The sequence below is a fragment of the Trinickia sp. Z7 genome (assembly GCF_056498045.1).
Map to the genome: position 1 here is coordinate 515277 of NZ_JAUEQW010000001.1, position 114212 is coordinate 629488.

Below are 114212 nucleotides of genomic sequence, written 5' to 3' on the forward strand. Positions count from 1 at the left end.
ATCACGTGCTGCCGTTGCATTCGGGCCTGGCAAACCCCTCGAAATCGTCGAGATCGACGTCGAGCCGCCGCGTAAGGGCGAAGTGCTCGTGAAGATCACGCACACGGGCGTCTGTCATACCGACGCCTTCACGCTCTCGGGCGACGATCCCGAAGGCATCTTCCCCGCCGTGCTCGGTCACGAAGGCGCCGGCATCGTAGTCCAGGTTGGCGAAGGCGTGACCAGCGTCAAACCTGGCGATCACGTGATCCCGCTCTACACGGCCGAATGCGGCGAGTGTCTCTTCTGTAAAAGCGGCAAAACCAATTTGTGTGTGGCGGTGCGCGCCACCCAAGGCAAGGGCGTGATGCCCGACGGCACGACGCGCTTCAGCTACAACGGCCAGCCGGTCTATCACTACATGGGCTGCTCGACGTTCAGCGAATACACGGTGGTGGCCGAAGTCTCGCTGGCCAAGATCAACCCCGATGCGAATCCCGAACAGGTGTGCTTGCTCGGTTGCGGCGTCACGACCGGATTGGGCGCGGTCAAGAACACCGCCAAAGTGCAAGAAGGCGATTCGGTGGCCGTGTTCGGCTTGGGCGGCATTGGGCTGGCCGTGATCCAAGGCGCCAAGCTGGCCAAGGCCGGCCGCATCTTCGCCATCGATACGAACCCGAGCAAGTTCGACCTCGCACGCGTATTCGGCGCCACCGATTGCGTCAACCCGAAAGACCATGAGAAGCCGATCCAGCAAGTGATCGTGGAGATGACGGGCTGGGGCGTCGATCACAGCTTCGAATGCATCGGCAACGTCAACGTCATGCGCGCGGCGCTCGAATGCGCCCATCGCGGCTGGGGCCAGTCCGTCATCATCGGCGTGGCAGGCGCGGGGCAGGAAATCTCCACGCGTCCGTTCCAACTCGTCACCGGCCGCCGCTGGCTCGGCACCGCGTTCGGCGGCGTCAAGGGGCGCTCGCAGTTGCCGGGCATGGTGGACGACGCCATGGCGGGGAAGATTCAACTCGCACCGTTCGTCACCCACACCAAATCGCTCGCCGAGATCAACGAAGCGTTCGATCTGATGCACGAAGGCAAGTCGATCCGCACCGTCGTTCACTATTGATCGCGAACGACAACAACTGACCCCAACCAGGAGACAGGTCATGACCACGGCAATTCACCCTAGCGTCGACCACGGCATTCAGAAGGGCGCGAGCGATTTCAAAGGCGGCACCTTGCGATGCTCATGCGCAACCGATCCTGTCGAAGTGCGCGTCGATTCGCAAGTCTTGTTCAATCACGCGTGCGGCTGCACGAAGTGCTGGAAGCCCGCCGGCGCCCTGTTTTCCGTCGTGGGCGTGGTGCCCCGCGACAAGGTGACGGTGACGGCGCACGGCGAAAAGCTCAAGATCGTGGACGAATCGGCGCTGATTCAGCGTCATGCCTGCACCGGTTGCGGCAAGCATTTGTTCGGGCGCATCGAGAACAAGGACCACGCGTTCTACGGCCTGGACTTCATTCACACCGAGCTGTCGAAGGACGCAGGCTGGGAAGGGCCCGGTTTCGCCGCATTCGTTTCGTCCATCATCGAAAGCGGCACGCCGCCCTCCGCGATGGCAGACGTGCGCAAGACGCTGCGCGAGAAAGGACTCGAGCCGTACGATTGCCTGAGTCCCGCATTGATGGACCTCTTGGCCGCGCACGCGGCCAAGGCCAAAGGCACCTACCGCGAGGCTTGATCGATATGGAACGCGTTGAGCGACACGTTTGTCATGATGGCTACCAGGAGGTGTGGAAGCATGTCTCCCCCACCCTTCAGTGCGAGATGCGCTTCGGCATTTACTTGCCGAGCGCGGCCTTGCGCGGCCAGCCGTGCCCGGTGCTGTACTGGCTATCCGGTCTCACCTGCACCGAGCAGAACTTCATTACGAAAAGTGGCGCTCAACGCTACGCCGCGGAGCACGGCCTCATCGTCGTCGCACCGGATACGAGCCCTCGCGGCGACGAGGTGGCCGACGATCCGAGCTACGACCTAGGCAAAGGCGCCGGCTTCTACGTCAACGCCACGCGGCAGCCGTGGGCCAAGCATTACCGCATGTACGACTACGTCGTCGACGAGCTGCCGGCGCTGATCGAAGCCCAGTTTCCGGTCACGCAGGCGCGCGCGATCAGCGGACACTCGATGGGCGGACACGGCGCGTTGACCATCGCGCTGCGCAATCCGGCACGCTATCGCAGCGTGTCGGCGTTTTCGCCGATCGTCGCGCCAAGCCAGGTACCTTGGGGCGAAAAGGCGTTCACCGCCTATCTCGGCGACGATCGGCAAGCTTGGAAAGACTACGATGCGGTGGAGCTAGTCAAGGCCGCGGCCGAACGAGTGCCTCTACTGATCGATCAAGGCGGCAGCGACGAATTCCTGGACAAGCAGTTGAAGCCGGAGCTGCTGCGCGCAGCCTGCGACACAGCGGGACACCCGCTGGAACTGAATCTGCGCTCGGGCTACGACCACAGCTACTACTTCATCGCCAGTTTTATCGGCGAGCACATTGCCTATCACGCAAGAGCCTTGCGTTGATCCGCATGCAGGCGCCGCAGCGCGTTTAGATCGACCCACCCCTGCTCCATCTCGGTAATGCCGGGTGGGAGCGGCCGACCCGGGTCGCCCAGGTGAGGCAGCACGCACAGTGCCCCGTCGAAACGCTGCCGCGCGGTGTAGGCCGTGGTTGTAATCAACGTCGGGATACCCGCCGCGCGCGCCGCACGCAGTCCATTCTCCGAATCTTCCAGCGCAAGGCATTCGGCTGCCGGCAACCCGAGTTCGCGCAACGCGGCGTGATACACGTCCGGGGCGGGCTTCTTCACCGGCGCAGTCGAGGCATCGCATACCGCTGAAAACCGTTTGCGCCAGGCGGCCCCGAGCGCCGGGCACAGCAGCGCGTCCAGATTGTCCGGCGTCGTGGTCGTGGCGATCGCGAGCGCCAAGCCGGCCGCGCACGCTTCTTCCATCAAACGCCGGATACCGGGCCGCAGCGGCAACGCGCCGCCGCGCACGCGCTCGACGTAGTAGCGCGTCTTGATCGCATGGATCGCCTCGATGGTTTCGGCGATCGCGCCGCCGGCTGCCTCCTCGGGCTCGACGCAGCGCCAATAATGACCGATGCGCTCCTTGCCGCCTGCCACGTCGAGCAAGCCCGCATAGAGGCGTTCATCCCAGTGCCAGTTCAGACCGACTTCCGAAAACGCGGCGTTGAACGCTTCGCAATGGGCCGCCTCGGTATCGGCCATTGTCCCGTCGACATCGAATATCAATGCTTGCATGCGCCTTTCCTCTCTGCGTGCCGCACCGACACGGTCCCCGCCGTGCGGCTTGTGCGATTCTCGAGCTCGTGGACCGTGCGAGGCACGCGATTGCTTGCCTGCGAATGAAGCGAATCGATTCACGCCGGCCCGCGTCATGGCTTCACCCCAGCGCGCCGTACGACTGCGCCATTCGTTCGAGCGGAACGGGCTTGATCTTGGACGCCTGCCCGCTGCAGCCGAATGCGTCGAAGCGCGCGACGCAAATGCCGCGCGCAGCCTTTTTGGCCGCGGCGAATGCCTTGCGCGGATCGAATTGCTCGGGCTGTTCGGCTAAGAGCTGCCGCATCGCGCCTGTCATCGCGAGGCGAATGTCGGTGTCGATGTTGACCTTGCGCACCCCGCTGCGAATGCCGCGCTGAATCTCTTCGACCGGCACGCCGTATGTTTCCTTGATCTCGCCGCCGAATTGCCGAATGATCTCGAGCCATTCCTGCGGCACCGACGACGAGCCGTGCATCACGAGGTGCGTGCCGGGTATCTGTGCGTGGATCTGCGCGATACGGTCGATCGCTAGAATGTCCCCGCTCGGCTTGCGCGTGAACTTATATGCGCCATGCGAGGTGCCGATGGCTATGGCGAGTGCATCGACGCCCGTGCGTTCAACGAAGTCCTTCGCCTGAGTGGGATCGGTGAGCAGCATGTCGCGCGAGAGCTTGCCCGCTGCGCCCACGCCGTCTTCCTCGCCCGCCTCCCCGGTCTCGAGCGATCCGAGGCACCCCAACTCGCCCTCGACGGATACACCCACCGCATGCGCCATCTCACTCACGGTGCGAGTGACGCGCACGTTGTAGTCGTAGCTCGCGGGCGTTTTCATGTCGTCTTCGAGCGAGCCGTCCATCATCACGCTGGAAAAACCCGAGCGGATCGCGATCTGAGAGACGGCCGGGCTTGCGCCGTGATCCTGATGCAGCACGACCGGAAGGTCGGGATGCGCTTCGATCGCGGCCAGCACCATGTGGCGCAGATACGGTTCGCCCGCGTATTTGCGAGCGCCCGCCGACGCTTGCAGAATGACGGGGCTTTGCGTGTCCTCTGCCGCTTCCATGATCGCCTGGATCTGCTCTAGGTTATTGACGTTGAACGCAGGCACGCCGTAGTCGTGCTCTGCCGCATGGTCGAGCAGTTGGCGCAGTGAAATGAGTGCCATGCAAGTCTCCTGTCGAATGGCTCAATGCAGTGAGACGACGTGTTCGGCCATCTCTGCAATCGAGGCGAACACCCTGTCCGGATGCGCATCCTCGATCGGTTCGCCGTAGTTGTAGCCGTACGGCACCGCCCACGCGGCAACGCCCGCACGATGCGCCGACTCGACGTCGGTGCGCGAATCGCCCAAGTGCGCGACCGCTTGCGCGGGCACGTTCAGGCGGTCGATGCAATAGCGAATGGGCAACGGATGCGGCTTCTTGTAAGGCAGGCTATCGCCGCCCAGTACGACGTCGAAATAGGTATCCAACCCGGCGTTTTCGAGCAGCCGCAGTGCGAACTTTCGCTCCTTGTTCGTGACTACGGCGAGGCGAATATCCGCGGCCCTCAACGTCTCGAGCGCGCTCGGCACGCCTGGATAAGGCTGGGCGCTCGAACCGGCGGTGGCGTCGTAATGCTCGACGAACACGGGCATCACGGCATCGAGCGCGACGACACGATCGACCACGACGCTGGCGAGCACCTCACGCATGAGCGCTTGCATGCCGTTGCCGATGAACCCGGTCACCGCGCCTAGCTCGATCGGCGCGTACCCGTATGCTTGGAGCGTGCGATTGACCGCGAGTGCTATCTCGGGCGCCGTGTCGAACAAGGTGCCGTCCAGATCGAAGGTGATAAGGCGCGCTTTCATCGCCGATATGCCTCCCTAACCCGATGTGAGTCACAAGGTTAAGCGGCGCGATATCCGTTGAACATTCACTTTTTCTTTGCTCTCGATTAAGCGTTCCTAATCGGAAGCGGGTCACGCTCGAGCAAGGGCGTATATTCGCGCAGCAGATACGGTGCGGCCTCGTCGAGTAGGAAGCGGCGAAACACTTTGCAGGTTGGCGATAGCTGCTTCGAACGCATATGAACGATCTGCCAGGTGCGTTCGATCGGCGTGCCGTTCACGTCGAGCAACGCGAGTTCGGCGGTGCGCAATTCCAGTTGAAGGGTATGCAGCGAGATCAGGCTCACGCCCATGCCCGCGATGACGGCCTGCTTGATCGTCTCGTTGCTGCCCAGCGTGACGATCTTCTTCGGAACGAACAGATGCTGCCGGAACATCTCCTCGGCCGCCATGCGCGTGCCCGACCCCGGCTCGCGCAGCAAGAACGTATCGCGGCGCAGCTCTTGCAGATCGAAACGGCGCGCGCTTGCGAGCGGATGATCGCTGGGTGCGATCACCACCTGCGGATGGCTGGCGAGCGGCTCCACGAGCGCATCCAACTCGGCGGGCGGGCGCCCCATCAACGCCAGATCGATGGCGTTGTCCTGCAGCAGGCGCAGCAGCGATTCGCGATTGCCCACCGAGAAATGGATGTCGACTTTTGGATACTGGCGCGAATAGAGCGCGAGCAGTTTCGGGGCGAAATGCGTCGCCGAACTGACGATACCGACCGAGATCGAGCCGCTGTCCGCCAGCTGCAACGACATCATCGCGTCCTCGGCGTCCTTGATTTCGCCCAGGATGCGGCTGGCGTGGTGCGTCAAGCGCTCGCCTGCCTCCGTCAGCATCAGCCGGCGCGCGACGCGCTCGAACAGCGCGAGTCCGATGGCATCCTCGAGCTGGCGAATCTGCATCGATATCGCGGGCTGCGTCAGATGCAGTTCTTCCGCCGCGCGCGCGAAGCTCGCATGGCGGCTCGCGACGATGAAGATTTGCAACTGACGCAAGGTCAGCGAGCGAATGAAGTTGACGGCCATGCGACTCTTCGTTGCGCAGCGGGATCGGGCGAGGCCTGGCCTCGTGCGAGCGACGCGCGTTCAGCGGCTTGCGCGCGGCGCCGCGGGCGTGGCGGCAGGGGTCGATGCGGAGCCGCCCAGCTTGCGCACGGCAGCCTGGAACGTCAGCGTCTCGGTCCTGAGCGGATGCCCGAAATCGCCGTCCGGCCCCGGAACCTCCGTGAGGATTTGCGCGACCTGTCCCGGCAGCGTGTCCGCGATCTCGAAGGTATAGCGCTTGCCCGTATAACGCGCGAATCGTTGCGCATTCGGATCATGAAGGTAGGGCTGCACGACGATGCGCCGGACGGCGACCGATTTGCCGCCGATGCGGCTCATCGCCGCCGTGATCTTCGGCCCCTCGGCCAGCGCCAAGCGCAGGCGCTTTTGGAAATAGCGCCGCTGCCCGCCGGTGAGGGCCGACATTTCGCTGATGTCCCGCTCGAGAAAGTAGAGGATGACGGGGTTGCAAGGCAGCCCTTCGGTCGGCAGCGTGACGGCGCCGCTATGGTCGGACACCTGCGCATCGCCCTTCGTATTGCCCTCGCTATTGACGAGCACGCGGACGGCCTCCGCACCGTTCGCACCGCCGGCGGGTGCCCCTCGTGCACTGCCCTGCGCTTCGCTGCCCGTGGCGGCGATCGCATAGTCGAGCTCCGTTTGCGGTGCGACGCCGCGCATGTGGTCGGTCGTGAAAACCAGTTGCTCGGCAGGCGTGATATCCGGCGACGGCTTCGCCGCGCCCCCAGCGGAGGCCGCGGCATCAGCCGCATGGGCCGTGCCGAGTGCGAACAAGCACACGCCGGCAAGCGCGGCAAGCCGCAACCGGCGCGGCGCGGCGCCGCCCCGCGCCATCATTGCGAACCGCCCGATGCGTGGCTGTCGGCCGATTCGACCGGCCGGAGCAACGGTACGTCATAGCTCGTCAAAATGGCGTCGATTTGGTCCTGATGGCTGCCGATCCACTGATCGATCTTGTCGTGCCATTGCTTCTCGCCGTAGCGCACGCCCATCGAGATTTGATAGTCGAATCGGATATCGTTTTGCGGCGGAAACGGCACGATCCGCACGCTGTCACCGGCCCGCTTCGCAAAGTACCCGGCAATCGGCCCCCAGAGAAAAGCGACGTCGATCGTGCCCGCGGCAAGGTCGCGCTCGACGATCTCCCCGGGATAGACGTGGGTGTCGCCCGATTGAATCTGATACGAGTGCGCTTGGTCGATGAGACCGTTGGTCAGCAACCAGTCGACGGCCGGTGTTTGCGTGAAGATCCCGAAGCGCAGGCGATGAAGCACGTCGGGCGGCAGCTTGAGCAGATCGTCTGGCGTCTTCACGGTCGCGAAGTCAGGCTTGTTCGGCACCACCATCGCATAGGTGGAGCGCAGATACGGATGCGTGGTGGAGGTCAGATCGTAGCCCTTGGGCACCCCGACGACGAGGTCGCACTTGTAGCGCCCGCCATCGGATATTTTCTCGCGCAGCGTGTGGCGAACGAACCCGATGCGCTGCGGGAAATAAGTGAACTCGATCTTGTAGCCGAGATCGTGCGCCATCGCGCTCGCGATCTTGTTTTCGTAGCCTTCGCCCTTGTCGTTCGAAAGCGGCATGTTGTTCGGATCGGCGCATACGCGAAGCACGCCGTCGGCGCCGTCGTTGTTCGGCAGCGCCGGCCCGTCCGCGCGCACGGCGGCGCTCGCGAGCGCCGCGCAGCAAAGCGCGGCGGCCGATAGCGCGACATGCGCGGACATTCGTTTGCTCGCTAGCATCGGAAACCTCCGGATCAGTCGCGGCGCTTGCATCACTCGCTATCCATCAAGGTCAGGTCGCCAGGCTGGATCTTCCCGTCGGACCGGCCCTTCAGATACGTATAGAGATCCTCCCAGTGCTTTTGCATTCTGGGACTCGAACTGAAGTCGGGCATCCCCTTGGCGAGACGGCCGCCGAAGATGGTGCGCTTGAACTCGTTTTCGTCGATGACTTTCAACGCGTCGACCAACGAAGGGCCGACGAGCCCCTGCTGCTGCGCCCCGTGGCAGCGCTCGCAATCGAGCGCGCGCCAGGTATGCCAGCCCTCGAACGTATGCTTGTCGACCTTGTTGCCGTCGACGACCTTGTACGTCACCTGCTGCGCCAGCGCCGGCTGATTCTGAGCAAAGACAACGGGCAAAGCGACGATGGCGCCGATTGTCGTCAGCAACAGGATTGAACGGCCTCTCATACAAACGTCTCCTTCGATGTGTCGTCATGGCCCGCGGCGCTCACCCGTATGAGCGGGCGCGCCGCGGGCGGATACAACTCGTTATTCGTTCGAACGTTGCGGCCGGCCGACGCACCGCCGCCGGTCCCGCGCGCAGCGCTCGTTCATGCCGTCAGCTCTTCCCGGGCAACGCGAACACGAACAACGTGCCGCCCAGCGCCGTGTACTTCGCCAGTTCGCGATAGCCGCCGACGGCGCCCAGGCCTTCGTTGGACTTCTTCAACCCGGCCGCGAGACCGATACCGGCCCAACCGCCGATGCCCGAGTACACGCCCACGTACTGCTTGCCGTCATACTCGTAGGTGAAGACGTTGCCGATGATGCCCGAGGGCGTCTTGAACTTCCAAAGCTCTTTGCCCGTCTTCAGGTCGACCGCTTTCAAATAACCTTCGAGCGTGCCGTAGAAGGCGATGTCGCCCGCTGTCGTCAACGCGCCCGACCACACGGAGAACTTCTCGGGCTTGGACCAGACGATCTTGCCCTTGGCCGCATCCCATGCGATGAAATTGCCCATCGCGTTCTCGACGGTCTTGCCCTGGTTCGCGCCGCCCACGCCGGGGTCCTTCGGGCCCGGGTACATCGAAAGCGTGGCGCCGACGTACGGCTGGCCGGCGGTGTAGTCCACCTCGAACGGCTCGTAGTCCATGCAGACATGGTTCGTCGGCACGAAGAAGAGCTTCGAGTTCGGATCGAACGAAGCCGGCTGCTCATCCTTCGAGCCGAGCGCGGACGGGCAAATGTTCTTCACGTTGTGATCCGCGCCCGCAGCCTGGGTCGAATACGCCACGTTTCGAACGGGCTTGCCGGTCGTCATGTCGATGTGATCGGCCCAATTGACCGCCGGGTCGTACTTCTGCGCGACGAGGAGCTCGCCCGTCGCGCGATTGAGCGTATAGGCGAAGCCGTTGCGGTCGAAGTGAACGATCGCGGGCACCTGCTGCCCTTTGATCGTCAGATCGGCCAAGATCATCTCGTTGACGCCGTCGTAGTCCCACTCATCGTGAGGCGTCATCTGATAGACCCATTTCGCCATGCCCGTGTTCAGGTCGCGCGCGAAGATCGTCATCGACCATTTGTTGTCGCCGGGCCGCTGCGTCGGGTTCCACGTTCCGGGGTTGCCCGATCCGTAGTAGACGAGATTGAGCTTCGGGTCCCACGCATACCAGCCCCACGTGGTGCCGCCGCCAAGCTTCCACTGATCACCCTTCCAGGTCTTCACCGACGAATCTTGGCCAACCGGCATCATCTTGCCGTCGGTCCAAGTCATCGTCTTGTCGGGATCCAACAGGATCTCGTTGTCAGGCCCGGTGCTGTAGGCCGTCCATGCAGGCTTGCCGGTCTTGATGTCGTACGCGATGATACGGCCGCGCACGCCGAACTCGCCGCCCGAAATGCCGGTCAGCACTTTATCGCCGAATACGTGCGGCGCGTTCGTATTCGTCTCGCCCTTCTTCGCATCGCCGTTCTTCGCGGTCCATACGACATCGCCCGTATTCGCGTTGAGCGCGACGAGCGTCGTATCGGCTTGCTGCAAGAAGATCTTTCCGTCGCCATACGCGACCCCGCGGTTAACCGTATCGCAGCACATCACGGACACTGTCTGATCGTCCTGCTGCGGCTGATACATCCACTTGAAGGTCTGATCCTTCAAGCTCACCGCGATGACCTTGTTCGGGTACGGGGAGTGGATGTACATCGTGTCGCCCACGACGAGCGGCGAGCCTTCGTGACCGCGCAACACGCCCGTGGACATCGTCCAAGCCACTTGCATGTTCTTGACGTTCGACGTGTTGATTTGCTTCAGGGGGCTGTAGCGGTGATTGGCGTAATCGCCTGCCTGCGATGCCCAGTTCGCGGGGTTCTTCATCAACCGGTCCAGATCGGGATCCGCGTGTGCCGCGAGTGTCGTGAAGGCCCCTGATGCAAGCATCGCGAGCCCCAGAACCATGGTGCGTAAGTTCATTGCTCCTCCAGAATTTGTCTTGCTGTCTAACTCACGAACGAATGACCCACGCTACCTGATCGCATCGGGCGCGCTCTCTCGAATGCGGGTAACGAATTACGCTGTCGTCCTCTTCGGGGGTAGGCTTGATTGGCGTGAGCAGCCACAACGCACATTCCATGCCGGTGTGCGGTGCCGCAAACCTCGTCGAAACGGGCTTGAACGGACCTGGCCTTTTGGCATGCGCGTGAGCGGCGCAATGTCGGTGCGAGAAACGAAGCAAAGACTCGCGCAAGGCGTTTTCCCGCCGCGGCGCAGCAATGCCGGTCGCGGCCGGGCGCGCCCAGCGCGAGACATATTGTGTCAATTGCGCGATGGCACGCCAGGGTGGTTTGCGCACGGTGCGACAGCGGGGGCGCAGCGCAAGCCCGCGCCTCGGTGCAAGCGCGAGCCGTCGAACCCCTGAAGCCTCGTCTCGCGCGCAGCTCTCCCCCGCGATCCCGCACGCGCCTGGTATAGGACCTGCTTAGCTTCGGCTTGCACGCCAAGCTCAACGACACGAGTCAGCCGTCATGCTAGAAGCCACCGAAAGGCCCTATATCCTGCACATGCTGACGACTGCGCCGCAGATAAGCCCCTTCGACGTCAATATGGCTGCCGATGCGGGCTATCAGATCATCGTCCCTTACTGCAATGTCGAAGCGACGATGGTCATGAGCCTCACGCAGAACGCGATCTTCTCTCGCGGTCCCAAGGGAGTCTCGCGCACGGGCATCTTCATCGGCGGGCGCGACGCGATGCTCGCGGCCGACATGCTCGAGATCGCGCGCACGGCCATGGTGCCGCCGTTCGAGGTCTCCGTCTTCGCCGATCCGAGCGGATCCTATACGACCGCCGCCGCGCTGGTTGCGCTCGCGGAATGTCACTTGAACCGCACCCACGCGATGGAGCTCGGCGGCAAACGCGTGCTGATCCTCGGCGGAACCGGCGCGGTCGGGCGAACCGCCGCGGCCATGGCAGCCTCGCTGGGCGCCGACGTCACCATTGCCAGCCATCATTCGCTCGCGCGCGCGAGACAGGTCAGCGACGAAATCAATGCGCGCCTGGCGATCGTCACGGCCGCGGCGAGCACGGCCTCCGTCACGGAATTGCGCAACGCGCTCGCCGACACCGAAATCCTGCTATCGGCCTCCACCGCCGGCATACAGGTAGCCAGCGCCGACGATCTCGCCCACGCACGACATCTCTTGATCGCCGCCGATGTCAGCGCGGTGGCGCCGGAAGGCATTGCAGGCGTGAACGTCATGAACGACGGCAAGCCGATCGGTTCCAACGGAGACGCCGGGCCAATCGGTATCGGCGCCCTCGCGATCGGCAACGTCAAATATCAGGTGGAGCATCGCTTGTTCGTCCGGATGCGCACCGGCGGCAGCCCTCTCTACCTCGGGTACGCGCAAGCGTTCGACGAGGCGCGCGCCGCCGCGGCCGGGCTAGGCTGAGGGCGCACATTCTGCGCAAGCGCGCCCGTGCGATGGCGCACTGTGTCACTCTGCCGGATCGAGTGCACCGGCCGGTGACCCCTGTGGCCCGACGATGTCGACGCCAAGCGCGCCGCGGCAACCCCGAACGTGCGCAGAGCGCGCTCGCGCGCATCGAGGCTGAAGCCGTCACCGGCGCGGGTCTCGCGGTACGGATACCCTCGGCGATCCCTGCGCCCATCGTGACGTCCAGCGCGGGGTGGCTCGGTCGGGCCGGCCGACTGGCACGGAAACTGTTAGATGGAGCCATCGCGCATCGGCGGTCGAGCGCGCTCGGCGCTCGGCGCACGAGGTTGAGTCGCGCGGCGGCGCCGGCCGACGCGATGAGCGCTCGCCAGTCGCATGAGAAGCTGATGGTCGGCAAGGAGCGGTGCTGTGAGCGAGGAGATCGTGATGAGATTGATGCGTTGCGCCATGACGGCGCTCGGTTGCTTCGCCGCCCTGTCGGCGGCCGTTTCCGCCCCGGCCTGGGCGGCAGGCGACGAGGTAACGAGCGCCAGCGCCAATGCCCGGCCGGCAAACGACTATCCCACGCAAGGCCGCGTGGAATATGTGTTGAGCTGCATGGACGAGAACGGCCACGAGTTCGCGAACGTCTACAAGTGCTCGTGCGTGGTGGACAAGATGGCCGCCGCGCTGACCTACGACCAGTTCGTGGACGAATCGACGTTTGCCCGCTACGCGTCGCTCGGCGGCGAAGGCGGCGCGGAGTTCAGGACCGATCATGCGCGTGCGCGCGGCAAAGCGTTCCAAACGCTTCAGGCAAAGGCGTACCGGGCCTGCGGCATCGGCATGCAGGCCACGACCGCGGCCAAATAACGGGGCTTGCCGCCCTTTGGCTTGCCGCGGCGCACGCCACGGCAAGCGTGTCGCGTCGTGCGCGAGCGCATCGAGCAGCGAGCTAGACGCCCTCGTGCGGGGGCGGCACGCGGGCGCGCCGCGTACGCCCGCCTAATCACCCGCGCCTTGCATGAACCTGAAATTCGTTGCCCCGCGCCCAGCCTCGCTTCGCCTGCCCGGCGTCAGGCAAGCCGAAATCACGCGTACGCGCTCTACCTAATGCGACTTCTTATTGAACAGCAGCGTCATCGAGGGTAAAGTTTTCGCAGTTGGTGCGGCACATCGTTAGCGGTAACAATGCAGCCTTGATTCGAGCCGCCGCACACGCGGGCAAGAGAAACCGTGGTGCAAGGGGACAAACGCTAAGTACAGAGCGGCGAAACGCGGCAACCGCAGCCCGGTTGCGCGAGTCGCACGCCTTGGAGACAACCCCATGTCATTGGTCGCCGACAGCAGCTCGCACGTGCGCGAAGTGCTAGATGTCGTCAATCACCATTCGCATTCGATGAGCGAGTCCGTGGCACAGTCGTGGACGCGCTGCGTCAACGAGTTCCGGCTCGATCCTGGGCGGTTCGTCATGCCTCCCGTGCTGACCGATTACGAATTGACTACGCGCCGGGAGGCCGTGGGCGATTTGATCGCGTGCGCGAAGCTCGAGATGACCACGCTCTATCAACAACTGGCCGACCCGGAACTGGCCGTGGTGCTGGTCGATGCCGATGGGCTGATCGTGCATCAAGTCTCCTCGGTCCCGTTCGCACAGGCCATCGGCGCCGACGGGCTGCGCGTCGGCGCGCTATGGAGCGAACGCGAAGCGGGCACGAACGGCATGGGCACCTGCATCGCCGAGCGCGATTGCATCGCCGTGCGCCAGCACGAACATTTCTTCCCGCGCTATACGTCGCTCACCTGCACTGCCGCGCCGATCTTCGACGAGCGCGGCGAGATTGCCGGCGCGCTGGACGTCACGAGCCGCTCGAAACTGCTGCAGCAACACTCGCTCGTCCTCGTGGGCATGTCTCGTCAGATGATCGAGAACCGGCTCATGAGCGCCCGGTTTCGCGACGTGAACATCATCCAGTTCCACAGCCGGCCCGAATTCGTCGGCACGCTGCACGGCGGGACACTCGCCGTCAACGACGACGGCGTCGTTCTCGCGGCCAACCGCAGCGCGCTGTTCCAACTCGGCCACCGCTCGCTCGACGAGTTGCGCGGCAAGGCGATCAACGAGGCGTTCAACGCCTCGATCGAGGATATGATCGCGCGCAGCATTCGCGGCTCGTTCCATCCGATCACGGTCTACAGCGCGAACGGCACGAACCGCTTCTTCCTCATCGCGCAGACACCGCAGAAAACCAGCGCCGCGCGCACGGCCCGAATCATTGCGCCGCAAACGCCGGCGGCACCGGCCACGCGCCGTCCCGCACGCGAAACGCCCGTCCCCGCGGGCCGGCTCGACAAGATCGCCCATCTCGAGTTCGGCGATCCGCGCATGGCCTCGCAGATCCAACTCGCCGCGCGCGTCATCCAGCGCAAGATTCCGATCATCGTGCGCGGGCAAACCGGCACCGGCAAGGACGTCTTCGCGCAAGCGCTACACAGCATCAGTCCGCTCGCGAACGGGCCGTTCGTGCCCGTCAACTGCGCGTCGCTGCCCGAGAACCTGATCGAGAGCGAGCTGTTCGGCTATCGCGCAGGCGCATTCACGGGCGCGCAGCGCGAAGGGCGGCGCGGGAAGATCGTTCAAGCCAACGGTGGGACGCTGTTCCTCGATGAAATCGGCGACATGCCGCTCGCATTGCAGGCGCGGCTGCTGCGCGTGATCGAATCGCACGAGGTCTCGCCGCTTGGTGCGGAAACGACCGTGAAGGTGGACTTTCAGTTGATCAGCGCGAGCCACCGAAATCTGCTCGAACTCGTGCAGACCGGACAGTTTCGCGAGGATCTCTACTACCGGCTCAAAGGCATCGAGATCAATCTCCCGCCGCTCGCCGAGCGTGCCGACAAGCTGCCACTCATTTTGCATCTGCTCGAACGCGAGACCGAGGAGCCGCCGGAGTTGACGGCCGAAGCGCGGCGCGCCCTGCTCGAGTACGCGTGGCCGGGCAATATCCGTCAGTTGCGTCACATCCTGCAAATGGCGATTGCGCTGTCCGACGGGCAGCCGATCCAATGCGCGCATCTGCCGCCCGAACTGCTACAGGGACAACGCGCGGCGGCGCCCGAGCCCAACGCGGCCCCGCCCGCGCCCGCCCGCGAGCCGCTGCCCCATCTCGCCGAGGATGCCGACATCGCCGGGCTGAACGCGATTCAACTGAACGAACGCGAGACGGTGCTGGCGATGCTCGACGAGCATCGGTGGAATGTGAGCAACGTCGCCAAGGCGCTCGGCATCAGCCGCAACACGCTCTACCGCAAGATGCATCGGCTGCACATCCGCCTATCGCATGACGGCGCCTTCGACGCGTGATGCCGGCGCCGGGGCGCCGGATTGCGCCGAGCCATCACGCTCGCGATGCGGCACGAAGGGCCGCATCGACCACGGCCTCGTGCGTCAGGTTGAAGTAGGCATAGACCGCTGAAGCGGGCGCCGACTCGCCGAACCGGTCGATGCCAACCACCTCTCCTTCGAGTCCGACATACTGCCGCCAGGGCGCCGTCACACCGGCTTCGACGGCGACACGCGGCACGCCCGCCGGCAGCACCGCGTCGCGATACGCAGGCGGCTGAAGATCGAACACGGTCGTCGCCGGCATCGAGACCACGCGCGCCGCGATGCCCTTTTCGGCCAACGGCGCGACGGCCGCCAGCGCGAGCGCGACTTCGGAGCCCGTCGCGATCAGCACGACGCGACGCGCGGTTCGCTCGCCTTGGCCCTCGCGCGCGTGGCCGCCGGGTGCGTCGATCGGCGCCCAGTCGCGCAATACGTAGCCCCCGCGCGCGATCGCATCGACTTGCTCTTGGCTGCGCGCGCAGAACGGCACGGATTGACGCGAGAGCAGCAAGCACGACGGCCCCTCGCGCTGCACCGCGCCAACCCAGGCCTGAGCCGTTTCGACCATATCGCAGGGCCGCCAGACATCCAGCCCGGGGATGAGACGCAAGCTCGCGGCGTGTTCGATCGACTGATGCGTCGGCCCATCTTCGCCGAGCCCTATCGAGTCGTGCGTGAACACGAAGATCGCGCGCGTCTTCATCAGCGCGGCCATCCGCAAAGCGTTGCGCGCGTAGTCGGAGAAGGTCAGGAAGGTCCCGCCGAACGGTAGATGGCCGCCGTGCAGCGCGACCCCGTTGATCACCGCGCTCATGCCGAACTCGCGCACCCCGAAGTGCAGATAGTTGCCCCCTGTCGGGCCATGCTCGCCGCCCTGCACGTCGACGCAAGCGGGCCAGTCCGTCAGGTTCGAGCCCGTCAGGTCGGCCGAGCCGCCGAGCAGTTCGGGCAGCGCCGCCGCCAAGGCGCAGATCGCAATCTGCGAGGCCTTGCGCGTGGCCACCGATTGCGCTGCCTCGTGCGCCGTCTGCACGAGCATGCGCGCGGCGTCGGGCCAGGTCGACGGCAGCGCGCCCGACATACGCCGCTCGAACTCGCCGGCCTCGCGAGGATAGCGCTCGCGATAAGCCGCGAAGCGCTGCGCCCACTGCGCCTCGGCTCGGGCCCCGCGCACGCTCGCGTCCCAGAGCGTGTAGACAGGCTGCGGCACGACGAACGGTGCATGCGGCCAGTTCATCGCGAGGCGCATCGCCGCGACTTCGTCCGCCCCCAAAGGCGCGCCATGCACGTCGTGCGTGCCTGCTTTCGTCGGCGCGCCGCGGCCGATCACGGTCTTGCAACAGATCAGCGTCGGCCAGCTCGCCTCGCGCGCGCTTGCAATGGCGCGATCGACGGCGTCCACGTCGTGACCGTCCACGTCGCGGACGACGTTCCACCCGTATGCCTCGAAGCGCCCCGGCGTGTCGTCGGCGAACCATCGTTGCACATGACCGTCGATGGAAATGCCGTTGTCGTCGTACAGCACGATCAGCTTGGCGAGCCGCAGCGTGCCCGCAAGCGAGCACGCTTCGTGGGAAATACCCTCCATGAGGCACCCGTCGCCGACGAACGCATACGTGTGGTGATCGACGATGCAGTGGCCCGGGCGATTGAACTCACGAGCGAGCAGCGCCTCGGCCAGCGCCATGCCGACCGCATTCGCAAGTCCCTGCCCGAGCGGCCCCGTCGTCGTTTCGACGCCGGGCGTCACCCCGGCTTCGGGATGACCAGGCGTCAAGCTGTGCAGTTGCCGGAAACGCTCGAGTTCGTCGAGCGGCAACGCATAGCCGCTCAAATGCAGCACGGCGTAGAGCAGCATCGAGCCATGGCCGTTCGAGAGCACGAAGCGATCTCGATCGACCCACCTCGGATTGCGCGGGTTGTGCCGCACATGCCGATCCCAAAGCGCGACGGCAATTTCAGCCATCCCGAGCGGCATCCCGGGGTGGCCCGAGCCCGCCGCCTGCACGGCATCGACCGCGAGCATGCGTAGTGCATTGGCCATGAGGGCGGTATCTGACGACGGCAAACTTTCCACTGCGGCATTCATCGGCGTGTCTCCTGGTGTCGGATCGGGGCGCATCGCATGCTCACGCGCGTGCGCGCCGATCCATCAATTGAAGAATCATCGGCGTGAAGATCAGTTGCATCGCCAGTCCCATTTTTCCGCCGGGCACGACGATCACGTTCGGCCTCGACATGAACGAGTCGTGCAGCATCGTCAGCAGGTATTGAAAGTCGATGCCCCTCGGCCGCGCGAAGCGGATCACGACGAAGCTCTCGTCGGGCTGCGGAATCTCGCGGGCGATGAACGGGTTCGACGTGTCGACCGTCGGCACGCGCTGAAAATTCACGTGCGTGCGAGAGAACTGAGGGCAGATGTGATTCACGTAGTCGGGCATCCGGCGCAGGATCGTATCGACCACCGCCTCGTGCGAGTAGCCGCGCAGGGTCTGGTCGCGATGCAGCTTCTGGATCCATTCGAGATTGATGATCGGCACCACGCCGACGAGCAGGTCCGCATGCCGTGCAACGTCGATCTCGACATCCGCGACCACGGCAGCCCCGTGCAACCCCTCGTAGAAGAGCAAGTCCGTGCCGGCGGCGATCTCCTGCCAGGGGGTGAAGGTGCCGGCTTCCTGGCCGAATTGCGCGGCCTCTGCTTCGTCATGGACGTAGTGCCGGTAACGCCCACAGCCTTCACGCCCGTAGCTCGCGAACAACTCCTCCAACTCCCGAAGCAAATTGGCCTCCGGCCCGAAGTGGCTGAAGTCGCGCTTGCCGTCGCGCTCGTGCTCTTGCATCGCCGCACGCATCCCCGCACGATCGTAGCGGTGGAACGCATCGCCTTCGACGATCTGCGCGTCGATGCCCTCGCGCCGAAAGATATGCGTAAAGCTCTTCATGACGGTCGTCGTGCCGGCGCCGCTCGAGCCGGTCACGGCAATGATCGGATGCTTGACGGACATGCGTTCAGTCTCCGGTGTAGTCGTTGGAATCGGCGCCGCTCGGTGAGGCGCGCTCAGGCAGGGGTCTCGGGCAAGAACAACGAACGCGGATGAAACAGCGGCGAAGTGAACGGCTTGTCCTCGCCGCGATCGAATTCGCCGTGATAGCGCGCAATCCGCTCCACTTCGATGCGCGAGCCGAGAATCACGGGCACGCGCTCGTGCAGTGCGCGCGGCACGACATCGAGAATGCGCTCGCGTCCCGTCGTTGCCGCTCCCCCCGCCTGCTCGATCAGAAAGCTCATCGGATTGGCCTCGTATAGCAGCCGCAGCCGGCCCGGCATCGACGGCGTCTTGAAGTCGCGCGGGTACATGAACACACCGCCTCGCATCAAGATGCGATGCACCTCCGCGACCATCGACGCAATCCAGCGCATGTTGAAATCGCGCCCCCGGCAGCCCGTGCGGCCGTCCTTGCACTCCTGGACATAGCGCCTGACGGGCGCTTCCCAGAAGCGCTCGTTCGACGCATTGATGGCGAACTCGCTCGTCTCCACGGGGATGCGGATGTCCGAATGCGTAAGCACGAAATTGCCGACGTCGCGCTCGAGCGTGAAGCCATGCGTGCCGTTGCCGACGGAGAGGACCAGCATCGTCGACGGTCCGTAGACGGCATAGCCGGCCGCGACCTGATCGTGGCCAGGGCGCAGGAAGCCGGCCTCGTCGCTCGAGCCGTCTGTCGAACGCAAGACCGAAAAGATCGAGCCGACGATTCCGTTGATGTCGATGTTCGACGAGCCGTCGAGCGGATCGAACGCGAGCAGATACTCGCCGCGCGGATATTTGGATGGGATCGCATAGACAGTCTCCATTTCCTCGGAGACCATCGCGGCGAGCAGACCGTCCCACTCGCAGTGCTGGACGAAGATCTCGTTGGTGGCCACATCGAGCTTCTGTTGCTGCTCGCCGTGCGAATTGACCGATTGCGCACAGCCGTAATTGCCGCCGAGCGCGCCGCGCGTGAGCGTCGAAGCAATCGTCTTGATCGCAGCGGCCACGTCGATCAACAAGGCAGACAGGCCGGCTGCCGCAACCGGGGACGGCTGGCGATCGAGCGTATCGATCAGGAACTTCGAAAGGGTCGTACGTCCGTCTTGCATGGCGCTCTCCTGCTGCTATTCAAATCCGGTGTCCGAGCGGCGGCGCGCCGGCGTGCACGGCCCGCTGCGCAGCGGCATGCTCCGGCTCGTCGGGATCCTCGCCCTGCGCGGCGAACACACGGCTCGCGCGAATGTCGGCGGCGGCTAGCTGCATCAGCAGCGCGCTCGAGACCGGTGCACCGCTCGCCAGCGACGCCGCAAACAGACGCCGCGCCTGCCTGAGCCGCGCACGATCGAGCGCGTTGCGCACAGAGCGCGCGTTGGCGAAGTTCGGTTGAGCCTTGCGCCGCGCAATGTAGTCTGCAAACGCCTCGCGTGCCGCGTCGTCGAAGCGGTAGTGCATCGTCTCCAGCATGCGCTCGGCAATCGCAATCAGTTCGCACGCCTCGTAGTCGGGAAATTCGATGTGATGGGCGATGCGCGAGCGCAGACCCGGGTTGCTTTGAAAGAAGGTATCCATGCGCGCGGCGTAGCCGGCCAGGATCACCACCAGGTCGTCCCGCTGGTTTTCCATCGTCTGCAGCAGGATTTCGATGGCCTCCTGGCCGTAATCGCGTTCGTTCTCGGGGCGGTAAAGGTAGTAGGCCTCGTCGACGAAGAGCACGCCGCCCATGGCGCGCTTGAGCACGTCGCGCGTCTTGGGCGCCGTGTGGCCGATGTACTGGCCCACGAGATCGTCTCGTGTGACCGACACGAGATGATTGCGGCGGATGTAGCCGAGCCGGTGCAGCACCTCGGCCATGCGCAGCGCGACCGTGGTCTTGCCGGTGCCGGGGTTGCCCGAGAAGCACATGTGCAGCGTGGGCGCGCCGCTCGCAAGGTCCAGTTGCCTGCGCGCCCGATCGACGATGAGCAAGGCTGCGATCTCGCGAATGCGCGTCTTCACGGGCACGAGGCCCACGAGATCGCGATCGAGGTCGTCCAGCACCTCGGCGATGCCCGAATCGCGGTACAGCCCCGCTAGATCTACGCTGCTCGCGCAATCGGCTGATGCCATCGCATCCTCCCGTGGGTGGGGACTCTCGGTCGTGTTCATCGGTCTGTGTCCGCGTAGCGCTCGCCAGCGGGAGCGTTCGTTGCGTAACTCGTCATCGAGTAGTGCTGCACGCGGCCGCGGCCTTCGGTTCTACTCAAGCGAAAGCCGGGCTCCACGGCGGGCCGATTCACGATGAACGACAGGCGCATCGTCTCGAAACCGCGCACGGAATCGAACGCGTTGACCTTGATGTAAAGATTCGGATAGGTGGTACGGCAGGCCCGCACCTCTTGCACGACGCCGGCCGCATCGCGCAGATCGAACATGGGCAGCCCCCACATCTCCCAGTAGATGTTGCGCGGGTGCGGGTCGTCGGTGAATTCCACCGAGCAGGCCCAGCCCTGACCCAGTGCATAGTCGACCTGGGCGGCGATCTCCTCGTCGGTCAGATCGGGCAAGAACGAAAACGTCCCTTGTGTGATTCGCATGGCAATGACCTCCTGTGGGTTCGGTGCGCTTCAGGCGACGCTCGGCGTGACCGCGAAATCGGGCGTATCGGTCGATGCATAGTTGAAGGTCACGTCCTTCCATACGTCGAGCGCCTGCTTGAGCGGTGTGCAAAAGCGCGACGCCGCCTCGAGAATCTCCGGCCCTTCGTTCGCGATGTCACGCCCTTCGTTGCGGGCTTTGATCATCGCCTCGAGCGCCACGCGGTTGGCGATGGCCCCGGCCTGAATACCGGCCGGATGACCGATCGTGCCGCCGCCGAACTGCAGGATCGCGTCGTCGCCGAAGAGATCGACGAGCTGGTGCATCTGCCCCGCATGGATGCCGCCCGAGGCCACCGGCATCACCTTGCGCAGGCCCGCCCACGGCTGCTCGAAGAAGAGCCCGCGCGTGAGGTCGGCCGCATTGTGCGATTCGCGGCACACGTTGTAATAGCCCTGCACCGACAACGGATCGCCTTCGAGCTTGCCGACGGCAGTGCCGGCATGAACGTGATCGACGCCGGCCATGCGCACCCACTTCGCGATGACACGGAACGAGATGCCGTGATTGCGTTGCCGCGTGTAGGTGCCGTGCCCGGCGCGGTGCAGGTGAAGAATCATGTCGTTGCGCCGCGCCCAACGCGACATCGACTGAATGGCCGTCCATCCGATCACGAGGTCGATCATGACGATGCACGAACCGAGCTCTTTCGCGAATTCGGCGCGCTCGTACATGTCTTCGATCGTCCCCGCGGTCACGTTCAGGTAATGCCCTTTCACCTCGCCCGTCTCGGCCTGTGCCCGGTTCACTGCCTCCATCGCGAACAGAAAGCGATCGCGCCAATGCATGAACGGTTGCGAGTTGATGTTCTCGTCGTCTTTCAGAAAATCGAGGCCGCCCTTGAGTCCTTCGTAGACGACGCGCCCGTAGTTCTTGCCCGAGAGACCGAGCTTGGGCTTCACCGTCGCGCCAAGCAGCGGGCGGCCGTATTTGTCGAGCCGCTCGCGCTCGACGACGATGCCCGTGGGCGGACCCTGAAACGTCTTCAGATAAGCAACGGGTATGCGCATGTCCTCGAGACGCAGCGCCTTCAACGGCTTGAAGCCGAATACGTTGCCGATGATCGAAGCCGTCAGGTTCGCGACCGATCCTTCCTCGAACAGATCGAGTTCATAAGCGATGTACGCGAAATACTGCGGCTCGGCGCCCGGCACGCCGGGCACCGGTTCGATCCGGTATGCCTTCGCGCGATACATGTCGCATGCCGTGAGCCGGTCGGTCCAGACGACGGTCCAGGTGGCCGTCGACGATTCGCCGGCGACAGCGGCGGCCGCTTCCTCCGGTTCGACGCCCGGCTGCGGGGTGATGCGAAAGAGCGCGATGACGTCGGTGTCCTTCGGCGCGTAGTCGGGCTGCCAGTAGCCCATCTCGCGGTACTTCAGCACGCCCGCGGCATAACGCTCGCGCGGCGTGCGGGCCGGCTGCACGGCTGCCCTGCTGAAATCGTTCATGGCCTGTCCTCGGGAGTTGACCTGGATGCGTCTCGATGGGAAACGAAACGCGTGATGTCATCGTATGCAGGCCGATACCCGTTGAATATTCACGATTTCATTCTCGAGACTTAACGGATGACTTATCGATTGCAGGTCGCGAATGCCCAGTGCGCGATGTGCGAGCCCGCGCTTGGAACAGGGGGTGCGTGGCACACTTTGCTGCGTTTTCGCGACAGTGATGCGCAGGCTGCGGTCGTTCGCGTCTCACGTAAGACGCATTCGGCGCGAGCGCGCGCATGGCGTATATCTCGGCACGGAGCTTGCATCATTCGCACGCCGATCGGCGACCGGCACGGCGTCGGCGCCGCCGACGGCGACTTCTTCGAACGACTGGATGGAGGAACGATCGATGCAATGGACGACACCTAGCTTCACCGACATGCGTTTCGGCTTCGAAATCACGATGTACATTGCAACGCGTTAAGCGGTAACGGGCTGCCCCCGGGCGCCCGTAGCGCAATGCCGGCCGAACCGGTATGCGCAACGAAGGGCCGAGCGGCCCATCGCCGCTAACGTCCCGCACCGCCCGGCTGGTTGCCGGCCCATGAGGCCGGCACGTTCAAGAGACGATCGCGCATCAGCGCGATGTTGTCCTTGCTGAAAAGCTCGACCACGTAATTGGCGTCGCTGACGTAGCCGACGAAGCGCCGGTCGACTACGCCGCTGCTCGCATGCGATTCGAGCGGCTCGGCCGGATCGATCGCGCACGCCTTCACGAGCGTGAGCCGCTCGGCATTGAGCATCGTCGAAAGCCATGCGGCGAGGCTGTCCGATGTCGCATCCCAGTTGCTCATCGCATCGGGCGTATCGCACATGAGCGCCGTCGGCACCCATACGGCCACGCGCCCGTCGTGCAATGCGCGCCGGATCTTGGCCTCGCTCGAGGCAAGCACGAGTTCCGGCACGAGACCTTGCATCAGCACCGCATACTGGGCGATGGCGAGCAAACACATGTTGTGCGCGGCAAGCTCGCCCAAGCGCCATTCGGCCTGGTACTGCCGCACCTTGTCCACGAAATCGCCGCCGCCCGGAACGATCACCACGCGTCCCCCACCTACTTCGGCAAGCTCGGTAAGCCAATTGCGCAGCGCCGGCTCGTGACTGAGGCCGCCCCCGATCTTCACCACCCACATACCGTTGTCCTCGCATGGTTCGATCCGTCCTCGCGGCTTAGTTTCTTTCCGCTGCGCCGCATGCCCGCACATGCCGGGGCTACGCCGTTCAACGCCAAGACTGCTTCGTCGGAGCGCGCGGCCCGCACGGCACAGGCAGTGCCCCGGGCCCGCCTGTGCACGTCGTGGCGCTGAACCACACAAGTTCCATGCCATTGGAGCACGCCCCGCGCGGGCGTAAGCGAGAGGCACCCCGGACGTGCCTCGTCGGGGTCGCGCCGGTGACACTGTGCGCCAGCAAGATAAACAGTCTGTTCGGTAAAACGCGCGCGAAACGCGGCGACCGCTAGCACCTTGGCGCGACGCATGGAAGCGCCGCAGTCGGCATAGACCTTGCTCTAAGGGCTGTTCACGCCAATTCGGGCTTGCGCGAGCCACCGGCAAGGCCGAGCGCAAGCAATGCGACGAAGGCAATGCCCGGCGTCTCCACGAGGCGCATGAAAGCGGCGATCGGAGACAGTCATGACTACGACCCACTCGCGCGCTGCGCGAGCGCAAGCGGTGCGGCGCGAATCGCCCGTAGCGGCCACGCGCTTCGCGACTTCGCTGATCGTTTTGCACTGGCTGATCGCACTCGCGATCATCGCGCTGCTCGCGCTCGGGCTCTATATGGTCGGCCTGCCGAAAGGTTTGCCCATCAAAGCGACGCTGATCAATCTGCACAAGTCGCTCGGGCTCACGGTTTTCCTGCTTGTGCTTATCCGCATTGCCGTACGCGCGGCCGTGACCCGGCCGCCGCTACCGCCGATGCGGCCGTGGCAACGCGCCGCCGCGCGCACGACGCAGGCTTTTTTATACGTCGGGATGGTTGCATTGCCGGTGACCGGATACCTGGGATCGTCGTTCAACAAATACGGCGTACGCTTCTGGGGCCTCGCGCTGCCGGCATGGGGACGCGATGATCCCTTTTTTCGCGGCCTCTTTTTCGGCGCCCATCAGGTGCTCGCTTATGCGATGATCGGGTTCGTCGTCCTTCATATCGCGGGTGCGCTCAAGCACGAATTCATCGATCGCGATGCGCTGCTCGCCACCATGCTGCCGCGGCGAACGAACGCCAAGGCCCGGAGGCGGCGCTCATGAGGAATTGCCCCGCATGAAGATCAAGGTGCTCGGCTCATCGGCGGGCGGCGGGTTCCCGCAATGGAATTGCAACTGCCGCAACTGCGACGGCCTGCGTCGCGGCACGATCAAGGCGCGGCCGCGCACGCAATCGTCGATCGCCGTCAGCGCCGACGGTGAAAACTGGCTGCTCATCAACGCCTCGCCCGATTCTGCTCGAGGACGGAGCCGAACGGCGCATATTGACCGAGCACGGCATCGAGGTCGCCGAGGACGGCATGGCGTTCGAGCTGTGACTGCATGCCGGCGAGCGGACGAGCCCGGTGGCCGGAGCCGCAACGCGAGACGGTTCTGAGGAGACGAGACTCGATGACGATCGACGACTGCTTAGGCACCGCGCCCGTACGCCAGCCCGACCCGGCCCAGCCGGCATTGACGCGTGAAGCGTTCGAGGCGGCGCTGCGCGCGAAAGGCGCCGGCTATCATATCCACCACCCGTTCAACGTGCGGCTCAATTCGGGCGGCGCTTCTTCAGAGCAAATTCGCGGCTGGGTCGCCAACCGCTTCTACTATCAGATCAACATCCCGATCAAGGATGCGGCGATCATCTCGAACTGCCCCGATCGCGAGACGCGCCGCCAGTGGGTCACACGCATTCTCGATCACGACGGCTACGGCGAGAACGCGGGCGGCATCGAAGCGTGGTCGCGCCTCGGGCAGGCGGTCGGACTGACACGCAGCGCGCTCTGGTCGCTCGAGCACGTGAGCCCGGGCGTTCGCTTCGCCGTCGATGCCTACGTCAACTTCACGCGGCGCGCACCCTGGCAAGAGGCGGTCTGCTCGTCGCTGACCGAGATGTTTGCGCCGCAGATCCACAAGGATCGCTTGGCTTCGTGGCCGCAGCATTATCCGTGGATCGACGCCGAAGGCCTCGCCTACTTTCGCTCGCGCATTCCGCTTGCGCAGCGAGACATCGACCATGGTCTGAAAGTGACGCTCGACCATTTCACGCGGCGCGACCAGCAGGAGCGTGCGTTGACGATCCTACAGTTCAAGCTCGACATTCTATGGTCGATGCTCGACGCCATCGAGAAGGCATATCCAGCATGAATACCGACTCGCCAGCGCCCAAGGCCGGCGCGCACGATACGCCTGTCCGGCTCAAACCGCTCTTTCGCTTGCAGTGGGAGAGTGCGCAAAACGCGCATGTGCTGCTCTACCCCGAAGGGATGGTCAAGCTCAATCAGAGTGCGGCTGAAATCCTGAAGCGCTGCGACGGCACGCGTTCGCTCGACGCGTTGATAGCCGAGCTCGAACGTGCATTCAATACGACCGGCATCGGCGACGAAGTGCGTGCGTTCGTGGCTCAAGCGCGATCGCGCGGCTGGCTGGAGTAGCGCAATGAGCGATATCTCGGCACACGAAGCCGTTGCCGCCGCGGCATCGCCCGAGGAAGGAACGCACGAGGTGGAGCCGCCGCTTTGGTTGCTCGCCGAACTCACGTACCGCTGCCCGCTGCATTGCGCGTTCTGCTACAACCCCGTGAACTACGCCGCCGGCCGGCAAGAACTCGATACGGATCAGTGGATAGCGGTGTTTCGCGAAGCGCGCGCGCTCGGCCCCTTCGCCGCGAGCGGCAACGCGGTTGGCAACGGCGGTGCCTGAGCCTCTGCCGCCGCGCCGCCATCGCCTTGACGTGCGGTGAACGGACGCGGCCCACCGTGACCTGAGCCGACTCAGCGCGATTCGATCGACCCGTCGCTGGGCGGATAGGTGACGATGCCCCACGCGAGCGGCAGATCGCCGATTTGCTTGACGATATGGTAGTCGCCCGCATCGATGACGAACACCGCGTCCGAGCGTCCGCATGCCAGCAACAACTTCGAGCCATCGGGCGTGAAGCTGAAGTGCCAGCAACGCTTGCCAACGGGCACCTGAGCGATGGGGTCCAACGTTTTCGCGTCGAACACTTGCAAGATCTGGTCGCGCGCCGCGGCCACGAATAGCCGCTTTCCGTCCGGCCCGAAGGCGACGCCGTAGGGGCCGAGCTTCGTATCGACGGACTTCACGACGTGAAAGTCGCCCGCGTCGAGCACGATCATCTTGCTCAGCGATTCGAGCGTCACGACGTATTGCGAACCGTCCGGGGAACGCCTGATGCCACGGGGCCGCCCGCCGGCCGGCATCTTCACGGTTGCGATCGGCTTGCCGCTCGGCGCGTCGTACACGGAAACGGTGTCGTCGCCCTCGTTCGTGACGAGCATTTGCTTGCCATCGCGAGAGAACTCCACGCCTTCCGTTTCATGGCCGCTCACCACGGAATGCACGATCCGCCACGTCTTCAGATCGACGATGGCAATCTCGGCCGGCGGCTTGGCCGCGTCGTCGTCTTCGGCGCCCGGCTTGCCCGGCGACGTGCCCGCGGCTTTGCCCGAGAGCTTGCCCGAATCCCCCGGCTCGTAGGTGACATACGCATAACCGCCATGCACGCGGACGTATTCGGGATTTCTGCCGATCTTCACGCGCTCGACGACCCGGCCCGTCGCCGTATCGATGGCCGCCAGTTCACCCGTCGTCTTGTCGGCGACGACGAGACGCGTGCCGTCGTCATTGAGGCTGAGTCCTCGCGGACCGGCAGCGCCGATCGAAAATGTCTTCTCGAGCGTCATCGTGTCGAGGCCGATCACGCCGACGCCGGCCTTCTCGCTCGTGACGTAAGCGAGCGGCGCGGCTTGCAGCGAGCCTGCAGCAAGCCATGCGGCTGCGGCGGCGATGAGCGGCCGCAGGACGTGCGCCGTCGTGGGTCGTGTCTCCAGCATGTCGTTCTCCGTTCGGTTTGTTGCGGGTTTGTTGCAGGTTCATGGCCGCGGGTCGCGGTTGCAGGTAGGCGGGCAGGCAGGCATCGTCAGCATCGCTCACCGCGGTGGCGTGCGGCAACCCTCGATGCAAGGCCCCTCTCCCGAAGCGCTCGCGAGGCGCTTGCGGCCGCCGCGCGCAGATCACGCAAGCGCCCATAGCGCCAAACGAGCAGCACGAGCGCGGCGAGCGCCGCGATCCACCGCAGGCTCGCAGGCGCGCGCTCATGACGCGCCCAGCGCGCATCGCGCAGCGCCGCCGCGAGCGCAGCGGGGCTCGACAGTCTTCGGTACCCGAAGCCGATGCGGCCGGCAACGGTGGCGAGATACGGGCCTCGCAACTCGGAACGCTCCTCGTGACTCGCGCCGGCGCCAGACCCGCTCGCGGCAGCCGGAATCTGCACTACCTCGGAGGCGAGCCAATAGCCGATACGATTGCCCCGCTCGTCGGTCTTCGGAATCGGCGCGGGTGCGTCGCCGCCCACACCGATCAGCCAGCCGCCGATGCCGGGAAGCGCGATTTGCACCGCCGGCCCGTTTCCAGGCAGGACCGGGGGCGCCTCCTGACCATCGGTGATGAAGACGACGGCGGTGCCGTGACCGACATCGCGCGCGACACGAATGGCCGAATACACTCCACCCTCGGCGATACGGCTCCAATTGGCCCAGCGCATGCGGCCGTCGATGCCGTCCAGTGAAGCCAAAAGCGCGTCGAAATGGGCGCAGACCTCGAGCGGCGCCATCAGCGGCAGCGTGCTTTGCCCCGCGAAGATGCTCCAGCCGATGCGCGAGCCGCACGGCAATTGCGCCAACGCCTCGCGCATCGACGCTTTGGCATAGGCAAGCCGGCTCATCGGCGCTCCGGAAACGCTCAGGTCTTCGGTGTCCATGCTTTGGGTGATGTCGAACGTAACCATGTACGAGAACGTCGTGCGCGGCCACTGCACGCTAGGCGATACGAACGCGGCAACGAGCAGGGCAAAGGCAGCGCATACGGCCCAATGACGTCGCTGCAAGAGAATGCCGATACGGGCGGGCACAAGTAGTCTCACGGCAGGTCGTCGCTCCTCGCACCGCGCAGGGTCACTTCGTGCTTGGTCGCGACGCCTGCCGCGTCGGGCTCGGCCGAGCCTTCCGGTGCGAGCCGTAGCGCGCGCTCCAGGTTGTAGCGCGCGTCCCAATCGCCGGGCGCGATACGCAACAGCGCACGGTAGTGTGCCTTCGCTTGCTCGATCATGGGCAGTGAACGCAGCGCGTCGGCCGCCGTCCCCGCACCCTGACGCAGATAGGCATTACCGAGATCGAACAAGGCGGCACGGCCGATTTCGTCGAGTGGACCCGCTTCCAGTAACGATTCATAGCGCCGGGTGGCGGCGGGAAAGTTGCCTTCGGCCGCGAACGCGACCGCCCGCGCCAGCACGATCGGCCTGGGCTCCTCGCCGGCGACGTCGGCAAGATGCGCCACGGCGCGCGTCCGGCCGGCATCGCTCGGATCGACCGCCGCCGGCTCGATACCCGCCCTCGCCCGGCGGGCAACCGTATCGGCGGCGATCTTCACGAGTTCTTGGTCGATGCGTTGTGCGCGGGCGAACCGGATTGCCTCGTACGCCGTTGCGCCCGCACTCGCAAGCGCAACGACAGCGAAGGCGGCATGGACCGTCGCCCGTTTCATTGCCAGCTCCCCACGCTGATTGCACGCGCGGCGATGAGTATCGCGCAACAGGCGATGGCCACGGCGAAGCACCATCCGCTGCGCGCCTGCCGAGGCAAGCGCTCGACGAACGAGATTGCGTAGTTCTGCTGCTCGCCGATGGTCCGCATCGCGGCGGCCATGCCGTTCGCGTCGCCGGCCTCGAACAAGCGATACGGCGTGCGCAGCGAAAGGAAGAAGCGATGCAGCCGCGCTTCAGGGGATGCATCCCCACGGCGCACCGCGACATCGAGGGCGGGCGTATAGACGCTGCTACGCAAGAAAACGAAGTAAAGGGCGATGCGATTGCGCGCGAGTCCATCGGCGATCGCCTGACTTTCTCCCGGGGTCAGCAACGCACCGCCGTCGGACACCATGACGATCGCGCGATGACCGGTGAAGGGGCGGGCGTCGAATTGCGCAATCGCGGCAATGAGCCCGCGGCCAAGCTGCGTGTCCGGCATGCCCCTGCCGATTCGTGTGCCCTCTATGGCGTCCGCGACGATGGCATGATCGTAGGTGAACGGCATGGCCAGTACCGGGCTGATACCGAACATCATGAACGCGAAGCGATCGTTCGGCCGCGCGCGGACGAATTCGCTGAGTGCCTGGCGCGCGACGCTGTTCTTGGACTCGCCCGAGCTGTTCACGCCGCGGCTCGCCATGACGTCCGTCATGCTGCCGCTGCGGTCCATCAAGATCAGCATCTGCGCGCCGCGCCCCGTGCGATGCACGGAGAGTCCGGTGAGGCCCGGCCCGGCCAAGCCCACGACGATGGACGCAAGCGCCAGCGCGGCGCTCACCCGCCCCATCATGTCCAATACGCGACCGATACGCTCTTGGGGCAGCCAGCCGGCCCACGAGAACGAAAGCGTGTCGTCACGCCGCGGCAGAAACGGCAATAGCGCGAGCGGCAGCAGCAAGAGCGCCCAGGGTGCCGTGAAATCGAGCGTGGCGTCCATCATCGATCACGCCGCCGCTCGGCGCGAAAGAGCGCGCGCAGCAGCGCAACGAGGGCGGCGTCCGAGCCCGATTGTGACGACGGTTCGGCGCGCGTTCCGCCGGCAGCCTCGTTCGACACTGCAAAAAATCGTGCGTCGGAGCGCTCATAGAACGCTTCGAGCTGCGGCTGCATCGGTAGCAGCCATGGCGCGCGCGCAAAGAGTTGCGAGAGCGAGTGCAGGTTGATCACCTGCCCCGCGGTTTCGTTCAACGCGCGATGGATGATGCGCCACGCGGCATCGGCGGCGGCATCGGCATCCGCATCGACATCGGCACGCGCTCCTGGTGCACGCAGCGAGCGTATCTGCCGCCAGCCTCGCGCGAACGGCATGTGCGCAGCGTCACGCTGGTTGCGCCATACCCACCACGACAGCCAGCCGGCGAACGTCGAAAGAAGACATGCCAGCGCATAGCCGATTCGCCGCCGGATCGGCGCGAGCGCGATCGGCGAGGCCGTGCGGTCCGGCTGCATGGCCCACGACGCGCCGGAGAGAACCGCCCGCTCGCGCCCCTGCCCAGCAGCAACGATCTGCGCCGCCCCCGCGCCCCCAGCGGCGATGCCGATCGGCGCGACGGCCGTATCGGAGACGATCGGCCCCACGGTGATCGGCCATGCGTCGAGTCGCAGGACATCGCCGCCACGGGTGCGCAGACTCAGAGCGGGCAGTGCGATTTGGGTCAGCGAGCGCGGGGCGTTGACGATCTGATAGTCGAGGACAAGCCAGCGTCGCCCTTCGCGATCGGTCTCGACCCGCGCGGGGCGGCGTTCGAGCCAAAGATCGATGCGACCGCTCGAAGGCGGCTCCACATTGCCGGCGTCACGGCCCGCCGCGGCAAGCATCACACGCTCGGTGATGACGTCGCCGATCGTATATCCGAAGCCGCGCGGAGGATCGATGCTTGCCGCGTAGGCGGTAGCGCGAGCGGGAGACGAGACTGTGAACATGCCTGCACCCGAGACCGCCAGCGAGAGCGTGAGCGCAACCGCCCCGGGGCGTGGCAGCTTCGGCAAGCGCAGCGTCGGCATGGGACAGCGCAGGCGCATCATGCGGAGCCCTCGATGAAATAGCGCGAAAGCGCGTCGGCATCGAACGCGCCCGCGATCTCGAACGGCCGCATCCCGCGCGCGCCGAACAGCGCGTCGAGCGCTGCGCGCCGCCGGCTCACGGCCTCCTCCCATTGCCGCCGCACGCGCGGGGAAAGCCAGATCGTGCGGCCCTCGCCCGTTTCCGCATCATGGACGGCGAGCAGCGAGCCGTGCGACGGCGGTGCAAGCTCGGCCTCGTCCCAAACGACGATGGGCACGACGCTCGCGTGCGCGAGCGTATCGAGCACGGCCGGCAGGCCATCGAGCGACCAATGAAAGTCCGACACGATGAAAACGAGCGCCTGCTTGGCGGCCAGGGCCTCGACCGCACGTTCGAGTCCGCGCGTACCGTTGGCGTGGCTCCGGCCGCCGCGCGCGCCGCTCGCGCCGCGGGTTCGGCCCTGGGCGGCCTCGGCACGCAGCATCGCCGCCATCAGGTCCCCGCCGCCGCGGCCGTGACGCGGCGAAACGAAGAGATCCTCACGCGCTTGCGCGTCGAATGCGGTCATGCCCGCTCGGTCTCCCGAACGGAATGCACTGTAGCCGAGTGCCTCCACGAAATCTGCAACGACTTCGAGCTTCGAGCGCCGCTTCCCGAAGCACATCGAAGCCGACACATCGACCACCACATGAACCGGCACGGCCACGCGTTGCAGATGGAGCCGCACGAGCCATTCGCTGCGCACCGACTGCAGGCTCGCGCGAAGATCGACGCGGCGCGGATCGGGATGGTCGACCAGACGCGCATGCAGCGCGAACTGCTCGCCGGCGCCGAAGCTCGCGCCCGGATGCGAGCCGGGACGGCAACCACCGGCGCGTCCCGGCAAGCGATAGTGAAACTCGCGCGGTTCGTTCATCGCAGTCAGGACTCGGTTCGAAACTGGGCGCAAGGCCCGCTTCCGGTCATCGCGGCAGTCACGACAATCACGGCACGGCGAGCCGCGCGACGATCTGATCGACGAGCGCGGCGGCCAACGCTTGCCGGTGCAGCTCGTGGACCGGAGTGAAGAACACACGATGGCCGAGCGCGGCCGGCAGCACGGCATGGATGTCCTCCGGCACGAGATGCGCACGCCCCGCGAGCCACGCGCTCACGCGTGCCGCACGCAAGAGCGCGCTCATGCCGCGCGGGCTTGCACCGGCCAGCACGAGCCGATCCATGTCCACGCCATCGAGCGCGATGCCGAACCGCTGCGGCGTTTCGCTGGCCTGCCAGATGTCGAGCACATAGCGCTCGATGGCCTCACTTGCGCGCACGCCCTGCTGAATGGCCGCGCCGATCGTATTCAACTGCTCCCAGGCGACCACACCCGGGCGCACTTGCTCGACGAGTGCGTCGACATCGTGATAGGTCGTGTCGAACACGAGCGCGCGGCGTACGGCACGGTCTTCGGGCGTCGGCATGTTGAGCTCGAACAGGAACCGGTCGCGCGCGGCCGAGGCCAGTTCGAACGTTTCCTCCTTCTCGACTTTGTTGCGGTCGGCGAAGACGATCATGTGCGGAAAGCGGTATTCGCGGTCGAACGCGAACACGGAACGTTCGGCCATCGCGCGCAACAGCAGCGACTGCACCTGTGGCCGCGAGCGGTTGATCTCGTTGAAGAAGAACGTGGTGAGCCGTTCGCCGCGGCGCAAGAGCGGCCCGGGATCGATACGCGGCTTGCCCTGCGCATCGACGTAGGTGTGATAGACGAGATCGCCGGGCATCAGATCGATGGTGCCCTCCACGCGCTCGAAGTCGCCGCCCACCGCGCGCGCGAAGGCCCGCAGCACGGTGGTCTTGCCGACGCCCACGCCGCCCTCCAACAGCACGTGGCCGCGCGCGAACAGCGCGACGTTGATGAGCCGGATCGTGGGTCGTTGGCCGATCACGACCTTGCCCACCTCGTCCTCGAGCCGCAGCGCGTCGATACGCCAGTCTTGCAACTGCTCGCCCAGTGCCATCGATCGCCTCTCCCCGGCCGCCGCCTGCGCGTCGTCTTCGCCGGACAGGCTGCATCGCCGGGTCCGGGCCAGTCACGCTCGAAGCACGGTTCATGCCGAGCGTGCGTGCCGTTTCGCCGCTCGTGCGCCAGACCTGCGCGTGCGGCTGATCACCGGGAGCAGGCCATCGCGGAGGGAGGATCTGTCACGTCGGGAACGGGACAGTCTGTCACGCGCGCCGTCGCCTGCGGCGAGACAGGTGTCGCCTCGCGAAAATGCGGGAATCGCAGGGAATCACAAATAGGATCTGAGCCAGCCGAGTCCCTCCGACGTGCCGGCTTTCGGGCGATACTCGCACCCGATCCAGCCGTCATAGCCGAGTGCGTCGATTCGCTCGAACAGGTACGGGTAGTTCACTTCGCCGATATCCGGCTCGTGGCGCTCCGGCACACCCGCGATTTGGATGTGGCCAATGCCGGCAATGTCACGTTCGAGTTTCTTGGCAAGGTCGCCTTCGACGATTTGGCAGTGGTAGCAGTCGAACTGCACCTTCAGATTCCTCGCACCGACCTCTCGGCAGATCGCCTGGGCGTCGTCCTGCCGGTTGAGGAAAAAGCCCGGCATGTCGCGCGGGTTGATCGGCTCGATGAGGATCGTGACGCCGTCCGCGCATGCTGCTTGCGCGGCATGCGCGAGATTGCGCAGATACACCTCGCGATGCCGAGCGCGATCGGCGCCTGCCGGCAGCAGGCCCGCCATCACGTGCAGCTTGTCGTTGCCGAGCATTCGCGCGTAGGCGAGCGCCGTATCGATGCCACGGCGGAACTCGTCTTCGCGCCCCGGCAGCGATGCGATACCGCGCTCGCCCGCGGCCCAGTCGCCGGGCGGCGCGTTGAAAAGCAATTGTGTGAGCCCGTGCTCGTCCAGGCGTGTCTTCAGTTGCGCAGCGGAGAACTCGTATGGAAACAGATACTCGACCGCCTTGAAGCCGTCGCGAGCGGCGGCAGCGAAGCGATCGAGAAACGCATGCTCGTTGTACATCAACGTGAGATTCGCGGCGAAGCGTGGCATGACTACAGATCCGGGTAGAGAGGCATACGGCGATCACAATGGGCAGCGACTTCGCGTCGACGGCCTGCGCGTAGCCGGCCCGTAGCGGCCGGATCCCGGCGTGCTGGCTGATGAATACGACGCGCCCTTGCCGCGCCTCAATCCGGGGTAACCCTCATCTTCGTGGTCGTGATCTGCCCGAGGCCTACGCTCCGAGCTGCGCGCGCGAGTTTCCTATTCGCTTCGTCCACACGGCTTGCAGGGTAACGGCACGCGCCACGCAGGACTTCGCAAGCGCCGGCGGGAACGCTCAGGCCTTCTCTCGAAGCCTATTCGTCGCTGGGGCCGGTCGAACGTGGCTACTGCCGCTCGGTCATACTTAGGGGGTGAGACAACCTCACGACATCCCGGCATCGCATGTTCGGCGGGCGTCTACCTGCCGTTTCGGTTCAGCCGGCCGAGGATTTCGCTGTTCCCGCTATGCAACGGAGTCATCCCCCATGGCACCCACTCGTCACGAATCCGAAGGAATCAGCACCGTCACGCTGCAGCATTACAACACGCATGCGGAAGATTTTCGAGAAGGCACGCGCGACCACGACGTCTCGCAGAACATCGATGCGCTATTGCGTCATATCGTTGCCGAGCCGCCATTTGCGATCCTCGATTTTGGCTGCGGGCCCGGGCGGGATCTCAAAGCGTTCACCTCGCTCGGCCATCGCGCGGTAGGCCTCGACGGAGCCGAACGCTTCGTCGCGATGGCGCGCGAGGCGACCGGCTGCGAAGTGTGGCAGCAGGACTTCTTGCACCTCGATTTGCCAGCCGCCCGTTTCGACGGCGTTTTTGCCAATGCCTCGCTGTTCCATGTCCCGAGCCAAGATTTGGCGCGCGTGCTTCGTCAATTGCACTCGACGCTCAAGCCCGGCGGCGTGCTGTTCACCTCCAATCCGCGCGGCGAGAATCAGGAAGGGTGGCACCACGGCCGCTACGGCGCATTTCACGATCTCGACGCATGGCGTCGATATATGACGGACGCGGGATTCGTCGAACTCGAGCACTATTACCGGCCAGCAGGCTTGCCTCGCGAGCAACAGCCTTGGCTGGCCAGTGTGTGGCGCAAGCCGGCTCGCGCGGGCTGACCGCGCTCTTCCCATGTCGGTTGCGCTGGATGTTCCATATCGGGAGGCTTATCCGACCGTGAATAGTCTGAACACGTTTCTCGGCGAAAAGAGGATACATCTTGCATTCATGCTGAGCTTATGGTGCAAGGGTGCTTTCGCGCTACTCGAGCTCGTCGCCGGCGTGGCCACCTATTTCGTGCCGCCGCAGCTTTTGCTGACGCTTGTCCTTTGGGTCAGCAAGGAGGAATTCGTCGAAGATCCACACGATCTCGTCGCCAACTTTCTCCTGCACACCGTTCAGCATCTTTCCGTCGGCACCGCAACGTTTGCCGCCCTCTACCTGTTTGGGCATGGTGCGATAAAACTGTGGTTGATCGCCGGCCTGCTGCGAAAAAGACTTTGGTATTACCCCGCCGCAATGTCGATCTTCGGCTTGTTTATCGCCTATCAGCTCTATCGTTTTACGTTTACGCACTCGATTTGGCTGCTACTCATTACGGCATTGGACATCGTCGTCATCGCGCTTACATGGCACGAATACCGATATGTCAAGAACGAACGGAGAGATGCCGGATCGAGTCCGCTTCTATGACTTTCCGCGCCCCTCGCTTCGACCGGCGAGACCGCTCGGGAAACTTGACTGGCGAAAACACGTCTCCCTCCGCCGACAAGATGCACGCGAGTATCGAGCCAATCGAAGGAACGATGTGCCGCGCATCCGGCAGCGCCGATTGATGACGAGCGCCTCGAACGGACGCTAAACGTCATCGATTCCCTTTCGTTTTTCTTTCACTGAACAACGCACAACACCGTTGCGACCGATAGTGACGAGGGAATGGCGAGATCGCGCCGCCATTCTCCTGAGCACGCGGGGCGCTCCTCGGCCATCATTGTCCGTTATCGAGACAATCGACGGTCTGCACGCAAAGAGCGCCGCTGCTGACTCGCGTCGTCAGCAGCGGCGCTCGAATCGGCAACGAACCGAACAGGGATCCGCGAATGAATCAAGGCAACAATGTTGGGCAAATCGATCAACTGACGGGACTGCGTGCTTTCCTCGCGTTATGGGTCGTTACTCGCCACCTGTTTTATCCCTTCGAGAACGGCGCGTTCATCGATTTCGGTGTCCGCTTCGCCGCGTTCGACCATGGCTACCTCGGCGTCGATGGCTTCTTCATCCTGAGCGGCTTCATCCTCGCTTACAACTACGCCAATGGCAGGCCGCTCGACTATCGGGCTTTTATCGGCGCAAGGTTCGCGCGCATCTATCCGATCCATTTCGTGACATTGCTGGGCGCTATCGGCTTGGTATTCGTCAAGCAGTTCGTGTTGCACAAGCACCTCATCGGTACCGAGCAAAACACGTATCCGGCGCTCGCGGCTAATTTCGTGTTGCTCAATGCCTGGTCATTCAAGTTCGTGACGGGTTGGAACGATGTCGCCTGGTCCGTTAGCGCGGAATGGTTCGCCTATGTCTTCTTCCCGCTTTTCGTGGCGTTGGCGCCCGCGCGTAGCCGGCTCTTTGCCGCAGTGCTGCTGCTCGTGCCGGCTGGCGCACTGGCAGTGCTCGAGTGGCGCTCCTCCACCGCATTGTCGTTGCCCGGCGGGCTCGCGCGATTGATTCCGGAGTTCTACGCCGGCGTCTTGCTGTTTCGGCTGCGCCGCAGCTCCGGGTTCGCTTCGCTGCCGCGCGCACTGGGCCTCGCGGCAATCGGCGTGATCGCGCTGGGCATCGTCGCGCAGCGCGATACGTTGACCGTTGCCGGCCTGGGCTTGCTGATCTTCGCGCTGTCGTCCAACGCCGATCTGGTCGCGCCCCTGCTCGCCTTTCGCCCGATCGTTTACTTGGGTGAGATTTCTTACTGCCTCTACATGGTGCAGCGCTTTCCGATGGAGGGCCTATCGCTCGCCCGCAAAGCCAGCAGCGCGCTCGCAGGCTCGCCGCTCACGCAGTTGATCGTATTGCTCGCGACGCTGCTCGTGGTGAGCCACTGGGCCCATCGGCTCATCGAACTGCCCGGCAGGAAATGGCTGCGGCGCGTGCTTTCGTCTCGGGGAGGCCGGACGCAGGCGGTGGCGACGCACGCACCGCAGAGCGCGGATGGCTTGGTACGCGAGCAAAGCGAAGGCGCAGCTACTTGAATTCGAATTCGATCTACCCGGCCGCTCCATTGCGCGAAGCACCGCGCCGGTCCCCTTTTGCGACATAAGGGATCCGCTGCTGCCGCGCGCGAAGGGCGACACGGCACGCGCCTTCTCTCTCTTTTCAGTGGTGCGCCGGAAGCGCGAATTCTGGTGCGAAAGCTCGTACACTTTCGTCTCATCGCTACCGACTCGAGACAATGAGAGATCGCCAACAGCCGCATCCGAACCAACCGATCGTCGTTTGGTTCCGCGACGACCAACGGCTGGCCGATAATCCCGCGCTTGCTCACGCAGCGTCCACCGGGCACCCCGTAGTCTGCGTGTACGTTCACGACCCAGAGCCGCAGCATGGCCGCGCCCTCGGCGCAGCCGCGCGCTGGTGGCTGCACGAGTCACTGCGTCAATTGGACGGTGCGCTGCGATCGCTGGGCGGTGGCCTCGTTTTGCTTCGCGGGGAAGAACGAGAAGCAATCCTTGCGTTCGCTACGGCGATCGAACCCATCGAGGTCTGTTGGAACCGCCGCTACTCCCACGCGCAGCGGCAGACCGATGCTTCGATCAAGTCGGCTCTCGAAGCAAAGGCGGTTTCGGTATCGACGTTCAATGGACATCTGCTGCGCGAACCATGGGAAATCGCCACGCGAGATGGCGGACCATTTCAGGTGTTCGGCGCCTATTGGCGCGCGGCGCTTCAAGTCATCTCTCCCGAGCCCCCTCGTCCCTCGCCTGATGGCCTACGATTCTTTTGCGTACCCGAAAGCGCCCGCGCACAAGCGGTAGGCCTCGCCGATCTGAAGCTTCAGCCCGACACGCCAGACTGGGCAGCCGGATTGCGAGAAACCTGGCAGTGCGGGGAAAGCGGCGCACAGGAAAGACTGCGGCACTTCGTCACCACGGAATTGGACGGCTATGCAACGAATCGGGATGCGATGGCGCGCGACGCAACGAGCAAGATGTCGCCCTACCTTCGCTTCGGCAACCTGTCGGTGCGGCAAATTTGGTACGCCGCACAGGCGGCCGCGCACGCGGCGTCCATCTCCAGCGAGCACTTGCGCAAGTTTCAAGACGAACTCGGCTGGCGCGAGTTTTCCTACCATCTGCTCTACCATTTTCCGCCGCTGCATCAAGCGAACTTCAGGCGGCAGTTCGACGCAATGCCGTGGCGAGCCGATATGCAAGCGCTTCGTGCATGGCAACACGGTAGGACCGGGTATCCGATCGTCGACGCCGGCATGCGCCAGTTGTGGCGCACCGGCTGGATGCATAACCGAGCGCGCATGGTGACCGCTTCGTTTCTCGTCAAACATTTGCTGATCGACTGGCGCGAGGGCGAGTTATGGTTCTGGGACACGCTCGTCGACGCAGACGAAGCCAACAATCCGGCAGGCTGGCAATGGGTTGCCGGCAGCGGCGCCGATGCAGCGCCATACTTCCGAATCTTCAATCCGGTATTGCAAGGTCAGAAATTCGACCCGCAAGGGGACTATGTGCGGCGCTGGTTGCCCGAGCTCCACCGCTTGCCCGCTGCTTCGATACACGCGCCCTGGCAGGCGGCGCCCGAGCAGCTTATGGCGGCCTCGGTGCGATTGGGCGACGCATATCCGCTGCCGATCGTCGATCATCGGCAAGCTCGCACACGAGCGCTCGAGGCGTTCGAGACATTGCGCGGCCAACACGGCGATCGCTGAACCGGCGGTATGTTGCCGAAGCGACTGGCGCCCTCGCGGCTCATCGGGCGTTAGGCTGACTTACGTAACGACGCGACGCGGCGCAATCATCGTAGCGTCAATCCTTGCCCGGGTCGACAACGCGTATCGGACGAGTCCCGATCCTCGCTCCCGTAACCTCGTCGACCGCCACCGCCCTGATCTCAGTTCCCGTTTCCGCATCGAGGAAGCGAACCAGCTTGCCGTCGCCACGGTATTGCCGCCCCCATGCACCGATCATGAAGAGCACCGGCAGGAAGTCTCGCCCGGCAGCCGTCAGAAGGTACTCCTCGCGCGGCGGGTGCTCAGAGTAGCGGCGTTTTTCAAGTAGTCCCTCCTCTGTCAGCGTTGCCAGTCGCCGGGTCAGCATGGTCGGTGCAATACCCAAACTTTTGCGGAACTGGTCAAAGCGCGTGAGACCGGCATGGGCGTCGCGCAGGATAAGGATGCTCCACGCGTCACCCGCGACACCCAGGCTGCGTGCGATCGGACACGGGTCATCGCAAAGATTCTTGTCGTCCATACTATTTTGATAGTGACATGCTCTCGATTTGCCAGTATAGTCGATTTCAATTTGATAGTTACTGCAATCCTCTTACAGGGAGCTTCGAATGGTCGACAGAAGGAATTTGGGTGTGGCCCTTGTTACAGGGGCATCTTCAGGCATCGGGCAAGCCACCGCACAGCGGCTCGCCGACGCAGGTTATACGGTCTTCGGCACCAGCAGACGGGCGGCCCTCACCGGCCAGCGATCCTTCGAGATGCTGACTCTGGACGTCACCAGCGATGAATCCGTCGCCGCCGTGGTCAACGAAGTCATACGACAAGCGGGACGCATCGACGTGCTGGTGAATAACGCTGGCTTTGGCGTCGCTCCCGCCGGCGCCGAAGAAAGCTCGATCGAGCAGGCCCGGTCGATCTTCGACACGAACTTCTTTGGAGTCGTCCGGATGACTCGCGCCGTCGTGCCCCACATGCGACAGCAGCGCAGTGGTCGCATCGTCAACATCGGCTCGGTGCTGGGTTTCGTGCCGATGCCCTTCGGAGCGCTCTATGCCGCAACGAAGCATGCAATCGAAGGGTATTCCGAATCGCTCGACCATGAACTTCGCACTTGGGGCATCCGTGTCTCGGTCATCGAACCCGCTTACACGAAGACGCCGTTCGACGCGAATTTTCTGGAGCCCGATGCCAAGCTCGATGCATACCGCGAGGCTCGTACGGTCGTCAGCAACCGTGTCAATGAGGTAATGGCAACCGCCACGGAGCCCCGCGTCGTGGCCGACGTCGTGCTGAGGGCGGCAGTTGCGGCTCGTCCGAAACTCCGGTACCCCGCCGGCGCGCTCGCGAGTCGTCTGCAATTGCTGCGCAGATTCGCGCCAGCGGGCCTGGTGGATGCCGCGCTTCGGAAGGACTTGCGGCTCGACGCGATACCGGCGTCACGGTCTGGCAGTCCGGTCCCGCAAAAATAGAAGATCTCAACTTCCGCCATCTTGCCATCCTGTCTGCACTTGTTTTCTTCGCTTTGGGATTCGCCTGGATGCTTGCGCCGAGTTTCTTTCCGTCGAGGTGGGGTGTCGAGTTCTCATATTGAGTTCGTAGTTGCGGAACAAGCTGCCGGGTGCAGGCTCAGGTCTCGATCACTGCCGAGAAAAGAACGCGTGGATCAAGAAATCAAATCTGGGAAACAAAACATTATGAAAGCATTTATTCTCGAACGCTATGGACGCAAGGATGGCGTGCGGATTGGCGAAATGCCGGAACCGGAACTACACGACGATGACGTGTTGATCCAGGTTCACGCCGCAGGTGTGAACCCGCTCGATTCCAAAATCCGCGATGGCGAATTCAAGCTCGTTTTGCCCTATCGCTTGCCGCTCCTTCTGGGCAACGAGGTGGCCGGGGTGGTCGTCCGGGTTGGACCGCGCGTGCAGCGATTCAAGATCGGTGACGAAGTCTATGCGCGGCCCGATAAAGACCGGATCGGCGCGTTTGCTGAGCTGATTGCAGTGAACGAAGCGGACCTCTCGCTCAAACCGAAGACGCTCACCATGGAAGAGGCCGCCTCCATTCCGCTGGTTGGTCTGACTGCCTGGCAGGCGTTGATCGAAAAAGCGCACCTCGCAAAAGGACAGAAGGTTCTCATCCACGCGGGCTCCGGTGGTGTCGGGACGTTTGCGATCCAGTTGGCGAAGCATGTCGGCGCGTTTGTCGCGACGACAACAAGCACGGCGAACGTGGACTGGGTCAAGCGCCTCGGTGCAGACGTCGTCATCGATTACAGGAAGGACGATTTCGAGAATATTCTTGCCGACTACGACGTGGTCATAAATAGTCTCGACGCAGAGACGCTCAGCAAATCCCTGCGAGTGCTCAAACCCGGTGGACAGCTCATCTCGATCTCTGGGCCACCGGACCCGGATTTTGCAAAGGAGCTTGGCTTGTCCCGGTTCCTGGGACTGGTGATGCGTCTCCTGAGTTATCGGATCAGGAAGGAAGCAAACCGGCGCAAGGTTAGCTATTCGTTTCTGTTCATGAGGCCAAGTGGAGACCAGTTGCGCCAGATCACAGCCCTCGTCGACTCCGGTGTCATACGCCCGGTTGTGGATCGGATCTTTCCCTTCGAATCGACCAGAGAGGCGATGGCCTACGTCGATACCGGGCGAGCCAAAGGCAAAGTCGTTGTCAAGATGAGGTGATCGGTGTGCCCGCCAAAAGGGCGGCCATTCCGGGGAAGCAAAGGTGGCCTGCCGCTTGTGATCGAATTTTCCGGACGGACGGCCGTTATACCCTGCGAGCTTCCGACCGCGCAGCGCAGGTTCGAACGGCGGCCGTGGGTCGACGCGGGCCGTCCGCCGAACCGGGCACGGTGCGACGACGTCGTCGATCGGAGGTCGGTCACGTCCGGACATCGACCTTGGCTGGTAGTGAGCCATTCGAAAGGCAAGATGTCAGTTGGAAGCGGTCACTCATCAGCCGTTTTGCGGTCCGCGTCAGAGCACGCGCTGCGATGGCTCAGAACATCGGGTGAACCGGCCCTCGTTTGTAATGGACCGTCGATACTCGATCAATCGCATCGCCAGGAACCTGGCGCTCGATCGAAGAATCGGCAAAACGATGGTCGTCAAGCGGTTTGGCCGCCCGGCTAAGGCAATTGCCGCTCTCTACAAGAGACCGTTTCGCCTTTGCAGCCGGGAATGAACACACTGTCGGTTCGGTTTCGGCGCGTAACTGCTCGCGACTGTCAAAGTCTCGAAATCGATGCCGGCGCCGGCTCTGTTTGGACGACGGAGACCCGCAAAATACAACCGGCCGCCTATGCGACCGAAGAAATCGGGCAAAAAAACGATAAGACAGCGATTAGGGGCAGAAATGAAAAAGCTCGTGGCGATCTTCGCAGTGACAATTTTGGCCGGGTGCGCATCCGATTCCGGCGTTATTGACCAAGGCGGCGGCACCTACTTTGTTTCCAAGCAGGCCGCCACTGGTTTCCACGGCCTCGGGAACCTGCGCGCGGACGCGACCACGGAAGCAAGACAGTTCTGCGCACGCTCTGGCAGGGACCTACGGGTGCTCAAGGCAAACGAATCACGGCCACCCTACCTTCTCGGCAACTATCCCCGCGTCGAACTCGAATTCGCCTGCTCGTGAGTCTATCGTTAGAGATGCGGCGCTGCGCGCCGATAACGACCGGTCGTGGGCCGTCAACTGAAGTTCGGCGGGCGACTCGACCAGACGGTGCGAGCCTCAGGCCCCCTATTCCATTGATCACCATGCGAACTTCCGTCCCGCACGAGCGGTGGCCGCCGCCATTCGCGCGACGGTGTCGTGTTCGACTCCTCAGTTTTCCCGGCCCCACACCGTTCCAGTCTCGGGACTGTCGACAGGTAGCGTTAACCCTTCAACTCGCCTCATAGGGGTTCTATTGATCATCAAGCGAGTAACGTCGGGGCGGGAATAATGCCCAGCGGGATCGGCGGCGTTCTTCGAAATGACGATGGCCGAAAGATCGATGTCCGCGTACAGAATGCCCTCGCTGTTCTCCGCCAGCTTCGAGACAAGCGCGTTCCCGTCAGGCCCGTAAATAATCGCATGACCACCGCCCACGTGGTTGAATGCGTGCTTCTCCGGTGTGTCGCACAGGTCGTCGATCATCGCTTGTGTTACGACAGCGCAGGGCGCCAGTACGAAGCACGATCCCTCGACCGCGTAGATTTTGCTCGCGGCATTGTTGACTTCCCACCCGAGTGCGTGAGCAAACGGCTCGTAGTTAGAAAAGCTCGGCCATGCCGCAACGTGCACTTGCTCGTTTTGCGCGTACATCGCGTACTTCGACAGCGGCTGCAAATGCTCCCAGCAGCACAACGCGCCCACACGTCCGAGGCCTTCAATCTCATACACCGTCAGATCCGATCCGTCGCCTTCGCCGAACACGGCGCGCTCCACATGAGTGGGGCGCAGCTTGCGGCGAACGGCGATGGTCTTGCCATCGGCGCCAATGAGCCATTGCCCCATGTAAAGGCTGCCGCCGCTTCGCTCGGAAACGCCTATGACCGCGGTAATGCCGGCCTGCCCCACTGCGGCGCTGAGCCGGAGGGCCTCGGGACTGTCGTAGCTCAGCGAATTGTCGAAGTATCGCTGAACGAAGCCACGGCTTACCTGCCAAGCATGCGCCCCCATCCAGATATGCCACGGATAGCCGGGCAGCCAGGTCTCCGGGAAGGCGACAAGCTTCGCGCCGTTCGCTGCTGCCTCTTCGATAAGGGCAATGGTCTTGTCGATGCCGGCTTCGAGGTTGAGCCAGACCGGGGCTGCCTGAACAACGGCAACTTTGTATTGCGGATGAGTGAGGGGCACGGTGAATCCCTTGAAGGTTCGTGGTCCGGGCAACTTCTAACGTTTGTGAAGGGATGCTCGACAGGCCCAGGCGGATTCGAGACGTAGCCTCCAGCCTCCAGCCTCCATCGACCGTCACGGCTCTTTTCCACACCCCGCGTCGAGCTGCCGAATTCCACGTGCTGCTGGTCATCGGGTAGCGTCACGTTCAGAGTCGAGTCTGGTCATCGATATCGCCCGCGTTCAACGCAGCGTCAAAAGCAGCCGAGACGTGGTCGGGTGCGCTGCCCACGGCGGACTTGTCTTCGATAGCTGCGACGAAGTCCGCAATGAGCCGCGCCATCTCGGCCGGCGCTTCGAGCGGCGACAGGTGCCCGATTCCAGGCAGGATGCGCATCGCGGCTTGCGGAATTCGGGGCAGGAGTTCGGCCTGCAGCGTGGCGACGCGATCCACCTGGTCCAGTTCTCCGGCAATGACCAGTGTCGGGGCGTCGATCGACGTCACCGCGGTGGTAATGTCTTCGCCCATAGCCACGTTCGGCCACGCTGCCTTTGCTTGCGGCGCGGCCTTAAGACTGTCCTCTATGACTTGCTCGCGGCAATCGGCGTCCAGTGGCTTCGCGGTCAGCACTTGGTCGATGACGAATTCGACTGATTCGCGCGACAGATACGCAGCAGCCAATGTCGCGCGTTGCTCGTCGGAGAGAAGCATCGGCGAGGGCGGCGACGGTGCAACGAGCACGAGGCCTTCGAGCCCGCGCAGCCGACGCGATGCGATGAGTTGCGCGACCTTGCCGCCCATCGAGTGACCGACGAGAACGTAGCGCTGCAATCCCAGCGTTTCGATGACGCCCTGTGCATCGGCAGCGAGATCAGCAATACGGTAGCCATCTGCGGGTGCGTCGGACTCGCCCCAGCCTCGATGATCGATGGCAATGATGCGATACCGGTCGGACAACTCGTTCGCCACCCGGTCCCAGGTTCGCGACGATCCGCCGTAGTAATGCAGGAACACGAGCGCCAAATCCCCGCTGCCCCGCTGCTCGATGTGAATCCGCGTGCCGTTCGTTTCGATTTCCATTGCAGTGCCCCTTCTTCATGAGTCGTGTCGATATTAGATCCTTGTCCGGTATTTGATAATTGCGGCATTAGTAGCGACAGTCGATAATGGTTCTATCGAATCGGGGGGGCGTTATGGATCGACTGACGAGTCTCGGGGTGTTCGTCGCCGCAGTGGAGGAAGGCAGCTTTGCTGCCGCGGCGCGGCGGTTCGGGCTATCGGCGGCGATGGCCGGCAAGCACGTGAGCGCAATCGAGTCCGAACTGAACGCGCGGTTGCTCCAACGAACCACGCGCCGCCTGAGTTTGACCGATACGGGCCAAACTTACTATGAGCGCTGCAAGCAGATCCTCGAAGCGTTCGACGATGCGAACCGGGAAGCGAGCGATTCGCAAGGTACGGCGCGCGGCGTTCTGCGCGTCGCGGCGCCCGTCACGTTCGGCGCGATGCATTTGGGCGAGGTGCTTGCCCGCTATGTGGAAGACCATCCGCAAGTAAGCGTGGAAGTGCTTCTCGGAGACCGCTACGTCGACCTCATCGAAGCGGGTGTCGACATAGCGATCCGGATCGGGCGGCTGCAGGATCCCGCACTCGTTACACGCCGGCTTGCGCCGTGTCGAATGGTCGTGTGTGCCGCACCCGCGTATCTCGAGCGGCATGGGACACCGCGCAAGCCTCGCGACTTGCTGCGGGCGCCACGGCTCGCCTTCAGCGAGGCCGTGTCGGCCGGCGACTGGACCTTGTTCGATGCGAGAAACCGCGCGCATATCATCGACGGACCTTGCCGGATCGCCGCCAACAACACGCAAATGCTTCTCGCCGCCGCGCTCGCCGGCGCCGGCATCGCGTACGGTCCGACCTTCGTGTTCGGCGAGCACCTGCGTCGGGGCGAACTTGTGTCGCTGCTGCCGGCCTACCGGGCCACCGAGTTAGCGATCCAGGCGGTTTATCCGAGCGCGCGACGCATACCGCTTAAAGTGCGCCGCTTTGTCGATTACCTCACTGAAGCGTTTGGCGATGAACCCCCTTGGGATCGAATGATGAAGCTTTGAAAGGGCGCCGTCCTGTACCATTCGCGGTGGAATTCAAGGCGCGGCTGCATCGTCGAATCGATCGCTGCGGCGTATAAACCCGAGACGCAAGCAACGCAAGCTTGCGCCGAGCCTAGTTGGGCTAGGCTCGATCGGAACGACACTCACAGCGGAGGCCGTCGTGAGATTTCTGCTCGTGCTAGCCGTCCTTTTGTGCCTGGCCGGCACACGCGCCGTCGCAGCGAACGTCGGCTTCGAGCAGGTCAAGATACCGAATGGAGACGAACCGCCGCTCACCGCCGGCATCTGGTATCCGACCGACGCGCCAGCGACCTCTCCAGCGTTGGACAATACCGGCCAGACGGCGGCGCCGGATACACCGCTCGCGGGCGATCATCTGCCGCTGGTGGTGATGTCGCACGGTGGCGCAGGCTGGTACGATGGTCATCGCGACACGGCACTCGCGCTGGCGCATGCGGGCTTTGTCGCGGCAGCGGTCGGCCACGACGGCGATACGTTCAAAGATCAAAGCAAAGTCTTGCAACTCTGGCGTCGGCCCGCACAGCTTCATCGGCTCGTCGACTACATGCTGCGCGACTGGCGCGGGCACGCGCAACTGGACGCGACGCGCATTGGTGCGTTCGGGTTCTCCAACGGTGGCTTCACCGTGCTTGTCGCCGCCGGCGGCACGCCTGAGCTTTCGAGCCTCGCCCCGTTTTGCACAGCGCACCCGGATCACGATCTGTGCGAGACGTTGCAGAAAGCCGGCGTCGACCCTCGTTCCATTCCGAGCGTTCCTGCCAGCGCGTGGGTCCACGATCGGCGCATCCGGGCCGCCGTCATCGCCGCGCCGGCATTCGGCTTTGCCTTCGGCCCGTCGGGACTGGCTGCCGTGCGCGTCCCGGTGCAGCTCTGGAGTGCGAGCGATGACCGTCATCAGCCGCATCCCTTCTACGATGAGACGGTACGCGACGACCTACCCCGCACGCCCGAGTACCACGCGGTTCGCGATGCAGGCCACTACGATTTCCTGCCGCCATGCGATGCCCATCTTGCCAAAGCACGGCCGGAAATCTGCACCAGTCTGCCGGGCTTCGACCGCGCGGGCTTCCACGATCGATTCAACGCCGACGTCGTGCGCTTCTTTCGGGCAACGCTGCCTTGAAAGAGGTCGTGGCCGTGCCGGACGAACGCCTCAGTATTGAACGAGAATCGTCACCCGGCGGTTCGCGGCATTCGCCGCCGCATCTGCGCCCAGCACGAGCGGCACGTTATCGGCGCGCCCCACTGCCGCGAGGCGATGCGGCTCGATGCCTTTATCGACGAAGAACCGAACGACCGCACCCGCACGCGCGGCGGAAAGCTCCCAATTCGATTCGTACTTCCCGCCCGAAATGGGCACGCTGTCGCTGTGCCCTTCAACGAGAATGTTCTTGCCGGAATGACCGGCAAGCACTTGCGCCACGCGCGCGAGGACATCGATCGAATCGGGCAGCAATCGTGCGTCGCCCGAATTGAATAGGATCTTCGCATTGATCGCGATTTCGACGCCTTGCGTCGATTCGTTCACCGTGATCGCATGCGCGTCGCTCAGCGGTTTGAGCAGAGCGACGAGTGTGGCGCGAGCCGCTTTGCGGGCATCGGCCGCCGCATCTTTCACCGCTTGCACGCGTACGCTGGAAGCGTGCGCTTCGAACTGCTTGGTTTGCAAGTCGCGGTCTTTCGCCAGTTCGAGCACGTACAACGCCAAAAAGAACACCATCAGCGTGGTGATCAAATCCGCGTACGAGATCAGCCACCGCTCGGCGTGCTCTTCGGTCGCGTCGTGCGCGTCCTGACCGAATTCACCCGCGCCTGGGCGCTTGCCGTCCGCGAGAATACTCATCTGCACGCTCCATTGGATGGGAATCGGATCGCGCCACGGAACCGGCACGCACGACTCGCTCGGCTTGCCTTTCGCCGCTCACCCCAGCGACTCGGCGGCGCGCTCTCGCACCTCGGCGGCCAGGCGCGTCTCGATCGTCTGCGGCGACTCCTTGCGAGAAATCGCCAAGAGACCGTCCATATACAGCTTCCTGAAACGCAACTCGCTGTCCACTTGCGCCTTGATCTTGCCGTACAGCGGCAAAAAGACCAGGTTGGCGAGCGCGAGCCCATACAGCGTCGCCGTAAATGCCGTTGCAATGCCGCTGCCCAATTGCGCGGGCTCGAGCACGTGTCCGGTGACGTGGATCAAGCCAAGCACGGCGCCGAGAATGCCGAACGTCGGCGCATAGCCTCCGGCCTGCTGCCAAATCCGCGCCGCAGCCATTCGGTTGCGTTCGTAGGCAACGAGTTCGCGATGCAACGCGTCCTCGAGCACCGCGGTCGACACGCCGTTCGCCAGTAGTTCGAGGCCGCGTTTCGCGAACGCGCTAATGCCCGTCGCGTCGATCGATTCGAACGCCAGCATGCCGTTCAGCTTGGCTCGATCGCCCCATTCCAGCAGCGTCGACAAGCTCTCCCGATCCACCTGGCGTGCCTTCATGAACGCCAGATGCAGTTGTTTGATCCCGTCGAAGAAGCGCGCCCACGTGTTCTGAATCATGACGGCGCTCAGCGTGCCGCCGAGCACGATGACGAAGGCTTCTCCCTGCACCAACGTGCTGAAATGCCCCCCTTCGAGCCAAAAACCGACACCGATCGCGGCGGCGCCGAACAATGCGCCGATGACGGTAAGCAGATCCATGAGCACTCCTAACGATTCAGCTTTCCTCGGGGTTTCCCGGGCATCACGCTTCGCGCGTCATCGGGGCCTGCGCAGGGCCATTAGCCGATTTCAGCGAGCGAATGGTGGCAATGAAGCGCTGCTCGATGTCGTCGACTTCCGCTTGATCGATTTTCAGATCGCGTCGCATCACCCATGACACTTCCTTCTTGCGCGCCTCGGTCATCACCGAGAACAACTTGTCGACGATCGCCTGGTCGCCGGCGCTGGCGGCCAGCTTGGCCAGATCGTAGGTGTCGGTCGCGCTGACGGCGTCGAACAGCGTGCGGTGATCGACGAGTTCGATGTCCTCGAGCGCTTTGATCTCGCCGCTCCCGCGTGCGCGCTTGGAAAAGTAGCTCACGCCCTTCTCTTCCACGTAATGGAGCACCTTCGTTTTGCGAAACGCGAACAAGTCCTCGGCGATCTCGTCGTGCGAGAGCTTGGTGAGAATCATCTTGCGCTCGACGCCGATCAGCGCTTCCAGATCGGACAGTTCGATCAATTCGAGTTCGCTGTTGATCGCGATGTCGAGATCTTGATCGCCCACTTGCTGAGCACGTTCGGTGATGCGCACCGGGTCGAACGTGACGACTTGCCGGTTCGATGCCGCGTCCTGTCCCGCGCGCGAGTTGCCGCTCAGATGCTCCGCGCGGCCCGTGCCGAGCGAGACGAGGTTGAGCTTTTCCATGCGGCCGAGCATGGTCATCACATGGGGCCGCGAATGCCCGGCAATGGCGCGACACTTCTTGATGACTTCCGGAAGCGGCACCGCAACCTCGTCGGGCTGCCCACGACGCATGCGCCCGTCCATCGAGTCGGTCGCGTCGGCGCCCGCCATCAGCGCGAGCACGTGCGCATATGAAACGACGCCAGGCAGAAAGTCCGCATGGGTGTAGGTGGCGAGCAAATCGTCTTTCTTACGGCTGCGGCGAATGGTCGTGCGCATGATATGCCGCACCAGCGGCGAGGCGCGTTCGAGCTCTTCCTCCACCATGCTCGCATGCACGACCGTGAGCTGGCAAAAAGAAAGCGCCTTGGCCGTGTGCGCCCGCGGTTCGGCCTGCAGCAACACGGCCTCCCCGAAAAACTCGCCCTTGCCGAGCGTGGCCAATACGACCTTCTTGTCGTCGCAGCGTGTCGAGAGCTCGACCTTGCCCTCGGTGATGACATAGAGGACGGGCTCTCCGGCGAAACCTTCCGAATAGATGACCTCGCCAGGCGCGGCAGTGCGCGTCCACGACGACCTTTGTTGGCTCACGATGCGTTCCCCGTTCGAATTTTTCTTTGCCCTGCGCCCGTGTTGCACAACGGGCGAGGCGACGAGCCTGGCGCTTGCCGCGGTGGTCGCGGTGCTCGGCTCATGCTTGCGTTAACGTCCCGGCGCGCGCGTTTCTTTAGCGCGCGGCCGCGGATCTTCAGACTTTTGGGATCAGGTAAACACGCATCGACGGTGCCTTTGCAGCGGTGCGACGATCTGACGATTGGGGTCGCGCGCCTAGTCTTCTACGGCACGCATGCGCAACGCGCATCAGCGATGGGCCTGCGCGCGTGCGGCACGCGTGCGCGCCGCCTTCTTGGCCGCAGCCGAGCGTGCGGCAGCGCCTTTCGTATGCGCGGCTTTTTTCGCGGCTGCGGAACGGCTGGCCGCCGGCCGCTTCGCCGCAGCGCTTTTCGCCTGCTTCGAGACTGCCGCGTGGGAAGCGCCCTTGGCGCTTTCGCGCTCGAGCACCGATTCCGTCGTGCGCGAGCGCTTGGCTTTCGTCTCCGTGCTGGCCGAATGCTTGACCTTACCCTGGCCGGCAGCGACGTCCTTCTCGGCCTTCTTGCGGGTGGCTTCGCTCGTCTGTCCCTTCTTCGGCGGCTTTAGATCGACGCCCGCACGGCGCGCCTTCGACAAGCCGATGGCGACCGCTTGCTTGGCCGAACGCACCCCATGTTTTCCGCTGCGAACGTGGTCGATTTCCTCTTTGACGAATTCGCCGGCCTGAGTCGACGGCGCCTTGCCGGCGCGTTTGTCGGCTTGCGCACGCGATAGCGTTTTTCGTTCGGGCATGGGACACCTCCGTAAGAATGATGTGCCTAACCCTTTCACGCAACGTCTGTGCCCGGCGCACCGCAAACGGCCCCCACGATCGAAACGCCCGCATGCGCAGCTTGCATGCGGGCAGCGGGACGGGGCGTGAGGAAAACCCGTCGCGCGTGGGTGCGATCGACGGTGCGATCGACGCCGCTATTGACGGCGGCGCTGCTGCAAGTACTGCTTCACATCGCTCATCGTGACGCGGCCGCTATGGGATGCGTCGATTTCGTCGAAGTGCTTGGCGATGTAGCCGAGCCCATTCTTTTGCGCTTGATCCTTCGTGATCGCGGCGCCGTTACCGAGCACCGTGTTCGCGCCCAGGCGCGAGTCGATCCGCTGCTGTGCTTGTTGGGCCAGCGCGTCGCCGGTGGTGGGCATCACGGCCGCGGCCCGGCCACGCGGGAAATACGGCCCGTCGACGCCCCCGCCGCGATTGGGCAAGTGCGCGGGTGCGACCGATTGCAGCGCAGCCGCATGGGCTGCTCCGGCCAGCACGCTCAACGCGATCAATGAAGAAATTCGTCGCAGCATATCGATTGGTGACATGATCCGCTCGCTAAAAAGGTAGCTGAAATAACGTGCAATCGCCAGTTACCGCGTGGCGGACTGCGCCGCCAGCGTGGCCGTGGCCGCAGGGCTCTCGTCGCTCCACGGTGGCGGCAGCATCCACAGGCCGAGTGCGCCGGGTGCTTGCTGCCCCGCGTAGAAGTCACGCAGGTCCGACTTCATCTTCGGCCGCGCTCGATCGTCCAGATAGGTCATGTGTCCGCCCGGATAGAACGTCACCTGCAAGTTCGGATTCAAGCCGGGCACCGTCTGCAACCGCGCGAGCTGTTTCTCGGTATTGAAGAACGGCGTTGCGAGATCGTGATAGCCGTTGATGGCGAGCACCTTCAATTGCGGATTGAGTTCGATCGCCGCCAGTAGATCGGGGATGGTATCGGGCAACGGCTGGCCGTCGTGCGAGAAATCCCAGGCATAAATGATGGCGTCGTTCAGCGGCATGTACGTCGCGTTCGGCGCCGTGTAGCCAAGGTAGTTCGGCATCTGCGTCGCTAGCGCCGTGGTGAACGGCTGCGAGATCAAAATGTCGGATGGGTCCCCATCCGTCTGCAGGCGCGGATCGGAATTGGGCAGCGCCACACGCCCGTCGTAACGGCCGATCGTCGTGCCCGGCAACAACTCGTTATTGAACGGATTGATGTTGAAGTAGCCGTTCAACGCTTGGAACGACAAGCCCGAGGACCAAGTCCACGACGCCAGCACCGGCGCGCTCGGGAATACTGGTGTGCCCAAGAACGTCGGCACGCCCAGTTGGCTCAGCACCCACGACTGCGCGTACTGCTTGAAGTCCTGATAATGCGTCGTGGCGAACAGTTCCGACTGGAATGCGAACAGCGCCGGATCGACCTGCACAGGCAGCGCGGTTTGCTTGAAATAAGCCGCGACCGCCGCGTAGCCGGGATAGTAGCCGCTCAGCGTATCGGTATCGAGCTTGAGCGCATTCATGTCGATCGTGTTGCCGCTCAAAATGGCGACGGCCTCGATCGCATCGGCGAAATAGTTCAGGATCGACGACTGCAGCATGATCCCGGTCAGGTGAACGCCGGCCGATTCCAACGCGAGCGCAAGCATATCCGTGCGCGGCGTTCCGTACGATTCGCCATACAGGTACAGCGGAGAATCGGTGCGATGGTTCGCGGCCACGTAGCGCCGAATGAAATCGCGCATGACGTTCACGTCGGCGTCGCTGCCCCAGAACTTCTGATTGGTATTCGGCGCGATCGCTTCGGACAGGCCCGTGCCCGGCGGATCGATGAAGACCATATCGGTGGTGTCGATCAGGCTTTCGGCGTTCTGCACGAGCGGGTAGTTCGGCCAGTCCGTCATCAACGGATCGGGCGTGGCGACGCGCGTGGGCGCGAACGAGCCGAGCCGCAGCCATATCGAGGACGAACCTGGCCCCCCGTTATAGAAAAACGTCACCGGGCGCGGTTTGCCGTCCTTGCTGGGCGCCGTATAGGCGACATAGGACATCGTCGCTTCGGCATTGCCGCCGAGGTCGGACGCCGTCAAATGGCCCATCGTCGTGGTGTAGTGAATCGTTTTCTTGCCGGCCGTCCACGCGTGATGCATGACGGCCGCTTTCTCGGTCACCTGTGTGGGATCTAGGCTGTCGCCGGCGCTCGCCTTGTATGCGATCGGATCCGTGTAGGGTTGATCGGCCTTGGCCTGCTGTTGCTCGGTAGCTTGCGCTTGCGCCGGTGCGACTTGTTGGGCGTTTGCGCTCGTGGCCACCGACGATCCGTCGCCGCCGCCGCATCCGGCCAGCGCGAGCGCGGCCGCCGCAATGGCCGTGAGCCAAAGGCCGCCGCGGCGACCTTCGCCGCCCGGGATACCACTCCTATCTCGCTTCTTCATTTTTATCCTTGGTAGTTGAGTTGCCGTTTCTCGATGACCGCGCCTTCGACCGCACCGCCTTTTGGGCGCGCGATATCCGGCAACGGTCGAACATTCAGCCCTCTTCTCGATCACGACCAAGAGCCTGACTATCGAACCGCATGAATTAATACCGTCAATGCGAAACGTCTATGGAGCGCTTTTACTACTGGATTTCGGATGGTAATACAGAGATGCCGCAAGACACGGCGATAGAAAACTATGCGCGAACCAATTTATTGTCAAGAGGCGTAGAGATTCAAATGCTCGTCAGCTCTGGCACGGAGCGCGAAACGCGCCTCGCGCGCAAGGCGACGATCATTAATTTCCTCAACTTTTTCGTCGGATCAAATTCAATGACAATTGAAAGGAAATCGTCAATAAATATATAAAGGTCTTTCTACTCGACTTCGTAATTCATTGAATCCAAAGAGATCGCAAAACACCCCCGCCGGAGCAAGTCGACGAGCAATTGCGCCGAATGCGGCACGCCACTTGCTCGCCGAGCCATATCCTCGGCACGTCGCCGGAATCAAGCCGATCATGGTCCAATCCAAGCCGGACGCCCCGCGCTCGCCTAGCCGCGAGAACTCTCCGTCCGACAAGCCGCACGCGCCCGGCAGCGGCGCACCGCTTCACACGATCCCCGACGCGCAGGCCGACCGCGTCGTGCCTCGCGATCCGCGCGAGACGCAAGCGCATACGCCCGGCGAGTCCGCACACCCCGGCGGCACCCCCTACCCGCCAGAGCACGACCGCCCCGACTCCGCGGGGTGACCGCCCTAAACCGCTGTAAGCGCGGCGCCCTGCGTCGATTGGCCTTGCGTCCTGACCCGTTCAGCGTAGCGCCGCAGCGACGCCCTCTTCCAACGCGCGCGTGTCCGTCGGGCGTACCACGCGCGCCACCTCGGCGCCGTCGCGCAAGAAGATGAGCGTGGGCCACAATTTCACCTTGAACGATCGTCCGAGCGGCCGCCCCGGACCGTCTTCGATCTTCAGATGCCGCAACTGCGGCGCACGACCGAGCACGTCGACGATATAGCGCTGCGCGCCGCGACAGTAGCCGCACCAATCGGTGCCGAACTCGAGCACCGTCGCGCCCGCGAGCGCGTCGACTTCGGCGCGTTCAGGCGCCGCCTTCGCATAACCGTTGTGTTCCGTCATCGTCTTCGACCCTTTCAGAGCGCTGTTGTCATGCCCGAGCCGGGCTCGCAAGCTCGCTCTTGCCTGGTTTCCCGACTCCGACGAAGCAGGCATTGTGCCGCCGCCGGCGGTACGGCGCTTGCGCATGAGAAGAGAACGCCAATCATTGCACGCCCACCCTTCTTTCTTCGGAGGATCGGACCCTTGAAGCTCACAGACAAACGCAGGCCCAGCATGACGCGTCTTTCCAACGATGCTCTCTCGCTCGCATACCCGGGCGAGCCTTCCGACCCGCAGATTCCGGACCAACCCATCACTCCCGACGCGCCCAGCCCCGGCGCGCCCGAGCCGGAACCGGACCACGAGCCCGAGCAGCAACCGGACAGGCCCCGCGCTTGAAGCGTTACCGAATTCGCTGATGCCGGTCAGAGCGAGCCGGCACGAGGAAAGATCAGCATCAGGACGATTTTCAGGAACGCCCACGCGAAGACGAGCGCGCAAGCGAGGGCCGCTATCGCCGAGCGCGGCGTCCATTGCGGCAGCGGCGGCCAGCGCAGGCGATGGCCGCGCCGTTCGCGCCACCACGCGAGCAACGCCGCGCGCGTGTCGATTTTGTGTAGCGTATCGGGCATGCCCGCCCCGCATGAATAACGTTCTCGTCGATTATTCGCAGACGTTTTGCTCAATTCAAGGCGCACCGCACCGATTGGTACTCATTTGGCTTTGAAATCGACGGGGCCCGCGCGCTCATCCCACATTTGAAGAATGGCAGAGCCGGCGCAATGGCGCATCGCGATCGGAATCGGCGCAATGCGCTACGCTCTTTACAATCGTTTGGACCTTCGCTTCGCGACGAAGGATAAGATTCGGGCACCGCTGAGCGGCCATTTCGCCGTATCGCTATTCCCATCTTCCCCATTCCATTCGGAGCCTCTAACTATGTCGCTGTCCAAACGTTTTCTCGCCGAGACGTTCGGCACGTTCTGGCTGGTCTTCTGCGGTTGCGGCAGCGCCTTGATCGCGGCGAGCTTTTCCGGGCCCGCCCACGGCTTGGGCATCGGCTTTGCCGGCGTGGCCCTCGCCTTCGGCCTCACGGTCCTGACCATGGCCTATGCCATCGGTCATATCTCCGGCTGCCATTTGAATCCGGCCGTGACGCTCGGGCTGACCGTCGCGCGGCGCTTTCCCGTCCGCGACGCCGTGCCTTATATCGTTGCGCAATTGATCGGCGCGACGCTGGCCGCATTGGTGTTGCTGCTGATCATGAAAGGCAATCCGGCCTTCGATTTGGCCTCGACGAGTTTCGCGACGAACGGTTATGCCGAACACTCGCCCGGCCATTACACGCTAGAAGCGGCATTCGTCTGCGAAGCCGTCATGACGGGCTTTTTTCTCTTCGTGATATTGGGCGCCACCGATGAACGCGCACCGGCCGGATTCGCTCCGATTGCGATCGGTCTATGCCTCACCTTGATTCATCTCGTGTCGATTCCGGTGACCGGCACGTCGGTCAATCCCGCACGCTCGACGGGCCCTGCCCTCGTTGCCGGCGGCGCCGCACTCGCGCAGTTGTGGGTGTTCTGGGCCGCACCGATGCTCGGAGCGATCGTCGCCGGTCTGCTTTACCCGGCGATTGCGGGCCATGCCGGCGCCGACGCGCCCGCGCCGTCGGTTGCAGCCGAAGCGGGGTTGGCTGCAAACGCGAAATGACGGGTGCAGGCGCTCGCAGCAAGGGGCGCTGCGCGATGCGACCTAAGGCGCGCGAGTCGCGTCCCCGGCCAGATGAAACACACTGACCGCGGACTCGAGCGATTGGGTTTGCTGACGTAGCCCCACGGACGCGGCGGCCGATTGCTCGACGAGCGCAGCATTGCGTTGCGTGAGATCCGACACCTGCCCTACCGCGTCGTTGATTTGGGCGATCTGCACACTCTGCCCCCGGCTTTCATGCACGATCTCCTGCAGCGTGTCGGTGAGCCGCGTCACGAACTGCTCCACCGTGTTCATCGTTTCGCCGGCGCGGCTCGCCGTTTGAGTGGCCGTCGTCACGGTATCGAGCGTGCTCTCGATCAAATCCTTGATCTCGCGCGCCGCGCCCGCGGCTCGTTGGGCGAGATTGCGCACCTCGGTCGCGACGACCGCGAAGCCGCGCCCGTATTGCCCCGCGCGCGCCGCCTCAACCGAAGCATTGAGCGCAATGATGTTGGTCTGAAACGCGATGCCGTCGATCAGCGACGTGATCTCGGCAATCTTGCGCGAATGGTCGCGCACCTGCGCCATGACCTCGACGGTGCGCTGCACTTCGCGCGCGGCCGATTCCGCCGATTCCGCCGTTTCATGTCCCGTCGCGTTGGCGCGCTCGGCGCCCAGCGCATTGCGTTCGGCGGTCTTCGTGATCTCCGCGAGGCTGGCCGTCGTCTTTTCGATCGCGCTCGCCTGCTCGTCGGTGCGATTGGCGAGATCGGCCGTGCCGTTTGCGAATTCTTGCGTCGCGCGCTCGATGACGTCGATCGACACTTTGGCGTCGATCAAAATGCCGATGAGCTTGGCGTTCATTTGATTGAGCATGCGCGCGAGCCGCCGCGCCTGGGCGTCGCCGCGCTCGGGGAACAACGCCTGAATGTGACCGCACAGGACGTCAAGCGCGCTGTCGTTGAGCGCCCTGAGCGGCGTCAAGACCTCCCGCATCAAGTACACGCCGGTCGCCGCGGCCATGGCGATGCCGAGGCCGCCCAGCGTCGCGCTCAACGCGAACGCGGACACGCCCGGCACGAAAGAGCGCCCCGCGGCCAGGCTCTGCAGCAGAAACAGCACCATCAAACCCAGCATGACGCCCCACAGGCGCAGCGCGACCGGCAAGCCGAGCACGCGGTCGAGGACGCCGCGCCAGCCGGTGCGCACGACTTCTCCGCCCGATAGGCGCACGTTGCTGGCGTTGGGGCCACCTAGCACCTCGTAAAGGCGCGACGCTCGCGCGATTTGCTCGATGCTCGGCTTCGTTCGAACGGCCATGTAGCCGACCTTGCTGCCGTGTTCGAACACGGGCGTCACGTTGGCCAGCACCCAATACGCTTGGCCGTTCTTGCGCCGGTTCTTGAGGACGCCGGTCCACGGCTGGTCGCGCCCGACCGTCTCCCATAGATCGCGGAAAACTTCGGTGGGCACGTCGGGGTGGCGCACGAGGCTATGCGGTTTGCCCGTCACTTCTTCGCGCGTATAGCCGCTGCTTTTGACGAACGCTTCGTTGACGTAGACGATGCGCCCGGCGGTGTCGGTGCGCGAGATGGTCACATCCCGTTCGGACAAGTAGTAATCCTCGCCCGCCGCGGTCGTATTCTGGGTCATGTTGTGGACGGCCTTTCGATGCTAATGAACCGTCCTACGATACAAACAACCCCGTTGCGTCAGTTTGACGTGAGTCAAGCCGACGCGGCGCCGCCAAACGTTAAACCAATCAATGCTTGACGCCTGATGGCATCGCAACGCGGCACTCGGGCATCGCCCGGGTTCGGCGCGCCGAACGCGCGCGCTCAGCGCGCGAGGCGGTAGAAGAATAGGACCGTGCTGGCGGTGAAGATGCCGAACAGCGAAAGGCCCATGGCCATAGCGAGATCCATGCTGGCTCCGGAACGGTTTGCGACCGAGGCGCGCGAGCGTTGCGTGACGGATGACGGCGTAAGACCGACCGGCTTGCCAACGGTGTGAGCCCAACCACGGCTCAAAACGACAAAACACCTGCTCGCGACGCCATTATGACGCCCGGACCGGGCCCTCGAAAGCGGCACTTTCCCGAGCAGGGTTTCTCCCGAGCGCGAGCCGAGGCACAATCGCATGTCGCACCCGCCGAGCGAGAGCGCCGGCGCGGCAGCACCCTGTTCAACTCTCCGTTCAAGCGCATCCCACCATGACCGATTCACCGCAGCAGGCTTTCGTCGATATCGCGCACGGCGTCTCGCGCCTTCAGCTCGCCCCGCAGTTCGGCGCGCGGCTGCTCAGTTGGCGCATCGGCGAGGACACCATCATTTACTGGCCCGAGCACGCCGACTGGAACAACGTTGCCCGCGTGCGCGGCGGCAATCCGCTGCTGTTTCCGTTTCTGGGGCGGCACCGCGTCGACGGCGAGATCGGACGATGGCGCGACAGCCAGGGCGTGGTGCGCGCGCTGCCGATGCACGGTTTTGCGCGCGATTTGCCGTTTTCGCATGAACGCGATGCCGACGGGCGCGGCGTGCGCATGACGCTAACCGATACCGAGGCGACGCGCGTTCAATATCCGTTCGCCTTCCGTTTCGAGGCGGCGTATCGCTTGGCCGATCCGGCCACACTTGACGTGACGTTGACCACGACGAATCTGGGCGACGCCCCGCTGCCCTATTACGCCGGTCATCACTTTTATTTCGCATTGCCGCATACGGCGCGCGGCGAGACCACGCTCGCGCTACCGCCGACGCAGCGCCGCCGTCAACTCGAAGACGGCTCGATCAGCGCACCGGAAGCGGGCGCTGCGCGCTATACGCTCGACGATCCGCTGATTCACGACCGCTTTCACTGCCTGAACGGCATTCCCGCGCAGCCTGTGCGGCTCGATTGTCCCGCCCAGCGCCGGCGGATCGAAATCAACTTGGATCGGGCCGGCTCGGCGCCCTGGTACGCGGTCACGACTTGGACCGAGGCGGATACGTCGGACTTCTATTGCGTCGAGCCTTGGCTCGGACTGCCCGATGCGATCCACAATGGACTCGGACTGCGCTGGGTCCAGCCGGGTGCAACGGAGACGGCGTCGCTGCGCATCGTCGTCTCGGATCTTTGAGCGGGGAAGCGCCTCGGCTATGCGCGGCTAGCTGAGCGCCCCGGGGCTAGGCGCCCCCGGCTAGCCCCGGCTCGGCACCCCCGTCCTATTCCCCTCCTTTCCGAACATTCGACGACATTGGCCCGTTACAATCGGACGTTTTGGCCGTCGCGCCCCGGGGCGGGTGCGATGGCGCGTTTCGAAGAAGTCGAGCGAGGTTCAATGTTGCGAAAAACGATAACGCGGCTCGTATGCGCGCCGCTGGCGGCGGCGCTCGTCGCATGCGGGTCGGCGCCGGTCGCACCGGGGTATTACCGCGTCGAGCGCGGGGACACGATCACCAAGATCGCACGCAGTCATCGCGCGTCGGTGCAAAGCATCGTCCGCTGGAACAACCTGGCCAATCCCGATGCAATCGAAGTCGGTCAGGTGCTGCGCGTGGCGCCGCCGGGCAGCACTGCAACGGCGGGTTCGCCGCTGAGTTCGAACACAGGCAGCCCTGCGCCGTCCACGAGCAACGCCACCGCACCGCGCGCCCTACCCGGCGCGGCCGCTCCCGCCAACGGCATCTCGCTCATCTGGCCCACGTCGGGCAAGGTCGTGCGCAATTTCGACGGCGTCAACGCCAAAGGCATCGACATCGCCAATGTTGCGGGCACACCTATCGTCGCGGCCGCCGCGGGCACCGTCGTCTACGCAGGCAACGGCCTGCGCGGCTATGGCGACCTGCTGATCGTCAAGCACAACGCCGATTTCCTCACCGCGTATGCACATAACCGCAAGCTGCTCGTGAAGGAAGGCGATCGAGTGGCGCAAGGCCAAACGATTGCGGAGATGGGGGACACGGACAATGATCACGTGGTGCTGCACTTCGAATTACGCTATGGCGGGCGCTCGATCGATCCGTCGCGCTTCCTGCCGGCGCGATAGCACAGCAATGCAAGCGTCTATGCGTGCTGGAAACATGAGCGTGCGGGGCAAAAAAGAGGCCCGGCCGAAGCCGGGCCAACGGGGGTTCGGCGCAGTGAGGCAAAGGACCGGTTCGCCATGCGCCGATTGCAATTTAACAATTTTGCAATGCATGCACAATGCGCTTATTGGAAGAAAAGCGGTAATTGGCACATAGTGCCGGGATAATGTCATAGAAATACGCAGTAGCCAGCGCAATTGCAAGACGCCCGGCTGCAGCGAGCGGCAAGGCCCCCTGCGCCCCGTCAGATAAGGGACAGCGGGCGCAGGCGAAGCGCGAGAGCGCGCGCGGCCCATTATTCAATCGACTGATCTAATCGGGCGAATTGAAAATGATCGGTATTTTGTCGAATTATTTTCAGGCGAATTACCTCGCCGCCCGAAGGTAAGAGGAAAGAGGAGACACCACATGCTCACGAAAACCGGCAGCTACGACGCGCTCGTTCGAACGTTCGAGTGGCGCATCCCCGAACGCTACAACATCGGCGTGGACGCGTGCGACAAGTGGGCGGACGGCACGGGCCGGCTTGCGCTGGTGTACGAGGCGCGAGACGGCGCGCTCTCGCGCTACACCTTCGACGAACTGAAAGCGCTGTCCAACCAGCTCGCCCACAGCTTCGAGCGGCACGGCGTTGCGCGCGGCGAGCGCGTCGGCATCTTTTTGCCGCAAGCTCCCGAAACGGCGCTCGCGCACCTGGCCGCCTACAAGCTCGGCGCCATCGCCGTGCCGCTGTTTGCGCTGTTCGGCGTCGAGGCGTTGCAATACCGCCTCTCGAACAGCGGCGCCGTGGCGCTCGTCACCGACGCGGCGGGGCTGCAAAAGATCGCTCAGATTCGCGACTCGCTGCCCGAACTGAAGACGATCTATTGCGTCGACGGCGATACGCAAGCATTGCAAAGCGCTGACGTCCTGCCGTTTTGGCCGTCGCTCGAACGAGAGGCGCGCACCTTCGACCCCGTCGATACGCATGCCGACGATCCGGCCGTCATCATCTATACGTCGGGCACGACCGGCAAACCCAAAGGCGCGCTGCACGCCCACCGCGTGTTGCTCGGCCACCTGCCCGGCGTCGAGATGCCTCAAGCGTTCTTTCCCGAGCACGCACGCCTCATGTGGACGCCTGCCGATTGGGCTTGGATAGGCGGCTTGCTCGATGTGCTCTTGCCTTCATGGCACCACGGCATTCCCGTGCTCGCGCGCCGCTTCGAGAAGTTCGATGCCGAGGCGGCGTTCGATCTCATGGCGCGACACGGCGTCACGCACGCATTCCTGCCGCCGACCGCGCTCAAGATGTTGCGCACGGTCGAGCGGCCGCGGGAGCGTCACGCCCTTTCGCTCGTCGCGGTTGCGAGCGGCGGCGAATCGCTTGGCGAGGAACTCATCGAGTGGGGCCGTGCAGCACTCGGCGTCACGCTCAACGAGTTCTACGGGCAGACCGAATGCAACGTCGTCGTGAGCTCCTGCAGCACGCTGTTCGAACCGCGCATCGGCTCGATCGGCAAAGCGGTGCCGGGCCATGACGTGCAGATCGTGGACGATACCGGCCGCGTGCTGCCGGCCGGTGTCGAAGGCAACATCGGCATCCGTGCGCCCGATCCCGTCATGTTTCTCGGCTACTGGCGCAACCCCGAGGCCACGCGCGAAAAGTTCGCGGGCGACTTTCTCGTGACGGGCGACGTGGGCGTCATGGATACCGATGGCTTCATCCGCTTCGTCGGCCGCAACGACGACGTCATCACGAGCGCGGGCTACCGCATCGGCCCCGGTCCGATCGAGGATTGCTTGCTGGGTCATCCGGCCGTGCGCATGGCTGCGGTCGTGGGCGTGCCCGATGCAACGCGCACCGAGATCGTCAAGGCGTACATCGTCCTGAACGACGGCTTCGCACCGGGCGAAGCGCTCGTGCGGGAAATTCAGGACCACGTGCGCACCCGTCTAGCCGCACACGAGTACCCGCGTGCAATTGCGTTCGTCGATACGCTGCCGATGACGGCGACCGGTAAAATCGTGCGCCGCGAGCTGCGCACGCTTGGTTGAGCGCTGAGGGCGAGGCTCGCCTTCAACGCCGCTGAGTGGATCATGGCGGGCAGACGCCGCGCGCATGGCCGGCGCGGCGGCGGCCTCGTCCGACGACGCGCGTCACGCCATTCGGCGCAATACGCCGTCGCGCAGAACGAGGTGGTGATACAGCGCGCCTACGACGTGCAATCCGATCAAGCCAAGCATGACCCAAGCCAATACGCCGTGGACATCGCCCAGCGCATGGCCGATGGTCGAGCCCGTGGGCGAGAGCGCCGGCAGGTCGACGCCGAGGAGCGAGAGCCGCCACCCGCGCGACGAGGCGTTGGCCCACCCCATCAGCGGCTGGACGATCAACAGCAGGTAGAGCGCGACATGCGTCAGATAAGCCACCCCACGCGTGAGCGCGGCGCCTTCGACCACGGCCGGCTCTTTACGCAGAAAACGCCACAGCAAGCGCACGACCATGACGGCAATGATCGAGACGCCCAGGGTCAGGTGAATGGCGATGAGTCCTACGGGTTGCGTGCCGCGATGAATCTCCGGCATCGTCCATGCGACGACGTACTGCGCCGCTAGCAACAGGACGACGAGCCAGTGAAGGAGACGGGCAAACGGGTCGTACTTCGAAACGGAGAAGGCGTTGGCCATGATGTCCTCATAGATAGACGAATTCCAATGCGGCCGCCCGCGCCCTGCATGATGCGTGAGCTGCATCGCATAATTGGGGCCGATTGTAGCGCGCGCTACCTTAAGAAATCCTTGCCGTGGCGCCGCAGTTGCACGCTGCGCTAATTCCGATGGTTTATAGTGACGCCCCTCGCTCCGCTTTGACGCACCTCATCATGACTGTCCCTGAGCCCTCCGGCCCCGATAGCGGCCACAGCCCGCTTTATCTGAAACTGCTCGCCGAAACCGCGAAGATCGGCTGGACCGAGCTCGAACGATTTTTCGCGCGCGGCATGCTGCTGCGCGTCGCCCACGATTTGGATCTGGTGACGGTGGCCGTCGCCATCGCCGAGGACGATGCCGCCCAGGTGGCGCAATGGCTGTCGTCGGGGGTCGTCGAACGCATGACATCGGAAACAGCTGCTGAGTGGGCGGTGCGCAATCCCGAACTGTGGGCCGTGGTCGTATCGCCCTGGGTCTGCGTTCAAGAGCGAGGTTAGCGTCCAGGTTCGGCAGACCACCTCGGTTTCGCCGCGCATGTCCTAGTATGTAATGGCGCGACCCCTTCGCGAAAGGAGACTGCCATGGACGCTGAATCGATTGCAGGGCTAGTTGGGCTTGCCGTCGGGCTGCTCGTGCTGCTTGCGCTGACGATCTTCGAAGCGCGCTCCTACAAGCGCGACCACGGCGGCGAAGGCATGGTCCATCACTGGCTGGCCGAGCATCACATGCTCGACTGGCGGCGAACGAGGCACTGAGCCGCGCTCGCGTTCTCGCCGGCCTCGAGCTGCAAAACGCCGGCACGATCCGTCGCGCGTCTTCTCGCGCGCGGCGGGGTCACGTGCGCGCGAACGCTTTCAGCGCCGCCTGCTCCGAAGCCAGCGTCGCGGGCAATTCTTCGAGCAGGAAGTCGACCCAAGTACGGATTTTCGCGTCCAGATACTGACGCGACGGATAGAGCGCATAGATATTGAGCGGCATCGTCGTATATTCGGGCAATATCCAGACCAATTCGCCGCTTTTGAGCCAGCGCATGGCCGAATAAGTCGGCAGCACCGCCACCCCCATCCCTTCGCGCACCGCGACCGCCATCGAATCGGCGCCGTTCACTTGAAATTTCGGCGCCGATGCGGTGAATGTTTCCACGCCGTTCGGGCCGTCGAAATTCCATTTATCGAATGCCGCCGCCGGCGTGACGATGCGCAGACAGTCATGGTTGACGAGGTCCGCCGGCGTGCGCGGGATGCCACGGCGTTCGAGATACGACGGCGAGGCGCAAGCGATGCTGAACACGTTGCCGAGCCGCTGCGAAATGAGACCCGAGTCGGGCAGGTCGTAACCCAGCACGACAGAAACATCGAAGCCTTCGTCGAGTAGGTCCGGAATGCGCTGCGCCAATGTCAATTCGACCGATACATCGGGGTAGCGTCTTTGGTAGCGGGCAACGGCCGGCACGATGTAACGCGTTCCAAAACTCGCCATCACGTGCAGCCGCAGCTTGCCGCTCGGCCGCGCATGGGCATCGCTCGCTTCGGCCTCGGCCTCTTCCACGTACGACAGGATTTGCTGGCAGCGTTGCAAATAGCGCTCGCCCGCTTCGGTCAACGCGATGCGCCGTGTCGTTCGATTGAGCAAGCGCGTGTGCAGGTGCGCTTCGAGGTCGGAAACGGCGCGCGAGGCGTAGGCCGTCGTCGTATTCAGGTGCTGCGCTGCCGCGGTGAAACTGCCCGATTCAACGACGCGTACGAAAACCCTCATGTTTTGAAGCGTGTCCATGCCCATCCCTTGTCTGTCCGCGTTGCGATTGTTGCATATTACGCAACGTGAATTATCACAACTGCCGTAAAGATCCCTTGCATCCTTACCACTTATTCAACAATCCGCTGAAAAATATAATCGATCGTATTCAGTCATGTTCCGTTGGGAGAGAATCTTGCGATTGCCGATCGGCAAACTGCGTCTACCGTCCGCGTTTCTTGCACTGTCGATAATAATCGCCGGATGCGCAAGCACGGGCGGCATCGCGCCGCAACGGCAGACGCTCGATGCGGCGACGCTCGATCCCGGCGCCGCCGTGCGCGCGGCCGATCGCAGCGCAGGCTGGCCCGATACCAACTGGTGGCGCGCCTTCGGCGATGCCCAGCTCGATACGCTCGTCGCCGCCGCCATCGCAGGCAGTCCCACGCTCGCAGCGGCCGAGGCCCGGGTGCGGCAAGCGCAGTCCCTCGCGGGCGTCGCTGCGGCCGAACTCGCTCCGCATCTGAACGGCAACCTGTCGATGACGCGCGAGCACTGGCCCGACAATCCGTTGTATTACGGACCCGGCCCGCTCGCCAATCGAAACACGTGGAACAACACCGGCACGCTCGGCCTGTCCTACCGCTTAGATTTATGGGGCGGCGACGCGCGCGCGCATGAGCAAGCGCTCGATGCCGCCCACCAGCGCGCCGCCGACGAGCGCGCCGCGCAGTTGGAACTCGAAGTCAACCTGGTGCGCGCCTATGTCGACTTCTCCAAGCAATTCGCGTTGCGCGATATCGCAACCGATATGCTCGCGCGGCAGCGCGAACTGGTCGCGCTTGCGCGGCGTCGTCTTGCAGGCGGCATCGGGACCCAGCTCGATCTGAGCCAAGCACGAGCGCCGCTACCCGAATACGAACGCCAAATAGAAGCGCTGGACGAAGCGATCGAACTCGATCGCAATCAATTGGCGGCGCTGATGGGCCAGGGCCCCGGCGCGGGGGCCTCGCTGCCGCGGCCGGCGCTCGCGTTGGACGCACCGGTCGGCCTGCCCTCGCAACTGCCCGCCGAGCTGATCGGTCACCGCCCCGATGTGGTCGCGGCGCGCTGGGCCGTCGCCGGCGCCGCGCGCGGCGTCGATGTCGCGCACGCGGCGTTCTACCCCAACATCAATTTACTGGCCTCGCTGGGCGGCTTCGCCGTTGGCGGCCCCATGTTCCAGTTCTTGCATGCGGCGAACGGCGGTTGGACCGCCGGGCCCGCGCTGTCGCTCCCGATCTTCGACGGCGGCGCCTTGCGCGGGCGCCTCGGCGCGGCGGCGGCGGGCTACGACGAAGCCGTCGAGCATTACAACGCCGCCGTGATCGCGGCGCTCCAACAGATCGCCGACCAGGTCGTGCGGCTGCATTCGCTCGCGGCGCAAGAAGGCGATGCGATGCGCTCGGCGAGTCTCGCCGAGCGCAGCTATCGGCTCGCGCAAGTCGGCTTCGAACGCGGGTTGAACGATTATGTCAACGTCGTCGTCGGCCAGACGCAATGGCTCGGTGCGCAGCAACGCGTCGCCCAGGTGCGCGCCGCACGGCTCGAGGCCTACGCTTCGTTGATGGGGGCGCTCGGCGGCGGGCTGAGCACGCCGACCGACGGCCCCGAGACGGCCGCCATGAAACCCTCGCACGATGCGGCACGCTCCGGCGCAGCGGCAGCGCACGGCGTCGTTGGGCGGCACGGGTCCGAGCAATCGGCATCCGGGGCCGCGCCCGTGGGCAACGGCTCCCGTTAGGACGCGCACCATGGCCGATCCGACCTTCTCCAGCGCACGCTCGCTCGACGCCCTGCAAACGGCCTTCGCCGATTGGGCGCGAACCGACGGGCGCACCTGGGTTTACGTGTTCAAGGCGCTGGCCGCCGCGTTCCTGGCGTTGGGCATTGCGATGCGGCTCGAGCTACCGCAACCGCGCACGGCCATGACGACGGTCTTCATCGTCATGCAACCGCAAAGCGGTGCGATTCTCGCCAAGAGCTTTTATCGGATTGGCGGCACGCTGGTCGGCCTGATCGCGACGCTCTGTTTGATCGCGGTGTTCGCGCCCCAGCGCGAGTTGTTTTTGGGCGCGCTCGCGTTGTGGACCGGCATCTGCACGGCCGGCGCGGCACGCAACCGCAACTTTCGCTCGTACGGCTTCTTGCTGGCCGGGTACACCGCCGCATTGATCGGCATCCCCGCCGCGCAGCACCCCGAAGGCGCGTTTCTGGCGGCGCTCACGCGCGCGGCCGAGGTCACGCTCGGCGTGCTGTGCGCCGGCTTGGTCGGCGCCCTCGTTCTGCCGCAGCAAGCGAGCTTGCAAATGCGCACGACGGTGCGCGCGCGCTTTTCCGCCTTCGTCGAATATGTCGCCGACGCGCTCGCGGGACGCGTCGAGCGCGCGCAGATCGAACGCACCAACGCACGCTTTCTTGCCGAGATCGTCGGCTTCGAAGCGATGCGCAGCATCGCCGTGTTCGAAGGCTCCGAGACGCGCGGCCGCAGCGGCCGCCTTGCGCGCTTGAACAGCGAATTCATGACGGCCTCCACTCGCTTTCACGCGCTCCATCAACTCATGAATCGCCTTCGCGGCGCCGGGGCCACACGGGCCGTCGATGCGCTCGAGCCGTACTTCAAGGAACTTGCGCCGCTTCTGCATACGCCCGGCGAGCCGGTGCTCACGGCCGCCGACGCTGCCGGCTCCGCCCGCAAGCTCGACGCGTTCAAGGCCGCGCTGCCGCGCCGCGTGCGCGAGGCCCGCAGCGTGCTGGCCGAGCAACTCGGCTTTCCCTTGCTCGACTTCGATACGGCCGCCGAATTGCTCTACCGGTTCGTCGACGACATGCACGGCTACGCACTCACGTACGCGTCGCTCGCGGCGGCCACGCATGAACGCGAACGCTGGCCGGAACGCTACGAACCTAAAACGAATGCCGTGCTCACCGCGGTCTCAGGACTGCGCGGCGCGATCGTGATGGCCGTGCTCAGCGCGTTTTGGATCGCTACTGCGTGGCCCAACGGCACGGTGCTCGTGCTCAATGCGGCCGCCGTCTGCGCGTTGGCCTCTTCTTCGCCGCGCCCCACGCGGATGACCTACCAAATGGCCGCCGGCACCCTGCTCGCAACCCTCGTCGGTTTCGTCGAAGTCTTCGGCGTCTATCCTCGCATCGACGGCTTCCCCCTGCTGTGCGCGGCCCTCGCGCCGCCGCTCGCGCTCGGTATCTGGATGACGACGCGGCCCAAGCTCGCGGGATACGGCGCCGGCTATTGCATCTTCTTTTGCGTGCTGGCGGGGCCGGACAACATCGTGCGCTACGACCCGGCCGGCTTTGCCAACGATGCGATCGCGTTGGTGCTGTCGATCGCAGCCTGTGCGATCGCGTATTCGGTGCTCCTGCCGCCTTCGACACCCTGGCTGCGCCGCCATTTGCTGGCCGATTTGCGCCGGCAGGTCGTGCTGGCTTGCCAGGCGCCGCTCGCCCGCCTGCGCGGGCGCTTCGAAAGCCGGGCACGCGATTTGGCGTTTCAAGCATATGGGCTGATGGAGCAAGACCCGGCTGCGCGCCGCGACGCGCTCGCTTGGCTCATCGCCGTGCTGGAAGTGGGCCATGCCGTCATCGATTTGCGGCGCGAATTGGGCCAGTTGCCCGGCGATGCGCGCTACCGGGCGACGATGCCCTGGCGGCGCACGATCGCGCGCTCGGCCAAGACGCTGAGCGCGTTGTTCGCGCGCCCCGCAGCCGCGCGGCTGGACGCGGCGCTGGCTGCCAACGTCGACGCGATCGCCGCGACGCAACAAGCGCTGGCGGCATTTGCGCCGCCGCGCGAAGACCGCCATCGCCTGCAACGCATCTTGAGCTACCTGCACTTCGTGCGTACCGCGCTCATCGATCCGCAATCGCCGCTCGCGCAGTATGCGCTTGCATCCGGCCGCGACAACGCGGCGCGCGCATGAAGGAGAAGCTATGTCCCGCGAGATCGCCGTGCTCGGCGCCTATCTTCCCGCGCTCGTGCCGCTGTGCATCGGCGGCGCGGCGCTCTCCTGGCTCGTCGATCGACTGCTCGCGAGCTTGGGGCTTTACCGTTTCGTGTGGCACCCGGCGCTGTTTCGCGCGAGCCTGCTCGCCTGCATCTGCGGCGTCATGGGGTTGGCCGTCTATCGCTAAACGCTGAACCCCTTTCCTTCGACTCTCATCATGACGCTTCGACACATCATCGGTTTCATCGCGACGGCACTCGTTTTCGTGCTGGCGCTCGTCATCGGCCGTTCACTCTGGGTGCACTACATGGAGGAGCCGTGGACGCGCGACGGCCGCGTGCGCGCACAAATCGTCAACGTGGCGCCCGACGTCTCCGGCGCGGTCGTGGACCTGCCGATCGCCGACAACATGTTCGTCAAGAAAGGCCAAGTGCTGATGCAGATCGACCCGGCACACTACCGGATCGCGGTCGAACAGGCCGAAGCGGCCGTCGCCGCAAGCCGCGCGCAATGGCGGATGCGGCAGGGGCAGGCAGCGCGGCGCGCCGATATGGATAGCCTCGTCGTCTCGAAGGAAAGCCGCGAAAATGCGACGAGCGCGGCAGCCGGCGCCCAGGCGCTCTATCAGCAGGCCGTGGCCGCGCTCGACGCCGCCAAGCTCAATCTCGCACGCACCACGGTGGTCTCGCCCGTGGACGGCTACGTCACCAATCTGTCCGTGTTTCGCGGCGACTACGCGAACGCGGGCGCACCCAAACTCGCGATCGTGGACAGTCATTCCTTTTGGGTTTACGGCTATTTCGAGGAAACCAAACTGCCGCGCGTGAAAATCGGCGCGAAGGCGCAAATGCGCTTGATGAGCGGCGGCGTGCTGCAAGGGCACGTGGAGAGCATTTCGCGGGGCATCTACGATCGCGACAATCCGCAAAGCCGCGAACTCGTCGCCGACGTCAATCCGACTTTCAACTGGGTGCGTCTCGCGCAGCGCGTGCCGGTGCGGATCCACATCGACCACACTCCGGACGGGGTGGTGCTCGCCGCAGGAACGACGTGCACCGTGATCGTTTCGCCGCAGCAGTGACCGAGTAGGGTCACCGGGGAGAGGCATAAAGACGGGGCGCAAGTGCGTCCCGTTCCGCGTTTGACTCGCCGATACCGGCTGCGAGCAACGCTCGGGTACCAAAGACGACGGCGCGGGCTCGATTGCAGCCCGCGCCGTCAGCGAACGTCTAAGGTACCGCTAGGCAGCGACGGCCGGGCACTACCGGACCGCGCGTAGCTTGAACTTGCCGACCAAGCGCTTGAGCGACTGGGCTTGATCTTCGAGCGAACGCGCCGCAGCCGTCGCCTCTTCGACGAGGGCCGCATTTTGCTGCGTGCCGGCGTCCATTTGCGTGACGGCGCGGTTCACTTCCTCGATGCCCGCGCTCTGCTCGGACGATGCGGCCGAGATTTCGCCCATGATGTCCGTGACGCGCTTGACCGCCTTCACGACCTCGTCCATCGTTTGGCCGGCATCCTGCGCCAGGCTGGATCCGTTCGCCACGCGCTCGAGCGACGTGTTGATGAGCGTTTTGATCTCTTTGGCGGCAGCCGCGCTGCGTTGCGCCAAGCTGCGCACTTCGCCCGCCACGACCGCGAAGCCGCGACCCTGCTCGCCCGCACGCGCGGCTTCGACGGCAGCGTTCAACGCCAAGATGTTCGTCTGGAAGGCGATTCCGTCGATCACGCCGATGATGTCGCCGATGCTCTTGGCGCTGTCGTTGATTTGCCCCATCGTCGTGACGACGCGCGAGACGACGTCGCCGCAAGTCGACGCGATTTCCGAAGCGTTGTTGGCGAGCGCGCTCGCTTGCTTGGCGTTGTCGGCGTTTTGCTTCACCGTCGAAGTGAGCTGCTCCATGCTCGTCGCGGTCCGCTCGAGCGACACCGCCTGCAACTCCGTGCGTTGCGACAAGTCGAGGTTGCCCATCGAAATCTCGCCGGCGGCCGAGGAAATCGCCTCCGCGCTCGCTGCGATTTCGCCGACTGTCGCCGCAAGCCCCGTTTGCATCTCCGAGAGCGCATAGAGCATGCTCGCGTCGTCCTTCTTGCCGAGCGCAATGCGCTCGGACAGATCGCCCGCCGCGATATGGCTCGCGATTTCCTTGGCATAGGCGGGCTCGCCGCCCAGTTGCCGCGTCAAGCGCCGCACCACCGCCTCGCTGACGAAAAACGCGACGATCATCAGCGCGACGGTCATCGCCGCCATCATGACGAACGACGACTTGAATATGAACGCCGACTTCTCGATCGTCGCCTTGGCCTGCGTGCCGCGCCGCGCGACGAGCGCATCGACTTGCTTTTCGAGCTTGCCGGTCTCGACCAGCAGCGACACGTCCTGCATGCCCACTTGCCAGTTCATCTGCGATAGATCGAGCGATTGCGCCTTCACCAGCGTCACGAAATCGCGCAGGTGGCCCGCCCACGTGCCCACGTCGGCGCTAAATTTCTTCTGCTCGGTGATGCCCTCGCTGTCCGACGCATCCGTGTACTGCTGCAGCGTCGCGAGTTCGCCGTTGATGGCGGCGAGCCCCTTGTCGACCTCGGCGCCCAATTCGTCGCGCTCTTTGGCCGTCGTGGCCGTCAGCAGCATCTTTTGCGCGCGGCTCGCGCGCAGCACGTCGGCGCGCACTTCTTCCACGGCGCGGCTGGCGACATGGCCCTGTTCGTAGATCGATTTGGTCGAACCGTTCAAGCGTTCGATTTGCGCCAATGAGAACACGCCGATGACGAGGGTGCCCACGAGCACGACGGCAAACGCCAAGCGTAACGATGCCTTGACCGACAAGCCGCTCAATTTCGTCTTCGCCGCGCGCTTGTGCGGCCGGCCGCCGGCCCCCGCGCCGTCAGGAACGAACCCCGCGCCGGAGCGTTTGCCCAGCGAAACTGCCTTCATATGCATCCCCCTTCTTATTGCGCGCCACCGTGGGTAGGGCGACGAAAGCCGTGTTTACCTTCTCGGGTCAACGGCAACTTTGATGCCGTTCTTTAATTCGCGGCTGCCAATGTAAACCCGATGTGACGCACTCGTGGCGCGCCGCTGGCTTTATAACCCGCCAAAAAAACGGCGCGGTGAGACGGCGGCCAGACCGCCGGCTTGCGCGCCTGCGTCGAATGCCGCCCCATGCGCGCGAGCACTGCCCGACCGCCGCCCAGCCGCGCCGCACCACGCCGTGCCCATTTCTTGCACCGCGGGGTCGGTCATGTCCTATTTGCGACAAACTTTGTCCTATTATTCCTTTCGAGACAATCTACACTCGATCGGTACCCAGACAAAATGAATCCCTGCCGGCCGCGAACGTCGCGGCACGCGCTGTCTTCCCTTTTTTCCCTATTTTCTTTTCTCACCGTGCGAATCATGCAAACCACAGTCCCCAAAGACGGCCTTGCCACGGCGCAGGCAACGGCCGCATCCCCCCCGCCGCAAGGCACCGCGAGCGCCGCCGTCTCGCACACCGTCTATTCGGTGCTCGGCGCGATCAGCTTCTCGCATCTGCTGAACGACATGATTCAGTCGTTGATCCTTGCGATCTACCCGATGCTCAAGCAAAACTTTTCGCTGTCGTTCGCTCAGATCGGCCTCATTACGCTCACCTACCAGATCACGGCCTCGCTGCTGCAGCCGCTCGTCGGCTTCTACACCGACAAGCGCCCGCAGCCCTACTCGCTGCCGGTCGGCATGGGCTTCACGCTCTCGGGGCTCGTGCTGATGTCCGTCGCCTCCCACTTCGGCGTGTTGCTCATCGCGGCGGCGCTCGTCGGCTGCGGTTCCTCGGTGTTTCACCCGGAATCGTCGCGCGTCGCGCGCATGGCCTCGGGCGGACGCTACGGGCTCGCCCAATCGCTGTTCCAAGTCGGCGGCAATGCCGGCTCCTCGCTCGGCCCGCTTCTCGCGGCACTGATCGTGATCCCGCACGGCCAACGCAGCATCGCGTGGTTCTCGGTGGCCGCGCTCGTGGCGATGGTCGTCCTCGCGAACATCGGGCGCTGGTATAGCCGGCATCCGGCCACCAAGAAGAAGGCAAGCGCGCGAGCGCTGCATCCGTCGCTGTCGAAATCGCGGGTGGCGCTCGCGATCGGCGTGCTCGTATTGCTCGTTTTCTCGAAATATTTTTACTTGGCGAGCCTGAACAGCTATTTCACGTTCTATCTGATCGACAAGTTTCACCTGTCCGTGCAAGCCGCGCAGATCCATCTGTTCGTCTTCCTGGCCGCGGTGGCCGCGGGCACGATCATCGGCGGCCCGGTCGGCGATCGCATCGGCCGCAAGTACGTGATCTGGGTTTCGATTCTCGGCGTGGCGCCCTTCACGCTGCTGTTGCCCTACGCGAATCTGTTCTGGACCGGCGTGCTGACGGTCGTCATCGGCGTCGTGCTGGCCTCCGCGTTCTCGGCCATCATCGTCTACGCGCAAGAGTTGATTCCCGGCAACGTCGGCATGGTGGCGGGCCTGTTCTTCGGCTTCGCATTCGGGCTGGGCGGCGTGGGGGCAGCGGTGCTCGGCGATCTGGCGGATGCCACGAGCATCGGTTTCGTCTACAAGGTTTGCTCGTTCCTGCCGCTGATCGGCGTGCTGACCGTGCTCCTGCCCAACCTCGAACAAAAACGTCAGGCGCGTGCCTGACCGCTGAAGCGCCTTGACGCACGGCCGGACGTGACAGGCGGCCGGCCCCGCCGTTGTCGGGCGGTTAGCGGTTAGCTAGCGACTTGCGTAGCGATCGGCGCCAAACGGCGCTCGAGCGCCGATCGCCGCACTAGCTGCCGCTTTGCTCCATGGCGGCCTGCGCCCGCAAGAAGCGCCCCAGCACACCGGACGAATAGCTCCCCGCGATATCCGTCAAGAACGTGGTGAACGAGGCCGTTGCGTGATCGTCGGCGGTGTCCGAAATGGTTCGCACGATCGCACACGGCACGCCATGCTCGAAGCACACTTGCGCCATCGCCGCGCCCTCCATCTCCACGGCCATCGCTTCGGGTAGCGCGCTCGCCAGCGCACGCACTTCGCTCGCGCTGGACACGAAGCGGTCGCCGCTGACGATCAACCCTCGGTGCACGCGCGGCCCGTGAAACGCGAAACGCTCGGCGAGCGCATCGGCCTCTTCGGAAACGAAGCGCAGGCAGGCGGCTTCGAGGGCATCGGCCAGCGGCGCATGCGCCTGAAAATGCGACCGCTCCAAGAGCGGCACCTCGTAGCGCGGAAACAGCGGCGAAGCGTCCATGTCGTGCTGCAGCAGCGCGTCAGCCACCACGATATCGCCCACGCGCACACCCGCGCCGACCCCGCCCGCCACACCCGTAAACACCATCGAGGCGACGCCGAAGACGTGAATCAGCGCGCTCGCGCTGGCAGCAGCCGCCACTTTGCCGACGCGCGCGAGCGTCACGACGCACGGCACGCCGTAGGCGGTGCCGAGGTGGTAATCGCGCTTGCCCAACGTCACCGTGCGCATGCCGCCCTCGGCGCGCATCGCTTCGATGAGGTCGCCCAACTCCTGCGGCAACGCGGCGAGCACGCCGAGCCGAGGCGTAGCGCCGTCACCGCTGGCGTTGCCCGCACCGTTCGTCACGTTCATATCGAGATTCATTCCACGACCTGCAATTTGGCCACGGCAAGCGCGAGCCACTTCTCGCCGTGCCGCTTGAACCGAACCTGCGCGCGCGCGTCTGCGCCTGCGCCTTCGAGCGCCGTGATCGCGCCTTCGCCGAACTTCGTATGGAAGACTTGCTGCCCGACGCGAAAGCCCGTATCGGCCGCGCGCTGCTCGTTGGCGAAGGCGGGCAGCGGCGGCGCCTCGAAGTTCGCCGCACGGCCGCGATCGGGGCGCGCGAACCAATCGCGGTTCCACGCCGAACCTTCCGCACGAGCGCCCCAGCGCGAGCCGGCTTCGACCTTCGGCGTCAGCCACTTGAGCGTGGTTTCGGGCAGCTCGTCGAAGAACCGCGAGCGCACGTTGTAGCGCGTCTGCCCGTGCAAGAGCCGGCTTTGCGCGAACGACAGATAGAGCCGCTCCTTCGCGCGCGTGATCGCCACATACATGAGCCGGCGCTCTTCTTCTAGACCGTCGGTCTCCATGGCACTGTTCTCGTGCGGGAACAGCCCTTCTTCGAGGCCGGTGATGAACACCGCCGTGAACTCGAGCCCCTTGGCCGCATGCACGGTCATCAGTTGCACCGCATCTTGACCCGCTTGCGCTTGACTCTCGCCCGCCTCGAGCGAAGCGTGCGACAAGAAGCCTGCGAGCGGGGTCATGGTGTCGGGGTTTTGCGCCGGGTCGCTCAGGCTCGCGGCCTCGAGCACCACGGTCTCGTCATCGAGCGAGGCCGCGCGCAGCTCCGGCGCTGCCGTGGCGCCCGGCGCGAGCCGGATCGAGCGCGCGGGCGTATCGAGCCCGTAGCCCTCTTCGCTGACGAACGCGGTGGCCGCGTTCACGAGTTCCTGCAAGTTTTCGAGCCGATCCTGCCCTTCTCGCTCGTTCTCGTAGAAGACGGACAGGCCGCTCGTGCGAACGACGTACTCCACCGTCTCGGGCAAGCTCATGCGCTCGGTTTCGGCTCGCATTTTGGCGATGAGCGTGGCGAACGCGCCGAGGCTCGTGCCGGCTTTGCCCGCCACATAGGGAATCGCCGCCGCCATCGACGTGCCATAGGAGCGCGCTGCGTCGGCCAATTGCTCGATCGAGCGCGCGCCGATGCCGCGCGTGGGGAAGTTGACGACGCGCGCGAACGCGGTGTCGTCGTTAGGATTGTCGATCAGCCGCAAATAGGCCAGCGCGTGCTTGACTTCCTGCCGCTCGAAAAAGCGCAGACCGCCGTAGACGCGATAGGCGATACCGGCATTCACGAGCGTGTGCTCGATCGTGCGCGATTGCGCGTTGCTGCGGTAGAGCACGGCGATCTCACTGCGCGCGAGGCCGCCGTTGTTGATCAGCGCGCGGATTTCCTCGACGATCCAACCGGCCTCCTGTATATCGGTGGCCGCCTCGTAGACGCGCACGGGCTCGCCGTGGCCGGCGTCGGTGCGCAAGTTCTTGCCCAAGCGCCGCGAGTTGTGGGCGATCAGCGCGTTGGCGGTATCGAGGATGTAACCGTGCGAGCGGTAGTTCTGCTCGAGCTTGATCAGATGGCGAACGTTGAACTCGCGCTCGAAGTCGAGCATGTTGCCCACGTTCGCGCCGCGAAACGCGTAGATCGATTGATCGTCGTCGCCGACTGCGAAAATCGAACCGGACGCCGCCCCATTGCCCTGTCCCGCGAGCAGCTTGAGCCACGCGTATTGCAGCTTGTTCGTATCCTGGAACTCGTCGACGAGAATATGCCGAAAGCGCGCTTGGTAGTGCGCGCGCAGCGGCGCATTGTGCGCGAGCAGCTCGTAGCAGCGCAGCAGCAATTCCGGAAAATCGACCACGCCTTCGCGCTGACATTGTTGGTCGTACGCGCGATACAGTTCGACGAATTTCAAATTGAAGCTGTCGCTCGCATCGACCTGGTCGGGGCGCAGCCCCTGCTCTTTGGCATTGTTGATGAAGTACTGGAGGTTCTTCGGCGGGTATTTCTCGTCGTCGACGTTCAGGCCCTTCATCAGACGCTTGATGGCGGACAGTTGATCCGCCGTATCCAGAATCTGGAACGTGGCCGGCAGCCCCGCATCGCGGTAATGTGCGCGCAGCATGCGATTGCACAGGCCGTGGAAGGTGCCGATCCACATGCCGCGCGTGTCGATCGGCAAGAGCGCCGACAGGCGCCCCATCATTTCGCGCGCCGCCTTGTTGGTGAAAGTGACGGCGAGCACCGTGGCCGGCGAGGCGTAGCCTTGTTGGATCAGCCACGCGATGCGCGTGATCAGCACGCGCGTCTTGCCGCTGCCCGCGCCCGCCAGGATCAGCGCCGGTTCGTTCGGCAGCGTCACGGCCGCATATTGTTCGGGGTTCAGGTTGGCGAGCAGTTCTGGCATGGAGGAAGCGGTTCTCTGCAACGGAAGGAAGCGGGCGACGCCGCGGGCGGCGACGCTTTGGGAGCCGATCATTATAAGGCCGGCCGCCGTGCCCCTCTGCCGTCCCCTTATAATTGACGGTTTCGAACCTGCGATCGAAGGCCGGCCGCGGCCCGCGGCAGGTTCCGATACCGGATTTCATCTCACCTCAGGCATTTTTCGGCGGATTTCCAACCATGACCGACACCACGCTGGCGAAGAGTTTCGAGCCCCAGACGATCGAGGCCCACTGGGGCCCCGAATGGGAAAAACGTGGGTACGCAAAACCCGCTTTCACGCCGGGCGCGCCCAACTTCTCGATCCAACTGCCGCCGCCGAACGTGACGGGCACGCTGCACATGGGGCACGCGTTCAATCAGACGATCATGGATGGCCTCACGCGCTATCACCGCATGCTCGGCGCGAACACGCTGTGGCTGCCCGGCACCGATCACGCCGGCATCGCCACCCAAATCGTCGTCGAGCGGCAGCTCGACCAGGAAGGCGTCTCGCGCCATGACCTGGGCCGCGAGAAGTTCGTCGAGCGCGTCTGGGCATGGAAAGAACGCTCGGGCTCGACGATCACGAACCAAGTCCGGCGTCTGGGCGCCTCGATCGATTGGTCGCGCGAATACTTCACGATGGACGAGAAGATGTCGGCGGTCGTCAGCGACGTGTTCGTGCGGCTGTACGAACAGGGGCTCATCTATCGCGGCAAACGCCTCGTCAACTGGGACCCGGTGTTGATGACGGCCGTGTCCGACCTGGAAGTGGCGAGCGAGGAAGAAAACGGTCACCTCTGGCATATCCGCTATCCGCTCGCCGACGGCAGCGGCCACTTGACCGTCGCCACGACGCGCCCCGAAACGATGCTGGGCGACGTCGCCTTGATGGTTCACCCCGAGGACGAGCGCTACGCGCATCTGATCGGCAAACACGTGAAGCTGCCGCTCACCGAACGCGAAATTCCGATCATCGCCGACGACTATGTCGATCGCGAATTCGGCACGGGCGTCGTGAAGGTCACGCCCGCGCACGACTTCAACGACTACCAGGTCGGCCAGCGCCACAACCTGCCGCAAATCGAAATCCTCACGCTCGAAGCGAAGATCAACGACAACGCGCCGCAGGCGTATCGCGGGCTGGACCGGTTCGAGGCGCGCAAGCGCGTCGTGGCCGATCTCGATGCACAGGGGTGGCTGGAATCGGTGAAAGACCACCGCTTGATGGTGCCGCGCGGCGATCGCACGGGCGTCGTGCTCGAGCCGATGTTGACCGACCAATGGTTCGTCGCGATGAGCAAGGGCGCGCCGGAGGGCACGTTCCATCCCGGCAAGTCGATCGCGCAGGTCGCGCTCGACGTCGTGCGCAACGGCGAAATCCGGTTCGTCCCGGAAAACTGGACGACCACCTATTACCAGTGGCTCGAGAACATCCAAGACTGGTGCATCTCGCGGCAACTGTGGTGGGGCCACCAGATCCCCGCCTGGTACGGCGAGAACGGCGAAGTCTTCGTCGCCCGCACCGAAGCCCAAGCGCGCGAGCAAGCGCGAGCGCGTGGCTACGAGGGCGCGCTCACGCGCGACGACGATGTGCTCGACACGTGGTTCTCGTCCGCGCTCGTGCCGTTCTCCTCGCTCGGCTGGCCCAACGAGACGAAGGAGCTGGCCGCATTCCTGCCCTCCTCCGTGCTCGTGACCGGCTTCGACATCATCTTCTTCTGGGTTGCGCGCATGATCATGATGACGACGCACTTCACGGGAAAGGTGCCGTTTCGCACCGTCTACGTGCATGGGCTCGTGCGCGACCACGAAGGCCAGAAGATGTCGAAGAGCAAGGGCAATACGCTCGATCCGATCGACATCGTCGACGGCATCGATTTGGAAGCGCTCGTCGCCAAGCGCACGACGGGCCTCATGAATCCGAAGCAGGCCGGGTCGATCGAAAAGAAAACGCGCAAGGAATTCCCCGCCGGCATCGCCGCGTTCGGCACCGACGCTTTGCGCTTTACGATGGCGTCGATGGCCACGCTCGGGCGCAACGTCAACTTCGACCTTGCGCGCTGCGAAGGCTATCGTAACTTCTGCAACAAATTGTGGAACGCCACGCGTTTCGTGCTGATGAATTGCGAGGGCCACGATTGCGGCTTCGCCAAGCCCGGCGCCTGCGCGCCCGGCGATTGCGGCCCCGGCGGCTACACCGATTTCTCGCAAGCGGACCGCTGGATCGTCTCGCTCTTGCAACGCGTGGAGGCCGAAGTCGAAAAGGGCTTCGCCGATTACCGCTTCGACAACGTCGCCAACGCGATCTACAAGTTCGTGTGGGACGAGTATTGCGATTGGTATCTCGAGCTGGCGAAAGTGCAGATTCAGAACGGCACGCCGGAGCAACAGCGCGCCACACGGCGCACGCTGTTGCGTGTGCTCGAAACGGTGCTGCGGCTTGCGCACCCGATCATTCCGTTCATCACGGAGGCGCTTTGGCAAAAGGTCGCGCCGCTCACCGACGCATATCCGCAAGATGCGGCGAGCGGCGAGGCCTCGATCATGGTGCAACCCTACCCGCGCGCCGAAGAGAAAAAAATCGACGAAAAAGCCGAGCGCTGGGCCGCGGAGCTAAAAGGCGCGATCGATGCTTGCAGAAATTTACGAGGCGAAATGAACCTATCGCCCGCAACCAAGGTCCCTTTGCTGGTACACGGCGACGCCGGCCAATGGCAGTCGTTCGCCCCGTACGCACAAGCACTCGCCCGCTTGTCGGAAGTGCGCATCATGGCCGACGAAGCCACCCTCGACGCGCAGGCGCAAGGCGCGCCGATCGCGATCGTCGGCGGTGACAAGCTCGCGCTGCTCGTCGAAATCGACGTGGCGGCCGAGCGTGAGCGTCTGGGCAAGGAAATTGCTCGGCTCGACGCGGAAATCGCCAAGTGCGCGGCGAAGCTCGGAAACGAGGCTTTTGTCGCAAAAGCACCGGCTCCTGTCGTAGAGCAAGAGCAGAAAAGGCTGTCACAATACCGGGACACCATTGCCAAGCTCAGCGCACAGCTCGCGCGCCTTCCGGCCTAGTGCGGCGTTCGGTACCTCGAACGCCGGACATTGCGTTCAATGGGCATGTTGGTCCCAACAGTACTCGAGAATTAAGGTAACGCCATGCTAAAAGTCACCAAGGCTGTCTTTCCGGTTGCGGGCCTCGGCACGCGCTTTCTTCCGGCCACGAAGGCCAGCCCCAAGGAGATGCTGCCGATCGTCGACAAGCCGCTGATCCAATACGCGGTCGAAGAAGCGATGGCCGCGGGCATCACCGAGATGATCTTCGTCACGGGCCGCAGCAAGCGCGCAATCGAGGACCACTTCGACAAGTCGTATGAAATCGAAGCGGAGCTCGAAGCGCGCGGTAAAGACAAGCTGCTCGAGCTCGTGCGCAGCATCAAGCCGAGCCACGTCGATTGCTTCTACGTGCGTCAACCCGAAGCGCTGGGCCTGGGCCACGCCGTGCTATGCGCCGAGAAGCTCGTCGGCGACAACCCGTTCGCGGTCATTCTCGCAGACGATTTGCTCTATGCCGAGCCGCCCGTCATGAAGCAGATGATCGATGTCTTCGACCACTATCACAGCTCGGTGATCGGCGTCGAAGAAATCCCGCCGCAAGATACGCGCTCGTACGGTATCGTCGACGGCAAGGAATGGGAAGACGCCATCATCAAGATGTCGGGCATCGTTGAAAAACCGGCGCCCGAAGTGGCACCGTCGAACCTCGGCGTCGTGGGCCGCTATGTGCTCAAGCCGCGTATCTTCGATCATCTGCGCGCGCTCAAGCCCGGCGCGGGCGGCGAGATCCAGCTGACCGACGGCATTCAATCGCTGCTCGGCGATGAGCAAGTGCTGGCCTACAAATATCACGGCACGCGCTTCGATTGCGGCAGCAAGCTCGGCTACCTGAAAGCAACCGTCGAATTCGCGCTGCGGCACCCGGAAGTGGCCGAGGATTTCGATCATTATCTGCGCACGCGTGCGCCCGTGATGGACAGCTAAGCGCTGCGCCGGCGCGCAAACGCCTTTATCCAGCACGACGATCGCGTCCGACATGCCGCAGGCGCGTCGTCGCGCGGCGTTTGCCTCGCTGGTGCACCTACCTACGACGATTGCGCGCGCCCGTGGGCCGCGGCGCTCGCACCGCCCGCGGCGCCTCTAGTCCGCGCAACGAGCGACAAACCCGCTTCAGTCACGCCGAACATCACCTTGTTTCCGGTTTTGGATAAGGCTCGCACGAACTCGAAGCGATTCGGCTCGGTGACTTTCATCTCGTTTCTGCGCTGCTCGCTATATCTGCCTTTCACCGAAAGGACCTTGAAACCGGTGATGTTGGCAAGTGCCGCTGCCTGGGAGAAGAGCCCGCCCGATCGAGCCCAGCATGATTGCAGGTAGAGGTACTTCACGTTCGATTTCTGTATGCGGCGCTCGTGCATGAAGTTGTCGATGACCTTCGCCACGGCGGCCGCGCTCTTGTGTCCGGTATTGCCCGGTGCGCCATGCGCTTGAACGACGATGCGGTAAAAAGACGGCTCGTAACGAACGAAGCTGTCCGGACCGAACGGCGCGTTGCTCTGCATACCCGCCGAATAAGAGCGCGCCCTCGGTGTTGGGGGAGTAACGAGTGAAGGCGCTCTCGCTAGCATGGTCGTCTCTCGGTTCGATCGAAACTTGGCGGTGATCGAGGTCGCACCCCTGCGTTTGCCGCATCGTTTGTCGCGCCAGACCCGATACGGCTTCGCGAATTCGACCGTGGGCGAGGCCGGCACGTGCGCGGCCCTCGTCGCCGATTCGCAGTAGCACTATAGCCGCCATCGATATCGCGCACACGAGGGCGCGCGGCACGAACCGCCGCACCATTGAACCGAGGTCAACTATTGAGAGAAACAGGCCCGAGAGGACGATAGCTGCGCTAGCGCATTACGCCGCGCAGTTCGCCTCAGTTGGTTCGAATGAAGATGTACATGGCGAAGCACTGCCTTCGTCCGCGCCTCGATCGCCGTTCGTTAGCGCCTTCGCATCAAGAACACGAAGGTCTTATCGTGCGTCGAGCTCTCGACGATTTCATTGCCCGTTTGCTTGGCGAACGCCGCGAAATCGCGTTGCGAACCGGGATCGGTCGCCAGCACTTTCAAAATCTGGCCGCTTTGCATATCCGCCAGCGCTTTTTTCGCCCTCAAGATCGGCAGCGGGCAGCTCAACCCGCGTGCATCGACTTCTTTATGAATGTCCATCGGCCATTGACCTTTTAGAAAAGCGAACGCGCGCCCCGCGAATGGGGACCTTGCGACAAAATTGCAAAAAATGAATTTTACCGCAGCGCCGGGCCACGCTCGATCAGCCGTCGTTGCCGCCAACGCCGGCCGTGGCGCGCTCGCAAGCCTCGGATCGACCGGGACGGGCCTAAAGCGTCACCGGCAACCCCGTCGCGAACGCCTCCCGCAGCGCGTGGCCGATGCGCGTCGCCTCGAGCGCGTCGGCCAGCGTCGCGCCCGCCGATGCAGCGCCCCCGGCGCTCGCCGTACCCGCCCGGCGGGCGCACACGGTTTGGACGAACGCGTGCGCTTCGTGCAGGAACGCCTCCTCGAAGCGGTCGAAGAAGGTCGGCGTGCTTTCGCTGCGCACCCCGCCCGCTTCGTATATTTCCACGCGATTGCGCCGCGGATTGTGACCGATCGCGAGCGCACCGCCCGTGCCGATCACTTCGCTTTGCGTATCGCAGCCATGCGCCATCGTGCGCGAGGCATAGAACACGGCCATGCGCCCGCCTTCGAATTCGACGACGCCTACGCCGTTGTCCACATCCGCGCACTCGCGCAGCCCCTCGTGCAACGCGATCACGCCCGTGGCGAAGGCGCGCGTCGCCCGCGCGCCGTCGAAGAACCAGCGCGCGACGTCGATGTCATGCACCGTGCAGTCGAGAAAAATGCCGCCCGAAGTCGGCGCGAATCGGACGAAAAAACCATCGGGATCGTTCAGATCCGTCGTTTGCGAGCGCACCATGAACGGCCGGCCGATGGCGCCCGCGCACGCCTTGTCGTACGCGTCGCGATAACTCGGGTCGAAGCGACGCATGAAACCGATCATCGCTTCGAGTTGCGGATACTCACGAGCCACGCCGAGCACACGCTCGCATTCGGCGACGTCGAGCGAAAGCGGCTTCTCGCAGAACACGTGCTTGCCCGCACGCAGCGCGGCGGCAATTTGCTCGGCATGCAACGACGAAGGCGTCACGAGCCACAGTGCATCGAGCTCGCGGTCGGCGAGCAATGCTTCGTAGTCCGAATAAAGCCGCGTGCCGGGGAACGTCTCTCGCGCCCAATCGCGCTCTTGCGCGACGGGGCTGCACGCCGCCGCCAACACCGCGCCGGGCACGCGGTACGCCAAATTCGTCGCGTGGCGCTTGCCGAGCCGCCCCAATCCCGCAATCCCGATCTTCACGGGTGCACGTTCTGCCATCGTCGTCACGGTCTCGCTCCCTCTACTCGCCCACCGCGACCACTCGGCCCTCGCGCCACGAGCGCGTCGCGGCCTCGGCCAGTTCGAGCGCCTTGACGCCGTCGGCGATCGTCGTGCGCACGCTCGCCCCTTGCGTCACGGCATCGAAGAAGTGCGCGACCTCGTTCGCATACGCGGCGCGATAGCGCTCGAGGAAGAACGCTTCGGGCAAGTCGCTCGAAACCGCGCGCGAGGAATATGCAAGCACTTCGGTGGGCCGCACGTTGCCGGCCTGCAGCATGCCCGCGCTGCCAAGCACCTCGAAGCGCTGGTCGTAGCCGTATGCGGCGCGCCGCGTCGTATTGATCTGGCAGAGCCGCCCGCGTTTCGTGCGAATCGTGACGGCCGTCGAATCGATGTCGCCCGCGTCGAGGATCGCCGGGTCCGTCAGGCAGCTTCCGCTCGCATGCACCGTCTGCGCCTCGTCATCGAGGATCCAGCGAAAGATGTCGAAGTCGTGGATCAGCATGTCCTTGAAGATGCCGCCCGAGCGGCGGATGTACTCGACGGGCGGCGCGCCGGGGTCGCGGCTCGTCACGACGAGCATTTCGGGCGTGCCGATTTCGCCCGCGTCGAGCCGCGCCTTGACCGCGGCGAAGGTCGGATCGAAGCGGCGCTGAAAGCCGATCATGCAGACGACGCCCGCCGTTTCGACGGCACGCGCGCAGGCGCGCGCCCGCTCGAGTTCGAGATCGACGGGCTTTTCGCAGAAGATATGCTTGCCCGCGGCCGCCGAACGCTCGATCAAATCGGCGTGCGTATCGGTGCTCGAACAAATGACGCTGGCGCCGATGCTCGCATCGGCTAGCGCAACGTCGGCCTCGACCACCATCGCACCGTACTGCGCCCCAAGCTCCGCGGCCGCGGCGCGATTGACGTCGACCACGTATTTGAGCCGCGCACCCGGATGCCGCGCGAGATTGCCTGCATGAATGCGGCCGATGCGGCCCGCGCCGAATACCGCGACGTCGATCGCGTCTTGACTAGTCATCGTATCCTCCTGTGTCCTTGGATTCTTCTACGTTCAACTCGAGCCGGTACGCAAGCGCGACGAACAGCGCCTGGCACAGGCAAATGGTGCTCGTCAGTGCGCGAAAGGCGAATGCGCTGCCTTCCTTGACGAATAACTGCGCGCTCGCGTAACGCCCGAGCGGCGACAAACGGCTGTCGGTGATGACGAGCGTTTGCGCTTGGTGATGATGGGCGATACGCAAGCAGTACTGCGTCTCGCGGCCGTAGGGTTCGAAGCTGATGGCGATGACGACGTCGCCCTTCTTCACGCTGCGGATCTGCTCGCGAAACATGCCGCCGAAGCCCGAGATGAGATGGACGCGCTTGGCCGTGTGCTGCAATGCATAAACGATGTAGCTCGCCACCGGAAACGAGCGCCGCACGCCGATCACGTAGATGTTCTCGGCATGCTGGAGCATCGAGACGGCCGCCTCGAATTGCTCGTCGTCGAGCGTCGCTTCGAGTTCGTCCAGGCCATTGCGGCAGGCGGCGACGAACTCGCGCGCGACGTTGCCGCCCGATAAGCGCCCCGGCTTTTCGTCGATCAGTTTGCGAATCCGTTGCTTATAGGTCTGCCCCGAAGGACTCTGGCCTGCGTACGCCTGCTTGAACACGGCCTGCAGATCGGAGAACCCCGAAAACCCGAAGCGCTGCGCAAAACGCACTACGGCAGATGGATGCACGCCGCAACTCGCGGCGATGTCGCTCGTGCGGTCGACCATCACGCTCGCTCGATGCTGTTCCAGGTACGACGCCACGCTCTTCAATTGCCGGGGCAGCGCGTCGTAAGCGTCGGCGACACGCTGCATCAACTCGTCGACGCTCGGCAATTCGTCCGTGGTCTCTTCCTGCATGGCTCTCATCCTGTTAAACGGGTGCTGCGCTCCGACGCTTCGCTGCGGCACGCCATCGCTCCTCGGTAGCGGCTCGAGCGCCGCTCGAAAGCTGCGGCCGCAGCGCGTCCCGACGATGCGGATTATAGGCACGTCCGCCATGAAATGGAATGAATTTTCCATTTCCACCGACAATGAAATTTTCTTTGCAATCCTGATCGAGTTCGCCTAATCTTTGTCGTGAGCGGCGCGCGCCGGTCGCGGCATCGCTCCCAACGACATAACTTCGAATAGGTGGAGACAAATGAGACTTTGCACACGCAAGGCCGCAGTGAGGACGTTCGCCGCGGCATTCACGTCCGCGCTGGCATTGGCGTTCGGTCCGTTCGCGGTCTCGTCGGCCCACGCAGCCGACGCCAAATTCGTGCTGATCAGCCACGCGCCCGACTCCGACTCGTGGTGGAACACGATCAAGAACGCCATCAAGCAAGCCGACGAGGACTTCGACGTCCACACCGACTATCGCAATCCCCCCAACGGCGATTTGTCCGACATGTCGCGGCTCGTCGAACAGGCCGCCGCGCGCAACTATGACGGCGTGGCCACGACCATCGCCGATTTCGATGTGCTCAAGAGCTCGATCAAGAAGGTCACCGATAAGAAGATTCCGCTCGTCACGATCAACTCGGGCACACTCGAGCAGAGCAAGCAACTCGGCGCGATCATGCATATCGGCCAGTTGGAATACGTCGCGGGCCATGCCGCCGGCGAAAAAGCGAAAGCCGCGGGCATCAAATCGTTCCTGTGCGTCAACCACTATGCGACGAACCCGGCCTCGTTCGAGCGTTGCCGCGGCTTTGCCGAAGCGCTAGGCGTGGACTTCAAATCGTCCACGCTCGACGCTGGCCAAGACCCCAACGGCGTGAAGTCGAAGGTCGAAGCGTATCTGCGCAATCACCCGAATACCCAGGGCGTGCTCACGCTCGGGCCGCTCTCGGCCGATCCGACGATTCGCGCCCTGAAGGACATGGGCTTGGCAGGCAAGCTCTGGTTCGCGACGTTCGATTTCGACGACGACATCGCGAAGGCGATCGGCGACGGCACGATTCAGTTCGCCATCGACCAGCAACCGTACCTGCAAGGCTATCTGGCCGTGGCCGTGCTCGCGATCGCCAAGAAGGAGCATACGAGCGATCCGATGGCGATCGAGAAGGCGCTGCAAAACAATCCGAAGTTCAAGGCCCGGCTCGACGCCTACGGCCTCGCGCCCGTCTATCAGCCCACGACGATCCTCTCCGGCCCGGGATTCATCACGAAGGCCAACGTCGACAAAGTCGTCAAATTCGCGGGGCAATACCGCTGAGCGACGCGTTTTTCCCGCGCTTCGCTTTTGCATCAGCGGCTATTTCAATTTGATCGTTTTGCATGACAGCGCGGTGCGGGCCGGTTTTTCGGATGGCCCACACCGCGTACAAGGAGACATTCGATGGGCGTCGCCGATCACTTTCACGCCAACTTGCGCAAGCAGCACGAGTCGAATCCGCAAGACGCGGCCGATGAGCGCGTGCGCCGCGAATCGTGGTTCAAGCAGCTTTTGTCCCGCCCCGAGTTCGCCTCGCTCGCGGGCACGGTCATGGTGTTTCTCGTTTTCGCGATCGGCGCCGGAAATTCCGGCATGTTCAATCTCGACGGCATCATGAATTGGTCGCAGGTGGCGGCCTATCTGGGCATCATCGCCGTGGGCGCGTGCTTGCTCATGATCGCGGGCGAGTTCGATTTGTCGATCGGCTCGATGATCGGCTTCGCGGGCATGATGGTCGCGCTGCCGACCATGTACTTTCACTGGCCCATCGAGCTTGCGATCGTGTTCGCGTTCGTGGGCTCGATGTTGCTCGGCGCGCTCAACGGCTATCTCGTGATGCGCACGCGGCTGCCCTCTTTCATCGTCACGCTCGCGTTCATGTTCATCCTGCGCGGCCTGACGCTGGCGCTCTCGGTCATGTTCGCCGATCGCACGATCATTTCGGGCGTGGGCGACGTTGCAGCGAAAAGCGCTCTCGCGCACACCTTGTTCCAAGGCGTGGCGTTTCACGGGCTGTTCCGCTGGCTCGGACACATCGGCCTCGTGAAGCTTCTCGACTCGGGCGAACCGCTCGTGCCCGGCGTGCCGAAAGTGATCGTCTGGTGGCTCGCTTTGGCCGCGGTCTGCGCATTCACGCTCGCCAAGACGCGCCTGGGCAATTGGATCTTCGCCGTGGGCGGCGACGCCAACGCGGCGAAGAACGTGGGCGTGCCCGTGCGGCGCGTGAAGATTCGCTTGTTCGTGCTGACCGCTTTCTGCGCATGCCTCTTTGCCGTGCTGCAAGTGTGCGATATCGGCTCGGCCGCGGCCGACCGCGGCTTGCAGAAGGAGTTCGAAGCGATCATCGCGGCCGTGATCGGCGGCACGCTGCTCACGGGCGGCTACGGCTCGGTCGTCGGCGCGTGCTTCGGCTCGCTCATCTTCGGCGTCGTGCAGATCGGCATCACCTACACCAACATCGATTCCGATTGGTTCCGCGTATTCCTCGGCTTGATGCTGCTGTTCGCGGTGCTCTTCAACCATTATGTGCGTAGCCGCATCGCGGCGGCGCGTTGATCGACGGAGCCGTACCGATGACTTCCGCTACCCAAACCCCGGGCCAAGACGCCGACTACATCCTCGCGCTCGAAAACGTCAGCCGCTATTTCGGCAGCGTGATTGCGCTCAAAGACGTCACGCTCAGACTGCGGCGCGGCGAGGTGCATTGCCTGCTGGGCGACAACGGCGCCGGCAAATCGACGCTGATCAAGACGCTCGCGGGCGTGCATACGCCGAGCGAGGGGCAGTATCTCGTCGACGGCCAGCCCGTGCAATTTGGCTCGCCCAAAGACGCGCTCGATCTCGGCATTGCGACGGTCTATCAAGATCTGGCGCTCGTGCCGCTGCTTTCCGTCGCCCGCAACTTCTTCATGGGCCGCGAGCCGAGCCGAAAACTCTTCGGGCTCATCAACGTGCTCGACATCGAAACCGCCGCCACGACGGCGCGCGACAAGCTGGCCGAGATGGGCATCCACGTGCGCGACGCCAATCAACCGATCGGCACGATGTCGGGCGGTGAGCGGCAGTGTCTGGCCATCGCGCGCGCGATTCATTTCGGCGCACGCGTGCTGATTCTCGACGAACCGACGGCCGCCCTCGGCGTCAAGCAAAGCTTCAACGTGCTCAAGCTGATTCACAAGGCGCGCGAGCGCGGCATCTCCGTCATCTTCATCACCCATAACGTGCATCACGCCTATCCGATCGGCGATTCGTTCACGCTGCTCAATCGCGGCCGCTCGATGGGTACGTTCACCAAGGACACGATCAGCAAGGACGCCGTCCTCGACATGATGGCCGGTGGCGCGGAAATGCAAAAGATGATCGCCGAACTCGACGGCGCGACGATCTGACGCTCGAGCGCGCCACTCACGCGAACACACATCGACGCGCTACACAACGTTTTCTCAGGACCCACTCCATGGCTGCCTCCCCTCCTTCTCATCCGTCCACCGGCCGCTTCGCCCCGGGCCGCACGCGCGACATCATCTGCCTCGGCCGCCTCGCGGTCGATCTCTACGCGCAGCAGATCGGCGCGAGGCTGGAAGATGTGACTAGCTTCGCCAAGTATCTGGGCGGCTCCTCCGCCAACATCGCTTTCGGCTGCGCGCGGCTCGGGCTCGCTTCCGCGATGCTCGCGCGCGTGGGCAACGATCACATGGGCCGCTTTCTCGTCGAGACGCTCGCGCGCGAAGGCTGCGATGTCGGCCACACGCGCGTCGACGCCGAGCGCCTGACCGCGCTCGTCTTGCTCGGCATCAAGGACCGCGACACGTTCCCGCTCGTGTTCCATCGCGAGAACTGCGCGGATATGGCGCTCGACGAAGGCGATTTCGACGAAGCGTTCATCGCTTCGAGCAAGGCGCTGCTCATCACTGGCACGCATTTCTCGACTGAGCGCGTGAACCGCGCGAGCCGGCGCGCGCTCGAATACGCACGGCGCAACCAAGTGCGCACCGTGCTCGACATCGACTATCGCCCCGTGCTGTGGGGGCTCACCGGCAAAGCCGACGGCGAAACCCGCTTCATCGCCGATGAAAACGTCACCGCCCATTTGCAGCGCATCTTGCCGTTGTTCGATCTCGTGATCGGCACCGAAGAAGAGTTTCGCATCGCGGGCGGCAAGCACGAACTCATCGATGCGCTAGCGATGGTGCGCGCCGTGACGCCCGCCACGCTCGTGGTCAAACGCGGTCCGCTCGGCTGCACCATCGTCGAAGGCAAAGTGCCGGCTTCGATCGACGAGGCGCCGACCGAACACGGCATGGAAGTGGAAGTGCTGAACGTCCTGGGCGCGGGCGACGCCTTCGCCTCGGGCTTTCTGTCCGAGTGGCTGCGCGATGCGCCGCTCGCGCGCTGCGCGCACACGGCCAACCTGTGCGGCGCACTCGTCGTGTCGCGCCATGCCTGCGCCCCGGCGATGCCGACGCCGGCCGAACTCGACTACTTGCGCGAGGCCGTCGAGCGAGACCCGGCGCGCATGCGCCGGCCCGATCTCGACGCGAAGCTCGCACGGCTGCATCGCGTGAGCGTCGCGCGCGCGCCGCATGACGAGGTGCTCGGCTTCGCCTTCGACCACCGCAATCAGTTCTTCGAGCTCGCCCAGCAAACGGGTGCGAGCGAGGCGCGCATTGCCGAACTGAAGCGCCTGTTCGTCGACGCCGTCGCGCAAACGGAAGCGGCGCTCGGCTTGCAAGGACGCATCGGCGTGCTCATCGACGACCGCTACGGCCAAGACGCGCTCAATGCGGCCACCGGCCGCGGCTGGTGGATCGGCCGTCCCGTCGAGTTGCCGGGCTCCCTGCCGCTCGTGTTTCAGCACGGGCGCTCGGTCGGCACCGCGCTCGTCGCTTGGCCCCAGGAGCACGTCGTCAAGTGTCTGGTTCAGTATCACCCGGATGCGCCCATCGCGGAACGCGTCGAACAAGAAGCGCAGCTTCGCGCGCTGTACGACGCCGTGCAAGCGAGCGGCCACGAGTTGTTGCTCGAAGTCATCCCGCCGCATCGCGACACCCTTCCCGCCGCGCCCGATACCGTCTTTCGCGCTTTGAAGCGGCTCTACAACCTCGGCATCCAGCCCGAATGGTGGAAGCTCGCCCCGCTCAGCGCCGAGCAGTGGCAGGCGGTCGATGCACTGATCGCCGAGCGCGACCCCTACTGCCGCGGCGTCGTGTTGCTGGGTCTCTCAGCCGGCGTCGACACGCTCAGCGAAGGGTTTCGCGCGGCGGCAGCCTCGACCACCTGCAAGGGCTTCACGGTCGGGCGCACGATCTTTCACGAGCCGAGCCGCGCTTGGCTGGCCGGCGAAATCGACGACGCGGCCCTCGTTGCGAACGTGCGCGCGACATTCGAAACCTTGATCGACGCGTGGCGCGCGGCGCGAGCCGATAGGGGCGAGGCCACGCAGCCGCAAGCGGCGCGGCGGGAGGCGGCGTGATGAACCTGCGTATCGACGAAACGACGCTCGACGGGCGGGGCGCCGCCACAGCCGAGGACGGCCCGACGATTCGGCTCACGGCCGCGCAAGCCCTCGTGCGTTACCTCGCGGCGCAGCACGTCGAGGACGGCGAAGGATCGACGGCGCCGCTCTTCGGCGGCGTATTCGCGATCTTCGGGCACGGCAACGTCGCGGGCCTGGGCGAGGCGCTCTATCAGCATCGAGACATGTTGCCGACCTATCGCGCCCACAACGAGCAAGCCATGGCGCACAGCGCCATCGCCTACGCGAAAGCGCACATGCGCCGCCGCATGATGGCGGTGACGACTTCGATCGGTCCGGGCGCGACCAACCTCGTCACGGCGGCCGCCCTTGCCCACGTCAACCGCTTGCCGGTTCTGCTGCTGCCAGGGGACATCTTCGTCTCGCGCGCGCCGGATCCGGTCCTGCAACAGGTCGAGGATTTCCACGACGGCGGCCTATCGGCGAACGACACGCTCAAACCGGTCTCGCGCTATTTCGACCGCATCGGGCATCCGGCACAGTTGCTGAACGCGTTGCCGCGCGCAATCCGTGTGCTGACCGACGCCGCCCTGACGGGCCCCGTCACGCTCGCCCTGCCGCAAGACGTGCAAGCGATGGCATACGACTATCCCCGCACGTTCTTCGAACGGCGCATCGTGCGTTTTCACGCGCCCACGCCCGGTGAGGACGAGCTCGAAGCGGCGCTCGCCGCGCTGCGCCGCGCCCGCTCGCCGGTGATCGTGGCGGGCGGCGGCGTGCTATACAGCCGCGGCGGCGCCGAAGCACTGCGCGCCTTCGCCGAGCGCCATGGAATCGCCGTCGGCGAAACGCAAGCGGGCAAAGGCGCGTTGCCGTGGAATCATCCGCTCAACGCCGGCGCCATCGGTGTCACGGGCGCGAGCGCAGCGAACGCGCTCGCGCACGAAGCCGATTGCGTCATCGCCGTCGGCACGCGCCTGCAAGATTTCACGACCGGGTCCAACACCCTGTTTGCGCAAGCGAGCGTCATCGGCATCAACGCCAATGCGTTCGATGCGCTCAAGCATCGTGCGACGAGCGTTTGCGGCGACGCCCGCGCCACGCTCGATACGTTGAGCCAGCGGCTCGGCGGCTGGCAGGCGAACGCCGACTGGACGCAGCGCGCCCGCAGCCTGTGCGACGCATGGCGCGAGACGGTGGCCGCGCGCACGAACACGCCGCGCGAAGACGGTACGCTGCCCTACGACGCCGACGTCATCGGCGCCGTGCAGCGGTCGAGCGCGAGCTCGCCCGAAGGCGACATCGCCGTGTGCGCCGCAGGCACTTTGCCGGCCGAATTGCACAAGCTTTGGCGCGCGGCGCGCCCTGGCGGCTATCACGTCGAATACGGCTACTCGTGCATGGGATACGAGATCGCGGGGGGCCTCGGCGTGAAGCTCGCGCGGCCCGAGCGCGAGGTCATCGTCTTCGTCGGCGACGGCAGCTATCTGATGATGAACAGCGAGATCGCCACCTCCGTCATGCTGGGGGCCAAGCTCATCGTCGTCGTGCTCGACAACCGCGGCTACGGCTGCATCAACCGCCTGCAACAAGCTTGCGGCGGCGCGCCCTTCAACAACTTGTTCGACGACTGCTTGCAGGGGCCGCTCGGTGCGCCCGCGATCGACTTCGCCGCGCACGCCCGCTCGCTCGGCGCGCATGCCGAGCACGTTGCCGATGTCGCCGGGCTAGAAACGGCGCTCGCTCGCGCGCGTGCGGCCGATCGCACGTCGGTGGTGGTCATCGACACGGACCCGGCGCGCACCACCGACGACGGCGGCTGGTGGTGGGAAGTCGCCGTGCCGGAAGTATCGGCGCGCGCGGCGGTGCGCGAGGCGCGCAATCACTATGAAACGAAGCTAGCCGAGCGTGGCGGCGCACCCGCCGGCGCATCGCATCGGCCCAATGACGCTTGAACGCGTTGCGCTAGCCTTACCGCCCGCAACGCCTTCGCAACGTGAAACGAACCAAGGAACGCAGCATGACCGATTTTCAAGTGCGCATCGGCGTGAACCCCCTCTCGTGGATGAACGACGATCTTCCCTCGTTAGGCGGCGAGACGCCGTTGTCCGTCGCGCTCACCGAAGGCCGCGCCATCGGCTACGAGGGCTTCGAGCTCGGCAATAAATTCCCGCGCGAACCGGATGCGCTCAAAGCGCTGCTCGCGCAGTACGATCTGGCGCTCGTCTCGGGCTGGTATTCGGGGCGCCTCGCCGAGCGCAGCGCCGAGGAGGAGATCGCGGCCGTCGGCCCGCACCTCGAACTGCTCGCGAAGAACGGCGCGACCGTGATGGTCTACGGCGAAGTCGCCCAAACGATCCAAGGCTCACCGGTCCCGCTCTATCAGCGGCCGCGCTTTTTCACCGCGGATCAATGGGACGCCTATGCCGCGCGCGTCGATCGCTTCGCTCAATACACGCGCTCGCACGGCGTGCGTGTGGCCTACCATCACCACATGGGCGCTTATGTCGAAACGCCCGCCGACGTCGAGAACCTGATGCGGCGCACGAGCGATGCGGTCGGACTGTTGCTGGATACGGGACACATCACGTTCGCGGGGGGCGATCCGCTCACCACGCTCGAGGCGTACGCATCGCGCATTTGCCACGTGCATTGCAAGGACGTGCGGCCCGAGATCGTCAAATTGGCCCGTAATCGCGACTGGAGCTTTCTCGAAGCCGTGATCAACGGCGCTTTCACCGTGCCCGGCGACGGCGCGGTCGATTTTGCCGCCGTCATTGCGAGCTTGAAGCGCCATGGCTATCGGGGCTGGCTCGTGGTCGAAGCGGAGCAAGATCCCACCGTTGCGCCGAGCTTCCAGTATGCGCAGCTTGGGTACAGGACGCTACGTGCACTCGTCGATGCAGCGAGCGCCCCGGCCAACACCGAGAGGGCCATCGCATGAGCCTGCTAGTCAAAGCCCAGCGCGAGGGCATGACGATCGCGCGCGTGACGCCGGAGACGGCGGCCTGGCGTTACGTCGGTTTCGCCGCCTACCGGCTGGCGCACGACGAGGTGCTTTATGTGCACGAAAGCGAGCGCGAATCGTGCATCGTCGTGCTCTCGGGCGCCGTGTCGATCGACGTGGGCGGGGCGCGTTACGCGAGTGTCGGCGCACGCGACAGCGTGTTCGAGGATGCCGCCCCCTACGCCCTGTACGTGCCGCCCAACGTGCGCGCGACCGTGCGCGCGGAGCGCGACGCGGAACTGGGCGTAGCCAGTGCGCCCGCCACGGGTCGCTATCCGGCCCGACTCATCGAGCCGTCGCAAATGAAACGGTCGGTGCGGGGCAAGGGACTCAATACGCGCTACGTCTGCGACATTCTTCCGCAAACGGAGCCGGCCGAATCGTTGCTCGTCGTCGAAGTGCGCACACCGGGCGGCCATTCGTCGAGCTATCCGCCCCATAAGCACGACGCCGACCAAATTCCGGCGGAAAGCGCGTTGGAAGAGACGTATTACCACCGACTCAATCCCTCTCAAGGGTTCGCATTCCAACGCGTCTATACCGACGCGCGCGACCTCGACGAATCGATGGCCGTCGAAGACCACGACATCGTGATGGTGCCGCGCGGCTATCATCCCGTCGTCGTGCCGTATGGATACGAGTCGTACTACCTGAACGTGATGGCCGGGCCCGCGCGCGTTTGGCATTTCAAGAACGATCCGGCGCACGACTGGATCGCGCAGCGCGACGCCGGATGACGAAAGCGGCGACCGCGTACGGTTTGCGCTCGGCTTCTTCCGAGCGCAAATCGCGCAAGCGAGGCGCGCTTGGCGGGGTCGCGAGCGATTGCACGTCGGCGCGCCAAGCGGAACATCGCCTCACCCCGGCATTCAGCGTCCGCTCCCGATGGCAATCCATTCGTCGATGGTCTTTGCATCGAGCGCCCCCGCCGCGCCGTCGAAAACGATGCGGCCATGCCCCATCACCGCGATGCGCGCGGCCAAGCGCTGCGCCAGCGTCAGGCGTTGCTCGATCAAGAGGACCGCGCCGCCCCGCTCGCACAGGTCTTGCAAACAATCGGCCACCGCGGCCACGGCCTGAGGCGCCAGTCCCTCGGTCGGCTCGTCCACGACGAGCAAGCGCGGCTCGCCCACGAGCGCCCGCACGAGCACGAGCATTTGCTGCTCGCCGCCCGAGAGCGCGCCCGCTTCGGTCTTACGCCGTTGCGCCAGCATCGGGAAGCGCTCGAATGCCGCGTCGATCTTCTTTGCGGCCGACCGTCCGGTACCGGGCTTGATGCCAAGGCGCAAGTTCTCCTCCACCGAGAGCGTGGGAAACACTTCGCGTTGCTCGGCGACGTACCCCACGCCGCGGCGCGCGATCTCGAACGTGGGGCATGCGACGATCTGCCGCCCGGCGAACACGATCGAACCTGTGCGGCGAACGAGACCCGCTAGCGCTTTCGCGAAGGTCGAACGCCCCGAACCGTTGCGGCCGCATAGCAACACGAGTTCGCCCGCATCGATGCGCAGATCCACGCCGTCCAACACCTGCGCCTGGCCGTACCAAGCACAGACCGCCCGCGCTTCGAGCAACGCCGTCATGAGGCAGGCTCCCCGGGCGACGCGCCCAAATAGGCTTCGCGCACACGCGCGTTCGCGGCGATCTGCGCCGGCGTGCCGGTCGCAACGATGCGGCCTTGCACCAGCACCGACACGCGGTCGGCCAATGCGAACACCGCGTCCATGTCGTGCTCGATGACGAGCAACGTCTTGCCGGCCGTCACGCCGCGCAACCATCGAATCGTATGCGCCGCCTCGTCGCGGTTCATCCCTGCCGTCGGCTCGTCGAGCAACAGCACGCGCGCGCCGCTCGCCAAGGCGATGCCCAGGTCGAGCCGGCGCTGCGCGCCGTATTCGAGCGTACCGGCCGGCGTCTGCGCCGACTCGTCGAGCTCGAGTTCCGTGAGCAACGCCCGGGCGCGCTCGTCGAGCTCGCGCGAACGCCGCCACCACAGCGCCCAAGTCGAAAACGGCTGCAGCGCCCCCACGCCGCCGCGTGCGGCGAGCGCGCCGCACCACAGCGCGCAGCGCAGGTTCTCGAGCACCGTCAGGCGCGCGAACACGCGCGTCGCTTGAAAGCTGCGGCCAAGCCCGCCGCGGGCGAGAGCATGCGGGCTGCGTCCCGTCACGTCGACGCCCGCGAGCCGGACCGTGCCTGCATCGGGCTGCAGCACGCCGCCGACCACGTCGAACAGCGTCGACTTGCCGGCGCCGTTGGGCCCGATCAGAGCATGGCGTTCGCCGGCGGCAACGGACAGATCGACACCGTTCAGCACTCGCGTCGGGCCGAAGCGCCGGGCGATGCCTTCGAGACTAAGTGCGGGTGCGATCGTCACTCGTCCGCTCCCGCGCACGTTCGTCCTTGCAGTGCGGCACGCAGCGCCCAGCGCGCCGCCGCCCCGAGCGCGACGAGCCCGCCCAGAACCGCCTGTGTGGCCGGCGAAGCCAGATCGAAGGCAAGCCGCCCGAGGCGCCAGACGCCGCCGGCGTCGGCCGCGAAACGCAGCGCATAGAGCGACTCGACGGCAATCACGAGCGCACCGAGCCATGCTGCAGCGGCAACGCCGCCAAGCAGATAGATTCGGCCCCGCGCGCGCACGTCGAAAGCGCCGATGCGCGAACGATGCGCGCACCACCAACCCGCGATGCCCTCGGGCCAGCGCAGCACGACGCCGACGAACAGCAAGCCGAGATAGACGGGCCATGCGCGCGACACCCCGGCCAATGCGCCGCTCATCCCCGTCAGCACGAGCGCACCGATGACGGGGCCGAAGAACGTCGACGAACCGCCGATGACGGTTGCGATCAAGACGGCGCCGGAGCGCGTCATCGCCACGCTTTCGGACGAAGCGAGTTCGACGTCGATCAACGTGAGCGTGCCGGCAATGCCTGCGAAGAATGCCGCGAAGACGAACATGGCGTATCGAACGCGGCGCGGATCGATGCCGAGCGCGGCAACGCGCGTCGCGTTCTCGCGCACGGCATTGGCGATGCGCACGAGCGGCGTGCGCGTCAGCGCGAACACGGCGACGACCGAGAGCGCCGTCCACACGGCGATGACGGCATACGCTTGGCGCGGCGCGCCAAAATGCCAAGCGCCCCATGCGGGCCCGCTGCCGCGATCGATCGCAACGCCCGCCGCGCCGCCGAATCCTTCGGGCAACGTCCACACTGCGGCGGCGACCAGTTCGCCGATGCCGAGCGTGATCATGGCGAACGCGGTGCCGGCGCGCCGGGTGGCGACGGCGCCGAAGAGCGCGCCGCACACGGCCCCCGCGCAACCTCCCGCGAGCGGCAGCCACGGCAGCGCAACGCCGCCCCGATTGAACCAGTGGGCGGCGGCGAATGCGCCGAGACCTGCGAACGCCGCATGACCGAACGACAGCAGCCCGGTCTCCCCGAGCAGCAAGTTATAGGACAGCGCCAAGACGATCATCGCCGCCGCTTGCGCGAGATAGCCGAAGACCCAACTGTCATGAACGAAAAACAACGGCGCCGCGAGCAGCACGGCGCCGGCGGCCCAAAGCGCACCCGCGCCGAGCTGGCGAGCCTGCGCACCTTCGGCGCGTATGCGCCCGGCCGTCGGCTTACGCATCGTCCTCGCGCCTTCCGAAGAGACCGCGCGGGCGCCAAGCCAGCATCGCGATCAGCAACGCATAGGGCGCGAGCGGTGCGGCTTGCGCCACGGTGAGCGCGGCCCAGGCCGACGGCAGCCGCACGCCGACCGTTTGCAAGAGCCCGCCGAGCGAAGCCGTCGTGCCGATCGCCCACGTTTGCACGCAACCGATCAGCAACGAAGCCGCGAACGCGCCGCCGATCGAACCCAACCCGCCCACGATCACGACGACGAAGACGATGGAGCCGACGGCCTCCGCCATCCCCGGCTCGACCACGGCAAGCGGCGCGCCAATGACGCCGGCCAGCGCCGCGAGCCCCGTCCCGATCGCAAACACCCACGTGCCGATGCGCGCAACGTCGTGCCCGAGCGCCTCGACGGCGCGCGCATGCGTCAGCGCCGCACGCAATACGAGGCCCATGCGCGAAGTGCGTAGCAACGCATACAACGCGCCGAGCGTGACGACCGACACGGTCATCATGAACGCCCGATAGCGCGAGAAGGTGGTATCCCCCCAGATCATCAACGGCCCGTCGAGCATTGGGGGCAACGCGATCGATTCGCTGCCGAGCCCCCAAACGAGCTTGACGAATTCGGCCAGCAGGTACGCGAAACCGAACGTCAGCAACAACTCGTGCAGCGGGCCGTTCACGCGCGCGCGCCGCAGCAGCGTCCGTTCCAGCACGGCGCCGAAGCCCCCCATAACGATCGGTGCGCAAAACAGCGCAAATCCGAACCCTGCATGAGCGGCGATGCTGTACCCGAGATAGGCGCCGAGCATGTAAAAGCTCGCATGCGCAAAGTTCAATACGCCTAGCATGCTGAAAATCAGCGTGAGCCCGGCCGACAACATGAACAGCAACAGCCCGTAGCTGACGCCGTTGAGCGTGGCGACGGCGAATGCCTGCACCTTATGCCCGCCCCTCTTGCGCCGCGACGACGAGCGGCGCGAGGGCGCGGCGCAGTGGCTCGGGCAACGGTGCGGGCCGACGCGTCGCGCGTTCGACGTAGACATGCACGAAGTGCCCCTGCGCCGCAGCGTGCGCGCTTCCCTCTTGAAACAGCGCGACCTCGTAGCGCACGCTCGAGGCGCCGATACGCGCCACGCGCAAGCCGGCTTCGACGCGCTCGGGAAAAACGAGCGGCGAAAAATAGTTGCATTGCGTTTCCACCACGAGCCCTATCGTCTCGCCGCGCTCGAAATCGAGCACGCCCGCGCGAATCAGATACTCGTTGACGACCGTATCGAAGTAGCTGTAGTAGACGACGTTGTTGACGTGTCCGTAGACGTCGTTATCCATCCAGCGCGTCGTGATCGGCAGGAAATGGCGATAGGCATCGCGCGAAGCGGGCGTGGGTTTGCTCATGGTGCGAAAGCGGTTGGCAATGGGCGAAAGGGGCGGCAACGGATCGGACGACCGGGCACGTCGCAAAAGAACGCTGCAACGCACCGCGCGGTGTCATTGTCCCGGCTTGTCGACGAACTCGAACGGCAAACCGCGGCGGCGCATCCAATCGGCAAGCGCGAGGCCCGTGGCGGCGCGCCAGGGGCGCAGCTTGGCCCGTTCGACGAGGCGGTACTCGAGCAGCTCGGGCGAGAGCGAAATTTCGCCTTCCGCCTTCACGTGATAGGCGACGATCAACTCGTTCTTGCGAATGAAGTCGTATACGCCGACGAGCTCGGTCGCGCGCACGTACAGCGACGTTTCCTCGAGCACCTCGCGCGCGATACCGGCCTCGGGCGTCTCGCCCTGCTCCAAAAAGCCCGTGATCAGCGCAAACACGCCCTCGGCCCACGCGGCGTTGCGCGCGAGCAGAATCTTGCTCTCGTATTCGACGATCGCGGCGACAACCGGAAGCGGGTTGTTCCAATGAACGAACCCGCAGGCGGCGTCGGGGCACGCGTGACGCAGGCGGCCACCCTCCTCGGCGGCATCCGGCCGTTGGACGAGCGTGCTCGCACAGCGTGGACAGAATCGATAGTCGCTCATGGGGGTGAAGAGGCCGGCATGCGCCGGCCATTGGCCGAAACGCGCTAATTCTAGCGGCTTTGCGCCGGCGTGTGCCCCGCGTCAGTCATCGGCCGAGCGCGACTTGATCGCGACCGTGACGAGTCCAGCGGCGCCGACGAGCAACACGAGCGCGGCGAGCCAGAGCGCGGGGCCGAACGAGCCGACCCGCGCGGCGATGGGCGCGGCGACCAACGGCCCGGCGATTTGGCCCACGCCATAGGCCGCCGTCGCGTAGCCCATCAAGCCCGCTGCGCGCTCGCCGTGCAGCCGCCGCGCCTCGCGCATCGCGAACAACGTGATCGCCGTGAACGGCAAACCGATCAGGATGCTGCCGGCGGCGAAGCCGGCAGCGGTCGGAAACACGATGCCGAGCGTGATGCCGGCCGCCTGCACGAGGTAGCACAACGCAAGCAGCGCGCGGTTGTCCCACTGGGCCGGCAGCCGCGCGGCGAGTAGCGACCCCGGAATCAGCGCCGCACCGAACATGGGCCAAAAGAGGTCCGGCCAGTGCGACCCCGGCAGAGCCTGACGGGCGATCACGGGCAAAAAGGTGGCCGTGATGATGTAGCCGAAGCCGGGCATGCCATATAGAACGACGAGCCAAATGCTTTGCGCGCGGCGATCGGCCGCGCTCATGGGCGCCGCTGCGGCGGCAGCGGCGGGGCTTCGGGCTGACGTGCGCTCGTCGCCCGACGAGCCTCGTTGCCCTGCGAGGCCATCGGGCGCGCCCGCAGAGCGGGCGCTGCCCTTGGACGGCGCGAACGTTCGCCATACGAACACCGTACAGACGGCGCACAATACCCCGAACAGGAGCCAACCGAACGCCGGGCCTTCTCTCGCGGTTACGCTGACCATGAGTCCCGTCGCGACGATGCCGACGCCCGGTCCGGTATAAATCACCCCGCTCCATGCGGGGGCACCGAGCCGTGCCAGGCGCGCGAGCCCCCACTGGGACGCGAACACGAATGTCCAAGCGCTCACGACGCCGGCGACGAACCGCACCGCGACCCAAAGGGGCAGGCTGTGCGTGAGTCCCATAGCGAGCGTGAGCACGACCGTGGTCGCCAGGCCTGCGCGCACCATGCGCGAGTGTTCGACCGGTAGAAACGCGCAGGTCAGCGCGCCGACGAAATAGCCCGCGTAATTGGCCGAGGCGAGCAGGCCGCCCTCTCTCAGATCGAGCAAACCCGCGTGCAGCATCAGCGGCAACAACGGCGTGAACGCGAAGCGGCCTACGCCCAGGGAAACGGCGAGCGCGATCATGCAGGCAATGGCGACACTCGGAGCGCCGGCGGCCTCCGACCCCGGACGGAAAAAGGTATTGCGCAGTGGATCTGAGCGGGCCATCGAACCATCCTCACTACTTCGGTTGAAATCGACTGGGGATTGACGAGGACCCAAGCACGCGCAGTGCCGCGGCGCCGCCAAGCCCATCTGAGCAAGCCGTGAAGCACACGAACAACGCACCGGCAGACCCATTCGTCGTCGACGATGGTAGCCTGCAGATTCGATCATGGACAATGAATAATACGGATTCGATCTATCTCCCGGAGAGAATCATGGACGCGGCCGCGTCGACGCTTTTCGTGCGCGGGAACGCAGGCATGTCGGAAACGATCGCTGGACGACGTTGACGAAGCTGGCACGCACGGCCACCATGATGCATGGTCGCCCCTGCCCGACCCCGTTGGAGGACGCGTTGGAGAGGCCCGGCCTACTCTGGAGCGGACGATCAACGACACTATCGAGTGCATTCGAGGGGATATCATGACTGAGCGCGATAAGGTGTTTGCGGGCTCGATCCCGAAGTTCTACGACACGCTGATGGTTCCCCTGATCTTCGAGGCCTATGCCGCCGATCTGGCGGAGCTTGTCGCAGCCTCCTCGCCCGGTTCGGTGCTTGAAACGGCGGCCGGCAGCGGCGTGGTCACGCGCGCGCTTGCGCCAAAACTCGGCGCTAACGCGCGCTACGTGGTGACCGACCTCAACCAGCCCATGCTCGACTATGCCGCCACTAGGCAGGGGGCCGACAGCCGTATCGAATGGCGGCAGGCGGACGCGCTCGATCTGCCGTTCGAAGATGCCTCGTTCGACGTCGTTTGCTGCCAGTTCGGCGCAATGTTTTTTCCCAACCGGGTCGCCGGCTACGCCGAGGCGCGTCGCCTGCTCAGGCCAGGCGGGCGCTTTGTCTTCAATGTGTGGGACCGCATCGAAGAGAACGCCTTTGCAGACGACGTCACCAACGCAGTCGCCACGGTGTTTGCGCATGACCCTCCGAGATTCCTCGCCCGCACGCCGCACGGCTATCACGATATCGCACTGATCCGGGGAGAGTTGAACCGTGCAGGGTTCTCCGACATCGAGATCGAGACATGCGAGAAGGTGAGTTACGCAACCTCGGCACGCGATGCCGCCACCGCCTATTGCCTGGGAACGCCGCTGCGCAACGAAATCGAGGCGCGCGACGCCGGCCTGCTTCAGCTCGCTACGGACCGAGCGACGGAGGCGATTGCCAACCGCCACGGGGAAGGCGCGGTGGCCGGCAAAATTCAGGCGCATGTGATCGTGGCGGCAAGATAGCGAAGTCTCGGCGCAAGGCTGCTACAAGCCCCATCGGCATGTGCGATAGGGGCAGGCATCGGCAAACCACGACGCGATGCGATGTCCACAGCGATTTCCCCGAGCTTGCGCGCAATCTCAGCGTTCAATGAGGGCAGCGTCGTTCGTATGGCCTGCTCCGCGAACGTCTCGTCTTTTGCGGCCCAAACCGGCCGAGCCAAGCACCAGGATTTTCCACCGCTTACGAATGCCGCGCCACTGCGTACACTGACCGGAAATGATCTGGCTGAACTTCCTCGATACGAAGCGTGCGGAGGCAAACGTGACTTTGCAACAATTGGAGACCTTTTTCTGGACGGTAACGCTAGGCAGTTTCTCGGCGGCTGCCGAGCGGTTGTATGCAACACAGTCCGCAGTGTCCATGCGGGTGCGCGAACTCGAGCGCACGCTTGGCGTCGAGCTATTCGATCGTACCCACAGAACGGCACGGCTCACGCCCAAGGGACGAGAGCTGATGGAATACGCCAGCCGCATTCTCGATTTGTCGACAGAACTCGAGCATCGCATCGCTGCGCCGGAATCGATGTTCGGCACGGTGCGTTTCGGTGTCGCCGAAGTCATTACGACAACGTGGTTGCCCGAACTGATACGCACCATCGCCGAGCGCTATCCCAACGTCCGCCTTGAGATCGAGGAGGCGCTCACGGCAGAGCTCATGGAGAGCCTTGCGCAAGCCGAACTTGAGCTCGTCCTTGCGCCCGGTCATTCGCGTGCGCAAGATCTCTCCACGTTATCGCTTGGCTCGGTTGTCTTCGAGTGGATGGCAAGCCCCGCGTTGGGGCTTGAGGATCGCGTATACGGTCCAGCAGAATTGGCGAGCTACCCGATCATCGGGATGAAGCCGAAGTCATTTCACTATCCGGCGATCGAAGACTGGTTCCAGAATGAACACGTGCGCGGCCGCTATCTCGCGCGCTGCAAAAGCGTAGCAGTGGCGGCTTCAATGACGATGGCCGGTATGGGCGTCGCGTACCTGCCGGCAAAACACTACGCGGGCGAAATAGAAAACGGCAGGCTCAAAATCGTCACGACGTCTCCACGACTCGAACCCGTCCAGTTCGTCGCCGTGCTTCCCCAGGGACACTCCTTCTCGCTGGCCCGCACCGTGGCTGAACTCGCCCGCGAGGTAAGCACTTTCGACAGACAATAGCTGTCCGCAATATGTTGCACGGCATCAAATCAGTTCAAAAATGTTGATGTATGCACTCGAAAATTACTCGTTTGTTCTTATAGGTCGACGCATCTAGTCTTTCTCCAAAGCAAAACCGCCGGCGCATTGATCGACACGATCCGATGCACCGAAGTTGCCATCCAGAGCAGCTTATGGAGGAAGACATGAACACAGTCACTCTGCACGAAGCGCCATGTGTGCGCGAGGATTCCATTACGCCCTCGAAACTGCAGGTGCGGGTGCAGTCCGTATCCTATCTGGCGGACGACATCAATGCATTCGAATTTGTTAGCGTGGACAGCGACACGTTGCCTGCGTTTACCCCGGGTTCGCACATCGACGTTCATTTACCCCACGGCGTGATTCGCCAGTATTCGCTGTGCAATCCATCCACAGAGCGTCATCGTTATGTGATTGCCGTGCTGCGCGATCCGCTCGGTCGAGGCGGTTCAGTGGCGATGCACGATGTGTTGCGAGCCGGGCAGATCGTGACTGTGTCCGCGCCCCGTAATCATTTTTCACTGTCGAATTCGGCCACGCGACATATCTTCATCGCTGGCGGGATCGGGATCACACCGCTCATGTCGATGATCTCCGAAGTTCAACGTCGCGGCGAAGCATTTCATCTGCACTATTGCGCTCGCACGCCGCAACGAACCGCTTTCACGGGGGCATTGTGCGGTCTCGTTGCCAGCGGGCTAGCGTCGATCCACTACGACAACGGCGACCCCAGCAAGGGGCTCGATTTGAAAGCGACCCTGCAAAGCCGTCCGGAAGGCGCGCATTTGTACTACTGTGGGCCGCCAGGACTCATGGACGCTATCGAAGCGGCAAGCGGGCACTGGCCGCGCGACGCCGTCCATTGCGAGCGTTTCTGCGCATCGAGCTCGCCGGCGCAGACAGTTGGCGACGATCCCGACACGCCGTTCGACGTCGAACTGGCGCGCTCGAAGAAGCGCCTCACCGTGCATTCGGGCGAGACCATCGTCGATGCGCTGAAACTGCAAGGAATAGAAGTCGAGACCTCGTGCTGCGAAGGCTATTGCGGCACCTGCATGACCCGCTATCTCTCGGGCGACCCACTTCACCGCGACTCGGTGCTCGACGAAGACGATCGGGAAGAATTCATCATGATCTGCTGCAGTCGCGCAAAGAGCGCGTCAATCGTTCTCGACCTTTAGTTCATCGCTTCTGGTTCTTCGCACTCGGCGGGCGCAGTGGGATGCGCTTGCTAGAAAAAACCCACTGGAGACAGTTTTGTCATGAGCACATTCGAATATGTCAAAGATTGCTGGTATCCCATCGGTTTCTCCTCCGAGTTTCCCGAGGGTGAATTGCAAGGACACAAGATAGTCGGACGGCCCGTCGTAATGTGGCGTTCCGATACAGGTGAAGTCGTCGCATTCGACGATCGTTGCTGCCATAAGCGCTTCCCGCTCTCGCAGAGCAAACTGCTCGACGGCGGACGTTTGGAGTGCGCATACCACGGCTTGTGCTACGACACGAGCGGACAATGTATTGCCATTCCTTCCCAGCCGGATAAGGCGATTCCTTCGCAAGCGCGTCTCAGCGTGGTCCCGGTGAAGGAACAGGACGGCGTAGTGTGGATCTGGCCCGGCAACCCCGCAGCGGCACAACGCGTGGCGCCACCGCGCACGCCGGAAATTCTCGACCCCGCGAATCTTTCGATCGGGTCTCCTGGCCCACTGCGCGTGCCCGCCAATTATCTTCTGCTGATCGAAAACCTGCTCGACATCACACATTTCTATCCCTTGCACGACGGCAATATCGGCGACAAGGAGAACAGCAAGATTCCAGTGGACCTGGAAGAAGGCGAAAGCGAAGGATATACGTACGTAAAAACCACCCGACACGTCGACAGCTACCAGCAACCGGCCTATCTGAAGGAATGGTTTCTGTACGACACGGTAGAGCGAATTCATACGCATTGCATGGTGACCCCGGGACTCACGCGAGTCGTGATGCGCGTTGCGCCGCCAGGTGAACTCGGAACAGACAAGGAGCGCGGATACACGCTGTTGCATCTTCACTTGCCGGTCGACGAGCGCAATCTGGTCTGGCGTTGGTCCGTGTCGTGCAAGAACTGGCACAGAACCTTGAGCGACCCGACGATACCGACGGCGCAACGCGTCGCGGAAATGTTCCCGGAAGTGGTCGCACAGGATCAGTGGGCGCTCGAACGTCAGCAGGCAATGATGGAGTTTCCGGATGATGGATATTCCGAACTCTTTCTCAAGACCGACAAGGCTTTGCGCCGCGCCCGCCAGATCCTGATGGGACTTCAGCGTAAAGAGCGAGAGTTGCAGATCGTGCCAGCCGATAAGCGGACCGACGTCAAGGAGCCGGTCACGACCTGAATAGCCGTTTCACGTGGACGGCGTGGCGGGTGCCGGCTCCCGCCACGTGTGAGCGAACGTCCGGCACACCATAAGTATTTGGCTCAATGCCTGGAGACAACCCGTGAAAACCCATGAAACTTCGGCAAGACTAGCCGTCGCATCGCCACCGTCATCATATGGCCAGTTTGGCGAAAAATCGTTGATGCAAAGGGCGGTCGGTTCGTGCGTGTACCTCTTCGAACGACTGATGCCCGATCCCTTCGTGATCGTGATCCTGCTAACCGTCATCACCGCGCTGTTCGCGCTAGCGTTCGCGCCGAAAGGCACGCCAGAGGTCATTCTCGGCGGCTGGTACAAGGGGATTTTCGGCATCTTCACGTTCGCGTTCCAGATGGTGCTAGTGCTTGTGACCGGTTATGCGTTAGCGAGTGCTCCGATCATCAAGTCCGGTCTGGAACGGCTCAGCCGGCTTGCGGTCGGACCGTGTTCCGCTGTCATTCTGGTGTTTACGATCGGTGCAGTGGCGACGTTCCTCAACTGGGGCTTCGGACTCGTGGTCGGCGCCATGCTCTCCAAGCAGGTGGCAAAGCACGTACGCGTGGACTTCGCCTGGCTCGTCGCAGCGGGCTACAGTTCATGGGTGCTGTGGGCGTTCACGGGTATGTCCAGTTCGATCGCGTTGTCGATTGCTTCTCCGGGCAATCCTCTGAATCTCATCGAGCAGCATACGCACAGCGTCGTGCCTTTGTCTCATACGGTGTTTTCAACGTGGAATCTTGTGACTGGTTTAGCGGCGATGGTGCTAATCCCCGTCATCTTCATTCTGATGCGGCCCGCAGAAGGCGACGTTATCGCGGCCGGAAAAGATGCGCTCGAAGCCGCTGAAAAGACCTCCGATGTCGACGAGACATCGCGAGCAGACTCATTCGCCGGCAGGCTCGAAGGCTCTCGTCTGTGTGCGTTGGTGTTCGTCGTGGCGGGCGCGGCATACCTCGCGATTGAGTGGGCCCGTCATGGCGTCAGCCTCGATATCAACACTGTGATCTTTATCTTTCTGCTGGCGGGCTTGTGTCTGCATGGGAAGCCACGTCGCTATGTCGGCGCGGTGACCGAGGCGGCGAAGGTGACCGGTCCGATGCTGCTTCAGTATCCGTTCTATGGCGGAATCATGGGAATCATGGCCGCAACGGGACTTGCGGAAGTGGTCGCCAATGCTTACATCCATGTCGCGTCGACGGCCACGCTGCCATTCCTCAGCTATCTCGCGTCGGGATTGATTACGTTGTTCATTCCGAGCGGCGGCGGCCACTGGGCGGTTCAAGGGCCGTTCACCATTCCTGCGGCCATGCATCTAGGCTCATCGTTGCCCGGTACGTCCATGGCGATCGCCGCTGGCGAAATGGCGGGCAGCCTGCTCCAACCATTCTGGGCGATTCCCGTAGTAGCAATCGCGGGCGTTGGCGTGCAGCGCGTCCTTGGCTTCACCTTGGTGATCTTTCTGACGGCCGGAAGCTTCGTCGGATTCGTCTATCTGTTCGTCGTGCCGATTTTCGCCGGTACTTGATTCTGCGCACGAGCGTCTACTGACCTTCGAAGGAAATCGTGATGAAAAACCAGCTCGCACTCGAGGGCGTGAGAGTCATCGAGATATGCAATGTGGCAGCGGGGCCGTTCTGCGGCATGTTGTTGGCCGACATGGGCGCAGACGTTGTCAAGATCGAGCATCCGGAAGGCGGGGATTCGTTGCGGTCATGGCCGCCGATCACGGCCGGATTCAGCGAGAACTTCGCTTCTTTGAATCGCAACAAGCGTTCGATTACGCTGAACCTCAAAGACGCGGAAGACGTCCGTATTGCCAAAGCGCTGATAGGTGACGCCGATGTCCTGATCGAGAACAACCGCCCAGGTGTGATGGACCGGTTAGGCCTTGGCTATGCGGCATTTGCGGATCTCAATCCTCGCTTGCTGTATTGCTCTATTTCCGCGTATGGACAGAGTGGACCGCGAGCTCAGGAAGGTGGCTTCGACCTGACCTTGCAGGCGATGAGCGGCATCATGAGTATCACTGGCGAGCCGGGCGGTGCGCCGGTCAAATGCGGTGTGCCCTTAGCCGATTTTTCGGCGGGTTTGTACGCCGCATTTTCGATTGCGGCTGAGTTGCGGCGCGTCGCGCAGTCGGGTCGGGGCTCGCATATCGACATCTCGATGCTTGGTGCGACGCTCGGCATTGCCGCGTTGCAGACATCGGAGTATTTCGGGAGCGGGCGCGATCCGGTAAAGATGGGCTCCGCTCATCCGCGCAATGCGCCGTACCAGGCGTTTCGTTGCCGTGACGGCTACTTTGGCATGGCCGCCGGCAATAATGCCCTATGGGCCGCTGTATGCCGGGTGCTCGGTCATCCCGAGTGGATCGACGACGACCGCTTCACCACGCAGAGCCATCGCGCGCGTCATCAGGATCAGCTCAGACTCATGCTCGAGACGATCTTTGCCGACCAGCCCGCGCGGTTCTGGCTCGAGCAGTTTCGGGCGGCCGGCGTGCCTTGTGCGCCGATCAACAATTATTCGGATGTGCTCGCCGATCCGCAGGTGGAACACATGCAGTGGGTCCAGCCGCTCACGTTGCCCAACGGCGTCGAGACTCGGACTTTTGGATCGCCGATCAATCTGTCGGGGCACGGCTTGCCTATACGCCGTGCGCCGCCGGGGCTCGGCGAGCACTCCGAAGAGATCCTTGCCGGTATCACCGCTCGCCATGCGCAGGAGAAACAATGACGGACCAGCTCCGAATCGAGAGAAGCGCGCAATCTTGGACGTTCACGTTGAACCGTCCCGACAAGATGAATGCGTTGAACGCGCCGCTGGTCGAAGCGCTGTTGCAGGGCGTGGACGACGCGCATGCGAGTGGCGCCAGAATGCTCGTATTCCAGGGCGAGGGAAGGAACTTCAGTGCGGGATTCGATCAGGGTGACCTCGATAGCCAGAGCGACGCAGACCTGCTATTGCGACTGGTGAGGGTCGAGGCATTGCTCCATCTCGTCGCGTCGTCCCCTTGTCTGACCGTTGCGTTCGCCCATGGACGCAACTTCGGCGCCGGTGTCGATCTCTTTGCAGCTTGCCGGCATCGTTATAGCGCGGCCGATGCAAGTTTCCGGATGCCAGGCTTGCGCTTCGGTCTTGTGCTGGGCACGCGGCGCTTTGGTCAGGTCGTCGGCTATGCAAAGGCTCGCGAAATTCTCGAACAGACCCGGCAGATCAGCGCAACGGAGGCGGCGGAAATCGGCCTCGTCACGAGGCTGGTCGAAGCAGACGGACGCGCCGATGCAGTCGCCGAAGCGCTGCAGGTTGCCACACTGCTTGATCCGACGACGCAACGGCACCTGTATCGGGCACTGGAAAGGGAGCGGCCGGATCAGGATCTCGCCGATCTGGTTCGGTCCGCGTCGCGCCCTGGACTCAAATCGCGCATGCTCGCGTACATGAGCGAGCGGTAACGCGCCAGTTCTTTACGTGCAATCAATGAAACCCAAAGCAGCAATCGCATGAAAGCCGGCGCAGCGCTGACGATCGATGAAGTCCATCTGAAAGGCTCGCGCACCGGTACAGTCGTCGATCCGATCGGCGGCGATCCAGCCCCGTCCGTCGCCCCCAAAACGCTCCGAAGACTGCCCGCCGCTCGGGGGCAGAAAAGCCCCATCAACCCGCGAGCTTCCTAAACGTCTCGAGCACGGCCTCGCCCTTGAACGGCTTGACGATCCAGCCTTTGACGCCGGCCGCCTTGCCGCGCTCCTTCATCGCCGGACTGCTTTCGGTCGTCAGCATGATGACGTTGACCGCGCTGTTCGCAAGTTCGCCGCGAATCTTCTCGACCATGGTGAGGCCATCCATGTTGGGCATGTTGACGTCGCTGATGACGAGCCTCACGCCCGGGCTCGTCTTCATCTTGGCCAGTCCGTCCTTGCCGTCGATCGCCGTATCGACATCGAGGCCGTTCTTGCGCAGGAACCCGGCGACTTCGTCGCGCACGGTGCTCGAATCGTCCACCACCAGAATCTTTGCCATATCCAGTCGTTTGGGTTGAGGTTGGAAATCAGAAAAGCTCGAGTTCACCCGCGCTTTCGTGGACGTCGGCCACATGCGCGGTGAAGTCGATCGGTTCGCACGCACAGACGCACAAGATCAGGCGCAGCCTCGCGGCATCTTCGATCGTCACGTCGTAGGCTGCAAGGTGCGACGGCTCCAGCTCATCCAGATAGCCCATGCAATCGCTCGACAGCGTGTACGGCGTCGACATGCCCAGGTCGGGAAAATGCTCGACGAGCTGTTGATTGATGGCGCCACAGCATAAGTTGCCGATCTCGAGCGCCGCCTCGGGCAACGCGCGATTCGCAGTCTGTCCCGCGTAGTACGCGCGCGTGGCCTCGTCGTCGGCGAATTGCAGCAACAGAACGATGCGAAATCCGATCGACACGATCGTCAGAACGTGCACTTGCGCACTCGAGCGCTGCCCGGCGTGTTCATGCGCCGCGGCGCGCACGATCTCGCAGGCGTGCTCTGAATTCACGGTCAACCGCGTGCGAGCCGCCTGAAACACGATGCGCTCGAAACTATCCTTGGCGGCTTGGCTGATCACGTCGGATTCCGTTCGAGCTTCGATTGAAATTGCTGGGCGAGCGACTCGACGCTACCGAGCGCGGCCGTGATCATTTTGCCGCCGGCCTGAATGTCCTGGAACGTCGCCGTCGTGACGAGATCGTTGCGATCGAGACTGTCGCGATAGCTCTTGGACAACTCCTGCGAGCGCGTCGCGAGCGCACGCACCTCACCCGCGACGATCGAGAAACCGCGACCCGCAGCGCCCGCCCGGGCCGCCTCGATCGAAGCGTTGAGCGAAACCATCAGGACGTGATTGACGATGCGCGCCAGCTCATGGTTCTTGCGATGCATGTCTTGGTTTTGCGCCATGAGCGAGATCATCTGCTCATGCCAGCGTTCGAAGGTGGCCGCCAATTGTCTCAGGCGCGCCGCTTCGCTCGCGATGCGCCCTGCGTGCGCCAGCAGATCGTCGTGACGCGCGTGCGCCTCGGTCAACGCCGCCCGTGCACGCGCAAGTGCGTCCGCTTCGCATGCGAGCGCATCGGAAAGGCGCTGCGTTTCGGCGCTAAGCTCGCTCGCGCGCGTTTGCGCAGCAGCGATGAGCGTTAGATCCTGCGCTTTGCTCTCGTCGTGCGCGCCGCTCATCCGCGCAAGCGCTTCGCTGTGCTCGCGCAACGCGCGCAGACTCGCTCGTTTGTAGCCGACCCATGCGGCAAGCGCCGCCACCGCCCCTACCGCCGCAACCGCCAGCGCCAACATCGAATTCGTTAGAACCACAGCTTTCCCTACCCTTGACATCCCTGCTCGATTGGATCGTAGCGTCGTCCGATGCTCGCACAAACGCAGGGCTCGCACAAACGCAGAACTCGCGCGAGCGCTTCGCTCATGCGAGTGCGTCGTCCCGCGCCGCCTGCGCACCCTGACCGAGCGGCGCGCCGAGACTGTCGACAACCCATGTCTCGGGCAAATCCACGATCGTTTGGAAGCGCCGAAAATCGGCGCCGTCGCGCTCGTCGGTGAAGCGCAACTCGATGCGTCCTTGCTCGCGCTCGAGCATGGCCTTGACCGCATCCATGCCTACACCGCGGCCCGACACTTCGGTCACGGCCCCGGCCGTCGAGAAGCCCGCCCGGAAAATGAAGCGCGCAACGGCTTCATCGCCGAGCGTGACACCCGGTTCCATCCAACCGCGCTCGGCAGCGATCGCGCGAATGCGCCCCAGCGCCAGCCCGCGGCCGTCGTCGCTGAGCGTAATTTGCAACGCACCGGCATCGACGCCCACTTCGATCTCGATCGCTCCGGCCTCGGGCTTCCCGGCCGCCACGCGCTCCTTGGCCGGCTCGATGCCGTGGTCCACGCTGTTGCGCAGCAGGTGCGTAAAGACGTCCCGCAGCGCACCGCTTGCATGGCGGCGCAACCGGTAGCCGTTGTCGTCGACCGTGACCGTCGGCGCACGCTTGCCGAGTTCCTCGGCCAGCGACGGCAGCGATTCGATCGGACCTGCCAGCGCCTGCTCGAAGCTCTCGGTATCGAGCAGGCGCAGCGTGCGACGGACCGCGTCGCGCATGGCGACGAGCCCGGCCGTATCGCCGTCGCCGACCGACTCGACCAGCCGCAAGCTCTCATCGATATGCGAGCGATCGACCACCATATAGCGCCCGCTTTGCGGTCGATGCGCCACCGCGCCGGGCCCCTTGCGGCCGAGACTGACTTCGTTGATCGTGGCGTAATGCTCGACGGCTTGCTTCACTCGTGCGAGCTCGGCGATCGAAGCCTCGCGGTCCCACGCCTCGTCGGCGCCCAAACGCCGCATTTCGTCGTAGCGCTGTTCCGCTTCATGGACGATGCTCGTCAAGTGCCGCAGCCCATAGGTACGCGCATTGCCCTTGATCGTATGCATATTGCGGAACAACTCGGCCAGCGCCGATTCGTCGGCATGCTCGTGCTGTCCGATGATCCGCTCGTTTTCGTGAATGAAACCCTTCGCGCTCTCGACGAATTGGTGAAACTTGTCTTGGCTGACGGCAAGAATTTCCCCGATCATTTCGAGCTGCCGCTTTTGCTGAGTCGATTCGGCCGTGAGGCGGCGCAACTCCGTGACATCGCGCACGCAAAGCATGAGGCGCATGACCGTATCGCCCTCGTCCGTGATTGCCGACCAACTCAAGTCGAGCGTTTTGACGCGGCCGTCGGGCATCGTCTTGGCAACTTCGTTGACGAGCAAGTGCTCGTTGAACGCGAAATTGATGGCATCTTCGCCGATGCAAGCGTGAATGGCCGCCTCCACTTGCGAACGCGTGTCGGCATCGAGGCTCGTCTGGCCGAACACGAGCGACATGACGTCGCGATCGGCGATGTCCTCCGTCTCGAAGATGGCCTCGAGGTACGCAGAGTATTCCCCATGGACGAGACCGCCGTCGACCACGGTCAGGATGCCCTGCTGCATGTTCTGCAACATCGCCTGAATGTCGGCCGTCTTTTGCTTCAACTGCAGCGCGCTTTCTTCGATCTTTTCGATCATGTCGTTGAACGCGACGATCGAGCGGCCGATTTCGTCCATGCGCGTGACCGGCACACGCCGCGTGAAGTCCTGGCTCTGCGCGATCTCGCTCATCTCCGCCTGCATGCGCGTGAGCGGCCGCGTGATCTGCCGGTACAGCAGCATGCCGATCACAGACAACAACGCGATTGCCGCTGCCGTCGCCCCGCCGATCGCGGTGGTCGTGGTAGCGAGCATCCCGTTGAGCTCGCCGATCGCATCGTCCTTCTGACGGTTCTTCTCGATGCGCATCGTCTCGACGATACCTTCGAGTTCGTTGCGGTATTGGCCCACGTCGGCGAACAAGAAGGCTTGTGCGAGCGCGTCCTTGCCCGCCGCTTTCATGCCCTCGGTTTCCTCGATGGCCGCGAAATAGTTCGCCATGCTTTCGCGCGCCTGCGCGACGAGCCCCTTCTGTGCATGGCTTGCAGCCGCTTGCGCTTGCAACTCTAGCGCCTGCCGCAGTTGCGCCTGCTTCGTCTTCAGTTGCTCTCGCGCCTGCGTCACCATATTGGCATCGGGCGCGTAGACGAGCGTCATCGTCGCCAGTTGGACGTCCTTCACTTCAGCGACGAGATCGCTCGATGCGAGGGCGCTCGGCACGACGCCTTGCGTGACTTGGCGTACTCGAGCGGCGCTGCGGCGGGCTTGGTACGTAGCGTAGCCCCCGATCGCCGCGAGCGCGACGAACATGAGCAGCACCACCAAGGTGATGCGATGACGGATCGTCATGGGTGAACCCCGTTGCATGGTCTATCGCCGGTGGTCTTGGCCGCAGGCGATTTATTTGCTTATTGGCTTTGTATTGAACCTTTACTTGCTTCGCCGCGATTATCGATGCGCGTCGATGACGAAGTGATGACCAAAGCAATCGAGCGCGACGATCGGGGCGACGATGCGAAAACGAAGAGGCCGCTTGCAGTCACCTGCAAGCGGCCTTTGACGATGCCGAAGAAACTGGGGAAATCGAACCAGCCGTTTAGACCGGTCCCTTCCTTTAGAGTCAGCCTTTAGTGCTACCCCCTAGCGCCATCCTTAGAGTTGCCCTTGCACCCACGCGGTCACGCCCGCGAGCGCCGCGGGCAGCTTCGCGGGGTCCGTGCCGCCGGCTTGCGCCATATCGGGCCGGCCACCGCCTTTCCCGCCCACTTGCTGCGCCACGAAGTTGACGAGCTCCCCCGCCTTCACCTTCTTGCTCGCATCGGCGGTGACGCCGGCGATGAGGCTGATCTTGTCGCCATCGACCGCGGCCAGCACGATCGCCGCATGCTTGAGCTTGTCCTTGAGCTTGTCGACCGTCTCGCGCAGCGTCTTGACGTCGGCCCCTTCGAGCGTCGCCGCGAGCACCTGCACGCCCGCCACTTCGACGGCTTGCGCCGCGAGTTCGTCGCCTTGGCTCGATGCGAGCTTGGACTTGAGCGCCGCAAGTTCCTTCTCGAGCGATTTGACCTGCTCCTGCACTTGCGCCACGCGCTGCGTGAGCTCCGAGG

105 protein-coding genes and 2 pseudogenes (2 of these 107 cut by a window edge) are annotated in these 114212 nt (G+C 64.2%); 50 read left to right on the forward strand and 57 right to left on the reverse strand.

Annotated features, from left to right (window positions below):
- The 3 genes in view from QQS38_RS02310 to fghA are tightly spaced (at most 40 nt apart) and all read left to right on the forward strand, a layout consistent with a single transcriptional unit that may run on beyond the window.
- A protein-coding gene (locus QQS38_RS02310; RefSeq protein WP_479643745.1) for an S-(hydroxymethyl)glutathione dehydrogenase/class III alcohol dehydrogenase crosses the window boundary here: on the forward strand, nt 1-1105 show its 3' portion. 5 nt of this gene lie to the left of the window's left edge; the window shows 1105 of its 1110 coding nt (coding positions 6-1110); the start codon falls outside the window, past its left edge; the stop codon is at nt 1103-1105.
- Nucleotides 1106-1145: 40 nt separating this feature from the next.
- Nucleotides 1146-1721 carry an S-(hydroxymethyl)glutathione synthase gene (gene gfa / locus QQS38_RS02315; RefSeq protein ID WP_479643746.1) on the forward strand — a complete coding sequence of 192 codons (576 nt, stop codon included), beginning with the start codon at nt 1146-1148 and terminating at the stop codon, nt 1719-1721.
- Nucleotides 1722-1726: 5 nt separating this feature from the next.
- Nucleotides 1727-2557: an S-formylglutathione hydrolase gene (fghA, locus tag QQS38_RS02320; RefSeq protein WP_479643747.1), complete on the forward strand. Its 831-nt coding sequence runs from the start codon at nt 1727-1729 to the stop codon at nt 2555-2557.
- On the opposite strand, the gene QQS38_RS02325 is transcribed toward fghA, so the two are convergent.
- The 8 genes from QQS38_RS02325 to QQS38_RS02360 form a co-directional block, all read right to left on the reverse strand.
- Nucleotides 2536-3300, reverse strand: coding sequence for an HAD-IA family hydrolase (locus tag QQS38_RS02325; protein ID WP_479643748.1), 765 nt, complete (start codon nt 3298-3300; stop codon nt 2536-2538). The genes fghA and QQS38_RS02325 overlap by 22 nt on opposite strands.
- A 142-nt stretch (nt 3301-3442) precedes the next feature.
- Nucleotides 3443-4489 carry a class II fructose-bisphosphate aldolase gene (fba, locus tag QQS38_RS02330; protein ID WP_479643749.1) on the reverse strand — a complete coding sequence of 349 codons (1047 nt, stop codon included), beginning with the start codon at nt 4487-4489 and terminating at the stop codon, nt 3443-3445.
- Between the two features lie 21 nt (nt 4490-4510).
- Complete coding sequence (gph, locus tag QQS38_RS02335) at nt 4511-5176, reverse strand: phosphoglycolate phosphatase (RefSeq protein WP_479643750.1); 666 nt, start codon at nt 5174-5176, stop codon at nt 4511-4513.
- Between the two features lie 86 nt (nt 5177-5262).
- On the reverse strand, nt 5263-6231 hold the full coding sequence (locus QQS38_RS02340; RefSeq protein ID WP_479643751.1) for a LysR family transcriptional regulator: 969 nt from the start codon (nt 6229-6231) through the stop codon (nt 5263-5265).
- Nucleotides 6232-6291: 60 nt separating this feature from the next.
- Nucleotides 6292-7104, reverse strand: coding sequence for a hypothetical protein (locus QQS38_RS02345; protein ID WP_479644082.1), 813 nt, complete (start codon nt 7102-7104; stop codon nt 6292-6294).
- On the reverse strand, nt 7104-7997 hold the full coding sequence (locus tag QQS38_RS02350) for a substrate-binding domain-containing protein (RefSeq protein WP_479643752.1): 894 nt from the start codon (nt 7995-7997) through the stop codon (nt 7104-7106). Before QQS38_RS02350 ends, QQS38_RS02345 begins: the two co-directional genes overlap by 1 nt.
- Nucleotides 7998-8047: 50 nt before the next feature.
- Nucleotides 8048-8467, reverse strand: a complete 420-nt coding sequence (locus QQS38_RS02355; protein ID WP_479643753.1) for a c-type cytochrome — start codon at nt 8465-8467, stop codon at nt 8048-8050.
- Between the two features lie 151 nt (nt 8468-8618).
- A complete protein-coding gene (locus tag QQS38_RS02360) occupies nt 8619-10454 on the reverse strand; it encodes a methanol/ethanol family PQQ-dependent dehydrogenase (RefSeq protein WP_479644083.1) in 1836 nt (611 codons plus the stop codon).
- 566 nt (nt 10455-11020) lie between these two features.
- Here QQS38_RS02360 and QQS38_RS02365 point away from each other — a divergent pair.
- The 3 genes from QQS38_RS02365 to QQS38_RS02375 all read left to right on the forward strand — a co-directional run bounded on the left by QQS38_RS02365 (nt 11021) and on the right by QQS38_RS02375 (nt 15296).
- Nucleotides 11021-11947, forward strand: a complete 927-nt coding sequence (locus QQS38_RS02365; RefSeq protein WP_479643754.1) for an NAD(P)-dependent methylenetetrahydromethanopterin dehydrogenase — start codon at nt 11021-11023, stop codon at nt 11945-11947.
- 441 nt (nt 11948-12388) lie between these two features.
- Nucleotides 12389-12805: a hypothetical protein gene (locus QQS38_RS02370; protein ID WP_479644084.1), complete on the forward strand. Its 417-nt coding sequence runs from the start codon at nt 12389-12391 to the stop codon at nt 12803-12805.
- Between the two features lie 454 nt (nt 12806-13259).
- On the forward strand, nt 13260-15296 hold the full coding sequence (locus tag QQS38_RS02375) for a sigma-54-dependent Fis family transcriptional regulator (protein ID WP_479643755.1): 2037 nt from the start codon (nt 13260-13262) through the stop codon (nt 15294-15296).
- Between the two features lie 34 nt (nt 15297-15330).
- On the opposite strand, the gene tkt is transcribed toward QQS38_RS02375, so the two are convergent.
- The 6 genes from tkt to QQS38_RS02405 are packed head-to-tail and all read right to left on the reverse strand — an operon-like array spanning nt 15331 to nt 22443.
- Nucleotides 15331-17409, reverse strand: coding sequence for a transketolase (tkt, locus tag QQS38_RS02380; RefSeq protein ID WP_479643756.1), 2079 nt, complete (start codon nt 17407-17409; stop codon nt 15331-15333).
- Nucleotides 17410-17449: 40 nt separating this feature from the next.
- Entirely contained in the window at nt 17450-18328 is an 879-nt protein-coding gene (locus QQS38_RS02385; RefSeq protein WP_479643757.1) for a phosphoribulokinase, read from the reverse strand.
- 53 nt (nt 18329-18381) lie between these two features.
- On the reverse strand, nt 18382-19467 hold the full coding sequence (locus QQS38_RS02390) for a class 1 fructose-bisphosphatase (protein ID WP_479643758.1): 1086 nt from the start codon (nt 19465-19467) through the stop codon (nt 18382-18384).
- Nucleotides 19468-19486: 19 nt separating this feature from the next.
- Entirely contained in the window at nt 19487-20464 is a 978-nt protein-coding gene (gene cbbX / locus QQS38_RS02395; protein ID WP_479643759.1) for a CbbX protein, read from the reverse strand.
- Nucleotides 20465-20499: 35 nt separating this feature from the next.
- Entirely contained in the window at nt 20500-20931 is a 432-nt protein-coding gene (locus QQS38_RS02400; protein ID WP_479643760.1) for a ribulose bisphosphate carboxylase small subunit, read from the reverse strand.
- Between the two features lie 30 nt (nt 20932-20961).
- Nucleotides 20962-22443 carry a form I ribulose bisphosphate carboxylase large subunit gene (locus QQS38_RS02405; RefSeq protein ID WP_479643761.1) on the reverse strand — a complete coding sequence of 494 codons (1482 nt, stop codon included), beginning with the start codon at nt 22441-22443 and terminating at the stop codon, nt 20962-20964.
- Nucleotides 22444-22834: 391 nt separating this feature from the next.
- Between QQS38_RS02405 and pqqA the strand changes: the two genes are divergently transcribed.
- Complete coding sequence (pqqA, locus tag QQS38_RS02410; protein ID WP_008354335.1) at nt 22835-22909, forward strand: pyrroloquinoline quinone precursor peptide PqqA; 75 nt, start codon at nt 22835-22837, stop codon at nt 22907-22909.
- An 85-nt stretch (nt 22910-22994) separates the two neighbouring features.
- Here the strand turns inward: pqqA and QQS38_RS02415 are convergent, their stop codons facing one another.
- Entirely contained in the window at nt 22995-23618 is a 624-nt protein-coding gene (locus QQS38_RS02415; RefSeq protein ID WP_479643762.1) for an amino acid kinase family protein, read from the reverse strand.
- Between the two features lie 501 nt (nt 23619-24119).
- Here QQS38_RS02415 and QQS38_RS02420 point away from each other — a divergent pair.
- From QQS38_RS02420 to QQS38_RS02440, 5 genes and pseudogenes are all read left to right on the forward strand, one after another.
- Nucleotides 24120-24737, forward strand: a complete 618-nt coding sequence (locus tag QQS38_RS02420) for a cytochrome b (protein WP_479643763.1) — start codon at nt 24120-24122, stop codon at nt 24735-24737.
- A gap of 13 nt (nt 24738-24750) precedes the next feature.
- A pseudogene (locus QQS38_RS02425) lies at nt 24751-24931 on the forward strand (pyrroloquinoline quinone biosynthesis protein PqqB); the annotation flags it as partial.
- Between the two features lie 154 nt (nt 24932-25085).
- Nucleotides 25086-25826, forward strand: coding sequence for a pyrroloquinoline-quinone synthase PqqC (gene pqqC, locus QQS38_RS02430; RefSeq protein ID WP_479643764.1), 741 nt, complete (start codon nt 25086-25088; stop codon nt 25824-25826).
- Nucleotides 25823-26113: a pyrroloquinoline quinone biosynthesis peptide chaperone PqqD gene (gene pqqD / locus QQS38_RS02435; RefSeq protein ID WP_479643765.1), complete on the forward strand. Its 291-nt coding sequence runs from the start codon at nt 25823-25825 to the stop codon at nt 26111-26113. The genes pqqC and pqqD overlap by 4 nt, the downstream gene beginning before the upstream one ends.
- A 4-nt stretch (nt 26114-26117) precedes the next feature.
- Nucleotides 26118-26336, forward strand: a pseudogene (locus QQS38_RS02440) (pyrroloquinoline quinone biosynthesis protein PqqE); the annotation flags it as partial.
- Nucleotides 26337-26452: 116 nt separating this feature from the next.
- Here the strand turns inward: QQS38_RS02440 and QQS38_RS02445 are convergent.
- The 8 genes from QQS38_RS02445 to otnI form a co-directional block, all read right to left on the reverse strand.
- Nucleotides 26453-27535 (reverse strand): beta-propeller fold lactonase family protein, encoded by a 1083-nt coding sequence (locus QQS38_RS02445; protein ID WP_479643766.1) that lies wholly within the window; start codon nt 27533-27535, stop codon nt 26453-26455.
- 86 nt (nt 27536-27621) lie between these two features.
- Complete coding sequence (locus tag QQS38_RS02450; protein ID WP_479643767.1) at nt 27622-28623, reverse strand: vWA domain-containing protein; 1002 nt, start codon at nt 28621-28623, stop codon at nt 27622-27624.
- Nucleotides 28620-29243 (reverse strand): hypothetical protein, encoded by a 624-nt coding sequence (locus QQS38_RS02455; protein ID WP_479643768.1) that lies wholly within the window; start codon nt 29241-29243, stop codon nt 28620-28622. The genes QQS38_RS02450 and QQS38_RS02455 overlap by 4 nt, the downstream gene beginning before the upstream one ends.
- Entirely contained in the window at nt 29240-30223 is a 984-nt protein-coding gene (locus QQS38_RS02460) for a vWA domain-containing protein (RefSeq protein WP_479644085.1), read from the reverse strand. Before QQS38_RS02460 ends, QQS38_RS02455 begins: the two co-directional genes overlap by 4 nt.
- Nucleotides 30223-31311, reverse strand: coding sequence for a calcium incorporation protein MxaA (locus tag QQS38_RS02465; protein ID WP_479643769.1), 1089 nt, complete (start codon nt 31309-31311; stop codon nt 30223-30225). The genes QQS38_RS02460 and QQS38_RS02465 overlap by 1 nt, the downstream gene beginning before the upstream one ends.
- Entirely contained in the window at nt 31308-32207 is a 900-nt protein-coding gene (locus QQS38_RS02470; RefSeq protein ID WP_479643770.1) for a DUF58 domain-containing protein, read from the reverse strand. Before QQS38_RS02470 ends, QQS38_RS02465 begins: the two co-directional genes overlap by 4 nt.
- Before the next feature lie 67 nt (nt 32208-32274).
- Nucleotides 32275-33294 carry an AAA family ATPase gene (locus QQS38_RS02475; RefSeq protein ID WP_479643771.1) on the reverse strand — a complete coding sequence of 340 codons (1020 nt, stop codon included), beginning with the start codon at nt 33292-33294 and terminating at the stop codon, nt 32275-32277.
- A gap of 273 nt (nt 33295-33567) precedes the next feature.
- The gene (gene otnI / locus QQS38_RS02480; RefSeq protein WP_479643772.1) at nt 33568-34344 is read right to left on the reverse strand and encodes a 2-oxo-tetronate isomerase; all 777 of its coding nucleotides are present in this window, start codon (nt 34342-34344) and stop codon (nt 33568-33570) included.
- A gap of 479 nt (nt 34345-34823) precedes the next feature.
- Here otnI and QQS38_RS02485 point away from each other — a divergent pair, with 479 nt between their 5' ends.
- The 4 genes from QQS38_RS02485 to QQS38_RS02500 all read left to right on the forward strand — a co-directional run bounded on the left by QQS38_RS02485 (nt 34824) and on the right by QQS38_RS02500 (nt 39277).
- Entirely contained in the window at nt 34824-35462 is a 639-nt protein-coding gene (locus QQS38_RS02485) for a class I SAM-dependent methyltransferase (protein ID WP_479643773.1), read from the forward strand.
- Nucleotides 35463-35475: 13 nt separating this feature from the next.
- Nucleotides 35476-36036 carry a DUF2127 domain-containing protein gene (locus tag QQS38_RS02490; protein ID WP_479643774.1) on the forward strand — a complete coding sequence of 187 codons (561 nt, stop codon included), beginning with the start codon at nt 35476-35478 and terminating at the stop codon, nt 36034-36036.
- Between the two features lie 407 nt (nt 36037-36443).
- Complete coding sequence (locus tag QQS38_RS02495) at nt 36444-37586, forward strand: acyltransferase family protein (protein ID WP_479643775.1); 1143 nt, start codon at nt 36444-36446, stop codon at nt 37584-37586.
- A 200-nt stretch (nt 37587-37786) separates the two neighbouring features.
- On the forward strand, nt 37787-39277 hold the full coding sequence (locus QQS38_RS02500; RefSeq protein WP_479643776.1) for a cryptochrome/photolyase family protein: 1491 nt from the start codon (nt 37787-37789) through the stop codon (nt 39275-39277).
- 97 nt (nt 39278-39374) lie between these two features.
- Here the strand turns inward: QQS38_RS02500 and QQS38_RS02505 are convergent, their stop codons facing one another.
- A complete protein-coding gene (locus QQS38_RS02505) occupies nt 39375-39818 on the reverse strand; it encodes a winged helix-turn-helix transcriptional regulator (protein ID WP_479643777.1) in 444 nt (147 codons plus the stop codon).
- Nucleotides 39819-39906: 88 nt separating this feature from the next.
- On the opposite strand from QQS38_RS02505, the gene QQS38_RS02510 reads away from it, so the two are divergent.
- The 3 genes from QQS38_RS02510 (at nt 39907) to QQS38_RS02520 (ending at nt 42946) form a co-directional block, all read left to right on the forward strand.
- Nucleotides 39907-40767, forward strand: coding sequence for an oxidoreductase (locus tag QQS38_RS02510; RefSeq protein ID WP_479643778.1), 861 nt, complete (start codon nt 39907-39909; stop codon nt 40765-40767).
- A 225-nt stretch (nt 40768-40992) separates the two neighbouring features.
- Complete coding sequence (locus QQS38_RS02515) at nt 40993-41994, forward strand: NADP-dependent oxidoreductase (protein ID WP_479644086.1); 1002 nt, start codon at nt 40993-40995, stop codon at nt 41992-41994.
- 673 nt (nt 41995-42667) lie between these two features.
- Nucleotides 42668-42946: a hypothetical protein gene (locus QQS38_RS02520; RefSeq protein WP_479643779.1), complete on the forward strand. Its 279-nt coding sequence runs from the start codon at nt 42668-42670 to the stop codon at nt 42944-42946.
- A 189-nt stretch (nt 42947-43135) separates the two neighbouring features.
- Here the strand turns inward: QQS38_RS02520 and QQS38_RS02525 are convergent, their stop codons facing one another.
- The gene (locus QQS38_RS02525; protein ID WP_479643780.1) at nt 43136-44152 is read right to left on the reverse strand and encodes a carbon-nitrogen hydrolase family protein; all 1017 of its coding nucleotides are present in this window, start codon (nt 44150-44152) and stop codon (nt 43136-43138) included.
- A 187-nt stretch (nt 44153-44339) separates the two neighbouring features.
- Nucleotides 44340-45212 (reverse strand): alpha/beta fold hydrolase, encoded by an 873-nt coding sequence (locus QQS38_RS02530; protein WP_479643781.1) that lies wholly within the window; start codon nt 45210-45212, stop codon nt 44340-44342.
- 113 nt (nt 45213-45325) lie between these two features.
- Between QQS38_RS02530 and QQS38_RS02535 the strand changes: the two genes are divergently transcribed.
- Together QQS38_RS02535 and QQS38_RS02540 are read left to right on the forward strand one after the other, a co-directional pair.
- Entirely contained in the window at nt 45326-46243 is a 918-nt protein-coding gene (locus QQS38_RS02535; RefSeq protein ID WP_479643782.1) for a LysR family transcriptional regulator, read from the forward strand.
- A 160-nt stretch (nt 46244-46403) separates the two neighbouring features.
- Nucleotides 46404-47387: an alpha/beta hydrolase family protein gene (locus tag QQS38_RS02540; protein ID WP_479643783.1), complete on the forward strand. Its 984-nt coding sequence runs from the start codon at nt 46404-46406 to the stop codon at nt 47385-47387.
- A gap of 30 nt (nt 47388-47417) precedes the next feature.
- Here QQS38_RS02540 and QQS38_RS02545 read toward each other — a convergent pair whose 3' ends face one another.
- The 6 genes from QQS38_RS02545 to QQS38_RS02570 all read right to left on the reverse strand — a co-directional run bounded on the left by QQS38_RS02545 (nt 47418) and on the right by QQS38_RS02570 (nt 53472).
- Nucleotides 47418-48107, reverse strand: a complete 690-nt coding sequence (locus QQS38_RS02545; protein WP_479643784.1) for an OmpA/MotB family protein — start codon at nt 48105-48107, stop codon at nt 47418-47420.
- A gap of 78 nt (nt 48108-48185) precedes the next feature.
- A complete protein-coding gene (locus tag QQS38_RS02550; protein ID WP_277426707.1) occupies nt 48186-48950 on the reverse strand; it encodes a flagellar motor protein in 765 nt (254 codons plus the stop codon).
- A gap of 43 nt (nt 48951-48993) precedes the next feature.
- On the reverse strand, nt 48994-50229 hold the full coding sequence (locus tag QQS38_RS02555; protein WP_479643785.1) for a Crp/Fnr family transcriptional regulator: 1236 nt from the start codon (nt 50227-50229) through the stop codon (nt 48994-48996).
- Between the two features lie 270 nt (nt 50230-50499).
- Nucleotides 50500-51024, reverse strand: coding sequence for a DUF6496 domain-containing protein (locus QQS38_RS02560; protein ID WP_479643786.1), 525 nt, complete (start codon nt 51022-51024; stop codon nt 50500-50502).
- Nucleotides 51025-51201: 177 nt separating this feature from the next.
- Nucleotides 51202-51597: a 2-oxoglutarate dehydrogenase gene (locus tag QQS38_RS02565; RefSeq protein ID WP_479643787.1), complete on the reverse strand. Its 396-nt coding sequence runs from the start codon at nt 51595-51597 to the stop codon at nt 51202-51204.
- Nucleotides 51598-51642: 45 nt separating this feature from the next.
- Entirely contained in the window at nt 51643-53472 is a 1830-nt protein-coding gene (locus tag QQS38_RS02570; RefSeq protein ID WP_479643788.1) for a S10 family serine carboxypeptidase-like protein, read from the reverse strand.
- A gap of 561 nt (nt 53473-54033) precedes the next feature.
- Here QQS38_RS02570 and QQS38_RS02575 point away from each other — a divergent pair.
- On the forward strand, nt 54034-54267 hold the full coding sequence (locus tag QQS38_RS02575; protein WP_479643789.1) for a hypothetical protein: 234 nt from the start codon (nt 54034-54036) through the stop codon (nt 54265-54267).
- A 60-nt stretch (nt 54268-54327) separates the two neighbouring features.
- On the opposite strand, the gene QQS38_RS02580 is transcribed toward QQS38_RS02575, so the two are convergent.
- Nucleotides 54328-54654 (reverse strand): thioredoxin family protein, encoded by a 327-nt coding sequence (locus tag QQS38_RS02580; protein ID WP_479643790.1) that lies wholly within the window; start codon nt 54652-54654, stop codon nt 54328-54330.
- A 404-nt stretch (nt 54655-55058) separates the two neighbouring features.
- Nucleotides 55059-55265, reverse strand: a complete 207-nt coding sequence (locus QQS38_RS02585; protein WP_479643791.1) for a hypothetical protein — start codon at nt 55263-55265, stop codon at nt 55059-55061.
- A gap of 307 nt (nt 55266-55572) precedes the next feature.
- On the opposite strand from QQS38_RS02585, the gene aqpZ reads away from it, so the two are divergent.
- A complete protein-coding gene (gene aqpZ, locus QQS38_RS02590) occupies nt 55573-56343 on the forward strand; it encodes an aquaporin Z (RefSeq protein ID WP_479643792.1) in 771 nt (256 codons plus the stop codon).
- 42 nt (nt 56344-56385) lie between these two features.
- On the opposite strand, the gene QQS38_RS02595 is transcribed toward aqpZ, so the two are convergent.
- Complete coding sequence (locus tag QQS38_RS02595; RefSeq protein WP_479643793.1) at nt 56386-57978, reverse strand: methyl-accepting chemotaxis protein; 1593 nt, start codon at nt 57976-57978, stop codon at nt 56386-56388.
- Nucleotides 57979-58537: 559 nt separating this feature from the next.
- Here QQS38_RS02595 and QQS38_RS02600 point away from each other — a divergent pair.
- From QQS38_RS02600 to QQS38_RS02610, 3 genes are all read left to right on the forward strand, one after another.
- Complete coding sequence (locus QQS38_RS02600) at nt 58538-59443, forward strand: aldose epimerase family protein (RefSeq protein ID WP_479643794.1); 906 nt, start codon at nt 58538-58540, stop codon at nt 59441-59443.
- 201 nt (nt 59444-59644) lie between these two features.
- Nucleotides 59645-60352: a peptidoglycan DD-metalloendopeptidase family protein gene (locus tag QQS38_RS02605; RefSeq protein ID WP_479643795.1), complete on the forward strand. Its 708-nt coding sequence runs from the start codon at nt 59645-59647 to the stop codon at nt 60350-60352.
- Between the two features lie 448 nt (nt 60353-60800).
- Nucleotides 60801-62429: an acyl-CoA synthetase gene (locus QQS38_RS02610; RefSeq protein ID WP_479643796.1), complete on the forward strand. Its 1629-nt coding sequence runs from the start codon at nt 60801-60803 to the stop codon at nt 62427-62429.
- Between the two features lie 102 nt (nt 62430-62531).
- Here the strand turns inward: QQS38_RS02610 and QQS38_RS02615 are convergent, their stop codons facing one another.
- The gene (locus QQS38_RS02615) at nt 62532-63062 is read right to left on the reverse strand and encodes a cytochrome b (protein ID WP_479643797.1); all 531 of its coding nucleotides are present in this window, start codon (nt 63060-63062) and stop codon (nt 62532-62534) included.
- A 194-nt stretch (nt 63063-63256) separates the two neighbouring features.
- On the opposite strand from QQS38_RS02615, the gene QQS38_RS02620 reads away from it, so the two are divergent.
- On the forward strand, nt 63257-63580 hold the full coding sequence (locus QQS38_RS02620) for a DUF2288 domain-containing protein (RefSeq protein WP_479643798.1): 324 nt from the start codon (nt 63257-63259) through the stop codon (nt 63578-63580).
- Between the two features lie 84 nt (nt 63581-63664).
- Nucleotides 63665-63838 (forward strand): hypothetical protein, encoded by a 174-nt coding sequence (locus QQS38_RS02625; RefSeq protein ID WP_479643799.1) that lies wholly within the window; start codon nt 63665-63667, stop codon nt 63836-63838.
- A gap of 79 nt (nt 63839-63917) precedes the next feature.
- Here QQS38_RS02625 and QQS38_RS02630 read toward each other — a convergent pair whose 3' ends face one another.
- The gene (locus tag QQS38_RS02630) at nt 63918-64856 is read right to left on the reverse strand and encodes a LysR family transcriptional regulator (RefSeq protein WP_479643800.1); all 939 of its coding nucleotides are present in this window, start codon (nt 64854-64856) and stop codon (nt 63918-63920) included.
- A 157-nt stretch (nt 64857-65013) separates the two neighbouring features.
- On the opposite strand from QQS38_RS02630, the gene QQS38_RS02635 reads away from it, so the two are divergent.
- Genes QQS38_RS02635 through QQS38_RS02650 form a run of 4 tightly spaced genes read left to right on the forward strand, consistent with a single transcriptional unit; the run spans nt 65014 to nt 69902 of the window.
- Nucleotides 65014-66600, forward strand: coding sequence for an efflux transporter outer membrane subunit (locus tag QQS38_RS02635; RefSeq protein ID WP_479643801.1), 1587 nt, complete (start codon nt 65014-65016; stop codon nt 66598-66600).
- Between the two features lie 10 nt (nt 66601-66610).
- Nucleotides 66611-68797 carry an FUSC family protein gene (locus QQS38_RS02640; RefSeq protein WP_479643802.1) on the forward strand — a complete coding sequence of 729 codons (2187 nt, stop codon included), beginning with the start codon at nt 66611-66613 and terminating at the stop codon, nt 68795-68797.
- Between the two features lie 10 nt (nt 68798-68807).
- Nucleotides 68808-69008 (forward strand): DUF1656 domain-containing protein, encoded by a 201-nt coding sequence (locus QQS38_RS02645; protein WP_479643803.1) that lies wholly within the window; start codon nt 68808-68810, stop codon nt 69006-69008.
- Nucleotides 69009-69038: 30 nt separating this feature from the next.
- Entirely contained in the window at nt 69039-69902 is an 864-nt protein-coding gene (locus tag QQS38_RS02650) for an efflux RND transporter periplasmic adaptor subunit (RefSeq protein WP_479643804.1), read from the forward strand.
- A 180-nt stretch (nt 69903-70082) separates the two neighbouring features.
- Here QQS38_RS02650 and QQS38_RS02655 read toward each other — a convergent pair whose 3' ends face one another.
- The gene (locus tag QQS38_RS02655; protein ID WP_479643805.1) at nt 70083-71759 is read right to left on the reverse strand and encodes a methyl-accepting chemotaxis protein; all 1677 of its coding nucleotides are present in this window, start codon (nt 71757-71759) and stop codon (nt 70083-70085) included.
- A gap of 462 nt (nt 71760-72221) precedes the next feature.
- Here QQS38_RS02655 and QQS38_RS02660 point away from each other — a divergent pair, with 462 nt between their 5' ends.
- A complete protein-coding gene (locus QQS38_RS02660; RefSeq protein WP_479643806.1) occupies nt 72222-73487 on the forward strand; it encodes an MFS transporter in 1266 nt (421 codons plus the stop codon).
- Between the two features lie 130 nt (nt 73488-73617).
- Here QQS38_RS02660 and QQS38_RS02665 read toward each other — a convergent pair whose 3' ends face one another.
- Entirely contained in the window at nt 73618-74436 is an 819-nt protein-coding gene (locus tag QQS38_RS02665; protein WP_479644087.1) for a 5'-methylthioadenosine/adenosylhomocysteine nucleosidase, read from the reverse strand.
- Nucleotides 74437-74444: 8 nt separating this feature from the next.
- Nucleotides 74445-76814: a UvrD-helicase domain-containing protein gene (locus QQS38_RS02670; protein WP_479643807.1), complete on the reverse strand. Its 2370-nt coding sequence runs from the start codon at nt 76812-76814 to the stop codon at nt 74445-74447.
- A 215-nt stretch (nt 76815-77029) separates the two neighbouring features.
- On the opposite strand from QQS38_RS02670, the gene QQS38_RS02675 reads away from it, so the two are divergent.
- Complete coding sequence (locus QQS38_RS02675; RefSeq protein ID WP_479643808.1) at nt 77030-79897, forward strand: valine--tRNA ligase; 2868 nt, start codon at nt 77030-77032, stop codon at nt 79895-79897.
- An 84-nt stretch (nt 79898-79981) separates the two neighbouring features.
- Nucleotides 79982-80863 (forward strand): UTP--glucose-1-phosphate uridylyltransferase GalU, encoded by an 882-nt coding sequence (gene galU / locus QQS38_RS02680; RefSeq protein WP_479643809.1) that lies wholly within the window; start codon nt 79982-79984, stop codon nt 80861-80863.
- 101 nt (nt 80864-80964) lie between these two features.
- Here the strand turns inward: galU and QQS38_RS02685 are convergent, their stop codons facing one another.
- Entirely contained in the window at nt 80965-81441 is a 477-nt protein-coding gene (locus QQS38_RS02685; protein WP_479643810.1) for a hypothetical protein, read from the reverse strand.
- A 64-nt stretch (nt 81442-81505) separates the two neighbouring features.
- Here QQS38_RS02685 and QQS38_RS02690 point away from each other — a divergent pair, with 64 nt between their 5' ends.
- The gene (locus QQS38_RS02690; RefSeq protein WP_479643811.1) at nt 81506-81661 is read left to right on the forward strand and encodes a hypothetical protein; all 156 of its coding nucleotides are present in this window, start codon (nt 81506-81508) and stop codon (nt 81659-81661) included.
- Between the two features lie 206 nt (nt 81662-81867).
- On the opposite strand, the gene QQS38_RS02695 is transcribed toward QQS38_RS02690, so the two are convergent.
- The 4 genes from QQS38_RS02695 to QQS38_RS02710 form a co-directional block, all read right to left on the reverse strand.
- Nucleotides 81868-82095: a sulfurtransferase TusA family protein gene (locus tag QQS38_RS02695; protein ID WP_479643812.1), complete on the reverse strand. Its 228-nt coding sequence runs from the start codon at nt 82093-82095 to the stop codon at nt 81868-81870.
- 169 nt (nt 82096-82264) lie between these two features.
- Nucleotides 82265-83329 carry a Gfo/Idh/MocA family oxidoreductase gene (locus tag QQS38_RS02700; RefSeq protein ID WP_479643813.1) on the reverse strand — a complete coding sequence of 355 codons (1065 nt, stop codon included), beginning with the start codon at nt 83327-83329 and terminating at the stop codon, nt 82265-82267.
- A 13-nt stretch (nt 83330-83342) separates the two neighbouring features.
- The gene (iolG, locus tag QQS38_RS02705; RefSeq protein WP_479643814.1) at nt 83343-84350 is read right to left on the reverse strand and encodes an inositol 2-dehydrogenase; all 1008 of its coding nucleotides are present in this window, start codon (nt 84348-84350) and stop codon (nt 83343-83345) included.
- Entirely contained in the window at nt 84343-85224 is an 882-nt protein-coding gene (locus tag QQS38_RS02710; RefSeq protein WP_479643815.1) for a MurR/RpiR family transcriptional regulator, read from the reverse strand. Before QQS38_RS02710 ends, iolG begins: the two co-directional genes overlap by 8 nt.
- Before the next feature lie 283 nt (nt 85225-85507).
- On the opposite strand from QQS38_RS02710, the gene QQS38_RS02715 reads away from it, so the two are divergent.
- From QQS38_RS02715 to iolB, 7 genes are all read left to right on the forward strand, one after another.
- Entirely contained in the window at nt 85508-86566 is a 1059-nt protein-coding gene (locus tag QQS38_RS02715; protein ID WP_479643816.1) for a sugar ABC transporter substrate-binding protein, read from the forward strand.
- Between the two features lie 123 nt (nt 86567-86689).
- The gene (locus QQS38_RS02720; protein WP_479643817.1) at nt 86690-87841 is read left to right on the forward strand and encodes an ABC transporter permease; all 1152 of its coding nucleotides are present in this window, start codon (nt 86690-86692) and stop codon (nt 87839-87841) included.
- Nucleotides 87842-87858: 17 nt separating this feature from the next.
- Nucleotides 87859-88674: an ATP-binding cassette domain-containing protein gene (locus QQS38_RS02725; RefSeq protein ID WP_479643818.1), complete on the forward strand. Its 816-nt coding sequence runs from the start codon at nt 87859-87861 to the stop codon at nt 88672-88674.
- A 68-nt stretch (nt 88675-88742) separates the two neighbouring features.
- Nucleotides 88743-90758, forward strand: a complete 2016-nt coding sequence (locus QQS38_RS02730; RefSeq protein WP_479643819.1) for a bifunctional 5-dehydro-2-deoxygluconokinase/5-dehydro-2-deoxyphosphogluconate aldolase — start codon at nt 88743-88745, stop codon at nt 90756-90758.
- Nucleotides 90758-92716, forward strand: a complete 1959-nt coding sequence (gene iolD, locus QQS38_RS02735) for a 3D-(3,5/4)-trihydroxycyclohexane-1,2-dione acylhydrolase (decyclizing) (protein WP_479643820.1) — start codon at nt 90758-90760, stop codon at nt 92714-92716. Before QQS38_RS02730 ends, iolD begins: the two co-directional genes overlap by 1 nt.
- Nucleotides 92717-92781: 65 nt before the next feature.
- Nucleotides 92782-93705, forward strand: a complete 924-nt coding sequence (gene iolE / locus QQS38_RS02740) for a myo-inosose-2 dehydratase (protein WP_479643821.1) — start codon at nt 92782-92784, stop codon at nt 93703-93705.
- On the forward strand, nt 93702-94505 hold the full coding sequence (iolB, locus tag QQS38_RS02745) for a 5-deoxy-glucuronate isomerase (RefSeq protein ID WP_479643822.1): 804 nt from the start codon (nt 93702-93704) through the stop codon (nt 94503-94505). Before iolE ends, iolB begins: the two co-directional genes overlap by 4 nt.
- A 132-nt stretch (nt 94506-94637) precedes the next feature.
- Here the strand turns inward: iolB and QQS38_RS02750 are convergent, their stop codons facing one another.
- The 7 genes from QQS38_RS02750 to QQS38_RS02780 form a co-directional block, all read right to left on the reverse strand.
- Nucleotides 94638-95351, reverse strand: coding sequence for an ABC transporter ATP-binding protein (locus tag QQS38_RS02750; protein ID WP_479643823.1), 714 nt, complete (start codon nt 95349-95351; stop codon nt 94638-94640).
- Entirely contained in the window at nt 95348-96139 is a 792-nt protein-coding gene (locus tag QQS38_RS02755) for an ABC transporter ATP-binding protein (protein ID WP_479644088.1), read from the reverse strand. Before QQS38_RS02755 ends, QQS38_RS02750 begins: the two co-directional genes overlap by 4 nt.
- A 2-nt stretch (nt 96140-96141) precedes the next feature.
- A complete protein-coding gene (locus QQS38_RS02760) occupies nt 96142-97404 on the reverse strand; it encodes a branched-chain amino acid ABC transporter permease (RefSeq protein ID WP_479643824.1) in 1263 nt (420 codons plus the stop codon).
- On the reverse strand, nt 97397-98335 hold the full coding sequence (locus QQS38_RS02765) for a branched-chain amino acid ABC transporter permease (RefSeq protein ID WP_479643825.1): 939 nt from the start codon (nt 98333-98335) through the stop codon (nt 97397-97399). Before QQS38_RS02765 ends, QQS38_RS02760 begins: the two co-directional genes overlap by 8 nt.
- Nucleotide 98336: 1 nt before the next feature.
- Complete coding sequence (locus tag QQS38_RS02770; RefSeq protein WP_479643826.1) at nt 98337-98792, reverse strand: acyl-CoA thioesterase; 456 nt, start codon at nt 98790-98792, stop codon at nt 98337-98339.
- 93 nt (nt 98793-98885) lie between these two features.
- The gene (locus QQS38_RS02775) at nt 98886-99416 is read right to left on the reverse strand and encodes an NUDIX domain-containing protein (RefSeq protein ID WP_479643827.1); all 531 of its coding nucleotides are present in this window, start codon (nt 99414-99416) and stop codon (nt 98886-98888) included.
- Between the two features lie 81 nt (nt 99417-99497).
- Nucleotides 99498-100784 carry a YbfB/YjiJ family MFS transporter gene (locus QQS38_RS02780; RefSeq protein WP_479643828.1) on the reverse strand — a complete coding sequence of 429 codons (1287 nt, stop codon included), beginning with the start codon at nt 100782-100784 and terminating at the stop codon, nt 99498-99500.
- A 420-nt stretch (nt 100785-101204) separates the two neighbouring features.
- Here QQS38_RS02780 and QQS38_RS02785 point away from each other — a divergent pair, with 420 nt between their 5' ends.
- From QQS38_RS02785 to QQS38_RS02815, 7 genes are all read left to right on the forward strand, one after another.
- Entirely contained in the window at nt 101205-102017 is an 813-nt protein-coding gene (locus tag QQS38_RS02785; RefSeq protein WP_479643829.1) for a class I SAM-dependent methyltransferase, read from the forward strand.
- Between the two features lie 256 nt (nt 102018-102273).
- Nucleotides 102274-103206, forward strand: coding sequence for a LysR family transcriptional regulator (locus tag QQS38_RS02790; protein ID WP_479643830.1), 933 nt, complete (start codon nt 102274-102276; stop codon nt 103204-103206).
- Nucleotides 103207-103391: 185 nt separating this feature from the next.
- On the forward strand, nt 103392-104408 hold the full coding sequence (locus QQS38_RS02795; RefSeq protein WP_479643831.1) for a PDR/VanB family oxidoreductase: 1017 nt from the start codon (nt 103392-103394) through the stop codon (nt 104406-104408).
- Nucleotides 104409-104489: 81 nt separating this feature from the next.
- Nucleotides 104490-105605: a Rieske 2Fe-2S domain-containing protein gene (locus QQS38_RS02800; protein ID WP_479643832.1), complete on the forward strand. Its 1116-nt coding sequence runs from the start codon at nt 104490-104492 to the stop codon at nt 105603-105605.
- 103 nt (nt 105606-105708) lie between these two features.
- On the forward strand, nt 105709-107151 hold the full coding sequence (locus QQS38_RS02805; RefSeq protein ID WP_479643833.1) for a short-chain fatty acid transporter: 1443 nt from the start codon (nt 105709-105711) through the stop codon (nt 107149-107151).
- A gap of 41 nt (nt 107152-107192) precedes the next feature.
- Nucleotides 107193-108362 (forward strand): CaiB/BaiF CoA transferase family protein, encoded by a 1170-nt coding sequence (locus QQS38_RS02810; RefSeq protein WP_479643834.1) that lies wholly within the window; start codon nt 107193-107195, stop codon nt 108360-108362.
- Nucleotides 108359-109081 carry an enoyl-CoA hydratase/isomerase family protein gene (locus QQS38_RS02815; RefSeq protein ID WP_479643835.1) on the forward strand — a complete coding sequence of 241 codons (723 nt, stop codon included), beginning with the start codon at nt 108359-108361 and terminating at the stop codon, nt 109079-109081. The genes QQS38_RS02810 and QQS38_RS02815 overlap by 4 nt, the downstream gene beginning before the upstream one ends.
- Nucleotides 109082-109283: 202 nt before the next feature.
- On the opposite strand, the gene QQS38_RS02820 is transcribed toward QQS38_RS02815, so the two are convergent.
- The 5 genes from QQS38_RS02820 to alaS form a co-directional block, all read right to left on the reverse strand.
- Nucleotides 109284-109649: a response regulator gene (locus QQS38_RS02820; protein ID WP_479643836.1), complete on the reverse strand. Its 366-nt coding sequence runs from the start codon at nt 109647-109649 to the stop codon at nt 109284-109286.
- A gap of 28 nt (nt 109650-109677) precedes the next feature.
- Entirely contained in the window at nt 109678-110220 is a 543-nt protein-coding gene (locus QQS38_RS02825; RefSeq protein WP_479643837.1) for a hypothetical protein, read from the reverse strand.
- Nucleotides 110217-110942 (reverse strand): methyl-accepting chemotaxis protein, encoded by a 726-nt coding sequence (locus QQS38_RS02830; protein WP_479643838.1) that lies wholly within the window; start codon nt 110940-110942, stop codon nt 110217-110219. Before QQS38_RS02830 ends, QQS38_RS02825 begins: the two co-directional genes overlap by 4 nt.
- A gap of 124 nt (nt 110943-111066) precedes the next feature.
- The gene (locus QQS38_RS02835; RefSeq protein ID WP_479643839.1) at nt 111067-113454 is read right to left on the reverse strand and encodes an ATP-binding protein; all 2388 of its coding nucleotides are present in this window, start codon (nt 113452-113454) and stop codon (nt 111067-111069) included.
- A 303-nt stretch (nt 113455-113757) separates the two neighbouring features.
- Nucleotides 113758-114212, reverse strand: the final stretch of a protein-coding gene (gene alaS / locus QQS38_RS02840; RefSeq protein ID WP_479643840.1) for an alanine--tRNA ligase. The gene runs 2170 nt beyond the window's last position; 455 of the gene's 2625 nt are visible here — the last part of the coding sequence; its start codon lies off the right edge, out of view; the stop codon is at nt 113758-113760.

Bases quoted from the DNA above. Each gene is read 5' to 3' on its own strand.
- fba (WP_479643749.1), bottom strand. From the start codon at position 4,489: ATGGCACTCATTTCACTGCGCCAACTGCTCGACCATGCGGCAGAGCAC.
- pqqC (WP_479643764.1), top strand. From the start codon at position 25,086: ATGACGATCGACGACTGCTTAGGCACCGCGCCCGTACGCCAGCCCGAC.
- QQS38_RS02800 (WP_479643832.1), top strand. From the start codon at position 104,490: ATGAGCACATTCGAATATGTCAAAGATTGCTGGTATCCCATCGGTTTC.
- QQS38_RS02505 (WP_479643777.1), bottom strand. From the start codon at position 39,818: ATGGACGACAAGAATCTTTGCGATGACCCGTGTCCGATCGCACGCAGC.
- QQS38_RS02750 (WP_479643823.1), bottom strand. From the start codon at position 95,351: ATGACGGCGTTGCTCGAAGCGCGGGCGGTCTGTGCTTGGTACGGCCAG.
- QQS38_RS02640 (WP_479643802.1), top strand. From the start codon at position 66,611: ATGGCCGATCCGACCTTCTCCAGCGCACGCTCGCTCGACGCCCTGCAA.
- cbbX (WP_479643759.1), bottom strand. From the start codon at position 20,464: ATGGCATCAGCCGATTGCGCGAGCAGCGTAGATCTAGCGGGGCTGTAC.
- QQS38_RS02490 (WP_479643774.1), top strand. From the start codon at position 35,476: ATGTCGGTTGCGCTGGATGTTCCATATCGGGAGGCTTATCCGACCGTG.
- QQS38_RS02720 (WP_479643817.1), top strand. From the start codon at position 86,690: ATGGGCGTCGCCGATCACTTTCACGCCAACTTGCGCAAGCAGCACGAG.
- QQS38_RS02375 (WP_479643755.1), top strand. From the start codon at position 13,260: ATGTCATTGGTCGCCGACAGCAGCTCGCACGTGCGCGAAGTGCTAGAT.
- QQS38_RS02445 (WP_479643766.1), bottom strand. From the start codon at position 27,535: ATGCTGGAGACACGACCCACGACGGCGCACGTCCTGCGGCCGCTCATC.
- QQS38_RS02625 (WP_479643799.1), top strand. From the start codon at position 63,665: ATGGACGCTGAATCGATTGCAGGGCTAGTTGGGCTTGCCGTCGGGCTG.
- gph (WP_479643750.1), bottom strand. From the start codon at position 5,176: ATGAAAGCGCGCCTTATCACCTTCGATCTGGACGGCACCTTGTTCGAC.
- tkt (WP_479643756.1), bottom strand. From the start codon at position 17,409: ATGAATGCCGCAGTGGAAAGTTTGCCGTCGTCAGATACCGCCCTCATG.
- QQS38_RS02545 (WP_479643784.1), bottom strand. From the start codon at position 48,107: ATGAGTATTCTCGCGGACGGCAAGCGCCCAGGCGCGGGTGAATTCGGT.
- gfa (WP_479643746.1), top strand. From the start codon at position 1,146: ATGACCACGGCAATTCACCCTAGCGTCGACCACGGCATTCAGAAGGGC.
- QQS38_RS02530 (WP_479643781.1), bottom strand. From the start codon at position 45,212: ATGGAAATCGAAACGAACGGCACGCGGATTCACATCGAGCAGCGGGGC.
- QQS38_RS02535 (WP_479643782.1), top strand. From the start codon at position 45,326: ATGGATCGACTGACGAGTCTCGGGGTGTTCGTCGCCGCAGTGGAGGAA.
- QQS38_RS02385 (WP_479643757.1), bottom strand. From the start codon at position 18,328: ATGTCCGTCAAGCATCCGATCATTGCCGTGACCGGCTCGAGCGGCGCC.
- QQS38_RS02405 (WP_479643761.1), bottom strand. From the start codon at position 22,443: ATGAACGATTTCAGCAGGGCAGCCGTGCAGCCGGCCCGCACGCCGCGC.
- QQS38_RS02565 (WP_479643787.1), bottom strand. From the start codon at position 51,597: ATGTCACCAATCGATATGCTGCGACGAATTTCTTCATTGATCGCGTTG.
- QQS38_RS02580 (WP_479643790.1), bottom strand. From the start codon at position 54,654: ATGACGGAACACAACGGTTATGCGAAGGCGGCGCCTGAACGCGCCGAA.
- iolB (WP_479643822.1), top strand. From the start codon at position 93,702: ATGAGCCTGCTAGTCAAAGCCCAGCGCGAGGGCATGACGATCGCGCGC.
- QQS38_RS02650 (WP_479643804.1), top strand. From the start codon at position 69,039: ATGACGCTTCGACACATCATCGGTTTCATCGCGACGGCACTCGTTTTC.
- QQS38_RS02485 (WP_479643773.1), top strand. From the start codon at position 34,824: ATGGCACCCACTCGTCACGAATCCGAAGGAATCAGCACCGTCACGCTG.
- QQS38_RS02820 (WP_479643836.1), bottom strand. From the start codon at position 109,649: ATGGCAAAGATTCTGGTGGTGGACGATTCGAGCACCGTGCGCGACGAA.
- QQS38_RS02495 (WP_479643775.1), top strand. From the start codon at position 36,444: ATGAATCAAGGCAACAATGTTGGGCAAATCGATCAACTGACGGGACTG.
- QQS38_RS02830 (WP_479643838.1), bottom strand. From the start codon at position 110,942: ATGTTGGCGCTGGCGGTTGCGGCGGTAGGGGCGGTGGCGGCGCTTGCC.
- QQS38_RS02835 (WP_479643839.1), bottom strand. From the start codon at position 113,454: ATGACGATCCGTCATCGCATCACCTTGGTGGTGCTGCTCATGTTCGTC.
- QQS38_RS02605 (WP_479643795.1), top strand. From the start codon at position 59,645: ATGTTGCGAAAAACGATAACGCGGCTCGTATGCGCGCCGCTGGCGGCG.
- QQS38_RS02465 (WP_479643769.1), bottom strand. From the start codon at position 31,311: ATGATGCGCCTGCGCTGTCCCATGCCGACGCTGCGCTTGCCGAAGCTG.
- QQS38_RS02790 (WP_479643830.1), top strand. From the start codon at position 102,274: ATGATCTGGCTGAACTTCCTCGATACGAAGCGTGCGGAGGCAAACGTG.
- QQS38_RS02665 (WP_479644087.1), bottom strand. From the start codon at position 74,436: ATGAACGTGACGAACGGTGCGGGCAACGCCAGCGGTGACGGCGCTACG.
- QQS38_RS02645 (WP_479643803.1), top strand. From the start codon at position 68,808: ATGTCCCGCGAGATCGCCGTGCTCGGCGCCTATCTTCCCGCGCTCGTG.
- QQS38_RS02630 (WP_479643800.1), bottom strand. From the start codon at position 64,856: ATGGACACGCTTCAAAACATGAGGGTTTTCGTACGCGTCGTTGAATCG.
- QQS38_RS02730 (WP_479643819.1), top strand. From the start codon at position 88,743: ATGGCTGCCTCCCCTCCTTCTCATCCGTCCACCGGCCGCTTCGCCCCG.
- pqqD (WP_479643765.1), top strand. From the start codon at position 25,823: ATGAATACCGACTCGCCAGCGCCCAAGGCCGGCGCGCACGATACGCCT.
- iolE (WP_479643821.1), top strand. From the start codon at position 92,782: ATGACCGATTTTCAAGTGCGCATCGGCGTGAACCCCCTCTCGTGGATG.
- QQS38_RS02415 (WP_479643762.1), bottom strand. From the start codon at position 23,618: ATGTGGGTGGTGAAGATCGGGGGCGGCCTCAGTCACGAGCCGGCGCTG.
- QQS38_RS02770 (WP_479643826.1), bottom strand. From the start codon at position 98,792: ATGAGCAAACCCACGCCCGCTTCGCGCGATGCCTATCGCCATTTCCTG.
- fghA (WP_479643747.1), top strand. From the start codon at position 1,727: ATGGAACGCGTTGAGCGACACGTTTGTCATGATGGCTACCAGGAGGTG.
- QQS38_RS02775 (WP_479643827.1), bottom strand. From the start codon at position 99,416: ATGAGCGACTATCGATTCTGTCCACGCTGTGCGAGCACGCTCGTCCAA.
- QQS38_RS02455 (WP_479643768.1), bottom strand. From the start codon at position 29,243: ATGAAACGGGCGACGGTCCATGCCGCCTTCGCTGTCGTTGCGCTTGCG.
- QQS38_RS02610 (WP_479643796.1), top strand. From the start codon at position 60,801: ATGCTCACGAAAACCGGCAGCTACGACGCGCTCGTTCGAACGTTCGAG.
- QQS38_RS02785 (WP_479643829.1), top strand. From the start codon at position 101,205: ATGACTGAGCGCGATAAGGTGTTTGCGGGCTCGATCCCGAAGTTCTAC.
- QQS38_RS02695 (WP_479643812.1), bottom strand. From the start codon at position 82,095: ATGGACATTCATAAAGAAGTCGATGCACGCGGGTTGAGCTGCCCGCTG.
- aqpZ (WP_479643792.1), top strand. From the start codon at position 55,573: ATGTCGCTGTCCAAACGTTTTCTCGCCGAGACGTTCGGCACGTTCTGG.
- QQS38_RS02780 (WP_479643828.1), bottom strand. From the start codon at position 100,784: ATGGCCCGCTCAGATCCACTGCGCAATACCTTTTTCCGTCCGGGGTCG.
- QQS38_RS02815 (WP_479643835.1), top strand. From the start codon at position 108,359: ATGACGGACCAGCTCCGAATCGAGAGAAGCGCGCAATCTTGGACGTTC.
- iolD (WP_479643820.1), top strand. From the start codon at position 90,758: ATGAACCTGCGTATCGACGAAACGACGCTCGACGGGCGGGGCGCCGCC.
- otnI (WP_479643772.1), bottom strand. From the start codon at position 34,344: ATGCCACGCTTCGCCGCGAATCTCACGTTGATGTACAACGAGCATGCG.
- QQS38_RS02340 (WP_479643751.1), bottom strand. From the start codon at position 6,231: ATGGCCGTCAACTTCATTCGCTCGCTGACCTTGCGTCAGTTGCAAATC.
- QQS38_RS02470 (WP_479643770.1), bottom strand. From the start codon at position 32,207: ATGAACGAACCGCGCGAGTTTCACTATCGCTTGCCGGGACGCGCCGGT.
- QQS38_RS02810 (WP_479643834.1), top strand. From the start codon at position 107,193: ATGAAAAACCAGCTCGCACTCGAGGGCGTGAGAGTCATCGAGATATGC.
- QQS38_RS02365 (WP_479643754.1), top strand. From the start codon at position 11,021: ATGCTAGAAGCCACCGAAAGGCCCTATATCCTGCACATGCTGACGACT.
- QQS38_RS02520 (WP_479643779.1), top strand. From the start codon at position 42,668: ATGAAAAAGCTCGTGGCGATCTTCGCAGTGACAATTTTGGCCGGGTGC.
- QQS38_RS02370 (WP_479644084.1), top strand. From the start codon at position 12,389: ATGCGTTGCGCCATGACGGCGCTCGGTTGCTTCGCCGCCCTGTCGGCG.
- QQS38_RS02345 (WP_479644082.1), bottom strand. From the start codon at position 7,104: ATGGCGCGGGGCGGCGCCGCGCCGCGCCGGTTGCGGCTTGCCGCGCTT.
- QQS38_RS02715 (WP_479643816.1), top strand. From the start codon at position 85,508: ATGAGACTTTGCACACGCAAGGCCGCAGTGAGGACGTTCGCCGCGGCA.
- QQS38_RS02325 (WP_479643748.1), bottom strand. From the start codon at position 3,300: ATGCAAGCATTGATATTCGATGTCGACGGGACAATGGCCGATACCGAG.
- QQS38_RS02420 (WP_479643763.1), top strand. From the start codon at position 24,120: ATGACTACGACCCACTCGCGCGCTGCGCGAGCGCAAGCGGTGCGGCGC.
- QQS38_RS02655 (WP_479643805.1), bottom strand. From the start codon at position 71,759: ATGAAGGCAGTTTCGCTGGGCAAACGCTCCGGCGCGGGGTTCGTTCCT.
- QQS38_RS02600 (WP_479643794.1), top strand. From the start codon at position 58,538: ATGACCGATTCACCGCAGCAGGCTTTCGTCGATATCGCGCACGGCGTC.
- QQS38_RS02795 (WP_479643831.1), top strand. From the start codon at position 103,392: ATGAACACAGTCACTCTGCACGAAGCGCCATGTGTGCGCGAGGATTCC.
- QQS38_RS02350 (WP_479643752.1), bottom strand. From the start codon at position 7,997: ATGTCCGCGCATGTCGCGCTATCGGCCGCCGCGCTTTGCTGCGCGGCG.
- QQS38_RS02595 (WP_479643793.1), bottom strand. From the start codon at position 57,978: ATGACCCAGAATACGACCGCGGCGGGCGAGGATTACTACTTGTCCGAA.
- QQS38_RS02570 (WP_479643788.1), bottom strand. From the start codon at position 53,472: ATGAAGAAGCGAGATAGGAGTGGTATCCCGGGCGGCGAAGGTCGCCGC.
- QQS38_RS02620 (WP_479643798.1), top strand. From the start codon at position 63,257: ATGACTGTCCCTGAGCCCTCCGGCCCCGATAGCGGCCACAGCCCGCTT.
- QQS38_RS02660 (WP_479643806.1), top strand. From the start codon at position 72,222: ATGCAAACCACAGTCCCCAAAGACGGCCTTGCCACGGCGCAGGCAACG.
- QQS38_RS02725 (WP_479643818.1), top strand. From the start codon at position 87,859: ATGACTTCCGCTACCCAAACCCCGGGCCAAGACGCCGACTACATCCTC.
- QQS38_RS02685 (WP_479643810.1), bottom strand. From the start codon at position 81,441: ATGCAGAGCAACGCGCCGTTCGGTCCGGACAGCTTCGTTCGTTACGAG.
- QQS38_RS02710 (WP_479643815.1), bottom strand. From the start codon at position 85,224: ATGCAGGAAGAGACCACGGACGAATTGCCGAGCGTCGACGAGTTGATG.
- QQS38_RS02390 (WP_479643758.1), bottom strand. From the start codon at position 19,467: ATGCAAGACGGACGTACGACCCTTTCGAAGTTCCTGATCGATACGCTC.
- iolG (WP_479643814.1), bottom strand. From the start codon at position 84,350: ATGACTAGTCAAGACGCGATCGACGTCGCGGTATTCGGCGCGGGCCGC.
- QQS38_RS02585 (WP_479643791.1), bottom strand. From the start codon at position 55,265: ATGCCCGATACGCTACACAAAATCGACACGCGCGCGGCGTTGCTCGCG.
- galU (WP_479643809.1), top strand. From the start codon at position 79,982: ATGCTAAAAGTCACCAAGGCTGTCTTTCCGGTTGCGGGCCTCGGCACG.
- QQS38_RS02500 (WP_479643776.1), top strand. From the start codon at position 37,787: ATGAGAGATCGCCAACAGCCGCATCCGAACCAACCGATCGTCGTTTGG.
- QQS38_RS02670 (WP_479643807.1), bottom strand. From the start codon at position 76,814: ATGCCAGAACTGCTCGCCAACCTGAACCCCGAACAATATGCGGCCGTG.
- QQS38_RS02475 (WP_479643771.1), bottom strand. From the start codon at position 33,294: ATGGCACTGGGCGAGCAGTTGCAAGACTGGCGTATCGACGCGCTGCGG.
- QQS38_RS02355 (WP_479643753.1), bottom strand. From the start codon at position 8,467: ATGAGAGGCCGTTCAATCCTGTTGCTGACGACAATCGGCGCCATCGTC.
- QQS38_RS02460 (WP_479644085.1), bottom strand. From the start codon at position 30,223: ATGGACGCCACGCTCGATTTCACGGCACCCTGGGCGCTCTTGCTGCTG.
- QQS38_RS02575 (WP_479643789.1), top strand. From the start codon at position 54,034: ATGGTCCAATCCAAGCCGGACGCCCCGCGCTCGCCTAGCCGCGAGAAC.
- QQS38_RS02400 (WP_479643760.1), bottom strand. From the start codon at position 20,931: ATGCGAATCACACAAGGGACGTTTTCGTTCTTGCCCGATCTGACCGAC.
- QQS38_RS02675 (WP_479643808.1), top strand. From the start codon at position 77,030: ATGACCGACACCACGCTGGCGAAGAGTTTCGAGCCCCAGACGATCGAG.
- QQS38_RS02760 (WP_479643824.1), bottom strand. From the start codon at position 97,404: ATGCGTAAGCCGACGGCCGGGCGCATACGCGCCGAAGGTGCGCAGGCT.
- QQS38_RS02550 (WP_277426707.1), bottom strand. From the start codon at position 48,950: ATGGATCTGCTTACCGTCATCGGCGCATTGTTCGGCGCCGCCGCGATC.
- QQS38_RS02615 (WP_479643797.1), bottom strand. From the start codon at position 63,062: ATGGCCAACGCCTTCTCCGTTTCGAAGTACGACCCGTTTGCCCGTCTC.
- QQS38_RS02560 (WP_479643786.1), bottom strand. From the start codon at position 51,024: ATGCCCGAACGAAAAACGCTATCGCGTGCGCAAGCCGACAAACGCGCC.
- QQS38_RS02690 (WP_479643811.1), top strand. From the start codon at position 81,506: ATGGTCGTCTCTCGGTTCGATCGAAACTTGGCGGTGATCGAGGTCGCA.
- QQS38_RS02360 (WP_479644083.1), bottom strand. From the start codon at position 10,454: ATGGTTCTGGGGCTCGCGATGCTTGCATCAGGGGCCTTCACGACACTC.
- QQS38_RS02510 (WP_479643778.1), top strand. From the start codon at position 39,907: ATGGTCGACAGAAGGAATTTGGGTGTGGCCCTTGTTACAGGGGCATCT.
- QQS38_RS02515 (WP_479644086.1), top strand. From the start codon at position 40,993: ATGAAAGCATTTATTCTCGAACGCTATGGACGCAAGGATGGCGTGCGG.